General features: G+C 70.2%; 108 protein-coding genes, 1 tRNA gene, 2 pseudogenes and 2 riboswitches (1 of these 113 cut by a window edge). Of the genes and pseudogenes, 47 read left to right on the forward strand and 64 right to left on the reverse strand.

Translation table 11 applies throughout. From position 1 onward, the window contains the following. Positions 1-353: 353 nt before the first annotated feature. Both groL and IU476_RS28245 read right to left on the reverse strand, forming a co-directional pair. A complete protein-coding gene (gene groL / locus IU476_RS28240) occupies positions 354-1,979 on the reverse strand; it encodes a chaperonin GroEL (RefSeq protein ID WP_195105194.1) in 1,626 nt (541 codons plus the stop codon). A gap of 190 nt (positions 1,980-2,169) precedes the next feature. After that, on the reverse strand, positions 2,170-2,463 hold the full coding sequence (locus tag IU476_RS28245; RefSeq protein WP_040751275.1) for a hypothetical protein: 294 nt from the start codon (positions 2,461-2,463) through the stop codon (positions 2,170-2,172). Between the two features lie 95 nt (positions 2,464-2,558). On the opposite strand from IU476_RS28245, the gene IU476_RS28250 reads away from it, so the two are divergent. Beyond that, entirely contained in the window at positions 2,559-3,323 is a 765-nt protein-coding gene (locus IU476_RS28250; RefSeq protein WP_195105196.1) for a trans-aconitate 2-methyltransferase, read from the forward strand. Positions 3,324-3,630: 307 nt separating this feature from the next. On the opposite strand, the pseudogene IU476_RS28255 reads toward IU476_RS28250, so the two are convergent. The 9 genes and pseudogenes from IU476_RS28255 to IU476_RS28295 all read right to left on the reverse strand — a co-directional run. Then, positions 3,631-4,353 (reverse strand): annotated as a pseudogene (locus IU476_RS28255) (Clp protease N-terminal domain-containing protein); the annotation flags it as partial. A gap of 70 nt (positions 4,354-4,423) precedes the next feature. After that, positions 4,424-5,506, reverse strand: a complete 1,083-nt coding sequence (locus IU476_RS28260; protein WP_195105198.1) for an NAD(P)/FAD-dependent oxidoreductase — start codon at positions 5,504-5,506, stop codon at positions 4,424-4,426. A 104-nt stretch (positions 5,507-5,610) separates the two neighbouring features. Further along, positions 5,611-6,498, reverse strand: a complete 888-nt coding sequence (locus IU476_RS28265; protein WP_324194379.1) for an RNA polymerase sigma-70 factor — start codon at positions 6,496-6,498, stop codon at positions 5,611-5,613. Positions 6,499-6,655: 157 nt separating this feature from the next. Next, positions 6,656-6,880, reverse strand: a complete 225-nt coding sequence (locus tag IU476_RS28270) for a hypothetical protein (RefSeq protein WP_195105202.1) — start codon at positions 6,878-6,880, stop codon at positions 6,656-6,658. A 111-nt stretch (positions 6,881-6,991) separates the two neighbouring features. Next, positions 6,992-7,426 (reverse strand): hypothetical protein, encoded by a 435-nt coding sequence (locus tag IU476_RS28275; RefSeq protein ID WP_228824478.1) that lies wholly within the window; start codon positions 7,424-7,426, stop codon positions 6,992-6,994. 103 nt (positions 7,427-7,529) lie between these two features. Beyond that, entirely contained in the window at positions 7,530-7,883 is a 354-nt protein-coding gene (locus tag IU476_RS28280) for a UBP-type zinc finger domain-containing protein (protein WP_195105204.1), read from the reverse strand. Beyond that, positions 7,883-9,361 (reverse strand): ATP-binding protein, encoded by a 1,479-nt coding sequence (locus tag IU476_RS28285; RefSeq protein ID WP_195105206.1) that lies wholly within the window; start codon positions 9,359-9,361, stop codon positions 7,883-7,885. The genes IU476_RS28280 and IU476_RS28285 overlap by 1 nt, the downstream gene beginning before the upstream one ends. Positions 9,362-9,372: 11 nt before the next feature. Continuing rightward, positions 9,373-11,046, reverse strand: coding sequence for an NAD(P)/FAD-dependent oxidoreductase (locus IU476_RS28290; RefSeq protein WP_195105209.1), 1,674 nt, complete (start codon positions 11,044-11,046; stop codon positions 9,373-9,375). 67 nt (positions 11,047-11,113) lie between these two features. Further along, positions 11,114-11,311 carry a hypothetical protein gene (locus IU476_RS28295; RefSeq protein WP_195105211.1) on the reverse strand — a complete coding sequence of 66 codons (198 nt, stop codon included), beginning with the start codon at positions 11,309-11,311 and terminating at the stop codon, positions 11,114-11,116. A gap of 243 nt (positions 11,312-11,554) precedes the next feature. On the opposite strand from IU476_RS28295, the gene IU476_RS28300 reads away from it, so the two are divergent. Next, positions 11,555-12,004: an SRPBCC family protein gene (locus IU476_RS28300; protein ID WP_195105213.1), complete on the forward strand. Its 450-nt coding sequence runs from the start codon at positions 11,555-11,557 to the stop codon at positions 12,002-12,004. Positions 12,005-12,075: 71 nt separating this feature from the next. Beyond that, on the forward strand, positions 12,076-12,768 hold the full coding sequence (locus tag IU476_RS28305) for an SIMPL domain-containing protein (RefSeq protein WP_195105215.1): 693 nt from the start codon (positions 12,076-12,078) through the stop codon (positions 12,766-12,768). Between the two features lie 7 nt (positions 12,769-12,775). On the opposite strand, the gene IU476_RS28310 is transcribed toward IU476_RS28305, so the two are convergent. Beyond that, the gene (locus IU476_RS28310) at positions 12,776-13,804 is read right to left on the reverse strand and encodes a beta-ketoacyl-ACP synthase III (RefSeq protein ID WP_195105217.1); all 1,029 of its coding nucleotides are present in this window, start codon (positions 13,802-13,804) and stop codon (positions 12,776-12,778) included. 253 nt (positions 13,805-14,057) lie between these two features. Between IU476_RS28310 and IU476_RS28315 the strand changes: the two genes are divergently transcribed. From IU476_RS28315 to mnhG, 11 genes are all read left to right on the forward strand, one after another. After that, the gene (locus IU476_RS28315; protein WP_187685601.1) at positions 14,058-14,330 is read left to right on the forward strand and encodes a GlsB/YeaQ/YmgE family stress response membrane protein; all 273 of its coding nucleotides are present in this window, start codon (positions 14,058-14,060) and stop codon (positions 14,328-14,330) included. Between the two features lie 145 nt (positions 14,331-14,475). Further along, a complete protein-coding gene (locus IU476_RS28320; protein ID WP_195105219.1) occupies positions 14,476-15,192 on the forward strand; it encodes a phosphatidylserine decarboxylase in 717 nt (238 codons plus the stop codon). Then, the gene (locus IU476_RS28325) at positions 15,189-16,067 is read left to right on the forward strand and encodes a CDP-alcohol phosphatidyltransferase family protein (RefSeq protein WP_195105222.1); all 879 of its coding nucleotides are present in this window, start codon (positions 15,189-15,191) and stop codon (positions 16,065-16,067) included. Before IU476_RS28320 ends, IU476_RS28325 begins: the two co-directional genes overlap by 4 nt. 37 nt (positions 16,068-16,104) lie before the next feature. Next, on the forward strand, positions 16,105-18,321 hold the full coding sequence (locus IU476_RS28330; protein ID WP_324194380.1) for an AAA family ATPase: 2,217 nt from the start codon (positions 16,105-16,107) through the stop codon (positions 18,319-18,321). Positions 18,322-18,785: 464 nt separating this feature from the next. Continuing rightward, positions 18,786-20,123 (forward strand): hypothetical protein, encoded by a 1,338-nt coding sequence (locus IU476_RS28335; protein WP_195105226.1) that lies wholly within the window; start codon positions 18,786-18,788, stop codon positions 20,121-20,123. 137 nt (positions 20,124-20,260) lie between these two features. Next, positions 20,261-23,119 (forward strand): Na+/H+ antiporter subunit A, encoded by a 2,859-nt coding sequence (locus tag IU476_RS28340; RefSeq protein ID WP_195105228.1) that lies wholly within the window; start codon positions 20,261-20,263, stop codon positions 23,117-23,119. Next, positions 23,116-23,499, forward strand: coding sequence for a Na(+)/H(+) antiporter subunit C (locus IU476_RS28345; RefSeq protein WP_195105230.1), 384 nt, complete (start codon positions 23,116-23,118; stop codon positions 23,497-23,499). The genes IU476_RS28340 and IU476_RS28345 overlap by 4 nt, the downstream gene beginning before the upstream one ends. After that, on the forward strand, positions 23,496-25,112 hold the full coding sequence (locus IU476_RS28350) for a Na+/H+ antiporter subunit D (protein ID WP_195105233.1): 1,617 nt from the start codon (positions 23,496-23,498) through the stop codon (positions 25,110-25,112). Before IU476_RS28345 ends, IU476_RS28350 begins: the two co-directional genes overlap by 4 nt. Next, positions 25,109-25,660 carry a Na+/H+ antiporter subunit E gene (locus tag IU476_RS28355; RefSeq protein ID WP_195105235.1) on the forward strand — a complete coding sequence of 184 codons (552 nt, stop codon included), beginning with the start codon at positions 25,109-25,111 and terminating at the stop codon, positions 25,658-25,660. The genes IU476_RS28350 and IU476_RS28355 overlap by 4 nt, the downstream gene beginning before the upstream one ends. After that, positions 25,657-25,917, forward strand: coding sequence for a monovalent cation/H+ antiporter complex subunit F (locus tag IU476_RS28360; RefSeq protein WP_195105244.1), 261 nt, complete (start codon positions 25,657-25,659; stop codon positions 25,915-25,917). The genes IU476_RS28355 and IU476_RS28360 overlap by 4 nt, the downstream gene beginning before the upstream one ends. An 8-nt stretch (positions 25,918-25,925) precedes the next feature. Further along, a complete protein-coding gene (mnhG, locus tag IU476_RS28365; RefSeq protein WP_438944082.1) occupies positions 25,926-26,261 on the forward strand; it encodes a monovalent cation/H(+) antiporter subunit G in 336 nt (111 codons plus the stop codon). A 49-nt stretch (positions 26,262-26,310) separates the two neighbouring features. On the opposite strand, the gene IU476_RS28370 is transcribed toward mnhG, so the two are convergent. The 5 genes from IU476_RS28370 to napA form a co-directional block, all read right to left on the reverse strand. Beyond that, complete coding sequence (locus IU476_RS28370; RefSeq protein ID WP_195105479.1) at positions 26,311-27,612, reverse strand: phosphatase PAP2 family protein; 1,302 nt, start codon at positions 27,610-27,612, stop codon at positions 26,311-26,313. A 202-nt stretch (positions 27,613-27,814) separates the two neighbouring features. Continuing rightward, complete coding sequence (locus tag IU476_RS28375; RefSeq protein WP_195105248.1) at positions 27,815-28,954, reverse strand: glutamate--cysteine ligase; 1,140 nt, start codon at positions 28,952-28,954, stop codon at positions 27,815-27,817. Positions 28,955-28,964: 10 nt separating this feature from the next. Further along, complete coding sequence (gene sodC, locus IU476_RS28380) at positions 28,965-29,669, reverse strand: superoxide dismutase[Cu-Zn] (RefSeq protein ID WP_195105250.1); 705 nt, start codon at positions 29,667-29,669, stop codon at positions 28,965-28,967. Between the two features lie 125 nt (positions 29,670-29,794). Further along, complete coding sequence (locus tag IU476_RS28385) at positions 29,795-30,361, reverse strand: LytR C-terminal domain-containing protein (RefSeq protein ID WP_195105252.1); 567 nt, start codon at positions 30,359-30,361, stop codon at positions 29,795-29,797. Positions 30,362-30,400: 39 nt separating this feature from the next. Further along, positions 30,401-30,760, reverse strand: coding sequence for a nucleoid-associated protein NapA (gene napA, locus IU476_RS28390; RefSeq protein WP_195105255.1), 360 nt, complete (start codon positions 30,758-30,760; stop codon positions 30,401-30,403). 144 nt (positions 30,761-30,904) lie between these two features. Between napA and IU476_RS28395 the strand changes: the two genes are divergently transcribed. From IU476_RS28395 to IU476_RS28405, 3 genes are all read left to right on the forward strand, one after another. Next, positions 30,905-31,495, forward strand: a complete 591-nt coding sequence (locus IU476_RS28395; protein WP_195105256.1) for a peptide deformylase — start codon at positions 30,905-30,907, stop codon at positions 31,493-31,495. Continuing rightward, positions 31,485-32,447, forward strand: coding sequence for an N-acetylglutamate synthase, CG3035 family (locus tag IU476_RS28400; protein ID WP_195105258.1), 963 nt, complete (start codon positions 31,485-31,487; stop codon positions 32,445-32,447). Before IU476_RS28395 ends, IU476_RS28400 begins: the two co-directional genes overlap by 11 nt. A 61-nt stretch (positions 32,448-32,508) precedes the next feature. After that, entirely contained in the window at positions 32,509-33,324 is an 816-nt protein-coding gene (locus IU476_RS28405) for an exodeoxyribonuclease III (RefSeq protein ID WP_195105261.1), read from the forward strand. Positions 33,325-33,330: 6 nt separating this feature from the next. Here IU476_RS28405 and IU476_RS28410 read toward each other — a convergent pair whose 3' ends face one another. Both IU476_RS28410 and IU476_RS28415 read right to left on the reverse strand, forming a co-directional pair. After that, positions 33,331-33,969 carry a hypothetical protein gene (locus IU476_RS28410; RefSeq protein ID WP_195105264.1) on the reverse strand — a complete coding sequence of 213 codons (639 nt, stop codon included), beginning with the start codon at positions 33,967-33,969 and terminating at the stop codon, positions 33,331-33,333. A gap of 68 nt (positions 33,970-34,037) precedes the next feature. After that, positions 34,038-35,864 carry an acyl-CoA dehydrogenase gene (locus tag IU476_RS28415; RefSeq protein WP_195105266.1) on the reverse strand — a complete coding sequence of 609 codons (1,827 nt, stop codon included), beginning with the start codon at positions 35,862-35,864 and terminating at the stop codon, positions 34,038-34,040. A 287-nt stretch (positions 35,865-36,151) separates the two neighbouring features. Between IU476_RS28415 and IU476_RS28420 the strand changes: the two genes are divergently transcribed. Next, positions 36,152-36,778: a TetR/AcrR family transcriptional regulator gene (locus tag IU476_RS28420; RefSeq protein WP_195105269.1), complete on the forward strand. Its 627-nt coding sequence runs from the start codon at positions 36,152-36,154 to the stop codon at positions 36,776-36,778. Positions 36,779-36,912: 134 nt separating this feature from the next. Continuing rightward, positions 36,913-37,041, forward strand: a riboswitch (TPP riboswitch). Beyond that, positions 37,033-38,685 (forward strand): phosphomethylpyrimidine synthase ThiC, encoded by a 1,653-nt coding sequence (gene thiC, locus IU476_RS28425; RefSeq protein WP_195105272.1) that lies wholly within the window; start codon positions 37,033-37,035, stop codon positions 38,683-38,685. (Overlaps the previous riboswitch by 9 nt.) Before the next feature lie 94 nt (positions 38,686-38,779). Here thiC and IU476_RS28430 read toward each other — a convergent pair whose 3' ends face one another. Both IU476_RS28430 and IU476_RS28435 read right to left on the reverse strand, forming a co-directional pair. Next, positions 38,780-39,178: a VOC family protein gene (locus tag IU476_RS28430; protein ID WP_195105278.1), complete on the reverse strand. Its 399-nt coding sequence runs from the start codon at positions 39,176-39,178 to the stop codon at positions 38,780-38,782. 74 nt (positions 39,179-39,252) lie between these two features. Then, a complete protein-coding gene (locus IU476_RS28435; RefSeq protein ID WP_195105279.1) occupies positions 39,253-39,900 on the reverse strand; it encodes a TetR/AcrR family transcriptional regulator in 648 nt (215 codons plus the stop codon). Positions 39,901-39,974: 74 nt separating this feature from the next. Between IU476_RS28435 and thiD the strand changes: the two genes are divergently transcribed. Beyond that, the gene (thiD, locus tag IU476_RS28440) at positions 39,975-40,820 is read left to right on the forward strand and encodes a bifunctional hydroxymethylpyrimidine kinase/phosphomethylpyrimidine kinase (RefSeq protein ID WP_195105280.1); all 846 of its coding nucleotides are present in this window, start codon (positions 39,975-39,977) and stop codon (positions 40,818-40,820) included. Between the two features lie 90 nt (positions 40,821-40,910). Continuing rightward, positions 40,911-42,194 (forward strand): bifunctional glycosyltransferase family 2/GtrA family protein, encoded by a 1,284-nt coding sequence (locus IU476_RS28445; protein WP_195105285.1) that lies wholly within the window; start codon positions 40,911-40,913, stop codon positions 42,192-42,194. 56 nt (positions 42,195-42,250) lie between these two features. On the opposite strand, the gene IU476_RS28450 is transcribed toward IU476_RS28445, so the two are convergent. From IU476_RS28450 to IU476_RS28485, 8 genes are all read right to left on the reverse strand, one after another. Then, a tRNA-Glu gene (locus IU476_RS28450) sits at positions 42,251-42,323 on the reverse strand. A gap of 83 nt (positions 42,324-42,406) precedes the next feature. Beyond that, positions 42,407-43,015 carry a TetR/AcrR family transcriptional regulator gene (locus IU476_RS28455; protein ID WP_195105287.1) on the reverse strand — a complete coding sequence of 203 codons (609 nt, stop codon included), beginning with the start codon at positions 43,013-43,015 and terminating at the stop codon, positions 42,407-42,409. 6 nt (positions 43,016-43,021) lie between these two features. Further along, positions 43,022-43,813 carry an enoyl-CoA hydratase family protein gene (locus IU476_RS28460; protein ID WP_195105289.1) on the reverse strand — a complete coding sequence of 264 codons (792 nt, stop codon included), beginning with the start codon at positions 43,811-43,813 and terminating at the stop codon, positions 43,022-43,024. Between the two features lie 8 nt (positions 43,814-43,821). Continuing rightward, positions 43,822-44,982, reverse strand: coding sequence for an acyl-CoA dehydrogenase family protein (locus IU476_RS28465; protein ID WP_195105291.1), 1,161 nt, complete (start codon positions 44,980-44,982; stop codon positions 43,822-43,824). A gap of 3 nt (positions 44,983-44,985) precedes the next feature. Further along, on the reverse strand, positions 44,986-47,004 hold the full coding sequence (locus IU476_RS28470; protein ID WP_195105294.1) for an acetyl/propionyl/methylcrotonyl-CoA carboxylase subunit alpha: 2,019 nt from the start codon (positions 47,002-47,004) through the stop codon (positions 44,986-44,988). A gap of 11 nt (positions 47,005-47,015) precedes the next feature. Further along, positions 47,016-48,614 carry an acyl-CoA carboxylase subunit beta gene (locus IU476_RS28475; protein ID WP_195105296.1) on the reverse strand — a complete coding sequence of 533 codons (1,599 nt, stop codon included), beginning with the start codon at positions 48,612-48,614 and terminating at the stop codon, positions 47,016-47,018. Continuing rightward, entirely contained in the window at positions 48,611-49,759 is a 1,149-nt protein-coding gene (locus IU476_RS28480) for an acyl-CoA dehydrogenase family protein (RefSeq protein WP_195105298.1), read from the reverse strand. Before IU476_RS28480 ends, IU476_RS28475 begins: the two co-directional genes overlap by 4 nt. Further along, a complete protein-coding gene (locus tag IU476_RS28485; RefSeq protein WP_195105300.1) occupies positions 49,756-51,471 on the reverse strand; it encodes an acyclic terpene utilization AtuA family protein in 1,716 nt (571 codons plus the stop codon). Before IU476_RS28485 ends, IU476_RS28480 begins: the two co-directional genes overlap by 4 nt. Before the next feature lie 206 nt (positions 51,472-51,677). Here IU476_RS28485 and IU476_RS28490 point away from each other — a divergent pair, with 206 nt between their 5' ends. After that, positions 51,678-51,836: a CG2302 family histidine operon protein gene (locus IU476_RS28490; protein WP_195105302.1), complete on the forward strand. Its 159-nt coding sequence runs from the start codon at positions 51,678-51,680 to the stop codon at positions 51,834-51,836. Positions 51,837-51,845: 9 nt separating this feature from the next. Here IU476_RS28490 and IU476_RS28495 read toward each other — a convergent pair whose 3' ends face one another. The 6 genes from IU476_RS28495 to thiO all read right to left on the reverse strand — a co-directional run bounded on the left by IU476_RS28495 (position 51,846) and on the right by thiO (position 56,985). Then, on the reverse strand, positions 51,846-52,610 hold the full coding sequence (locus tag IU476_RS28495; RefSeq protein WP_195105480.1) for an adenylate/guanylate cyclase domain-containing protein: 765 nt from the start codon (positions 52,608-52,610) through the stop codon (positions 51,846-51,848). A gap of 420 nt (positions 52,611-53,030) precedes the next feature. Beyond that, positions 53,031-53,789: an ABC transporter permease gene (locus IU476_RS28500; protein ID WP_195105304.1), complete on the reverse strand. Its 759-nt coding sequence runs from the start codon at positions 53,787-53,789 to the stop codon at positions 53,031-53,033. After that, complete coding sequence (locus IU476_RS28505; protein WP_195105306.1) at positions 53,789-54,724, reverse strand: ABC transporter ATP-binding protein; 936 nt, start codon at positions 54,722-54,724, stop codon at positions 53,789-53,791. Before IU476_RS28505 ends, IU476_RS28500 begins: the two co-directional genes overlap by 1 nt. 110 nt (positions 54,725-54,834) lie before the next feature. Next, entirely contained in the window at positions 54,835-55,608 is a 774-nt protein-coding gene (locus tag IU476_RS28510; RefSeq protein WP_438944080.1) for a thiazole synthase, read from the reverse strand. Beyond that, entirely contained in the window at positions 55,601-55,816 is a 216-nt protein-coding gene (thiS, locus tag IU476_RS28515; protein WP_195105308.1) for a sulfur carrier protein ThiS, read from the reverse strand. The genes IU476_RS28510 and thiS overlap by 8 nt, the downstream gene beginning before the upstream one ends. Before the next feature lie 83 nt (positions 55,817-55,899). Beyond that, positions 55,900-56,985: a glycine oxidase ThiO gene (thiO, locus tag IU476_RS28520; protein WP_195105310.1), complete on the reverse strand. Its 1,086-nt coding sequence runs from the start codon at positions 56,983-56,985 to the stop codon at positions 55,900-55,902. 141 nt (positions 56,986-57,126) lie between these two features. Between thiO and thiE the strand changes: the two genes are divergently transcribed. Next, complete coding sequence (gene thiE / locus IU476_RS28525; protein WP_195105312.1) at positions 57,127-57,831, forward strand: thiamine phosphate synthase; 705 nt, start codon at positions 57,127-57,129, stop codon at positions 57,829-57,831. Between the two features lie 73 nt (positions 57,832-57,904). Here the strand turns inward: thiE and IU476_RS28530 are convergent, their stop codons facing one another. Further along, a complete protein-coding gene (locus tag IU476_RS28530) occupies positions 57,905-58,558 on the reverse strand; it encodes an NUDIX domain-containing protein (protein ID WP_195105314.1) in 654 nt (217 codons plus the stop codon). 134 nt (positions 58,559-58,692) lie between these two features. Between IU476_RS28530 and IU476_RS28535 the strand changes: the two genes are divergently transcribed. Together IU476_RS28535 and IU476_RS28540 are read left to right on the forward strand one after the other, a co-directional pair. Continuing rightward, positions 58,693-60,039 (forward strand): GlnX family signal transduction membrane protein, encoded by a 1,347-nt coding sequence (locus IU476_RS28535; RefSeq protein WP_195105316.1) that lies wholly within the window; start codon positions 58,693-58,695, stop codon positions 60,037-60,039. A 20-nt stretch (positions 60,040-60,059) separates the two neighbouring features. Further along, positions 60,060-61,025, forward strand: coding sequence for a glutamate ABC transporter substrate-binding protein (locus tag IU476_RS28540; RefSeq protein WP_195105482.1), 966 nt, complete (start codon positions 60,060-60,062; stop codon positions 61,023-61,025). Positions 61,026-61,155: 130 nt separating this feature from the next. On the opposite strand, the gene IU476_RS37135 is transcribed toward IU476_RS28540, so the two are convergent. Continuing rightward, positions 61,156-61,386 carry a hypothetical protein gene (locus IU476_RS37135; protein ID WP_324194381.1) on the reverse strand — a complete coding sequence of 77 codons (231 nt, stop codon included), beginning with the start codon at positions 61,384-61,386 and terminating at the stop codon, positions 61,156-61,158. 33 nt (positions 61,387-61,419) lie between these two features. Between IU476_RS37135 and IU476_RS28545 the strand changes: the two genes are divergently transcribed. Then, a complete protein-coding gene (locus tag IU476_RS28545; RefSeq protein WP_324194382.1) occupies positions 61,420-63,699 on the forward strand; it encodes a serine/threonine-protein kinase PknG in 2,280 nt (759 codons plus the stop codon). 205 nt (positions 63,700-63,904) lie between these two features. Here the strand turns inward: IU476_RS28545 and IU476_RS28550 are convergent, their stop codons facing one another. Together IU476_RS28550 and pta are read right to left on the reverse strand one after the other, a co-directional pair. After that, positions 63,905-65,101 (reverse strand): acetate kinase, encoded by a 1,197-nt coding sequence (locus IU476_RS28550; protein WP_195105318.1) that lies wholly within the window; start codon positions 65,099-65,101, stop codon positions 63,905-63,907. A 147-nt stretch (positions 65,102-65,248) separates the two neighbouring features. After that, positions 65,249-67,330 carry a phosphate acetyltransferase gene (gene pta, locus IU476_RS28555; RefSeq protein WP_195105319.1) on the reverse strand — a complete coding sequence of 694 codons (2,082 nt, stop codon included), beginning with the start codon at positions 67,328-67,330 and terminating at the stop codon, positions 65,249-65,251. Between the two features lie 138 nt (positions 67,331-67,468). Here pta and IU476_RS28560 point away from each other — a divergent pair, with 138 nt between their 5' ends. The 3 genes and pseudogenes from IU476_RS28560 (at position 67,469) to IU476_RS28570 (ending at position 69,995) form a co-directional block, all read left to right on the forward strand. Then, positions 67,469-68,272, forward strand: coding sequence for an LLM class flavin-dependent oxidoreductase (locus tag IU476_RS28560; RefSeq protein WP_195105320.1), 804 nt, complete (start codon positions 67,469-67,471; stop codon positions 68,270-68,272). Between the two features lie 145 nt (positions 68,273-68,417). Then, positions 68,418-68,926, forward strand: a pseudogene (locus IU476_RS28565) (nitroreductase family deazaflavin-dependent oxidoreductase). Positions 68,927-69,050: 124 nt separating this feature from the next. Then, positions 69,051-69,995: a MerR family transcriptional regulator gene (locus IU476_RS28570; protein ID WP_195105321.1), complete on the forward strand. Its 945-nt coding sequence runs from the start codon at positions 69,051-69,053 to the stop codon at positions 69,993-69,995. Between the two features lie 48 nt (positions 69,996-70,043). Here the strand turns inward: IU476_RS28570 and fgd are convergent, their stop codons facing one another. Beyond that, positions 70,044-71,051 (reverse strand): glucose-6-phosphate dehydrogenase (coenzyme-F420), encoded by a 1,008-nt coding sequence (fgd, locus tag IU476_RS28575; protein WP_195105322.1) that lies wholly within the window; start codon positions 71,049-71,051, stop codon positions 70,044-70,046. A 256-nt stretch (positions 71,052-71,307) separates the two neighbouring features. Here fgd and IU476_RS28580 point away from each other — a divergent pair, with 256 nt between their 5' ends. Then, positions 71,308-72,075, forward strand: coding sequence for an HAD-IIA family hydrolase (locus tag IU476_RS28580; RefSeq protein WP_228824494.1), 768 nt, complete (start codon positions 71,308-71,310; stop codon positions 72,073-72,075). A 14-nt stretch (positions 72,076-72,089) separates the two neighbouring features. Here the strand turns inward: IU476_RS28580 and IU476_RS28585 are convergent, their stop codons facing one another. From IU476_RS28585 to IU476_RS28605, 5 genes are all read right to left on the reverse strand, one after another. Beyond that, positions 72,090-72,536, reverse strand: coding sequence for a MarR family winged helix-turn-helix transcriptional regulator (locus IU476_RS28585; protein WP_195105325.1), 447 nt, complete (start codon positions 72,534-72,536; stop codon positions 72,090-72,092). Positions 72,537-72,614: 78 nt separating this feature from the next. Beyond that, complete coding sequence (locus IU476_RS28590) at positions 72,615-73,259, reverse strand: DJ-1/PfpI family protein (RefSeq protein WP_195105327.1); 645 nt, start codon at positions 73,257-73,259, stop codon at positions 72,615-72,617. 79 nt (positions 73,260-73,338) lie between these two features. Then, positions 73,339-74,559 carry an O-succinylhomoserine sulfhydrylase gene (locus IU476_RS28595; RefSeq protein WP_195105484.1) on the reverse strand — a complete coding sequence of 407 codons (1,221 nt, stop codon included), beginning with the start codon at positions 74,557-74,559 and terminating at the stop codon, positions 73,339-73,341. Then, on the reverse strand, positions 74,556-74,972 hold the full coding sequence (locus IU476_RS28600) for a rhodanese-like domain-containing protein (RefSeq protein ID WP_195105329.1): 417 nt from the start codon (positions 74,970-74,972) through the stop codon (positions 74,556-74,558). Before IU476_RS28600 ends, IU476_RS28595 begins: the two co-directional genes overlap by 4 nt. A 17-nt stretch (positions 74,973-74,989) precedes the next feature. Next, positions 74,990-75,109, reverse strand: a riboswitch (SAM riboswitch). A gap of 46 nt (positions 75,110-75,155) precedes the next feature. Further along, positions 75,156-75,593 (reverse strand): Rv0361 family membrane protein, encoded by a 438-nt coding sequence (locus IU476_RS28605; RefSeq protein WP_195105332.1) that lies wholly within the window; start codon positions 75,591-75,593, stop codon positions 75,156-75,158. 285 nt (positions 75,594-75,878) lie between these two features. On the opposite strand from IU476_RS28605, the gene IU476_RS28610 reads away from it, so the two are divergent. The 6 genes from IU476_RS28610 to IU476_RS28635 all read left to right on the forward strand — a co-directional run bounded on the left by IU476_RS28610 (position 75,879) and on the right by IU476_RS28635 (position 83,512). Further along, positions 75,879-77,267: an FAD-dependent oxidoreductase gene (locus tag IU476_RS28610; protein WP_195105333.1), complete on the forward strand. Its 1,389-nt coding sequence runs from the start codon at positions 75,879-75,881 to the stop codon at positions 77,265-77,267. 63 nt (positions 77,268-77,330) lie between these two features. Continuing rightward, the gene (locus tag IU476_RS28615; protein WP_195105335.1) at positions 77,331-78,203 is read left to right on the forward strand and encodes an amidohydrolase family protein; all 873 of its coding nucleotides are present in this window, start codon (positions 77,331-77,333) and stop codon (positions 78,201-78,203) included. Positions 78,204-78,323: 120 nt separating this feature from the next. After that, the gene (locus IU476_RS28620) at positions 78,324-79,421 is read left to right on the forward strand and encodes a CaiB/BaiF CoA transferase family protein (protein ID WP_195105338.1); all 1,098 of its coding nucleotides are present in this window, start codon (positions 78,324-78,326) and stop codon (positions 79,419-79,421) included. A gap of 417 nt (positions 79,422-79,838) precedes the next feature. Continuing rightward, positions 79,839-82,454 (forward strand): helix-turn-helix transcriptional regulator, encoded by a 2,616-nt coding sequence (locus IU476_RS28625; RefSeq protein WP_195105340.1) that lies wholly within the window; start codon positions 79,839-79,841, stop codon positions 82,452-82,454. A 216-nt stretch (positions 82,455-82,670) separates the two neighbouring features. Beyond that, positions 82,671-82,991, forward strand: coding sequence for a hypothetical protein (locus IU476_RS28630; protein WP_195105342.1), 321 nt, complete (start codon positions 82,671-82,673; stop codon positions 82,989-82,991). Positions 82,992-83,104: 113 nt separating this feature from the next. Then, entirely contained in the window at positions 83,105-83,512 is a 408-nt protein-coding gene (locus IU476_RS28635; RefSeq protein WP_195105344.1) for a hypothetical protein, read from the forward strand. A gap of 344 nt (positions 83,513-83,856) precedes the next feature. Here the strand turns inward: IU476_RS28635 and IU476_RS28640 are convergent, their stop codons facing one another. The 3 genes from IU476_RS28640 to IU476_RS28650 form a co-directional block, all read right to left on the reverse strand. Next, positions 83,857-84,408, reverse strand: coding sequence for a methylated-DNA--[protein]-cysteine S-methyltransferase (locus tag IU476_RS28640; protein WP_195105346.1), 552 nt, complete (start codon positions 84,406-84,408; stop codon positions 83,857-83,859). A gap of 134 nt (positions 84,409-84,542) precedes the next feature. Next, positions 84,543-84,830, reverse strand: a complete 288-nt coding sequence (locus IU476_RS28645) for a hypothetical protein (protein WP_195105348.1) — start codon at positions 84,828-84,830, stop codon at positions 84,543-84,545. Positions 84,831-84,860: 30 nt separating this feature from the next. Further along, positions 84,861-85,136: a hypothetical protein gene (locus IU476_RS28650; protein WP_195105351.1), complete on the reverse strand. Its 276-nt coding sequence runs from the start codon at positions 85,134-85,136 to the stop codon at positions 84,861-84,863. A gap of 61 nt (positions 85,137-85,197) precedes the next feature. Between IU476_RS28650 and yczR the strand changes: the two genes are divergently transcribed. Beyond that, a complete protein-coding gene (gene yczR, locus IU476_RS28655; protein WP_195105353.1) occupies positions 85,198-86,727 on the forward strand; it encodes a MocR-like transcription factor YczR in 1,530 nt (509 codons plus the stop codon). Here the strand turns inward: yczR and IU476_RS28660 are convergent. Then, the gene (locus tag IU476_RS28660) at positions 86,724-87,056 is read right to left on the reverse strand and encodes a rhodanese-like domain-containing protein (RefSeq protein ID WP_195105355.1); all 333 of its coding nucleotides are present in this window, start codon (positions 87,054-87,056) and stop codon (positions 86,724-86,726) included. The genes yczR and IU476_RS28660 overlap by 4 nt on opposite strands. Before the next feature lie 122 nt (positions 87,057-87,178). After that, the gene (locus tag IU476_RS28665; protein WP_195105359.1) at positions 87,179-88,468 is read right to left on the reverse strand and encodes an adenylosuccinate synthase; all 1,290 of its coding nucleotides are present in this window, start codon (positions 88,466-88,468) and stop codon (positions 87,179-87,181) included. A 671-nt stretch (positions 88,469-89,139) separates the two neighbouring features. Between IU476_RS28665 and IU476_RS28670 the strand changes: the two genes are divergently transcribed. Both IU476_RS28670 and IU476_RS28675 read left to right on the forward strand, forming a co-directional pair. Beyond that, positions 89,140-89,763, forward strand: a complete 624-nt coding sequence (locus tag IU476_RS28670) for a hypothetical protein (RefSeq protein WP_195105485.1) — start codon at positions 89,140-89,142, stop codon at positions 89,761-89,763. After that, positions 89,760-90,545: a site-2 protease family protein gene (locus IU476_RS28675; RefSeq protein WP_195105362.1), complete on the forward strand. Its 786-nt coding sequence runs from the start codon at positions 89,760-89,762 to the stop codon at positions 90,543-90,545. Before IU476_RS28670 ends, IU476_RS28675 begins: the two co-directional genes overlap by 4 nt. Before the next feature lie 371 nt (positions 90,546-90,916). On the opposite strand, the gene IU476_RS28680 is transcribed toward IU476_RS28675, so the two are convergent. Next, entirely contained in the window at positions 90,917-92,071 is a 1,155-nt protein-coding gene (locus IU476_RS28680; RefSeq protein WP_438944081.1) for an FUSC family protein, read from the reverse strand. A 19-nt stretch (positions 92,072-92,090) separates the two neighbouring features. Beyond that, entirely contained in the window at positions 92,091-92,552 is a 462-nt protein-coding gene (locus tag IU476_RS28685) for a DUF3151 domain-containing protein (protein ID WP_195105364.1), read from the reverse strand. A 2,239-nt stretch (positions 92,553-94,791) separates the two neighbouring features. Between IU476_RS28685 and IU476_RS28690 the strand changes: the two genes are divergently transcribed. Together IU476_RS28690 and IU476_RS28695 are read left to right on the forward strand one after the other, a co-directional pair. Beyond that, a complete protein-coding gene (locus tag IU476_RS28690; protein WP_195105366.1) occupies positions 94,792-96,090 on the forward strand; it encodes an Rv0361 family membrane protein in 1,299 nt (432 codons plus the stop codon). Positions 96,091-96,283: 193 nt separating this feature from the next. Then, on the forward strand, positions 96,284-97,318 hold the full coding sequence (locus IU476_RS28695; RefSeq protein WP_195105368.1) for a fused (3R)-hydroxyacyl-ACP dehydratase subunits HadA/HadB: 1,035 nt from the start codon (positions 96,284-96,286) through the stop codon (positions 97,316-97,318). Positions 97,319-97,348: 30 nt separating this feature from the next. On the opposite strand, the gene IU476_RS28700 is transcribed toward IU476_RS28695, so the two are convergent. Beyond that, on the reverse strand, positions 97,349-98,836 hold the full coding sequence (locus tag IU476_RS28700; RefSeq protein WP_195105372.1) for a glycoside hydrolase family 183 protein: 1,488 nt from the start codon (positions 98,834-98,836) through the stop codon (positions 97,349-97,351). Positions 98,837-99,181: 345 nt separating this feature from the next. Here IU476_RS28700 and IU476_RS36385 point away from each other — a divergent pair, with 345 nt between their 5' ends. Continuing rightward, positions 99,182-99,520, forward strand: coding sequence for an excalibur calcium-binding domain-containing protein (locus IU476_RS36385; RefSeq protein ID WP_228824481.1), 339 nt, complete (start codon positions 99,182-99,184; stop codon positions 99,518-99,520). A 151-nt stretch (positions 99,521-99,671) separates the two neighbouring features. Here IU476_RS36385 and IU476_RS28710 read toward each other — a convergent pair whose 3' ends face one another. Both IU476_RS28710 and fbaA read right to left on the reverse strand, forming a co-directional pair. Further along, positions 99,672-100,790, reverse strand: a complete 1,119-nt coding sequence (locus tag IU476_RS28710) for a BTAD domain-containing putative transcriptional regulator (protein ID WP_195105377.1) — start codon at positions 100,788-100,790, stop codon at positions 99,672-99,674. A 208-nt stretch (positions 100,791-100,998) separates the two neighbouring features. Continuing rightward, a complete protein-coding gene (gene fbaA, locus IU476_RS28715; RefSeq protein WP_195105379.1) occupies positions 100,999-102,036 on the reverse strand; it encodes a class II fructose-bisphosphate aldolase in 1,038 nt (345 codons plus the stop codon). Positions 102,037-102,250: 214 nt separating this feature from the next. On the opposite strand from fbaA, the gene IU476_RS28720 reads away from it, so the two are divergent. After that, positions 102,251-102,961 carry a DedA family protein gene (locus IU476_RS28720; protein WP_438944083.1) on the forward strand — a complete coding sequence of 237 codons (711 nt, stop codon included), beginning with the start codon at positions 102,251-102,253 and terminating at the stop codon, positions 102,959-102,961. Between the two features lie 3 nt (positions 102,962-102,964). Next, positions 102,965-103,738, forward strand: coding sequence for a DedA family protein (locus IU476_RS28725; RefSeq protein WP_195105382.1), 774 nt, complete (start codon positions 102,965-102,967; stop codon positions 103,736-103,738). On the opposite strand, the gene IU476_RS28730 is transcribed toward IU476_RS28725, so the two are convergent. Further along, positions 103,735-104,784, reverse strand: a complete 1,050-nt coding sequence (locus IU476_RS28730) for a glycoside hydrolase family 76 protein (RefSeq protein WP_228824501.1) — start codon at positions 104,782-104,784, stop codon at positions 103,735-103,737. The genes IU476_RS28725 and IU476_RS28730 overlap by 4 nt on opposite strands. Before the next feature lie 245 nt (positions 104,785-105,029). After that, positions 105,030-106,007 (reverse strand): helix-turn-helix transcriptional regulator, encoded by a 978-nt coding sequence (locus tag IU476_RS36885; RefSeq protein ID WP_267466626.1) that lies wholly within the window; start codon positions 106,005-106,007, stop codon positions 105,030-105,032. A 95-nt stretch (positions 106,008-106,102) separates the two neighbouring features. Between IU476_RS36885 and IU476_RS28740 the strand changes: the two genes are divergently transcribed. Beyond that, positions 106,103-108,334 carry an ATP-binding cassette domain-containing protein gene (locus IU476_RS28740; protein WP_195105386.1) on the forward strand — a complete coding sequence of 744 codons (2,232 nt, stop codon included), beginning with the start codon at positions 106,103-106,105 and terminating at the stop codon, positions 108,332-108,334. A 44-nt stretch (positions 108,335-108,378) separates the two neighbouring features. On the opposite strand, the gene IU476_RS28745 is transcribed toward IU476_RS28740, so the two are convergent. The 7 genes from IU476_RS28745 to IU476_RS28775 form a co-directional block, all read right to left on the reverse strand. Further along, positions 108,379-108,702, reverse strand: a complete 324-nt coding sequence (locus IU476_RS28745) for a hypothetical protein (protein ID WP_195105388.1) — start codon at positions 108,700-108,702, stop codon at positions 108,379-108,381. Next, the gene (locus tag IU476_RS28750; RefSeq protein ID WP_324194384.1) at positions 108,693-109,307 is read right to left on the reverse strand and encodes an MspA family porin; all 615 of its coding nucleotides are present in this window, start codon (positions 109,305-109,307) and stop codon (positions 108,693-108,695) included. Before IU476_RS28750 ends, IU476_RS28745 begins: the two co-directional genes overlap by 10 nt. A 212-nt stretch (positions 109,308-109,519) precedes the next feature. Continuing rightward, positions 109,520-110,353, reverse strand: a complete 834-nt coding sequence (locus IU476_RS28755) for a helix-turn-helix domain-containing protein (RefSeq protein WP_195105390.1) — start codon at positions 110,351-110,353, stop codon at positions 109,520-109,522. Next, positions 110,350-110,874 carry a DUF6879 family protein gene (locus tag IU476_RS28760; protein ID WP_195105392.1) on the reverse strand — a complete coding sequence of 175 codons (525 nt, stop codon included), beginning with the start codon at positions 110,872-110,874 and terminating at the stop codon, positions 110,350-110,352. Before IU476_RS28760 ends, IU476_RS28755 begins: the two co-directional genes overlap by 4 nt. Continuing rightward, complete coding sequence (locus IU476_RS28765) at positions 110,855-111,181, reverse strand: hypothetical protein (protein ID WP_195105394.1); 327 nt, start codon at positions 111,179-111,181, stop codon at positions 110,855-110,857. Before IU476_RS28765 ends, IU476_RS28760 begins: the two co-directional genes overlap by 20 nt. A gap of 537 nt (positions 111,182-111,718) precedes the next feature. Next, positions 111,719-112,402, reverse strand: a complete 684-nt coding sequence (locus tag IU476_RS28770) for a TrmH family RNA methyltransferase (RefSeq protein ID WP_195105490.1) — start codon at positions 112,400-112,402, stop codon at positions 111,719-111,721. Positions 112,403-112,434: 32 nt separating this feature from the next. Continuing rightward, positions 112,435-112,761 carry a DUF4190 domain-containing protein gene (locus IU476_RS28775; RefSeq protein ID WP_195105396.1) on the reverse strand — a complete coding sequence of 109 codons (327 nt, stop codon included), beginning with the start codon at positions 112,759-112,761 and terminating at the stop codon, positions 112,435-112,437. A 127-nt stretch (positions 112,762-112,888) separates the two neighbouring features. On the opposite strand from IU476_RS28775, the gene IU476_RS28780 reads away from it, so the two are divergent. Then, positions 112,889-114,265 (forward strand): sensor histidine kinase, encoded by a 1,377-nt coding sequence (locus IU476_RS28780; RefSeq protein ID WP_195105398.1) that lies wholly within the window; start codon positions 112,889-112,891, stop codon positions 114,263-114,265. Next, on the forward strand, positions 114,262-114,385 hold the 5' portion of the coding sequence (locus tag IU476_RS28785; protein WP_195105401.1) for a LuxR C-terminal-related transcriptional regulator. The gene runs 536 nt beyond the window's last position; only the first 124 of its 660 coding nucleotides appear in the window; its start codon is at positions 114,262-114,264; the stop codon falls past the right edge of the window. The genes IU476_RS28780 and IU476_RS28785 overlap by 4 nt, the downstream gene beginning before the upstream one ends.

A 114,385-nucleotide genomic window follows, 5' to 3' on the forward strand; every position in this document is an offset into this window, starting at 1 on the left:
TTAGCTCAGCCAGCCACCCCGAACCAAATCGGGGTCTCGGTCGAGCCAGTGTGATCTGTCCGGCGCTCATCGTCCAACCTCGTGTCCCTGACCTTTCGGCCCGGGTCGGTGTCCGTGTCGCTCTGACCTGGAATAAATTACGTGCCAACCGCTTTCGATGTCAAATCGCCTGGTCATGCGGCAGATTCGACACCGACGGGAACGCCGGCACCGAGCGATTCAACGCCCTTGCGCCGGAGTCTATTCCCGGAACCGACCCATTGGTTCCGAAATGCCGGAAGCCGGCCCACCGAAAAGGTGGACCGGCTTCCGCGAGACTCCGGCCGAGAATGCGCCGGAAGGTAAGGCCGGACTCAGAAGTCCATGCCGCCCATGCCACCGGTCGGGTCGCCCGCCGGAGCGGCCGCCTTCTCCGGCTTGTCGGCGACGACCGCCTCGGTGGTGAGGAACAGCGCCGCGATCGAGCCCGCGTTCTGCAGGGCCGAACGGGTCACCTTCACCGGGTCGGCGACGCCGGCCGCCAGCAGGTCCTCGTACTCGCCCGAGTCGGCGTTCAGGCCCTGGCCGGCGGGCAGGCCCGCGACCTTCTCGGCCACCACGCCGGGCTCCAGGCCCGCGTTGAAGGCGATCTGCTTCAGCGGCGCGGCCAGCGCGACCTTCACGATGTTCGCGCCGGTGGCCTCGTCGCCGGTCAGCTTCAGCTCTTCCAGAGCCGGGCCGGCCTGCAGCAGAGCCACGCCACCACCGGGCACGATGCCCTCCTCGACGGCGGCCTTGGCGTTGCGCACCGCGTCCTCGATGCGGTGCTTGCGCTCCTTGAGCTCCACCTCGGTGGCGGCGCCGGCCTTGATCACCGCAACACCGCCGGCCAGCTTGGCCAGGCGCTCCTGCAGCTTCTCGCGGTCGTAGTCGGAGTCGCTGTTCTCGATCTCGGTGCGGATCTGCGCGACCCGGCCCTTGATGGCCTCCGCGTCGCCCGCGCCGTCGACGATGGTGGTCTCGTCCTTGGTGACGACCACCTTGCGGGCCTGGCCCAGCAGGTCGACGGTGGCGTTCTCCAGGTTGAGGCCGACCTCTTCGCTGATGACCTCGCCGCCGGTCAGGATGGCGATGTCGGCCAGCTGCGCCTTGCGGCGGTCGCCGAAGCCCGGGGCCTTGACGGCGACGGACTTGAAGGTGCCGCGGATCTTGTTGACCACCAGGGTCGACAGGGCCTCGCCCTCGACGTCCTCGGCGATGATCAGCAGCGGCTTGCCGGCCTGGATGACCTTCTCCAGCAGCGGCAGCAGGTCCTTCACGGTCGACACCTTCGAGCCGACCAGCAGGATGTACGGGTCCTCGAGGACCGCTTCCTGGCGCTCGGGGTCGGTCACGAAGTAACCGGAGATGTAGCCCTTGTCGAAGCGCATGCCCTCGGTCAGCTCCAGCTGGAGACCGAAGGTGTTGCTCTCCTCGACGGTGATGACGCCTTCCTTGCCGACCTTGTCCATGGCCTCGGCGATCAGCTCACCGATGGACTGGTCGCCCGCCGAGATGGCGGCGGTGGCGGCGATCTGCTCCTTGGTCTCGACCTCCTTGGCCGACTCGAGCAGACGGTTGGTGACGGCCTCGACGGCCTTCTCGATGCCGCGCTTCAGACCCAGCGGGTTGGCGCCGGCCGCGACGTTGCGCAGACCCTCGCGCACCAGCGCCTGGGCCAGCACGGTCGCGGTGGTGGTGCCGTCGCCCGCGACGTCGTCGGTCTTCTTGGCGACTTCCTTGACCAGCTCGGCGCCGATCTTCTCGTAGGGGTCCTCCAGCTCGATCTCCTTGGCGATGGACACACCATCGTTGGTGATCGTGGGGGCGCCCCACTTCTTCTCCAGGACGACGTTGCGGCCCTTGGGGCCCAGCGTCACCTTGACAGCGTCGGCGAGGCTGTTCAGACCCCGCTCGAGGCCGCGGCGGGCCTCTTCGTCGTACGCAATCGTCTTGGCCATTGCGAAGTGATCCTCCAGGATTGGGGGTGACACGATGCTGGCCAGGCTCGGTGCCCGCGACGGACGAACGGGGGTGTCGTGGCTCCCGATCTCACCGTCCCGACCTGGCACTCACGGATCGAGAGTGCCAGATCCCTTTCTAGCACTCTGCGGTAGTGAGTGCAAGGTCATCGGCGGTGGTAGACGAGAACTACATGGTGTCGGTGACGCGCAGCGCCAGGGCGAGGAAGGCGTCGGTGCGCCGCTCCTCCGGCGAGCGCGGCTCGCCACGCTCGACCGTGACCTGCTCGGCGTCGTGCAGCAGCAACTCCGCCTCGATACGCATGATGGCACGGATGAACGGCGGGGCCACCTCGGGTGGGAGATCCCCGTTGACGATGTAGCTACCGTCCGGACCGTCCTCGGTTTGTACATAGGAAAGCGCGCGCAGCAGGTCAGCGCGCAGTTCCCCCGCGATTAGGTCGGAATCCACGTCATCCGCCATAGCGACATCGTATCTTGACAACCCTTGTGCAACCCGCATTCGGGTCATACAGTACGTACGTACGGTTTGGGTAGGCGCGAGGTTGGGAGCGGCCGATGTGGGATCCCCAGCAGTATCTGGCCTTCGACAACCACCGCTCACGGCCCTTTTTCGAACTGCTCGGGCGGATCGGCGCGGAGCGGCCGCGGCGGGTGGTGGATCTGGGGTGCGGACCCGGACACCTGACCACCACGCTCGCCGAGCGCTGGCCCGAGGCCGTCGTCGAGGCTTCCGACTCCTCGCCGCAGATGGTCGCCGCCGCGCGCGCCCGCGGCGTCCACGCCACCCTGCTCGACGTGCGCGAATGGGAGCCCGAACCGGACACCGACGTGGTCGTCTGCAACGCGGTGCTGCAGTGGGTGCCCGGCCACCCCGCCCTGCTCACCGACTGGGCGGCGAAACTGCCGTCGGACGCCTGGCTGGCCATCCAGGTCCCGGGCAACTTCGACGCCCCGTCGCATCGATCCATCCGCGAACTGGCCGCCCGGGACGACTGGCGCGAACGGCTCGAGCCCACCGGCGTCCTGCAGGCCCGCAACGTCCTCGACCCCACCGGCTACGCCACCGTCCTGACCGAGGCCGGCTGCGCCGTAGACGCCTGGGAGACCACCTACCTCCAGCGCCTGACCGGCGACGACCCGGTCCTGAAATGGGTCTCCGGCACGGCCCTGCGTCCCATCCGCGACGCCCTGGACGACGCGAGCTGGGACCGCTTCGTCACCGAACTGACCCCGCTACTGCGCGCCGCCTACCCCCGCCAACCGGACGGCACCACCTGGCTCCCGTTCCGCCGCGTCTTCGCCGTAGCCCGCAAGCCGTGACCCGGCGCGGGGGCGACACCGGCCGGATCGAAGGAGCCGCCGGTCGCGGGCCGTCCCCGGCGACTTGATGCGAACCGCCGTCGCTGACGTGGCGGGCGAGGAAGCTGGGTAGCGCTGTGGCGCAAGTCTTTCCGCTGGATCAGACGGTCGGGGGCTGCGGCGGGGTGGGCGGCACGGACGAACCCGGGGGTGTCGGCGGCTGCGGAGGCACGGGCGGGTTCGGGGGCTGGGGCGGGGTCGGAGGCTGGGCCGGGTTCGGGGAGCCGGGAGGGGGCGGGACGGCCGACCCTGGGGGCGTCGGGGTGGGAGATGATGTGCCCGTGACGAATTGGGCGAGTTGGGCGGCTATGTCGCGCTCCAGGTCGTCCTTGCGCAAGCCGAGGCCGGAGAGGACGCCGTTGCCGTCTTCCTGTTCCAGGAGGGCGAGCAGGATGTGTTCGGTGCCGATGTAGTTGTGGCCCAGGCGAAGTGCTTCGCGGAAGGTCAGTTCCAGGGCCTTGCGGGAGGCGGCGTTGTAGGGGATGAGTTCGGGGACCTCTTCTACCGCCGGGGGGAGTGCGGCGGTGGCGACCCGGCGCACGGCGTCCAGGGTGACGCCCTTGGCGACGATGGCGTGGGCCGCGAGACTCTCGGGCTCGCTGAGCAATCCGAGCACCAGGTGTTCGGGCCGGATCTCCGCGTTGCCCGCCGCGCGGGCCTCCTCCTGCGACGCCACGACCACCGAGCGCGCCCGCTCGGTGAAGCGCGCGAACCCGGCGTTCGGGTCCATCGCGGGGTCGGTGGTCGGCTTGGGGACGAACCGCTTCTGCGCGGCCTGCTTGGTGACGCCCATGCTGCCGCCGATGTCGGTCCAGGAGGCGCCGGCGCGGCGGGCCTGATCGACGAAGTGGCCGATCAGATGGTCGGCCACCTCGCCCAGGCGGCCGCCGACGACCACCGCGTCGGACAGCTGCTCCAGCACGTTGTCGGGGCGCGCCTTCTTGATGCCCTCGATCAGATCGTCGAGGCGGATATTTATTTGGTCTGCCATGCGTCAACAATAAGTTGACCCGAGGCATGTCGTCAACGAATAGTTGACGCCGGTTCGCTCAGGGCGAATGTCACCGCCGAACCGGCCGGGCCGCGCCGCGCACGATGCGTTCCTTGACCCACGCCGCCGTGCGGCCGGTGAGGATTCGGCGGGTCGGGGTGTCGTCGCGGCGGACGAACTGGACCACGGCATCGTGGCGGCCCAGGCTGAGGCACTGGAGGTAGTAGCGGAACCGCAGCGGGGCGGGCTCGTCGCCGCGCAGGCGGGCGCGGACCGACGCGGCGGCGTGCGAGCCGGTGGGCAGGGCCGTCGCGCAGGCCATGCGCAGCTCGCGGCCGCCGGGTCCGGCGATGGCGGCGCAGTCGCCGGCGGCGTAGATGTCCGGGTCGGAGGTGCGCAACGTCTCGTCGACCAGCAGGCGACCCCGGCCGTCCACGCTCAGTCCCGCCTCGGCGGCGAGCCGAGGAACCTCGAAACCCGTTGTCCACAGCATGTTTTCGGCGTCGATACGGGAGCCGTCGGCGAGCCGGAGTCCGTCCGGCAACACCTCGACCACCTTCGCCCCGGACTGCACTTCCACACCGAGCCGGTCCAGCGCGGCGCGGATGTGCCGCCGGGCGCCGTCGGACAGCCACGCACCCGGCTCCTCCGAACTCACCAGCGCGACAGCGAGTTCCGGGCGCGATTCGGCGAGTTCGGCGGCGGTCTCGATGCCCGTCGAGCCACCGCCGACGACGGCGACCCGACCGGTCACCGCGGCCCAGCGTTCGACATCCGTCAGGGTCGCCACGGTGTGAGCGTATTCCCGCACGCCCGCAACGCTTTCCACATCGGCGGCACTGCCGACGGCGTACACGAGAAAGTCGTAGCCGAGGTCCGTACCGTCGGCCAGCGCGATCCGTTTCGCCGCCGGATCGATCGACACCGCGCGCCCCTGGACGAAGTCGACGCCCTTGCGCCCCAGTGCTTCCGCGAGTTCCCAGCTCGGCACCCGCTGCCCGGCGGCGAGCTGGTGCAACCGCACCCGCTCGACGAACCGCGAGCGCGCGTCCACCACGGTGACCCGCGCCTCGCCCGCGCGGGCCAGCGCGCCCGCCGCCGACAGGCCCGCGTACCCGGCGCCCAACACGACGATCCGATGCTGTCCGGTCATGAGTGACTCCTTTTCGAGAAGGCCGACACTCCGAAGACCCGGCAGCCCGGACGAACCTGACAGCGGGCCGCGGTGGGCTGCGTCACACCATCGTCCCGCCGTCGTCAGCGCTGCCGATCCACGCGGGCGAAGTGCGCGAGTTTCTCCGGGTTCACGATGATGTGGACGGCGGCGATCACGTCTCCCTCGACCCGGGCCGACCCGACCATGAATACGGCCCCCTCGACCCGGGCGACGACCGCGGGCGCGCCGTTGACCTCCTCGAAAGTCAGTGCCAATCCCGGGATGTCGCGGGCGAGCAGCCCGGCCAGGTAGCGGGCCACCGACGTGGCTCCGGTCACCGGGCGACGTGCCGCGGTGACCTCGCCGCCGCCGTCGGCCGTCGCGACGACATCAGCGGCGAGCATCCGCTCCAACGCTGCCAGGTCGCCGGACCGCGCGGCCGCCAGGAAACGCTCGAACAACTGGCGGGCCTGCCTAGGTTCCGCGGCGAAGCGGGCGTTCCCGGTGCGCACGCGCCGGCGCGCACGGCTGTACAGCTGCTGGGAATTGGCCTCCGACAGCGCCAGCATCTCGGCGATCTCGCCGTGCGTGTACCCGAAGCCCTCGCGCAGCACGAAGACCGCGCGCTCCACCGGCGACAGCCGCTCCAGCAGCGTGAGCATCGCCAGCGACACCAGCTCGCGCTGCTCGGCCGATTCCAGCGGGCCGAGTTCGCCGCCCTCGGTGCGCACCGGTTCGGGCAGCCACGGCCCGACGTAGGACTCCCGGCGCGCCCGCGCCGAATCCAGCCAGCTGCGGCACACATTCACCACGATCGTGGTCAACCAGGCCTCGGCGGAACGGATTTCGCCGCGCTCGGTGCGCTCCCAGCGCAGGTAGGTCTCCTGCACGGCGTCCTCGGCCTCGCTCGCCGCGCCCAGCATGCGGTAGGCCAGGGCGAACAGGCGCGGGCGATGCGACTCGAACTCGGCCAGTCCCGTCTCGTCCACCCGCTCACCCGCCTTCGTCGGTAATCGTCGGGGGACGATACCCGGCGCGCGGATCGGGCCGCGCGCGCACCGGCCGAGGGCGAGCGGCCGGGGCGTGAGCGGCGCGGCGGGGCGGGTCCGGCCGGGGCGGGTGCAGTGCGAGCGCATCGGTGTCACGTCACTTCGGCGTGGTGGTCGGTGTCGCGGATTCCGTGGCGGGCGCGGGGATCGGCAGCCGGAGGTCCGGCAGCCGCAGCCGCGGACGTTCGGTGGTGGTCGGCGCGACGCTGGTGGTGTTCGGGGTGTTGCGGCGCAATTCGCTGCTGCCCGAGCCGGTGTCCGGATCGCACGCGGTGAGCGTCACGACGCCGGCGGCGAGCACCGCGATCACCAACTTCTGCACGGGATCTCTCCTGATCGGGCGTCACACCTGTCGTGACGCATGGGAGAGACGGTGCGCCACAGTGCTTATCGGCGACCAAAAGATCGGTTAAGGCGGCGTTCCCCGGAAGGGTTACTTCTGCGCGATCCCGATGGCGACGGCGACCGGGGTCTCGGCCTGGCTGCCGGAGAGGCAGACCAGTTTCGCGGTGCCCAGCGCCACATTGGGGCTGCCCTCGAACTTCGAGCCGGGGTTCTCCGCGAGCATCTGCTCCATCAGCGACTTCTCGCCGTCGGTGTCCAGATTCTTGAACTCGCCGCAGGTCGTCCGCGAGGCCGGGCCCAGCGACGCGTTCGCGGAGCCGGCCTCGGTGGTCGGGGCCGGCGCGGGGGACTCGGGCGCGCCGGGGGTGGCCGATGGCGCGGCGGGCGCGGGGGCCGGCGCGCTGGACTGCGCGTTCCTGCGCAGTCCGTTGGCGTCGGAGCCGGCGTCGTCGCTTCCGCCGCAGGCGGTCAGCCCCAGTGCCAGTGCGCCCAGCACGAGGGCGGTCGCCGAAAGTCGTTTCATAGCCACGTGAATCCCGGTTGTCGCGTGCACCGGGGGTCGGTCCGGCGCGCGTCGCAGCGTACCGGGCGCGGCCGAGATTGAAAACCCGGTGCACGCGGGCGGGTCAGTGGATCAGCTGCCGCCAATCGCGCGGCACCCGGTCGCGCGGGCCCGGCGCGGTCTGGTCCTCCGGGTGGTGGCGCGGCGGCGCGAGCGCGGGCCCCTCGCCGAACATCTCCTCGGTGCGGAAGTTCCAGAACCACTCCTCACCCGGCTCGTAGCTCTGCACGAACGGGTGGCCGGTCGCGGCGTAGTGCTTGCTGGCGTGCTGCGCCGGCGAGGAGTCGCAGCAGCCGACGTGCCCGCACTGCGCACAGCGGCGCAGGTGCACCCACCAGCCTTGGGCCGCTTCGCATTCCACGCAGCCCGGCCCACTCGGCGCCACGGCCGGATCGATGCCCTCGATCGGTTGTGCCATCACTCACCTCCAGGATTGGTTGCCGCGGAGTCGGTCTCGGCGGCCTCGCGACCGGCCGGACGCAGCGGCAGCCGGACGATGAACCGGGTGTCCCCGGGCGTGGACTCCACCCGGATGTCGCCGCCGTGCTTCTTCACCACGATCCGGAACGAGATGTCCAGTCCCAGACCGGTTCCCTCGCCGACCGGCTTGGTGGTGAAGAACGGCTCGAAGATCCGGCCGCGGATCTCCTCCGGCACGCCCGGCCCGGTGTCGCCGATCTCCACTGCCGCGCAGTCGTTCTCGTGATAGGTGCGCACGGTGAGCGTGCCCTGCCCGGCCATCGCGCCGACCGCGTTGTCGATCAGGTTGGTCCACACCTGGTTCAATTCCGCCGCGTAGCAAGGGACTTCGGGCAGGGTGCGGTCGTAGTCCTTGACCACCTCGATGCCGTCGCCGATCTTGCGGGCCAGCATCACCAGCGTGCTGTCGAGCAGTTCGTGGATGTCGACCACCTGGAACGGCGCCCGGTCCATCTGCGAGTACTGCTTGGCCGCGTTCACCAGCGAGGAGATCCGCACGGTGGAGTCGGTGATCTCGTTCATCAGCAGCTCGGTCTCGACCGTGTAGTTCAGCCAGCGGATCGCGCCCTCGAACACGCCGCTGTCGGCGCCCTCCAGCGTGCCCGCGACCTTCTCCAGCCAGTCGGTGTCGAAACCGGCCTGCACGAACGTGGGCGCGATGTCCCAGCCGTTGGCGATGCCGTGCTCGGTGAGCCAGTCGCCGAGTTCGTCCTCGCGGTCGGCGGCCTCGAGCGTGGTGAGCGTCGGCGCCTTGGCGACCTGGGTGGCCGCCTCCTCCTGCAACTGCACCAGCGCTTCCAGCGCCGCGGAGTCGAACTTGCCGTGCGCCATCATCTTCAGCTTGTGCCGCATTCCGGCGACCCGGTCGCGCAGCGAGGACGTGGCCCGCACCGCCGCGGCCGCCGGATTGTTCAGCTCGTGGGTCAGGCCCGCCGACAGCGAGCCCAGCGCCAGCAGCCGCTCGCGCTGCCCGATGATCTCGTTGGCGTTGCGGTTGCCGAAGAACACGCCCTCGAGCAGGTGCAGTGCCATCGGGAACCACTCCTGCATCATGCGGGCGAAGGTTCCGGCGTCGAGCACGAAGAACTTCGACGGCCTGGTGACCGTGAGGGTGCCGGTGTAGTTCTGATCGGCCTTGTCGCCCATGTAGGCGGTCCAGGCGCCCGCGTAGGAGCCCCGGTGGTCGGTGCGAACCAGCTCGATCTCCTCACCGGCGGACAGCTTGGTCAGCACCACCTCGCCGTCCATCAGCACGTAGAAGCAGGTCGCCGGGTCGCCCTCGCGGAACACCAGCCCGGGCTCGAACAGCTCCACCCGCCCGTCGCGGCACAGCCAGGCCAGCTGGTCGCCGTCGAGCTTCTCGAACAGGAAAAGCGTCCGGAGTTCCTCCGGATCGCAGATCACCTGGGTGCCCATCCGCACGCCTCCTACTGTCTCGCGATGTATCGGTGGACGAGCATGACCGCCATCGCGCCCTCGCCCACGGCGGACGCGACCCGTTTCGCCGACTCCGAGTGCACGTCGCCGGCCACGAAGACACCGGGGACGCTGGTCTCCAGGTGGTGCGGCGGGCGCGGCAGCTCCCAGCCCGCCGGACGATTGCCGTCGACCAGCAGATCCGGTCCGGCCAGCACGTACCCGTCGGGGTCGCGCGCTACCAGGCCGTCGAGCCAGTCGGTCTCGGGTGCGGCGCCGATGAACAGGAACAACCGTTCGGCGTCCACTTTTTCTTCCGCGCCCGTGGCGTTGTTGCGCAGCACGATGCGTTCCAGGTGGTCCTCCCCGTCGGCGGAGACCACCTCGGTGCAGGTGTGCACCTTGATGTTGGGGATCTGCTCGATCTGCCGGATCAGGTAGTGCGACATCGACTTCTCGAGCGAATCCGAGCGCACCAGGATGTGCACGGTCTGCGCGTTGCGGGACAGGAACACCGCCGCCTGGCCCGCCGAGTTCGCGCCGCCCACGATGTAGACGTCGCGGCCGGCGCAGTCGGCGGCCTCGGTCATCGCCGAACCGTAGTACACGCCGCGGCCGGTGAAGTCGTCCACGCCGGGCGCGGGATGGTGGCGGTAGTTGACGCCGGTGGCGATCAGCACCGAGTGCGCGGCGACCGAACTGCCGTCGTCGAAGCGCACCACCCGCGCCGAACCGCACACCTCCAGCCCGACCACGCGACGGGCGGTGATCAGCTCGGCGCCGAATTTCACGGCCTGCCGCCGCGCCCGGTCGGCCAGCTGCGCGCCCGACAATCCGTCGGGGAAGCCCAGGTAGTTCTCGATCCGCGAACTCTGGCCCGCCTGCCCGCCCGTGGCGGTGCGTTCCACCAGCACCGTGCGCAAGCCCTCGGACGCGCCGTACACCGCGGCGCCCAGCCCGGCCGGGCCGCCGCCCACCACGATCAGGTCGTAGAAGTCCCCGGTCGGGTCGGTGTTCAGGCCGACGCTGCCGGCCAGTTCGCTGTCGGTGGGCGTGATCAGGGCCTGGCCCGCGGCATCGATCACCACCGGGCACTGGTCCTCGTCGGCCCCGGCGGCCTGCAGCAGCCGCGCGCCCTCCGGCTCGTCGGCCAGGTACCAGCGGTAGGGCAGCTGGTTGCGGGCGAGGAATTCGCGCACTTCCGAACAGCGGGCCGACCACCGGTGGCCGATCACCTTGGTCTCGTGCACCGGGCGGTGTTCGTCGCCGCGCCAGGCCTCCAGCAGCGCGTCGACGACCGGATAGAGCTTCTCCTCCGGCGGATCCCAGGGCTTGAGCAGATAGTGATCGAGATCGACGACATTGATCGCCTCGATGGCGGCATTGGTGTCGGCGTAGGCGGTCAGCAATACCCGGCGCGCGTACGGGTGCAGATCCATAGCCTGCTCGAGGAATTCGATGCCGTCCATCCCCGGCATCCGGTAATCGGCGATCAACACGGCGACGGGTTGGCCCCGCAGTTTCATCTCGCGCAGCGCGTCGAGCGCGGCCGCGCCCGATTCGGCGCGCAGAATCCGGTAATCCGCGCCGTAGCGGCGTCGCAAGTCGCGGACCACGGCCCGGGAGACGCCCGGATCGTCGTCGACGCTCAGGATTGCCGGTTTGGCGACAGCTGGTGAAGTCACACCGAAAGTATGGGCGTCGGATCGAGTCCGCGCGCCCCGCACCCGGTCAGCGGTACCGGATGTTCGCTCACAGCCGATGTTGCTGGACCAGGTCCAGCTCCGTCGGAGTCAGCAACCGCTCCAGTCGTTCCTCGCGCTCGGCGGCCTTGCGCCGGGTGTTCCCGCCACCCGGTCCGGTGGCGGTGGTGAGCTCTTCGGAATCGGAAACAGGTAGTAGCGGAACGGAATCCGCCTGCCTGCGATGGAGGAGAAAGTGCAGTTTCACGGCCACTCACCTCACGGGGGACGAAAACTCGGGCTCGGTCGGTTGCTTCGTTGCCTTCCGCTTCCTCTATCTGCCATTGTGCGTCGCTTATTACAGGACGGGGTACCCCTCACATCAGAATGTGATCTAGTTGATTTTCGATCGAATGTGGCCCGCATCACCGATCCCACGCCGTAGTGGGTACACGAACACGCTGTCCCAGTAGGATTCCCGGTACCGATCGTCACACTCCCGGAGGCAGCGTTGCCGAACACACTCGAAGCCACCGTCGACATCTCCGCGCCGCCGGAGCGGGTCTGGGCGGTGGTCTCGGATCTGAAGCGGATGCCGGAATTCAGCCCGAACACGGTCCGGATGGTCCCGCTGGGCACACCGCGCAGCGGCACCTGGACGGTCAACCTCAACCGCGACGGACGCAAGTACTACCCGACCACCTCGCGCATCGTGCGCTACGAACCGCACCGCGCCTTCGCCTTCCGGATGAACGAGAACGGCACGGTGTGGAGCTACACCCTGGAGCCGACCGAGTCCGGCACCCGGCTGACCGAACGCCGCGACGTGCCCAACGGGGTCCGCAAGCCGGTGCGCGTGCTCATCGACGCGTTCCTCGGCGGTGAGCAGCAGTTCGAGGCGAATCTGGTGCGCGGCATGAACGAGACCCTCGGCAAGATCAAGGCCGCGGCCGAGAGGTAGATCCGCACAGGCGGATTCGCGGCCGGGCGTGTTCGCCGGACATCGGCGCCCGACGCGCGTAGGTTCCGCTCATGCGACCAATCCTCGGCGCGGTGGCCGCGCTCGCCGGCACGACCGCCCTGCTGTCCGGGTGCGGCGGCTCCGATCACGCGGAGCCGAGTCGCGACGTCACCGTCGTCGGCACCGGACAGGTGCGCGGCGCTCCCGACACGTTGAACGCCGATCTCGGGGTCGAGGTGACCGCGCCGGACGTGTCCACCGCCATCCAGACCGCCAACGGCCGCGCGGCGGCGGTGAACGACGCCGTCGCCGCGGCCGGCGTGGCCCGCGAGGACATCCGGACCACCGACGTCTCGCTGCAACCGCAGTACGGGCCCGACCGGACCGTGACCGGCTACCGCGCGACGAACACCGTGCACCTCACCGTGCGGGATCTGTCGAAGGCGTCGGGAGTGCTCGATGCCGCGGTGCGGGCCGGCGGCAACGAGGCCCGCATCGACGGGGTGTCCTTCGCGCTCGACGACAACTCCAAGCTGCTCGCCGACGCCCGCGCCCGCGCCTTCGCCGACGCCAAGTCGCGGGCCGAGCAGTACGCGGTGCTGTCGGGGCTGAAGCTGCGAGAGGTGAAGTCCATCAACGAGACTCGCAGCGGCGGCGGCGAACCGCCGACGCCGCGTGCGCAGTTCGCCCGGCCCGACGTGCCGCTCGAGCCGGGGTTGCAGACGGTGACCTTCGACGTCACCGTCACCTGGAATATGGCGTGAGGCAGGGTCACTGCCAGTTCGGCAGCTTCACGACCTGCGCCGCGTAGGACAGGCCCGCACCGAACGCGACCAGCAGCGCGTCGGCGCCGGGCTTGGTCTCGCCGCTGCGTAGTAAGGCCTCCATGGCCAGCGGGATCGAGGCCGCCGAGGTGTTGCCCGTCTCCTCGATGTCGTTGGCCAGGGCGCAGCTGGCCGGGAGCTTCAGCTCGCGGGCCATGATCTCGATGATCCGGCCGTTGGCCTGGTGCGGGACCATCGCGTCCAGGTCGTCGGGGGTCAGGCCGGCGCGCTCGATGGCGTCCAGGCAGACCTTCTTCAGCGAGTGCGCGGCCCAGCGGAACACCGCGGTGCCCTCCATCGCCAGGTACGGGCGCACGGCGTCGAGGCCCTGGTCCTCGATCTCGCCGAAGAACTCCATCCAGTCCTTGTCCTGGCGGATGGCGTGGTGCTGGGTGCCGTCGGAACCCCAGACGGTGGGGCCGATGCCGGGCTCGTCGGACGGGCCGATGACGACCGCGCCCGCGCCGTCGGCGAACAGGAACGCGGTGCCGCGGTCGGCCGGGTTGATCGCGTCGGTGAGCCGCTCGACGCCGATGACCAGTGCGTGGCCCGCGCTGCCGCCCTTCACCAGGTCCGACGCCAGGCCCACCGCGTGGCAGAACCCGGCGCAGCCGGCCGAGATGTCGAACGCGGCGGGGTTGTTCATGCCCAGTTCGGTGGCGATCTGCGGGGCGGCGGCCGGGGTGAGCAGCAGCCAGGTGGAGGTGGCCACGATGACGCAGCCGATCTGGTCGGGGGTGACGCCGGCCGCGGCCAGGGCGTCGCGCGCCGCCGCGGCGCTCATGGCGATGATCGTCTCGGAATCGGACGCGAACCGGCGGGTCTTGATGCCCGAGCGGGTGCGAATCCATTCGTCGCTGGAATCGATCGGTCCGGCCACCTCGTCGTTGGTGACGACCCGAGCCGGGCGGTACACGCCGAGCCCGAGCATCGCGGTGTGCTCCGCCCCCGTGACCTGGGCGAGTCGAGCAGCCATCGTGCTTCTCCTTGGTACCTGCCGGCAGGCGTGTCCCGGGCCCGCCGGCCCCACCCGCGCATCGAACATTCCTTCATCGGGCACCCCGTCCACGGTCGAGCTACGTGACCGTAGACATGAGGCCCCCTCATATTAGCCGGAAGATTATCGGGCGGCGTGGGTATTGTCACAATCGATCGGGTATTGCCAGTTCGCACGCCGGTTATCCGAACCGGTAGTGAAGCCCTGTTCCTACGAGTGATTCGAGGACATCATGCTCGGTCTCGGAATTATCGGTTGGATCATCATCGGCGGCCTGGCCGGTTGGATCGCCAGCAAGTTCATGGGGACGGACGCCCAGCAGGGCATCTTCCTCAACATCGTGGTCGGCGTCGTCGGCGGCCTCATCGGCGGTTTCCTGCTGAAGCTGTTGGGCGTCGACGTCGAGGGCGGCGGGATCATCTTCAGCTTCCTGACCTGCCTCGGCGGCGCGGCGATCCTGCTGTTCCTGGTGGGCCTGGTCACCGGGCGCCGCAAGGTCGGCTAGCCACGACCCTTCGCACTGCCGCGACGGCCGCTCGGCCGCCGCGGCAGTGTGCTGCCGGGGCGCGGAAGTGCTGTCGCAGCACACCCTCCCACGCGGCACTTCCCGTATGGTGTGTGCGACTTGTCCATGCACGAAAGAGGAGCCCGTGGCCCGCCGCCCCACCCCGCCCGGCACGCCCGACCGGACCGGTCTCGGTCATGTCGCCGACCTGGTCCGCGATGCGATTCCGCCGCTGCACCCCGCCGGACTGCCGTTCGTGGCGACGCCGCTGGCCGTCGCGCTGCTGGGCCGACGCCGGAAGTGGCTGCGCCGCAGCGGTTTCGCGGCCGCAGCGGCGACGGCGGCGTTCTTCCGGCACCCGCACCGGGTGCCGCCGAACCGGGCGAACGTCGTGGTCGCGCCCGCCGACGGCCAGATCGCGCTGGTCGACACCGCGGTACCGCCCGCCGAACTGAACCTCGGCGACGCCGAACTGCCGCGGGTGAGCATCTTCCTGTCGGTGCTGGACGTGCACGTGCAGCGCACCCCGGTGTCGGGCACCGTGCGCGAGATCGCCTATCAGCGCGGGCAATTCCGCTCCGCCGACCTGCCCGAGGCCAGCGCGGTCAACGAGCGCAACAGCATGGTGCTCGAGACCGACGCCGGCCAACTGGTGACGGTGGTCCAGATCGCGGGCCTGCTGGCCCGCCGGATCGTGTGCGACGCCGCGCTCGGCGACAAGCTGGTCATCGGCGAGACCTACGGGCTGATCCGGTTCGGTTCGCGCGTCGACACCTACTTCCCGGCCGGGACCGAGCTGCTGGTCACGCCCGGGCAGCGCACCATCGGCGGGGAGACGGTGCTCGCCGAACTGCTGTCATGATCGAAGAGACCGTGACCGAGCACGGCCGGCGGCGACGGACGGTCCGGCTGCTCCCGAGCATCGTCACGATCATGGCGCTGTGCGCCGGGCTGTCGGCGGTGAAGTTCGCGCTGGAGGGTTCGCTGGCCACCGCCGTCGCGATGATCGGCGCGGCGGCCGTGCTCGACACCCTCGACGGGCGGCTGGCCCGGATGCTGTCCGCCACCACCAAGATCGGCGCCGAGCTGGACTCGCTCGCCGACGCCATCTCCTTCGGCGTCGCGCCCGCGCTGGTGCTGTACGTGACGTTCCTGCGGCAGGACAGCGCGGGCTGGATCATCGCGCTGATCTACGCGGTGAGCATCGTGCTGCGGCTGGCCCGGTTCAACACGCTGATGGACGACGACACCCGCCCCGACTGGCAGCGCGAGTATTTCGTCGGGGTGCCCGCGCCGGCCGCCGCGCTGATCGCGTTGCTGCCGCTGGCCGTGCACGAGCAGTTCGGCAGCGGCTGGTGGAACAACTTTCCGGTGGCGGCGGCCTGGACGGTGTTCGCGGCGCTACTGGCCGTCAGCACCATTCCGACGCTGGCGATGAAGTCGGTGTCGGTGGCGCCGCAGGCGGCGGCGCTGCTGCTGGTGCTGACCGCGCTCACCGCGGCCGCGCTGGTCACCTACCCGCTGATCCTGCTCATGGTGCTGATCGGCCTCTACCTGGCCCACATCCCGTTCGCCTGGCGCTCGCAGCGCTGGGTCGCGGCCCGACCGGAGACCTGGCACCACAAACCGGCCGAACGCCGCGCCCAGCGCCGCGCCGACCGCCGCCGCCCGGCGCTGCGCGTACCGGTGTCGACCTCCCGCTTGCGGCTGCGCCGCCCGGGCGCCCGCCAGCGCTGAACGGTCGCGCCCGGCGGACACCCCCATAATGGGTCGGGTGCCGGAACTGTCGCTCACCGCCCGCCTGAACCGCTCGGCCGCCGACACCCGCCGGGGGGTGGTGCGGCTACATCCGGAAGCGCTCGCGGCGCTGGGTTTGCGGGAGTGGGACGGGATCGCGCTGATCGGGTCGCGGCGCACGGCGGCGGTGGCCGGGGTGGCGCCCGCGGGTACGCCGGCCGGGGTGATCCTGCTCGACGACGTGACGCTGTCCAACGCGGGCGTGCGCGAGGACGCGACGGTGGTGGTGGCGCCGGTGACGGTGTTCGGGGCGCGGCAGCTCTCGGTGACCGGCTCGACACAGGCCACCCACACCATTCCGGAGACCACGCTGCGACAGGCGCTGCTCGGCAAGGTCGTCACCGTCGGTGACGCGGTATCCCTACTGCCGCGCGATCTGGGTCCGGGCACCAGCACCGCGGCTGCGACACAGGCACTTTCGCGCACCTTCGGCATCGCGTGGACCTCCGAGCTGCTCACCGTCACCGCGACCGACCCGGTGCGCGGACCGGTCAGCGTGCAGCCGAACAGCGCGGTGGTGTGGGGCACCGGGGTGCCGGCGGCCGACGCGTCGCACGATCCCGGCGCGGGCCCCGACAGCCAATCCGTCGCACCGGGCACGCGGATGCGGGTGCGGGAGCGGCCGTCCGCGGTGGACGTCGCCGATCTGGCCGGGGTGCGCCCGCAGGCCGCGAAGCTGTCGGAGTGGCTGAGCCTCGCCCTCGACGAACCGGAACTGCTCAAAACACTCGGCGCCCCACCGCATCTCGGCGTGCTGGTCACCGGCCCGGCCGGCGCGGGCAAGGCGACGCTGGCGCGGGCGGTGGCGACGCCGCGGCGCATCGTCGAACTCGACGGCCCGACGGTGGGCGCCACCGAGAGCGGCACCCGGCTGCGCGAGGTGGGTCTCGCGGTGTCCGAAATCTGTTCCGGCGCGGGCGGAGTGCTGCTGATCACCGACATCGACGCGCTGCTGCCGGCCGATCCGGAGCCGGTCGCCACCCTGATCCTCGATCAGTTGCGCGCGGCGGTGGCCACGCCCGGAGTCGCCTTCCTGGCCACCACCTCTCACCCCGCCGGCATCGACACCCGTTTGCGCGCACCGGATCTGTGCGATCGCGAGGTCGCGCTGACGCTGCCGACCGCGGCGGTGCGCAAGGACCTGCTCGAGCAGCTGCTGCGCAAGGTGCCCACCGGCGAGTTGAGGCTGGAGGAGATCGCCGCTCGCACACCGGGTTTCGTGGTCTCGGACCTGGCCGCGCTGTGCCGGGAGGCGGCGCTGCGCGCGGCGTCGCGGGCCAGCCGCGACCACAGCGACCCGGTGCTCACCCAGCCGGACCTGCTCGGCGCGCTGGAGGTGATTCGCCCGCTGTCGCGGTCGGGCACCGAGGAATTGGCGATCGGCAGTCTCAGTCTCGACGACGTCGGCGACATGGTCGAGACCAAGCAGGCGCTGACCGAGGCGGTGCTCTGGCCGCTGCGCCACCCGGATTCGTTCGCCCGGCTCGGCATCGACCCGCCGCGCGGGGTGCTGCTGTACGGGCCGCCGGGGTGCGGCAAGACGTTCCTGGTGCGGGCGCTGGCAGGTAGCGGGCAGCTCAGCGTGCACGCGGTCAAAGGCGCCGAGCTGATGGACAAGTGGGTCGGCTCGTCGGAGCGCGCGGTGCGCGAATTGTTCCAGCGCGCCCGCGATTCCGCGCCGTCGCTGATCTTCCTGGACGAGGTGGACGCGCTGGCCCCGCGCCGCGGCCAGAGCAGCGACTCCGGTGTCGGCGACCGCGTGGTGGCGGCGCTGCTCACCGAGTTGGACGGTGTGGAACCGCTGCGCGACGTCGTGGTGGTGGGCGCGACCAACCGCCCCGAGCTGATCGACCCGGCCCTGACCCGCCCCGCCCGCCTCGAGCGCCTGGTGTTCGTGCCGCCCCCGGACGCCGCCGCCCGTACCGAAATCCTGCGCACCGCAAGCCGTTCGGTCCCCCTGGCCGCCGACGTCGACCTCCCCGCCCTGGCCGCCGACCTGGACGGCTACTCCGCCGCCGACTGCGCGGCCCTGCTGCGCGAGGCCGCCCTGGCCGCCATGCGCCGCGACGTAGAGGCGGCCGATATCACCGCGGGCGACGTCGCCGCCGCCCGCGCCGCGGTCCGTCCGTCCCTGGATCCGGCCCAGGTGGAATCGCTCCGCAAATTCGCCGACCAACGCAACGGATCGCTTTAGCCCGCCCCGCCCGGAAGGCAGGAAAGACCCAGCATCCCGCCCGACCGAACAATTCCCGTGTCGCCGAACGCTATCCACAACCGCTCCCTGTCACGTGGCCCGACAGGAAAACACAGAGCGCGCACAAACCGAGGTAGTCGAGCGGACCCGCGCACACCCGCCCCGGCACCGAACTACTCCCCCAACTGCAACGACACGCCCACCGACCAAATCTGAAAATCTGCAAGAACACTTGCAAGAACAGCCACCACCACAATCACCCCAACCACCAAGTTTCATGACCCCAACCACCAAGTTTTCGGCGCGTCTCGGTTTTCGGGTGCCGCCGCGCCGCGACGAAGGAGCAAGCGGCGGCACCCGAAAACCGAGACCTCAGGCGCCGAAAACCCGCCGAAGCGAAGCGAAGGCCAAAAAATACACCGCCGCAGCGAAGCGAAGGCAAAAAATCCAGTACTTTCTAACTGGTGCGCACCAGTGTCGCGGTGTTCGAGACGGTCACGGCAGGCCTCGCAACCCTGGTTGCGGGAATGTCGCTCCTGCTTCCGGTCGATTTCGCGTGGACCACGGGGTCGTCGGCATTGCAGTTGGATCTGCTCACGCACAGCATGCCGCGGGCGATCGCCGCCGGTGCCGTCGTCGCGCTGATCGTCGCCGTATTCGCCACCACCGTGAATCACGGGCTGGCCGCGTGGGGTTCGGCGTCCTGCGGCGCGGCGCTGCTGCTGGTGACGCATCTGGTCGGCCGCAACAGCGGTCCGGACACCTCGCTGGCGACACTGAATTTCCTGGACGCGTTCGCGGGCGGTGTACTGCTGGGCGGGATCGCGGCGGCTGTGCTGCGCGGCCGGTTGCAGGTGTTCGGCTGGACGCTGGGTGCGCTGAGCAGCGTCGTGGTGGGCGCGTCGCTGCCGGTGCCGCACAGCAGCGACCTCGGCGACGCGAACCGGTACGGCCGCTGGCCCGCGGTGGATTTCCCGCCGCCGTGGCTGATCGCGGTGACGCTGGTGCTGGTGGCGATCGGCACGGTCGTGAACCGGCACGAGACGCGGGTGGAGCGGCGGTCGATCGAGTTGCCGATGGCGCCGATCCTGGCGGGTCTCGTCTATGTGGTGGTGACGATGTTCGGCACCGAGTGGCTGACCCGGCGCGCCGACGACGTCATCGATATCGCCCTGAGCGCCGGCGCGACCGTGCTCGCGGGGCTGATCGCCGCGATGCTGCTGCCGCGCCGGGACGGCACCCTGGTGTTGCTGGCGGTGGCGCTGGCGGCGGTGGGTAGCGCGATCATGCCGTCGTGGCTGCCGGGGTGGTCGGCCGCACCGCTGGTGGCGCTGCTGGCGCTCGGGATCGTGCTGGGTTTCCGGCGGCCGGGCCCGGTGGCGGGACTGCTCGTGCTGACCGCGCTGGTGTTCTACTGCGCGCTGACCCACGACCACGATCCGCACGCCCGGGTCCGCAATGTCGGCATCGCGGTGGTGCTGGCCCTCGTCGCCGGTTACTGCTTCGGCAGCGCCGCGCCGCGCTACAACCCGACCCGCGTGCTGGGCGTCTCGATCGTCTTCGTGCCCTCGGTGGTGCTGGCGCTGCGCGACCACGTGAACCGGGGCGATTTCACCAGCGCCACGGTCGATTCCGGACGCTGGTACGTCTGCCAGGTGCCGGTCACGAATTCGCCTGTGCCGTATTGGACCGCGCTCGCGATCGCACTCGGCTGTCTGGGCGGCCTGCTCGCGCTGCGCCGGTTGCGGGCGCCGACGGTCTTCCCGGTGACCGATCCCGACCCGAGCCCGGCCGAGCGGTGACCGCGGCCGCGTGATTGCGGATATATAGCCGGGCACCTGGAACATGTTCGACGCCATAACCCCGGCGCACCGGAATCCCGCACCGGCCGACGTAGTATCGACTGCGCACACCCCGCCGCCGACCGACGGAGTGAAGTTTGCTCGCTGTCCTGCTCGCCCACGCCGCCGCGGCCCTGCTCGCGCCGCCCTGCGTGCGAGTCCTGGGCCGACGGGGCTTCTACCTGCTGGCGCTCGTGCCGCTGGCGAGTCTGGGCTGGGTCGCGGCGAATTGGAACAGCGGCCGGACGCTGCGGGTGAGCTGGGCGCCGGGCATCCACATGAACCTGGATCTGCGCTTCGACTCGCTCGCCTCGATCATGTCGGCGCTGGTGCTCGGCATCGGCGCGCTGATCCTGGTCTATTGCGCGAGCTATTTCGACGACGACGACCGGCAGCGGCTCGGTATCTTCGCCGGCTACCTGGTTGCCTTCGCGGGCACCATGTTCGGCCTGGTGACCAGCGACAACATGTTGCTGCTGTTCACCTTCTGGGAAGCGACGACGGTGTTGTCGTTCCTGCTGGTCGGCCATCACGCGGAACAGATCGCCGGGCGGCGCGCGGCGCTGCAGGCGCTGCTGGTGACGGCGGCGGGCGGGCTGACGATGCTGGTCGGCATCATCCTCGTCGGACAGCGCTGCGGCAGCTACCTGCTGTCGGAGGTGCTCGCCCGCGCCGACCCGCACGACTGGTCGACCTGCGTCGCGGTGGTGTTGATCCTGGTCGGCGCGCTGAGCAAATCGGCGATCGTGCCGCTGCACTTCTGGCTGCCGGGCGCGATGACCGCGCCCACGCCGGTGAGCGCCTACCTGCACGCGGCGGCGATGGTGAAGGCCGGTGTGTACCTGGTAGCGCGGCTGGCGCCGACGTTCGCGGTGAGCCCGCCGTGGCATCCGATCATCCTCACGCTGGGGCTGGTGTCGATGCTGCTGGCGGGTCTGCGGTCGCTGCAGGTGACCGATCTGAAGCTGGTGCTGGCGTTCGGCACGGTGAGTCAGCTCGGTTTCCTGATCACGCTGGTGGGCATCGGCACGCCGGACGCGGCGCTGGCGGGGGCGGCGATGATCGTCGCGCACGCGCTGTTCAAGGCGTGCCTGTTCATGGTCGTCGGCATCATCGACCACGGTGCCGGGACGCGCGATCTGCGGCGGCTGTCGGGATTGGGCCGCCGCGAGCCGGTGCTGTGCGGTGCCGCGATCCTGGCCGGCGCGAGCATGGCCGGGATTCCGCCGCTGCTCGGTTTCGTGGGCAAGGAGAGCGCGCTGGGCGCGATCCTGGACGCGGAGAACATGACCGCGCCGGTGAAGATCGCGGTGGGCACCGGCATCGTGGTCGGTTCCATGCTGACGGTGGGCTACAGCCTCCGATTCCTGTGGGGCGCTTTCGGTTCCAAGTCGGTGGGTATGGGAGCGCCGGAGCGGCAACCGGAATGGCACCGGCCCGGCGCGCTGTTCGTGGCCCCGGCCGCGCTGCTGGCGGTGGCGGGGCTGGCGGCGGGCCTGGCCGCCCCGTGGATGGATCGGCTGCTGCGCCCCTACGCGACGACGCTGCCCGGCGGCGAGCCCACGCACCTGGCGCTGTGGCACGGCTTCGGGCATCCGCTCACCCTGACCATGATCGTGATCGCCTGCGGCCTGGTGCTTTTCGAGATCCGCGACCGCATCGGCGAATCGGCGAGCCCGCGGCTGGGCAACGCGGACCGCGTCTACGACAAGACGCTGCGCGCGATGGACCAGCTGTCGCTGCGCATGACCGGTGCGATCCAGCGCGGTTCGCTGCCGCTGAACCAGGCGCTGATCCTGATCACGCTGATCGTGCTGCCCACCGCCATGCTGGCGTTCGGCGCCCGGACGCGAGTGGGGTTGCGGCTGTGGGATTCCCCGCTGCAGCCGATCATCGGGATCATCATGATCGCGATGGCGGTGGGCGCCACCGTGATGCGCAACCGCCTGGCCAGTGTGCTGCTGGTCGGCGTCACCGGCTACGGCTGCGGCGTCGTCTTCGCGCTGCACGGCGCGCCCGACCTGGCGCTCACCCAGTTCCTGGTGGAGACCCTGACCCTGGTGATCTTCGTGCTGGTCCTGCGCCGGTTCCCCGCCGAGATCGAACCGGACCGGGTGGCCGCGTTCAAGGTGCGCCGCGCGCTGCTGGCGGCGCTGGTGGGCACGGCGGTCGCGGTGCTCGCGGCCTTCGCCACCGCGGCCCGCGACACCGAGCCGATCTGGCATCGGATCCCTACGGCCGCATACGAATTCGGCGGCGGCAAGAACGCGGTCAACGTGCTGCTGGTGGACATCCGCGCCTGGGACACCCTGGGCGAGGTGTCGGTGCTGGTGGTCGCCGCGACCGGCGTCGCCTCGCTGATGTTCCGCAGCCGCCGCTTCGGCACGCTGCCCCGGGTCGCCGACGCGCCGGGCTACACCCCCGATCCGGACCGCTCCTACTGGCTGCCGGCGGCGCCGCTGATCGCGCCGCAGCACCGATCGATGGTGCTGGCGATGACCACGCGACTGGTCTTCCCGACCCTGATGATGCTGTCGGCGTACTTCTTCTTCGCCGGGCACAACGCACCCGGCGGCGGTTTCGCCGGCGGCCTCACCGCCGGCTTGGCGCTGGTCCTGCGCTATCTCGCGGGCGGGCGCTACGAACTGGCCGAGGCGCTGCCGGTCGACGCCGGGCACGTGCTGGGCGCCGGGCTGGCGCTGTCCGCCGGCACCGCGGCCGGGTCGCTGCTGCTGGGCGCGCCGCCGCTGTCCTCGGCGATCATCGAGGTGACGCTGCCGCTGGTCGGTCACGTCAAATTCGTCACCGCCATGCTGTTCGACCTGGGCGTGTACCTGATCGTGGTGGGTCTGGTCCTGGATGTGCTGCGCAGTCTCGGCGCGCGGCTGGACACCGAGGGCCCCGCGATCACGACCATCGACACGCGCACCGGCGAATCGACGAAGGAGGACCGATGACCGCGAACATCACGCTCCTGGTCCTGGTCGGGGTGCTCACCGCCTGCGGCGTCTACCTGGTGCTGGAACGCGCCGTGTCGAAGATGCTGCTGGGGATGATCCTGTTCAGCAACGCGGTGAACCTGCTCATCCTCACCGTCGGCGGCCCGGACGGCCGGCCGCCGATCCTCGGCGAAACCGATCGCGTGCACGAGGATTCGGCCGACCCGCTGGCCCAGGCGATGGTGCTGACCTCCATCGTGATCACCATGGGCCTGGCCGCGTTCGTGCTCGCCCTGGCCTACCGCGCCTACGCCCTGACCACCACCGAGCGGGTCGAGAACGACCCCGAGGACGTCAAGGTCGCCGCGCGGCGCGAGGGCGAGGATCCCGAGCAATGACCCTGCCGCCCGGGCTGATCACCCCCCTCACCGCGCTGCCGGTGCTGATCCCGCTGCTCACCGCGGCGGCCACGCTGATCGTCGGCCGCAAACCGCGGGTGCAGCAGATCGTGTCGATCGCGGCGCAGGCCGCGGTGGTGGTGGTCACCGGGCTGCTGCTGTACCTGGCCGACCGGGACGGGATGGCGGCGCTGCAGATCGGCAACTGGCACAGCCCGATCGGCATCACGCTGGTGGTGGACCGGCTGTCGGCGGCGATGCTGCTGGTCTCGTCGATCGTGCTGCTGGCGGTGCTCGTGTACGCCGTCGGGCAGGGCATCAGCGACGGCACCGAGCGGCAGCCCACCTCGATCTTCCAGCCGACGTATCTCATTCTGAGCGCCGGGGTTTCGATCGCCTTCCTGGCCGGGGACCTGTTCAACCTGTTCGTCGGCTTCGAGGTGCTGCTGGGCGCGTCGTTCGTACTGCTGACCCTGGGCGCCAGCGCCGAGCGGGTGCGGGCCGGGGTGTCGTACACGATGGTGTCGATGGTGTCGTCGCTGATCTTCCTCACCGGCATCGCGCTGGCGTATGCGGCCACCGGCACCCTGAACCTGGCGCAGATGTCGGTGCGCATCGGCGAGGTGCCCGCGGGCGTCCGCAGCGCCGTGTACGCCGTGCTGCTGGTGGCGTTCGGCATCAAGGCCGCGGTGTTCCCGCTGTCGAACTGGCTGCCCGACTCCTACCCCACCGCGCCCGCACCCGTCACCGCGGTCTTCGCCGGTTTGCTGACCAAGGTCGGCGTGTACGCCATCATCCGGATGCACACGCTGCTGTTCCCGGCGAGCACCTTCGACAACGTGCTGCTGGTGTGCGGGCTGCTCACCATGCTGATCGGCATCCTCGGCGCGATCGCGCAGAGCGACATCAAGCGACTGCTGTCGTTCACCCTGGTCAGCCACATCGGGTATCTGATGTTCGGGGTCGGGCTGAACACCGCGGCCGGGCTCACCGGCACCGTTTTCTATGTGGCGCACCACATTCTGGTGCAGACCACGCTGTTCCTGGTGGTCGGCCTGATCGAGCGGCAGGCCGGGTCGGCGTCGCTGAGCCGGCTCGGCGGCCTGCTCGCCGCCAGTCCCGCGCTGGCGCTGCTGTTCGGGATTCCGGCGCTGAATCTCGGTGGCATCCCGCCGCTGTCGGGGTTCATCGGCAAGGCGGCGCTGCTGCAGGCGGGTGCGTCCGACGGCAGCGTGCTGGCCTGGGTGCTGGTGGGCGGCTCGATCATGACCAGCCTGCTGACCCTGTACGCGATGGCGCGGGTGTGGAGCAAGGCGTTCTGGCGGCCCCGGGTGCAGGCCCCGGAGGGCAACTTGGCCGACGCCGCGCCCTCGGGCCTGATCGACGAGTCGACCGACGTGCTGTTCGACGAGCGCGACGACCCCGGTCGCATGCCGCGCCTGATGCTGATGCCGACCGTCGCGCTGCTCGCGGTCGGGTTGGCGCTCACCGCCTTCGCCGGTCCCATTCTCGGCATCGCCGGGCGCGCCGCCGACGAACTCACCGACCGGTCCACCTACCTCGAAATGGTGCTGGGCACACCCGGTTCCTCGCACGGGGGAGGTGACCGGTGAGCCGCGAGAACGTCGTCCGGATCGGTGTCCTGCTGTGGCTGGCCGTCGTGTACACGGCGCTGTGGGGCGATCTCAGCGTCGGCAATGTGCTCGCCGGGCTCGCGATCGGCGCGCTGATCATGGTGGCGATGCCGCTGCCGCGGGTGCCGGTGTCGGGGCGGCTGCATCCGCTGTCGCTGCTCGAATTGATCGTCGTCGGTTCGTATTACGCGCTCGAGTCCAGCCTGCAGATCGCCTGGTTCGCGGTGCGGCCCGCCGGTGCGCCGGTGTCTGGGGTGCTGCGGGTGCGGATGTCGATTCGCTCGGACCTGGTGTTCGTGCTGTGCACCGACGTGCTCAACATGATTCCCGGCACCATGGTGCTGGAGCTGGACCGCACCACGCACACCGTCTGGGTGCACGTGCTGGACGTGGGCAGCGACGCGGCGGTCGAGAAGTTCTACCGCGTCACCCGGCGGATCGAGCGGTTGCTGATCCAGTCCTTCGAGCGGCCGGCCGAGTGGCGCGAATCCGACGCGCCCGCAAGCGTTTCCGAGGAGGAGCGATGACGGTCGTCGCCTTGATCGCGGCCGTGCTGCTGGTCGTCGCGGCCCTGCTGACCAGCTACCGGGTGCTGGCCGGGCCCGGCACGCTGGACCGGGTGGTGGCCATCGACTCGATCGTCGGCATCGCCGCGGCGGGCCTGGCGGTGTGGGCCGCCTACAGCGACAACACCGCCGTGCTGCCCGCCATCGTCGCCTTGGCGCTGGTCGGATTCCTCGGCTCGGCCGCGGTCTCCCGGTTCCGGGTGCGGGACGACCGATGACGGGCGTGCTGGATACCGTGCTGCGCTGGCTGTCCTACGTGCTGATCGTGCTCGGTTCGGGTTTCGCGGCCACCGCCGCGATCGCGCTCGTGCGCTTCCCCGACACCCTCTCCCGCATGCACGCCGCCACCAAACCGCAGGTGGTCGGCCTCGTGCTGGTCCTGATCGGCGCGACGATCCAGCTGCGCGGCCACGGCAACGTCTGGATGCTGCTGCTCGTCGGCCTGTTCACCCTGCTCACCATCCCCGCCGTAGCGCACCTGCTCGGCCGCACCGCCTACCGCGAACAGCGCGACCGCGACGGCCTCCTGCTGATCAACGAACTCGACGACGACACCGAGTGATCGCCTGCCGCGCCGACGAATTCGCGGCGGCGGCCGCCGCTACCGCCGTCTACCGCGCGGACAGTTTCGTGGCAACGGCGGGCTGTGGGAGCGGGGTGCGGGGGAACCAGGTGGCGCGGAAGGCCCACGCGTAGGCGGCGACGGCGCTCAGCACGAGCAGGCCTGCGGGCAGCGGGTATTCGGCCATCCACACCGCGAGGAAGCGGTAGCACAGCAGCAGTGCGGCGAGGAGGGCGAGGCCGCCCGCGACCAGGCGGATGCGAGGCGCGTCCCAGCCGCGTTCGGGCGCGCGCAGGGCGGATTCGACGGTCAGGCACAGCACCGCGCCCGCGAGCAGGTCGGCGCCGTAGTGGTAGCCGAAGCCGAGGGTGGCGGTGAGGGTCGCCAGCAGCCAGAAGGCGCCGCCCCAGCGCAGCCAGCGCGGCGCGGGCGCACCGTCGGCGGCGCGGCGGGAATGCAGGAAAACCGTGGTGGCCCAGGCGGTGTGCATGGAGGGCATGCAGTTGCGCGGGGTCGCGGAGTCGAACGGCAGGGCGCCCGGGTGCTGCTCGAGCGGCGGCACCAGGCGCGGCCAGTAGTCGCCGACCTGCAACCCGTGGCCGTCGGTCCCGAAGGCGAACATCGGGCCGACCACCGGGAACAGCACGTACACCACGGGCCCGACCAGCCCGAGCACCAGGAACGTACGGACCAGGTAGTGCGTCGGCCACACCCCGGTCGAGGCGACCCGCCGCAGCTGCCAGGCCGCCACCACCATCGCCGCCACCGGCAGCTCGATGTAGACCCAGTGCAGCACCGCGAACACGACCGGACCGGCCGCCTCGACCGCCCGGCCCAGCACCCACGAGGGCTGCCCGAATGCGTGGTCGGCCAGCAGCACGTACCGGTCCAGCACGTTCGGCCCGGCCAGCACCGTGATGTGCAGCCAGACGTCGCCCACCTTGGTGGCGAGGATCAGCAGCGCGCCCAGCGCGGCGGCGTGCAGCGCGTTGCGCCGGTCCCGGCCCTCCCAGCCGAACCAGGCGAACAGCGCGAGGCCGGTCAGCGTGATCACCGCGCCGTTGCCGACGGTCAGCGAGCCGCCCGACAGCACCCGCACGACCGCGAACACCACATCGATGGCCACCGCGAGCCCCGCGGTGACGAACCGCCGCCGCCACGACAACCCGACCAGGGCCAGCGCCAGCCCCGCCCACGGCACCGACACCGACTTCGGCGTCCCCGCGTAGTCGTCCCACAGACTCGCCAGCGGACCTTCGAAACCGTTGCGCGAGGCCACTATCTGCAACACGACCAACAGCACCGGCACGGCCCCCACCGCGAGGCCGATCCGCGCCCGCGTCGACGGCATCCGGATCCGGCCGCGGCGAGCGTCACCACCGAGGTCAGAACGCGGGTCGTCGAGTAACACGACGACCATAGTAAACGGGCGATGAACACCGCCCCACCGCCCAGCTGAACGCTCCCCCACCGCCCGGTGCCCACCCCACCCCGGGCATGCGGCCCCGCCCCGTCATCTCGGCATGCTTTTGGCCGGGATCTCGCTTTCCGCCCTACGCGTCGAGCTCGTTGACCAGGGCGTCGACCACCGCGACCAGGTCGCCCTGGGCGGATGCTGCGACCCGGCGCTGGCGCTGGTAGGAGGCGCCGCGCTGGGGGATCTCGGCGACCAGCGCCAGTTCCTTCTCACAGCCGAGTTGTTTGGCGACCGGCTCGAGGCGGTTGAGGAGTTCGGAGAGGTCGTCGGTGACCAGGCGCTCGTTGCTGTCGGCGTCGGTGATGATGATCGCGTCCAGGCCGTAACGTGCTGCGCGCCACTTGTTCTCCTGCACGTGCCAGGGCGGGATGGTGGGCAGCGTCTCCCCCGCTTCGACCCGGCGGTCCAGATCCACCACCAGGCAGTGGATGAGCGCGACCAAGGCGGAAAGCTCCAGGCGCGTGGGGATTCCGTCACACACCCGGACCTCGATGGTGCCCCATTTCGGCGCCGGGCGGATGTCCCAGTGCATGCCGCCGAGCTGCTCGATCACGCCGGTCTTCATCTGGTCGTGCACGAAACCCTCGAACTGCGACCAATTCTCGAACTGGAAGGGCAGCCCGGCGGTGGGCAGCTGCTGGAACATCAGCGCGCGGTTGCTGGCGTAGCCGGTGTCGATCCCGGCCCACATCGGCGAGGACGCGGACAGCGCCAGCAGATGCGGATACGACAGCAGCAGCGAGTTCAGGATCGGAAAGACCTTCTCCGGGTGCGAGACTCCGACGTGCACGTGCACGCCCCAGATCAGCATCTGCCGCCCCCACCACTGGGTGCGTTCGATGAGTTCGTCGTAATGCGCTGTGCGCGTGAGCTGCTGGGTCGACCACTGCGCGAACGGGTGGGTCCCGGCGCAGAACAGATCCACCCCGACCGCGTCGGCGGCGCTGCGCACGGCGTCCATCGTGCCGCTCAGGTCGTCGACCACCTCGCCGACGGTGTCGTGCACGCCGCTCACCAATTCGACGGTGTTGCGCAACAGTTCCTTGGTGATCTGCGGGGTGCCGTCGTGCGCCTTCAGGTCACCGACGGCGTCGAAGACCGCGGCGGCGGTGTTGGACAGGTCGCGCGTGTTCTTGTCGACCAGCGCTATCTCCCACTCGACCCCGAGCGTGGGGCGAGGCGAACTGTTCCAGTGAACTCTCCCGGCCCCGCCCATACCTACCCGCTTACCCGATGACGCCGCAGGCAATCCGGCCGCCCGCGTCGCCGGTCGCCAGGGTCTCGGCGTCGGGGCCGGCCGTGCCGTTGGCCTGGGTGTATCGACTGGGAACGTTGCCGAAGTTGTCCGCTCCGGCGTGGATCATCAGGGCCTTGCCCTTCAGCTCGTCCAGCGTCACGGCGTCGGTGGTGGTGACCAGCTTGGCGGTGCCGTCCTGACGCACCTCGAGCGAGGTGAGGTCGCCGCTGGCGGGATGCGCGTTCTGGTCGCCGACCTGCAGATGCCCACCCGCGGAGAGGAAGTCGCCGGCCGGGCCGCCCGCCGGCGCGGTGGAGTTGGGCTCGCACTTGCCGTTCTGGTGCACGTGCAGGCCGTGGAAGCCGGGCTTGAGGCCGTGCGCCTCGACGGTGATCTCGAGGTGGCTGCCGCTCTTGGCCACCGTCGCGGTGCCGACCTGCACACCGGCGGGGTCCTTCAGCTGCACCGAGACCGAGTCGCCCGGCGCCGCGCTGTGCTCGCCGGTGCCGTGCTCGCCGCTCGCGTGCTCACCCGTGCCGCCCGGGGCCGCCGAGCCCGTCCACACCGGCGGCGTGGTCCCCTTGGCGTCACTCGACTCCTGGCTGTTGGTGCAGGCTGCGAGGCCGAGGACCGCGATCGCCAGCACCGGGGTCACAGTCCGCCAGGACGGGCGACGAGTTGTGGACGGGGCCATCGGGGAACTCCTTTACGAGTACCGAGTTTACGAGTAAAGCTGCGTGGACGAATTCGTTACCGGTCAAGATGATGCCAGAGCCGTTACGCGGCACCGGCGTCGGGCCGGTCGGTCGGTCGAGCCGTTCAGTTGCCGGTCACGATGACGATCACTCCGGGCGGCGAACTCGCCAGACCCGCGAATCGCGGCTCCGCCGTGACGCCCAGTTCCTCGGCGATCTGCTGGGCGGCGGCCTGCTCGCCCGGCGAATTCCCGTAGTACACAGTTGTTTTCGGAATCACGCCGCCGGGATAGTTGCCCGTCTCGGCGACCGTCCAGCCCTCGGCGGTGAGCTGACCCGCGGTGCGCGCGGCCAGACCCGCGACGGTGCTGTTGTTGAGCACGCGCACGGGGACCGCCTTGTCCGCGGCCGCCGTGGTGGTCACGGCGCTGGTGGTGGTCGACGACGCGGCGGTCGTGGTGGTGGTCGTGGATTCGGCGGCCGAGGTGGTGGTGGCGGCCGGCTTCGAGGTCGTGGTGCTGGTGGGCTGGCCCTGCGTCGCCTGGCCCTGCGTCGAGGTCTCCGACGCGGTGGACTCGGAGCTCGACAGCGACATCGCACCGAGACCGGCGAACACGATGGCCAGTGCGATCAATACCATCGCGAGCGCTCGCAGCGGCGGTCCACCGGAGGGCGGATTGGGGTTGCTCACCTGCTCGACCCTAGTCCTAGCGGGGCACGCACGCCCGCATCACACCTGGAAGCCCAGGCGCCGGGCCGCGCGCGCCTTCTGGCGGCTGGCGCGCAACCGGCGCAGCCGCTTCACCAGCATGGGGTCGGCGGCCAGCGCCTCGGGCTTGTCGACGACGGCGTTGAGCACCTGGTAGTAGCGGGTGGCCGACATGCCGAACAGCTCGCGGATCGCTTCCTCCTTGGCGCCCGCGTACTTCCACCACTTGCGCTCGAAATCGAGAATGTCGAGTTCACGGCGGCTCAGGCCGCCCGGGTTGTCCGCGTCGATGTCGCCGACCGGCACTGCCACCGCGGCATCCGCACCCGTGGAAGAGCTGTCCTCGCTTGCGGAAAGGTTCCGGGCCGCTGCGCTGTCCATATCGCTCCCTCGCCGAGTTACAACTGACGACTCGACGCTCATTCAACCATGAACGACGGTGTTGTCCGCGGCGTCGCACGGCGTGTCGGCCCTCGGCGACGTGTCCGCCGGACCGCCGCGGCCGTCCGCGTAAAGTGACCGACCATGGCGATTCTCCCGATCCGCATCGTCGGCGATCCGGTTCTGCACAATCCGACCGAGAAGGTCACCCGGTCGCCCGAGGAACTCGCCGGGCTGATCGCCGACATGTTCGAGACGCTCGACGCCGCACACGGTGTGGGCCTGGCGGCCAATCAGGTCGGCGAGTCGCTGCGCCTGTTCGTCTACGACTGCCCCGACGTCGACGCCGACGGCAGCGTGAACCGGCGGCGCGGCGTGGTGGTCAATCCGGTGCTGGAGACCTCCGCGATCCCCGAGACGATGCCGGATCCCGACGACGACGAGGAGGGCTGCCTGTCCGTGCCGGGCGAGCAGTACCCCACCGGCCGCGCCGACTGGGCGCGCGTCACCGGCACCGACGAGCACGGCGAGCCGGTCGAGATCGAGGGCAAGGGCTTCTTCGCCCGGATGCTGCAGCACGAGGTCGGCCATCTCGACGGCTTCCTCTACGTGGACGTGCTGGTCGGCCGCAACGCGCGCGCGGCCAAGAAGGCGATCAAGCGGAACGGCTGGGGCGTACCGGGTTTGAGCTGGGTCCCGGGCACCGTGCCGGATCCGTTCGGGCATGACGACTGAGCCCCCGGAGCTCCCGCCCGGCCGACGGGTGGTGGTGCGGTATCGGCTGCCCGCCGGCTATCCCCAGCAGTTCACCGACGTCATCGGCGAACTGGTAGCCCTCGATCCCCCGACCGTGCGCACCGCCGACGGCCAGACGGTGGCCATCGCGGCCGATCGCGTGGTGGCGATGAAACCGTTGGGGCCCAGGCCGATTCGCACCCGCGAGATCCGCGCGCTGGAGGCGGCGGCGTGCGACGGCTGGCCCGGTACCGACCGCGCCACGGTGGACGGCTGGGTACTGGCCGCCGGCCACGGCTATACCAATCGCGCCAATTCCGCTGTGCCGGTGGGTAGTTCGGAGCAACCGGCGAATCCGCATCCGGAGACGCTGCACCGCATCGGCGAGTGGTACACCGAGCGCGGGCTACCGCTGAGACTGCGGCTGCCCGACCGCCTGTCCCCCGTGCCGCCCGGCTGGCGGACCTGGGGCGAGACCCGCGTGCTGGCGATCGACATCGACAATTTCGTACTGCCGCAAGGTCCTTCGATGGTGCGGGTGGACACCGCGCCGCACGATGGCTGGCTGGAGCTGTACCGGTTCCAGGGCGAGGACACCGTGCCGGTGCCGCCGCCGCAGCCCGACGAGGCGGTGCTGACCGCGGTGCGCGACGGCGAGATCGGTTTCGCCGCACTGGGTCTGCCGACCGCGCTGGCGGTCGGGCGGGGCGCGGTCACCACCGCGCCGGACGGCCGCCGCTGGGTCGGGCTGACCTGCGTCGCGGTCGCGGCTCCGCACCGCCGCCACGGCCTGGGCACGCTGATCTGCGCCGAACTCGTGCGCTGGGGCCACCGCCGCGGCGCCACCCACGCCTACGTCCAGGTGGCGGCGGACAATGGTGGGGCGCTGGCGATGTACCGGGAGATGGGCTTCGTCGAGCACCACGGCTATCGCTACGCGGCCCCGGCCTGAGCAGACGGACACCTGGCCCGGCAGGACCGCGGTCGGACAAGCACACGAGGAGAACTTGGCAGTGCGGTTGGCTACCTGGAACGTGAATTCGATTCGCTCCCGGCTGGATCGGGTGCTGGCGTGGCTGGACGCCGCCGACATCGACGTGCTGGCCCTCCAGGAGACCAAGTGCCGCGACGACCAGTTCCCGTCGGAGCGGTTCGAGGAGGCGGGCTACGAGGTCGCGCACGTCGGGTTCAGCCAGTGGAACGGGGTGGCCATCGCCTCCCGCGTCGGCCTGGACGACGTCGAGATCGCCTTCCCCGGCCAGCCCGGTTTCGACAAGGACGCGGACGCCTCGCTGCTCGCCGCGCCCGTGGTGGAGGCCCGCGCCCTGGGCGCCACCTGCGGCGGCGTGCGAGTGTGGAGCCTGTACGTGCCCAACGGCCGCGCGCTGGGCGACCCGCACTACGCCTACAAGCTGGAATGGCTTGCGGCCCTGCGCGAGACCGGCTCGCGCTGGCTGGCCGAGGACCCCGCGGCGCAGATCGCGCTGGTCGGCGACTGGAACATCGCCCCGACCGACGACGACGTGTGGTCGCCCGCCCTGTTCGTGGGCAGAACCCATGTCTCCCAACCGGAACGGGACGCGTTCGAGGCCATCACCGCGGCGGGCTTCACCGACGTGATGCGGCCGTTCGCACCGGGCCCCGGGGTGTACACCTACTGGGATTACACGCAGTTGCGCTTCCCGCGCAAGGAGGGCATGCGCATCGACTTCATCCTCGCCTCGCCCGCCCTGGCCGCCCGGGTCACCGACGCGTCGGTCGACCGCGAGCAGCGAAAAGGCAAGGCGCCCAGCGATCATGCGCCGGTGGTCGCCGAATTCTCGGACTGAGCGCGGTCAGGCGGGCCGGGTCTTGATGGCGTCCTGGGAGATGAAGACGTCGTAGCTGCCGGTGGAGGCGACCACGGCATTGCCGTACGCCGAGCGCACGAAAGGCTTTGTATACCAGGTGTGCTGCTGCATGTCCTCGAAGAAGTCGCGGTCGCTGCCGTTGAGGAAGATGTGGTTCTGCTTGGTGGCGTCACCGTCCGAGCGCTCGCCGAACAGCCGGGTCACCGTGTACCCGGAGTGGAAGCCGAGGGTGTTCACCCAGTGCTCGAGTTCGACGATGTTGGCCTGCAACACCCACATGTCCCCTTCGACGCGGAACTTCTCGTGCCGGTCGTCGTGGTTGCCGTCGCCGTAGAGGGTCAGCTCGACGTCCATCGTGTGCGGCTGGCCGTCCACCGGTGTCGCCACCACGTGCGCGGCCTTCACCTCACCGGTCAGGCCCAGGTAGGTCTGCAGCAGCGTGGTCACCCAGAGGACGACCACGGCCAGCAGCGCCAGCACCAGCGCCCCGGCTCCCCTGCCGGGCAACGCCTTCCACCCGACCTTCCGCGCTTTGAGCACCGCGCTGACCAGCAGTCCCACGGCAAGCACGACGAGCACGAGCAGAAAGGCCTGAATCCAGCCGAAATTCACCGGGTACACCATGCGGTAGTTGTACCCGCCCCGGAACTGCTCTGCGCGTCACGAAAAGGGCACGCTTGTATTCCGTTGGCTCAGAATGCGGCCTCGTCCAGACGCATGATGTCGTTGTCGAGGTTCTCCACCACCGCGCGCACGCCGCTGAGCAGCGGCAGCCGGTTCTTCGCGAACCACGAAGCGACGCCGATCTTTCCGGCGTAGAAGTGGCGGTCGCGGTCCGACGGCTGCCCGTCCAGCGCGGCCTGGGCCACCGCGGCCTGCGCCAGCAGCCGCCAGCCGATCACCAGATCGCCGGTGGCGTGCAGGAAGCGCACCGAGCCGAGGCCGACCTTGTAGATCTCCTCCGGATTCTGCTGCGACGCCATCAGATACTCGGTGAGCGCGGCGGCCATCGCCTGCACGTCGGCCAGCGCCGCGCCGAGCAGTTTCCGCTCGTGTTCGAGCCGGGCCTCGCCCGCGTCGGCGAACTGCTGGATCAGCCCCGCGACGTGGGCCAGCGCCACGCCCTTGTCGCGAATGATCTTGCGGAAGAAGAAGTCCTGCGCCTGGATCGCGGTGGTGCCCTCGTACAGGCTGTCGATCTTGACGTCGCGGATGTACTGCTCGATCGGATAGTCCTGCAGATAACCCGAGCCGCCGAAGGTCTGCAGCGATTCGGTCAGCGTCTCGTAGGCCCGCTCGGAGCCACAGCCCTTGACGATCGGCAGCAGCAGATCGTTGACGCGCGCCGCGAGTTCCGGATCCGCGCCGAAATTCGCCTGTGCCACATCGTCGTTCTGATACGCCGAGGTGTACAGGTACAGCGCGCGCAGCCCCTCCGAGTACGCCTTCTGCAGCGCCAGGCTGCGCCGCACGTCGGGGTGGTGGGTGATGGTGACGCGCGGCGCGGTCTTGTCCGTCATCTGCGTCAGGTCCGCGCCCTGCACGCGAGTCTTGGCGTACTCCAAGGCATTCAGGTACCCGCTGGACAGCGTGCCGGCCGACAGGACGCCCACCATCATGCGCGCGTTCTCGATCACCTTGAACATCTGCGCGATGCCGTTGTGCACCTCGCCGACCAGATAGCCGACGGCCGGCTTGTCGCCGCCGTAGGTGAGTTCACAGGTGGGCGAGGACTTGATACCCATCTTGTGCTCGAGGTTGGTGACGAGCACGCCATTGCGCTCGCCCAGTTCCATCGTCTCCCGGTCGAACAGGAACTTAGGCACCGCGAACAGCGACAGGCCCTTGGTCCCCGGACCGGCGCCCTCGGGGCGCGCCAGGGTGAGATGGATGATGTTCTCGGCGGTGTCGCCCAGGTCGCCGCCGGAGATGAAGCGCTTCACGCCCTCGATGTGCCAGGTGCCGTCGGGCTGCCGCACCGCCTTGGTGCGGCCCATGCCCACGTCGGAGCCGGCGTCGGGCTCGGTGAGCACCATGGTGCCGCCCCAGCGCTGCTCCCACGCGTGCTGGGCCCAGCGCCGCTGCTCCTCGGTGCCCTCGTTGAACAGCACGGTGTGCATCAGCGGGCCCATATTGAAGAAGCTCGCCGAATTGTTCGCCGCCACAAGCATTTCCTGCGTCGCCCACACCAGCGGCGACGGCGCGGTGACACCGCCCATCTCGACGGGCATGCCCAGCCCCGACCAGCCGGCCTCGTTCACCGCGGCGACGGTCTTGCGCAGCGGGTCCGGGACGATCACGGTGTGATTCGCCGCGTCGAAGCGCAGCGGGTCGCGGTCGGCGGCGACGAAAGACTCGGCGACCGGCCCCTCCGCCAGTCGCAGCACCTCGGCCAGGATGCCGCGCGCGGTCTCGGAGTCCAGATCGCCGTACGCGCCGCCGTCCAGCAGCGCCCCGATTCCCAGCACCTCGAACAAGTTGAACTCGATGTCTCGCAGGTTCGCCTTGTAGTGCGACACGGACCGGCCTCCTCGAACTGGGTCGAATAGCAGCGTGTGCCGACTGACCACACACGCCCGGGTGATGTTGTCCCTGGAGGTTGCCGTACGGCCGTCCGGTTACGCAACCGTAGGCTCCGATCCGGCCCGCATATTCTTCGTACCTTGTACAAAGCCGATACATCAGGGCAAACACATCACACGCGAACGCCGTGGGCCGACGTACCCCCATCTAAGCACCGATTTGCCAGAGATATGCCGAATTACGACCGGCCGAAAAGGGCATAACCGCTGATATCTTTGTCCGCATGGGTGCGGATTCGGCAGTGCGGCCGCGACAACGGGCGCAACATCTCGGACCCGAGCGGCGCCGCCCGCAAGTGCTCGACGTCGCCTTACGCATCGCCGTGGAGGACGGCATCGCGGCCATCACCATCGCCGCCGTCGCCGAACGCATGAATGTGACCCGGCCGGTCGTCTACGCCTGCTACGCCGATCGGGTGGAGCTCATCGACGCGCTGTTGCAGCGCGAGGAGTCGTATCTGATCAGCGGCATCATCGACGCGCTGCCGCGGCGTCGCGTGGAGGCCGACGAAGAGGTGTTCGTCGAGGGTTTCCGCGCCCTGCTGGAGACCGTGGCCGCCCGCCCCGAGACGTGGAAGTTGTTGTACGGCAACCCCGATCCGGCCGTCGCGGGCTCGTTCGGCCGCGGCCGCAAACTCGCCGTCGAGCGCTGCACCCGGCGGCTGCGGCCCACCCTGCACGCGTGGGGCACCGCCGACGCCGAACGCAAACTCCCGGCCCTGGTGGAACTGTGGGTCTCCGCGGGCGAGGGCGCGGTGCGCACGCTGCTGGCCGGCGACGGCGCTTGGACGCCGCAGGATCTGGGCGCGTTCGTCGGCGCGGCGGTGTACCGCGCACTGCGCGACGCCTGAGCAGGTAATTCACCGCGCAGCCGGGTGTCCGGCCGAGAGCTCGCGCACGCCCAACGCGCCGTGGCGAATTCGGGCCATCCGCACGGTCCGCCGACACGGACCGGCGGGGGCATGTACCCTCGCCGGAGACAACTGCACATGCCTACGGGGGCTCGCACCAGCGGGCTGAGAGGACGGCTAGCCCTTCATCGGGCGGTTCAGGGCCGTCGACCGTTCGAACCTGACCGGGTAATGCCGGCGTAGGGAGGATTCCGATGCCATCGAAGCATGCCGTGACGACCGTCGACACCGTCACCACGGGCCCCATCCAGGGCAGCGTGAAGCACTATCAGCAGGTCGACGCCGAGGGTGCCACCCTGCGCATCCCGGTCCGCCGGATCAACCTGACCAACGGCGAGCACTTCGACGTCTACGACACCTCGGGCCCGTACACCGACGACGACGCCGTCATCGATGTCGAGGCCGGGCTGCCGAAGCTGCGCGACGAGTGGCGCAAGCCCGAGGTGGCGGGCCCGCGTACCCAGCTGGCCTGGGCGCGGCAGGGCATCGTCACCACCGAGATGCGGTATATCGCTGCGCGCGAAGGGGTTTCGCCCGAACTCGTGCGCGCGGAGGTGGCCGCCGGGCGCGCGGTGATCCCCGCCAACCACAACCATCCCGAGTGCGAGCCGATGATCATCGGCAAGAAGTTCGCGGTGAAGATCAACGCGAACATCGGCAACTCGGCGGTCTCCTCCTCCATCGCCGAGGAGGTGGAGAAGATGGTGTGGGCCACCCGCTGGGGCGCCGACACCATCATGGACCTGTCCACCGGCAAGAACATCCACGAGACGCGCGAGTGGATCCTGCGCAACTCCCCGGTCCCGGTCGGCACCGTGCCGATCTACCAGGCGCTGGAGAAGGTGAACGGCGATCCGACGCTGCTGACCTGGGAGATCTACCGCGACACCGTGATCGAGCAGGCCGAGCAGGGCGTGGACTACATGACCGTGCACGCCGGCGTGCTGCTGCGGTACGTGCCGCTGACGGCCAAGCGCGTCACCGGCATCGTCTCGCGCGGCGGTTCCATCATGGCCGCGTGGTGCCTGGCGCATCATCGGGAGTCGTTCCTGTACACCAACTTCGACGAGCTGTGCGAGATCCTGGCGCGCTACGACATCACCTTCTCTCTCGGCGACGGCCTGCGGCCGGGCTCCATCGCCGACGCCAACGACGAGGCGCAGTTCGCCGAGCTGCGCACCCTGGGCGAGCTGACGAAGATCGCGAAATCCCATGGCGTGCAGGTGATGATCGAGGGCCCCGGCCACGTGCCGATGCACAAGATCGCGGAGAACGTGCGGCTGGAGGAGGAGCTGTGCGAGGAGGCCCCGTTCTACACCCTGGGCCCGCTCGCCACCGACATCGCCCCGGCCTACGACCACATCACCTCGGCGATCGGCGCGGCGATCATCGCGCAGGCCGGCACCGCCATGCTGTGCTACGTGACGCCGAAGGAGCACCTCGGCCTGCCCAACCGCGACGACGTGAAGACCGGCGTGATCACCTACAAGATCGCCGCGCACTCCGCCGACCTCGCCAAGGGCCACCCGCGGGCGCAGGAGCGCGACGACGCACTGTCCAAGGCGCGCTTCGAATTTCGCTGGCACGACCAGTTCAACCTGTCCCTGGACCCCGACACCGCGCGTGCGTACCACGACGAGACGCTGCCCGCCGAGCCGGCCAAGACGGCGCACTTCTGCTCGATGTGCGGACCGAAGTTCTGCTCCATGCGCATCTCGGCCGACGTGCGCGAATACGCCGAGCAGCACGGGCTGACCGACGTCGAGGCGATCGAGGCGGGCATGTCGGAGAAGTCCGAGGAGTTCGCGCAGGCGGGCAAGTCGGTCTATCTGCCCATCGTGTCGTAGTTCGCGCACCGCACATCCCGTCGGCCCCGTGGAGGTCGGGGTCCCGCCTGACCCCGATCTCCGCCGGGCCGACGGCGTATGGCGGCGCGAGAACTCAAGCGCGCGTGGAGATCTGCTGGATGCCCCAGGCGTTGCCGTCGGGATCGGCGAAGAACAGGAAGCCGATGTTGTCGAGGGAACCGTCGGGGCTCGGCGCGACCTCCTGGATCTCGCCGGGGTCGAAGCCGCGCTCGAGGAGTTCGGCGCGCGCCCTGGGCAAGTCGGGCACGACCAGTTGCAGGCCGTGCAGCGAGCCGGGCTCCATCTTCGCGAAGGCGCGCTGCCCGATGACGATCGAGCAGCCCGAGCCGGGCGGCGTGAGCTGCACGACGCGTGACCCGTCGCCGACCGTGATGTCGTGGTCGACGACGAAGCCGAGCTTGTCGCCGTAGAACTCCTTGGCCCGGTCGATGTCCGTCACCGGGACGACTACCACCTCGAGTGTCCAGTTCACCTGCGTTCCCTTCGTCTGCGCAACACCGGCACGACTGTGGACGGAGCGGCGGGGCGGAATTCATCGCTGTCTCTTCATGCCCGCGGCCGCCACCGCTCGGCGAATTCGCCGGGTTCCGGTGGCGGGCCGGGCAATTCGCCGTCGGCGGCCAGCCCGTCGAGCAGCAGGGCGAGCACGCGGCGGCGAAGTTGCCCGGTGCGCTCCGCGTCCGGCAGCGAGATCGCCGCGCAGGCCTCGAGGATCAACCCGAAATCCGAGGTCGTCACCCCGGGGCGCAGCCGGCCGGACGTCCGGGCGCGGCGCAGGATCTCGTCGTTGAGGACCCCGGCGCGCTGTACCTCGGGCACGATCGACTCGTCCGGGGTGAACGTGCCCGCCAGCCGCACGGTCAGCGAATGCACGTCCGCGTCCACCACCCGGCGCAGGAAATCGACCAGCACCTCCCAGTCGTCGCTCAGTTCCAGGGCCGCGGCCGCCTCCTCGTTGTAGCGGCGCAGACCGTCGTAGCAGAGTGTGCGCAGCAGCACCTCCTTGCTCGGGTAGCGCCGGTACAGCGCGCTGATCCCGACCCCGGCCCGCTCGGCCACGGCCGCGATCGGCGCACCGGCGTCGGCTAGGAACACCGCGCGGGCCGCGTCGAGAATGATGCCGTCGTTGCGGGCGGCCTGGGCCTTGCGGCCGGGCAGCGGTTTACGGGCTGGGGTGTCGGCGGTCTTCGGCATGACACCAGCGTAGCACCGAAACGGAATGATCCGTTCTGTTATGGCGCGGACGGCGGAGTCGTAAGGTCTATCTCGTGAAACTGCTGCCACTGACACCCGACGGCCGGACGCCCGTCCGCGCGCTCACCATCGCCGGGACCGACTCCGGCGGCGGCGCCGGCATCCAGGCCGATTCGCGCACCATGGCCCTGCTGGGGGTGCACGCGTGCGTCGCCGTGGCGGCGGTGACGGTGCAGAACTCGGTGGGCGTCAGCGATTTTCACGAGATCCCGCCCGAGACCGTGGCCGCGCAGGTACGCGCGGTGGTCGGCGATATCGGCGTCGGCGCGGCGAAGACCGGGATGCTGGCGTCCACCGCGATCATCGAGGCGGTGGCCGCGGTCTGCCGCGAACTGGGCATCGGCCGCGACGGCACGATCCCCTTGGTGGTGGATCCGGTGGCGGCGTCCATGCACGGCGACCCGCTGCTGCACGCCTCGGCGCTGGATGCGTTGCGGCACACCCTGATTCCGCTGGCCACCGTGGTCACCCCCAATCTGGACGAGGTGCGGCTGCTCACCGGCATCGAGGTGACCGACGACCGCAGCGCCCGCCGGGCCGCCGAGGCGCTGCACGCGCTGGGCCCGCGCTGGGCGGTGGTGAAGGGCGGGCACCTGCGCTCCTCCGACTTCAGCACCGACCTGCTGTTCGACGGCGAGCGCTTTCACGAGCTGTCGGCCCCACGCATCGACACCGGCGACGACCACGGCGGCGGCGACACCCTCGCCGCGGCGACCGCGTGCGCCCTCGCCCACGGCTACGACGTCCCCGACGCCGTCGCGTTCGCCAAGGAGTGGACCACCCGCTGCCTGAAGGCCGCCTATCCCCTGGGGGCGGGCCACGGGCCGGTCTCGCCGCTGTGGCGGCTGCGCGAACACTGACGCGTTCCACCGAACCCGCCTCGACCGCTCCCAGGAAGCTCCCAGGCGGGGCGCAGCCGTGCCGCAGGCTGGTGGCCGATCTTCGATGTCATGACCGACACAGCGACGGCCGCTCCGGCGGCGGAATCGGCCGGTGCTCTGGTGACACCGGTACTCGACGTGGTGATTCCCGTCTACAACGAGGAGCGCGATCTCGGGACGTGCGTGCGCAGGCTGCACGCCTTCCTGGGCGCCGGGTTCCCGTTCTCGGCACGGATCACCATCGCCGACAACGCATCCACCGACAGCACCCTGCAGGTCGCCCAACTGCTGGCGGACGAACTCGACGACGTGCGGGTGGTCCATCTCGAGCGCAAGGGCCGCGGCCGCGCGCTGCGCACGGTGTGGGAGGCCTCCGACGCACAGGTCGTCGCCTACATGGACGTGGACCTGTCGACCGACCTCAACGCCCTGCTGCCGCTGGTCGCGCCGCTGGTCTCCGGCCACTCCGACCTGGCCATCGGCACCCGGCTGGCGAAGTCGTCGCGGGTGGTGCGCGGTCCGAAGCGGGAATTCATCTCGCGCTGCTACAACCTGATCCTGCGAGCCTCGCTGCAGGCGCGATTCTCCGACGCCCAGTGCGGTTTCAAGGCGATGCGCACCGATGTCGCGCGCCGGGTGCTGCCGCTGGTGCAGGACGGCGAATGGTTCTTCGACACCGAGCTGCTGGTGATCGCCGAGCGCGCCGGGCTGCGCATCCACGAGGTGCCGGTCGACTGGATCGACGACCCGGACAGCCGCGTCGACATCGTCGACACCGCCCGCAAGGACCTGCTGGGCGTGTGGCGGGTGGGCCGGGGGCTGGCCACCGGCGCGCTGCCGATCAACGAGCTGCGCGCGGCGATCGGCCGCGAGCCGCTGGTGGACGGGGTTCCGCTGGGCATGGTGGGCCAGCTGGTGCGCTTCGGCATCATCGGCGTGGCGTCGACGCTCGCCTACATGCTGCTGTACGTGGTGCTGCAACCGTTCGCGGGCCCGCAGGCGGCGAACTTCCTGGCACTGCTGCTCACCGCGATCGCCAACACCGCCGCCAACCGCGCCTTCACGTTCGGGGTGCGGAGCTCGACTTCGGTTGTGTCCCACCACTTCCAGGGGCTGCTCATCTTCGGCTTCGCCTGGTTGCTGACCAGTGGTTCGCTGTACTCGCTGCACCGGTGGGCGCCGGACGCGCCGGTGCACCTGGAGCTGTTCGTGCTCGTGGTGGCCAACGCGGTGGCGACGCTGACCCGATTCGTGGCGCTGCGCTGGGTGTTTCGCGACGCGGTGACCGGCTCGCGCGCCGAGGAGGCGGCGGAGCGGCTGGTGTCGCCGGCGGAGACGACCGCCTTGCGCTGACATCGCGCCGTCGAAGCATATGAAGAAAGGCCGTGCGTGCGCACGGCCTTTCGCTGTAGCCCCGACGGGATTTGAACCCGCGCTACCGCCTTGAGAGGGCGGCGTCCTAGGCCGCTAGACGACGGGGCCAGGACTCGATCACCGCGACCGATCCGCACGCCTCCCCTCGAGGAGGCTCGGCCAGCTTAACGGCCGCGCGCCCGCGAACCAAATCAGGAACCGAGCGCCGCGTGCAGGGTGGCCGACCACTGCTGGACGATCTCCTTGCGCCGGGCCGAGTCGTCGGTGAGCACATCGGCCAGACCCAGGCCCCGCGCCAGGTCCAAGGTGGCCTGTACCAAGTGGTGGGCGACGGGATCGGAGTCGTCCACGCCCAGCGCCTCGACCGCCATGCGGTGCGAGACCCGGCCGAAGCGGGCCTCCAGCGGCACGATCCGCTCCCGCAGCGCGGGGTCGGCGGCGGCGTGCGTCCACACCTGGAGCGCGGCCTTGAACAGTGGGCTGGTGTAGGACTCCACCAGCCCGCTGACCACCGCCTGGGTCCGTCCGACCCCCGCGCCGACGTCCGCGACGGCCAGCGCCTCGGCCTTGGCCTGCGCCATCCGGGTGTCGAACATGTACTCCAGCGCGGCGGTGATCAAATCCTCCCGCGTCGGGAAGTGATGCTGGGCCGCGCCGCGCGACACACCCGCCCGCTCGGCGACCACGGCCACGGTCGCCGCCGCCCAGCCCCGCTCGGCCAGGCAGTCGATGGTCGCCTCGAGCAGCCGCTGCCGGGTGGCCCGGCTGCGGTCCTGCTTGGGTTCGTGGGGTGTCGCCATGATCACCTATTCTGCCCAGCTGGGCGCGCGGCGCTGGAAGAAGGCCGTCATCCCCTCGACCACCTCGGGGGTGCCGAAGTAGCTCGCCGACCGTTTCGCCAGCTCCTCGGCGCCGCGGTCGAATTCGGCCAGCAGCGCGGCATTGACCAGCCGCTTGCTCTCGGCCAGCCCCTGCGGCGAACCCTGGCACAGGGCCGCACGCAGGCGCGCCGTCTCCGCCGCCGGGTCGTCGGCGGCGAGGGTGATCAGCCCGGTCCGCTCCGCCTCGGCCGCGTCGAACTTCTCGCCGGTCTGGAAGTACCGCGCCGCCGAGCGGTTGGTCATGCGCGGCAGCAGTGTGAGCGAGATCATGAACGGCGCCAGGCCGATTCGCGCCTCGGTGAGCGCGAAACTGCTGTCGCGCCCGGCCACCACGATGTCGCAGGCGGCGAGGATGCCCATGCCGCCGGCCCGGACGTTGCCGTCGACCCGGCACAGCACGGGTTTGGGCAGTTCCAGGATCGTGCGCAGGACATCGATCATCCAGCCCGTCCGGATGTCCGCGGCCGCGGCGGGATCGGCGTCCAGCGCCTCCTTGAGATCCGCTCCGGCACAGAAGGTATTGCCGGAGTGGGTGAGTTCGACCCCGCGCACTCGGTCGTCGTCCCGAGCCTGCCGCAACGCGGCCAGCAGTTCCCGCACCAGCCGCGAGGACAGCGCGTTGCGGTTGTGCGGGGAATCGAGGGTGACGACGGCGAACCTGTCCTCGTCCACCTCGTAGCGCACGAAAGGGGCGTCGGTGTCCGGTGTGTCGCTCATGGCGCTCCTCAGTACGACTTCGGCAGGCCCAGCGAGTGCTGGGCGACGAAGTTGAGCACCATCTCCCGGCTCACCGGCGCCACCCGCCCGATGCGGGCGGCGGCCAGCATGCCCGCCAGGCCCACGTCCCGGGTCAGGCCCGAGCCGCCGTGCGTCTGGATCGCCTGGTCCAGGGCCTTGATACTGGCCTCTGCCCCAGCGTATTTCGCCATGTTCGCGGCCTCGGCGGCGCCGAAGTCGTCGCCCGAGTCGTAGAGCACGGCGGCCTTCTGCATCATCAGCTTCGCCAGCTCGAGCTCGATCTTCACCTGTGCCAGCGGATGCGAGATCCCTTGGTGCGCACCGATGGGCGTCTTCCACACCTGGCGCTCGCGCGCGTACTCGACCGCCCGGTCGATGGCGTAGCGGCCCATGCCGACCGCCATCGCCGCACCCATGATCCGCTCGGGGTTCAGTCCCGCGAACAGCTGCGCCAGCGCCGCGTCCTCCTGGCCGACCAGCGCCTCGGCGGGCAGCCGCACGTCGTCGAGGAACAGCGTGAACTGGCTGTCGGGCTCGATGATGTCCATCTCCTGCCGGGTCTTCTCGAAACCCGGCGCGTCGGTGGGCACGATGAACAGGGCCGGCTTGAGCTTGCCGGTCTTGGCGTCCTCGGTGCGCGACACGATCAGCACCGCCTCGGCCTGGTCCACACCGGAGATGAAGATCTTGCGCCCGTTGAGGATCCAGTCGCCGCCGTCGCGGCGCGCGGTAGTGGTGATGTGGTGGGAGTTGGAGCCCGCGTCGGGTTCGGTGATGCCGAAGACCATCTTCGCCGAGCCGTCGGCCAGCCGCGGCAGCCAGTGCCGCTTCTGCTCATCGGTGCCGTATTTGGTGATGATGGTGCCGCAGATGGCCGGGGAGACCACCATCAGCAGCAGCCCGGCGCCCTGCGCGGACAGCTCCTCCATCACCAGCGCCAGCTCGTAGATGCCCGCGCCGCCCCCGCCGTACTCCTCGGGCAGGTTCACCCCGAGGAAACCCAATCCGCCTGCCTCGTCCCACAATTCGCGCAACGGTTCGTTGGCGCGCGCCTTGGCCGAGACGTAGTCGCGGAAATTGTATTTGGCGGCGAGCTGCGCGACGGCGGCCCGCAGCTGCTTCTGCTCGTCGGTTTCGATGAAGCTCATGGCCTACTCCTGGGTCTCGGTGGTCTCTTCGGGGTGCACGACGGCCAGCACCGCGCCGACGTCGACCTGTTGTCCCGCGGTCACGTTCAGTTCGGCCAGCACGCCGGTCGCGGGGGCGGCGATGGTGTGTTCCATCTTCATCGCCTCCAGCCACAGGATCGGCTGGCCCTGTTCGACCCGGCTGCCGACCTCCGCACCCAACCGGATGACCGCGCCCGGCATCGGCGCCAGCAGCGAGCCCTCGGCGATGTGTTCGGCCGGATCCTCGAAGCGCGGCAGCCGCCGCACGGTCACCGGGCCCAGCGGGGAGTCGACGCAGACCAGCGCTCCGTACCGGGACACCTCGAAATGCCTGCGCACGGGCCGCGATTCGGCACCGCCCGCCGGACCCGGCACCAGCAGATCCACCGAATGCGGTGTGGCGTCGAGCAATCGGAGCCCGTCGAAGCCGTCGACCTCGAGTCCGGCGCGGGAGAGCCGGTACCGCACCTGGTGCGTACCGCTGGTGCGGCTCTCGTACGACTTGGACTGTGGTTGCGACGGCAGATTGCGCCAGCCGGGGGGCAGCCCGCCGCCGACCCGCGCGGCGGCCCGGTTGGCCGCCGCGTCGGCGAGCGCCGCCGCCACGATCGACACCTGCTCGTCGCGTTCGGAAGTCAATGGCGCGGAGAGGTTTTCGAGACCGTGCGTGGCGAAGAACGCCGTATCGGTGTCCCCGGCGAGGAACGCCGGGTGCCGCAGCACCCGCACCAGCAGATCGCGGTTGGTGACCAGGCCGTGGATCCGCGCCCGCTGCAAGGCCGCCGCCAGCAGGTGGGCGGCCTCCTCGCGGGTGTCGGCGTAGGAGATCACCTTGGCCAGCATCGGGTCGTAGTGCACGCCGACCACCGACCCGTCGACGACGCCGGAATCCAGCCGCACACCGGGCTCACGCAGCACGGCGAATTCACTCACCGACGCCGGACCGCCGAGGTCGAGCCGGTGCACGGTCCCGCTCTGCGGCTGCCAGTCCTGCGCGGGATCCTCGGCGTACAAACGCACTTCGATGGAGTGCCCCCGCATCGGCGGCGGCGCGGCGGGCAGCCGGCGGCCCTGCGCGACCTGCACCTGCAACCGGACCAGATCCAGCCCCGTGGTGTTCTCGGTGACCGGGTGCTCCACCTGGAGGCGGGTGTTCATCTCCAGGAAGAAGAACTCGCCCGCCTCGTCGGCGAGGAATTCCACGGTGCCCGCGCCCGCGTAGCCGATGGCCTCGGTGGCCAGCCGCGCCGCGTGGAAGAGCCGGTCGCGCATGCCGTCCACGCGCTCCACGAGCGGCGACGGAGCTTCCTCGACCACCTTCTGATGGCGGCGCTGAATCGAGCACTCCCGCTCGCCGACGGCCCACACCGTGCCGTGGGTGTCGGCCATCACCTGCACCTCGATATGCCGGCCGGTCTCGAGGTACCGCTCGCAGAACACCGTCGGGTCGCCGAAGGCCGACTCCGCCTCGCGCCGTGCGGCTTCCAGCTGCGCCGGCAGTTCGTCCAGCGCGCGCACCACCCGCATGCCGCGGCCGCCGCCCCCGGCGGAGGCCTTGATCAGCACCGGCAGCACGTCCTGGGTGACCTCGGCCGGATCCAGTTCCGCCAGCACCGGCACCCCGGCGGCGTCCATCATCTTCTTGGACTCCACCTTCGAGCCCATCTGCTCGATGGCGGCGACCGGCGGCCCGATCCAGACCAACCCGGCCGCGAGCACGGCGCGCGCGAAATCGGCGTTCTCGGAAAGGAATCCGTAGCCGGGGTGGACGGCGTCCGCACCGGCGGTGCGGGCGGCCTCGATGATCAGGTCACCGCGCAGGTACGTCTCGCCGGGGGCGTTGCCGGGCAGGCGGATCGCCGCGTCGGCGTCCAGCACGTGCGGAGACCGCGCGTCGGCGTCGGAGTACACCGCGACGGTGCCGATGCCCATGCGGCGGCAGGTGGCGAACACCCGCCGCGCGATCTCGCCGCGGTTGGCCACCAGGACTGTCGTGATCACTGACTCGGCCCTCACATTCGGAAGACGCCGAAGCCCTCGGCGCCCTTGATCGGGGCATTGTGGATGGCCGACAACGCCATTCCCAACACCGTGCGGGTATCGCGGGGGTCGATGACGCCGTCGTCGTAGAGCCGGCCCGACATGAACATCGGCAGCGACTCGGCCTCGATCTGCGCCTCGATCATCGCGCGCATCCCGGCGTCGGCCTGCTCGTCGAACGGCTGCCCTTTGGCCTCGGCGGACGCCCGGCCGACGATGGAGATCACCCCGGCCAGCTGCGCCCCGCCCATCACCGCGGATTTCGCACTGGGCCAGGCGAAGACGAAGCGGGGATCGTAGGCGCGCCCGCACATGCCGTAGTGCCCCGCGCCGTAGGAGGCGCCCATCAGCACCGAGATGTGCGGCACCTTCGAATTCGAGACGGCGTTGATCATCATCGCGCCGTGCTTGATGATGCCCTTCTGCTCGTATTCCTTGCCGACCATGTAGCCGGTCGTGTTGTGCAGGAACAGCAGTGGCGTATTCGACTGGTTGGCGAGCTGGATGAACTGCGCGGCCTTCTGCGCCTCCTCGGAGAACAGCACGCCGCGCGCGTTGGCGAGGATGCCGACCGGATAGCCGTGCAGCTCGGCCCATCCCGTGACCAGACTGGAACCGTAGAGCGGCTTGAACTCGTCGAAATCGGAGCCGTCGACGACGCGGGCGATCACCTCGCGCGGATCGAACGGGATCTTCAGGTCCGCCGGGACGATGCCGAGCAGTTCCTCCGGGTCGTACAGCGGCTCGATGACCTCGGCGCGCGGCGCGGGGCCCTGCTTCCGCCAGTTCAGCCGCCGCACGATGGACCGGCCGAGCCGGATGGCGTCCTGCTCGTCCACGGCCAGGTAGTCCGCCAGACCCGAGACGCGCGCGTGCATTTCCGCGCCGCCGAGCGACTCGTCGTCGGACTCCTCACCGGTGGCCATCTTGACCAGCGGCGGTCCGCCGAGGAAGACCTTGGACCGCTCCTTGATCATCACCGTGTAGTCGGACATGCCGGGGATGTAGGCGCCACCGGCGGTCGAGTTGCCGAAAACCAGTGCGATGGTGGGGATTCCGGCCGCCGACGCCCGGGTGAGGTCGCGGAACATCCGCCCGCCCGGGACGAAGACCTCCTTCTGGGTGGGCAGGTCCGCGCCGCCGGATTCGACCAGCCCGATCACCGGCAGCCGGTTCTGCATGACGATGTCGTTCATGCGCAGGTTCTTGCGCAGCGTCCACGGATTCGAGGTGCCGCCGCGCACCGTGGGATCCGGTGCCACGATCATGCATTCGACGCCCTCGACGATGCCGATCCCGGCGATCACGCTCGCGCCGACGTGAAAGTCGCTGCCCCAGGCCGCGAGTGGGCACAGCTCGAGGAACGGCGAGTCCTCGTCGACGAGCAGTTCGATGCGTTCGCGCGCGGTCAGCTTGCCGCGCTTGCGATGCCGGGCCAGCTTGTCCGGCCCGCCGCCGGCGATCGCCTTCGCGAACTCGCCCTCGATCTCGGTGAGTTTGGCCCGCATGGCCTCGGCCGCGGCGCGGTACTCCGCCGACCCGGCGTCGACGGCCGTGCGCAGAACAGTCATGACTGGAACCCCAATCGTTTGGCCGCCAGGGCGGTCAGGATCTCGGTCGTGCCACCGCCGATGCCGAGGATGCGGATGTCGCGGTACTGGCGCTCCACCTCGGATTCGCGCATGTAGCCGAGGCCGCCGAAGAGCTGAACCGACTGGCTCGCAACCCATTCGGCGGCCTCGACGGCGGTGTTCTTGGCGAAGCACACCTCGGCGATCAGATCGGTGTCACCCTCCGCGGCGCGCTCGGCCACCCGGCGGGTGTACACCCGCGCCACGTCGATGCGCCGCGCCATCTCGGTGACGGTGTTCTGCACGGACTGGCGGCCGATCAGCGGCCGGCCGAAGGTCTCGCGGTCCCGGCACCACCGCAGGGTCAGGTCCAGGCAGCGCTGCGCCTGCGCGTACGCCTGCACCGCCAGGCCCACCCGCTCGCTCACGAAAGCCGCTGCGATCTGGGCGAATCCGCTGTTCTCCGGCCCCACCAGGTTCGCCACCGGCACCCGCGCGTCGACGTAGGACAGCTCCGCGGTGTCCGAGGCGAGCCAGCCCATCTTCTCCAGCTTGCGGCTCACCGTGAAGCCGGGCGTGCCCTTCTCCACCACCAGCAGCGAGACGCCCGACGCGCCCGGTCCGCCGGTGCGCACCGCGGTCACCACGAAGTCGGCCCGGGTGCCGGAGGTGATGTAGGTCTTGGCGCCGTTGACGATGAAGTGGTCGCCGTCGCGCACCGCGCTGGTCGTCAGGTGCCCGACGTCGGAGCCGCCGCCCGGCTCGGTGATGGCCAGCGAGCCGATCTTCTCGCCCGCCAGCGTCGGTTTCACCCAGCGCTCGAGCTGCTCGGGATCCCCGGCCGCGATCAGGTGCGGCACCGAGATACCGCAGGTGAACAGGGAGGCGAACAGTCCGCCGGACGCGCCCGCCTGGTGCATCTCCTCGCACACGACGGCCGCGTCGATGGCGTCGCCGCCCGCGCCGCCGACGGCCTCGGGGAACTGGATGCCCAGCAGTCCCAGCGCGCCCGCCTTCTTGTGCAGTTCGCGCGGGATCTCGCCCGCCCGCTCCCACTCGTCGAGCTGCGGCAGGATCTCGCGCTCGACGAAACCTCGGACGGTGGAACGCAATTCGCGGCGTTCCGGGGTCTCCCAGACATTCATGACAGCAGCTCCACGGGAATATCGATGTGCCGGGAGCGCAGCCATTCGCCGAGCCCCTTGGCCTGTGGGTCGAAGCGGGCCTGGTAGGCCACGCCCTGGCCGAGGATGCCCTCGACGACGAAGTTCAGTGCCCGCAGCGTGGGCAGCACGTGCCGGGAGACCGTCAGCTTCGCGGTCTCCGGCAGCAGCGTGCGCAGGGTGTCCACGGTGAGCGTGTGCGCCAGCCAGCGCCACTGCGCGTCGGTGCGCACCCACACGCCGATATTGGCGTTGCCGCCCTTGTCGCCGCTGCGGGCCAGCGCGATCGTGCCCAGCGGCACGCGTTTGGTCTCGCCGACGGGGAGCGGTTCCGGCAGTGCGGGTTCCGGGACGTCGGCGAGTTCGAGAGTGGTTGCGGCCGAGTCGATCTCGACCCGCTGCCCGTCCGGTAGCACGGCGGTGTGGCGCACCTCGGCGGCGTCGACGTAGCCGGGCGTGAAAACGCCGTAGGGCGAACCGTTTCCGGGCGGCGAGGTCATGGTGCAGCCCGGGTAGCTGGCCAGCGCCAACTCGACCGCGACACTGGAGAACTTGCGGCCCACCGTGTCCGGGTTCGGGTCGCGGACCACGCAGCGCAGCAGGGCGCTGGCCTGTTCCTCGGTGTCGGCGTCGGGGCGGTCGGTGCGGCTCAGCGTCCAGTCCAGCTCGGCCGGGCGCACCGGCAGCCACTTCTCCAGCTGACGTTGCGCCAGTTCGGCTTTCGCCTCGATGTCGAGACCGGTGAGCACGAAGGTCATCTCGTTGCGGAAACCGCCGAGGATGTTCAGCGACACCTTCAGCCGCGGCGGCGGCGCCTCGCCGGTGACGCCGCCGATGCGCACCCGGTCCGGGCCCTCCTGGGTCAGCGTGATGCCGTCCAGCCGCGTCGTCACATCCGGGCCCGCGTAGCGCGCGCCCTGGATCTCGTACATGAGCTGCGCCTCGACGGTGTCGACGGTGACCGCGCCGCCGGTGTCGGCGTGCTTGGTGATGACGCTGCCGCCGTCGCGGTGCACCTCCGCGATCGGAAAGCCCGGCCGATCCAGATCGGCGATCTCGGTGAAGAAGGCGAAATTGCCGCCCGTGGCCTGAGTGCCGCACTCGATCACGTGCCCGGCCACCACCGCACCGGCCAGCGCGTCGAAATCCGCATGCGCCCAGCCGAAGTGCGCCGCCGCCGGGCCGACCACCAGGGCCGCGTCGGTGACCCGGCCGGTCACCACCACATCGGCCCCGGCGTTGAGGCATTCCGCGATGCCCCACGCGCCCAGATAGGCATTGGCCGCCAACGGATTTCCCAAACCCAGCTCGGCCGCCCGCGGCAGCAGATCGTCGCCCTCCACGTGCGCGACCCGCGCCGTCACGCCGATCTTGTCGGCGACCTCGCGCAACCGCCGCGCCAGACCCGCCGGATTCAGGCCGCCCGCATTGGCGACCAGCCGCACCCCGCCCTCGAGCGCCAGCCCGAGACAGTCCTCCACCTGCCGCACAAAGGTTTTCGCATACCCCAGCTCCGCGTCCTTCATCCGGTCCCGCCCCAGAATCAGCATCGTGAGCTCGGCAAGGTAGTCCCCGGTGAGCACGTCCAGCTGCCCACCCTCGAGCATCTCCCGCATCGCGCTCAACCGATCGCCGTAGAACCCGGAACAGTTCCCGATCCGAATAACCTCCGGATCAGCGCCCAACAAGGCCATCGCACCTCCGTAATTTGTGGCGAGCCGGGCCACGAACCGTTGTGGTTGAGCGGGTGGTTGCGCTCTTACGACGAGGGTCACATCGGATGGTGAAAAAATCAAGCCTGCGTGCTTGTTAATTTGGGACGCTCACGAGTTTGCGCAGGTAGGGAAGGTTGCGGGAGGGCGGCAATGCCGATGCGGGCCGCGCACGGCAAGATGGCGGCGTGTCCAATTCGGTGATCGTGGTCCTGCTGCTCGCCCTCGCGGGCTTCCTGCTCGGCGGCGCCTACAGCAGCTGGAAGAACACCCGCTGGCTGGCCGTCGCGCTCGGCGCGTGCGCCGTGCTGGCGGCCGCCGGAGCCGTGACCTGGATGATGAACTGAGCCGGCCGCCTAGTCCTCGTCCAGGCGGTAGATGCGCAGGTCCTCCGGCACGCCGCTGAGCGGGGCCGCGAAGAAGCTGCGGCGGTAGGGCTTGGGCGCGTAGCCGAGCGCCGGGAGCGTCTCGGGTTGCAGTGCCTGCAAGGTGGCCGCCGACAGCATCATCTTGCCGTTGCCGCCCGCCTCCATCACGCGCGCCGCGATGGTCACGTCGACACCCAGCCAGTCGCCGCCGATCTCGCGCGGATTGCCGGTGTGCAGGCCGATGCGCATCTGCGGCCGATACCCCGACACCTCGACGCGGGCCAGATTCTCCTTCGCGGCCACCGCCGCCTGCACGGCCCGGTCCGGGGAACCGAACACCGCCATCACCCCGTCGCCCATCCGCTTGACCACGCGGCCGCCACGGTCCACGATCGGCGGCTCGATGGCCTTGGCGACCCGCCGCAGCAGTTCCAGGGTGGCCTCGTCGCCGGCCGACAGCGACCACCGGGAGAAGGCCACCAGATCGGTGAACATCACCGTCATCTGCTCGCTGCCCCGGCCGCGGCCCACCCGTTCCAGCATCGCCTGCCACACCTGCAGCGCGCCCAGGCCGATCTCCTTGGCGGCGCTGGGCGAATCGCCGACCAGCTTGTCCGCCGCCCGCGCCACGGCCCGCGGGCCGCCGGGACCCGACACCGAGAGCGGGTCGCCGAATGCCGGATCGCCGGGCAGGTTCTCGCGGGCGCGCCGAATCACACCGATGATATCCGGGCGCTGATTGGCGGCGGCCATCAGCGACGACCACTGGCCCGAGCGCAACCGGCTGCTCGACCGCCGGGGCCGCTGCTCGTCATCCGTTGGGGTGAGCGGGATCACGACTTCGGCTGCCGGCTCCGAGCGGCGTCTGTCGCCGCAGGCGCCGTCGTTCTCCGGAGCCCTCGCACCGTCCTTCTGCGGTCGGCGTCGCGAACCGTCGACGCCGGCCACGCGCGAGGCGTTTTCGCCGTCGCCGGAAGGTGTTTCGGTCACGTCCCGAGCGTAGCTCAGCACACCCGCGACGACACCGGCCCGATGCGAAGTGCTCGCATCGGGCCGGTGCCGCGTCACACGGGCCGGGCAGTGGCCCAGCATGACTCGGGCGTAGCGGTCCCCCGACAGGACCGCCCTCCCGTCCCCGGGTGGCGAGGGATTGCTCCCGGGGGTTCGGGCAGGCTAGGCGTCGCGCCGATCCACCACGTACAGCGCGGCGGCGAGGACGACGGCGACGAAGACGGTGAAGTAGACGAGGCCACCCCAGGGACCCCAGTGCCAGTTGCCCGTCCCCTCCGAACCGAGGAAACGCTGCATGTTGGCGAAGGGCAGGAACGGCTGCACGTTGCGCCCGAAGCTGCCGAACGCGCCCGCCAGCGGCTCCACCAGCATCGGCCACAGCACGATCAGCGCGATGGCGGCGGCCGACTGCCGCACCAGCACACCCACCGCGACCGCGAGGATCGCGCCCAGGAAGGCATAGACCGGCACGCCGATCAGCCCGCGCCAGTCCTCGGCGGAGGAGAGCGTGAGGTGCTTGCCCGCGTCCGAACCGCTGATCACCTTCGCGATGCCGAACGCGAGCAGCGCCAGCACCGCCGTGAGCACCGCGCCGAACACGGCGACCAGGCCCGCCTTGGTGGCGATCACGCGCATCCGATTCGGGGTGGCCTGGAAGGTGGTCCGGATGATGCCGAACCGGTATTCGCTGGTCACCGTGAGTGCCGCCATGATCATCAGGATCATCACGCCGAGCCCGGTGAGGCCCGAGACCGCTTGCGACACCGTGAGTTCGAGGCTGCCCTCCTTGTTGTAGGAGGCCTTGGCCACCAGCCCGAAGACCGCGGCGAGCCCGAGCCCGATCACGACGACCGCCGCCGAGCACCACCACGGCGAGCGGGTGGAGGTCAGCTTGATGCGTTCCGCTGCCAGCACGCCCATCAGAGCGCACCTCCCATCACCTGTTCGATGCCTTCGCCGTGGTACTGCACCGCGCCGCCGGTCAATCGCATGAACGCGTCCTCGAGCGAGGCGCGCTGCGGGGCCAGTTCGTACAGCGTGATGTTGTGCTCGCCGGCCAGCTTGCCGACCGCGTCGCTGGTCTCCCCGACCACCAGCAGCGCGGCGGACTCGTCGTCCTCGCGCACGGTCAGCCCGCGCGAGGTGAGCAGGCTGCGCAGCTGGTCGAGCTGCGGGCTGCGCACTCGCACCGTGGCCTCCGAGGCGTGCTCGATGAAGTCCTTGGTGCTGGTGTCGGCGATCAGCTTGCCGCGGCCGATGACCACGAGATGGTCGGCGGTCTGCGCCATCTCCGAGAGCAGGTGGCTGGAGACCAGCACGGTGCGGCCCTCGGCGGCCAGCCGCTGCATGAACCGGCGGATCCACAGGATGCCCTCCGGGTCCAGGCCGTTGACCGGCTCGTCGAACAGCAGCACCGGCGGGTCGCCGAGCAGCGCGCCCGCCAGCCCCAGCCGCTGCGACATGCCCAGGGAGAAGCCGCCGGCTTTCTTGTTGGCCACCTCGGCGAGGCCGACCAGGCGCAGCACCTCCTCCACGCGGGCTTCGGGAACCCCGCTCGAGGCCGCCATCCAGCGCAGATGCGAGCGCGCCGAGCGGTTGGGATGCACCCACTTGGCGTCCAGCAGCGCGCCGACGGTCCGTAGCGGGTCGTCCAGTTCGCGATAGGGCTTGCCCTGGATCAGGGCGGTGCCCGCGGTCGGCCGGTCCAGGCCGAGAATCATGCGCATCGTCGTCGACTTGCCGGCGCCGTTGGGTCCGAGGAACCCGGTCACCTGGCCGGGTTTGACCGAGAACGTCAGATCGTCGACAGCGACGGTCGAGCCGAACCGCTTGGTAAGGCCGGTCACTTCGATCATGACCACAGTCTTGCCGAGAATCGGCGCGGTAACCATCGCTCACAGGTCGCGAGTCGCCTAGTCCTTCCGGATGACCCGTCCCCTACTTTCGCCCGAGCGACCCCTGAGCTTCACATATCCGGCGAAGAGGCCTGTGCCCAGAAGCGTTTGGGGATGCGTCCCGCCGCGCGGGCGAGGTAACCCGCCTCGACGGCGGCGGCCATGGCGGCGGCCATCAGCGACGGCCGCCGGGCCCGGGTGACCGCGGTGGCCAGCAGCACCGCCGAGCAGCCCAGCTCCATGGCCAGCGCCGCGTCGCTGGCGGTGCCGATCCCGGCGTCGAGCACGACCGGCACGTTGGCCTCGGCGACGATCATCTCGATGTTGTGCGGGTTGCCGATGCCCAGGCCGGTCCCGATCGGGGCACCCAGTGGCATGACCACGGCGCAGCCGGCGTCCTGCAGGCGGCGGGCCAGGATCGGGTCGTCGTTGGTGTAGGGCAGCACGACGAAGCCGTCGTCGACCAATTGCTCTGCGGCGTCGACCAATTCGAGCGCGTCGGGCAGCAGGGTGCGGTCGTCGGCGACGACCTCCAGCTTCACCCAGTTGGTGTCGAGCGCCTCGCGGGCCAGGCGGGCGGTGAGCACCGCCTCGGCGGCCGTGCGGCAGCCCGCTGTGTTCGGCAGCGGGGCGATGTCCAGCCGTTTGAGCAGGTCCAGCACGCCGGTGCCGCCCGCGGCGTCGACGCGGCGCATCGCCACCGTGGTCAGTTCGGTGCCCGACGCCAGCAGCGCCTCCTCCAGCACCGCCAGGTTCTCGGCGCCGCCGGTGCCCATGATCAGGCGCGAACCGAAGACCCGGTCGGCGATGCGCAGCGGCGGCAGGTCGGTCGCCTCGCTAGCCACCCTGCACCGCCGTGAGCACCTCGATCTCCCAGCCGCGGCCGACCGGCTCGTCCCAGCGCGACTTGGGGAACACCGCGCCGTCGACCGCGAGCGCGACGCCCCGGCACGGCAGTCCCAGCCGCTCCAGCAGCTCGCGGACGGTGAGTTCGTCGGCGAACTCGTGGTCCTCGCCGTTCACGGTCACCCCGATGGGGATGGTTGTGGTCATTCGACTACCTCCTCGAAACTCGGTGCCACCGGTGGCGACGGTCGCGTCGCCGCCCGGTGGTGGTCCCCGGGTCGGTGCGGGCGTCAGGCCGACGCATCGTCACGTCCTCCGGATTCGCGTGAAAACCGTTGCGGGTCGGCCGCTTTGGCTTCGGGCAGCACATCGCCGCCGAGCAGGGCCAGCACCGCGTCGGCGGTCAGGGGCACGCCCAGGATGCCGTTGCGGCCGTGGCCGGCGGCGACGATCACGCGGTCGGAGAGCCGGCCGATCAGCGGCAGATTGTCCGGGGTGCCGGGCCGCGCGCCCGCGGCGGTCTCCTGGAGTTCGTATTCGCCGAGGGCCGGGAGCACCGCCTCGGCGTCGGCGATCAGATCGCGCACGCCCGCCACCGTCACCGCGGTGTCGAAGCCCGCCTCGTATTGCGTTGCGCCCACGACGATTCCGTGCGCGCGCGGCACCAGGTACAGCGGGCGGCCGTGCACCCGGGCGCGGATCACCCGGCGCGGCGGCGGGGGTGCGCCCGGCCGGTGCCGCAGCCGCAGGATCTCGCCCTTCACCGGGTGCACCGGGAGCCCCGGCCACAGCCGCGCGGTGGCGGCCCCGGCGGCCAGCACGATCTGATCTTGTGCACAATCATCCACAGCCGCAACGGATTCCGCGCGGATATCCACACCGGCCTGTGCACAACAGCGGCGCAGCGCGGCGACCAGCAGCCGGTTGTCCACCGCCGGTTCGGTGGGCGAGAGCAGGCCCGCGCGGACGGTCCGGGCCAGATCCGGCTCGGCCGCCCGCACGCCCCGCCGGTCGAGCAGCCGCATCTCGTGGCCGCGCGCGGCCACGAAGTCGGCGATGGTGCGCAGGTCCGCGGCGTCCGCGCCGTCCAGCGCGACGGTCAGGGTCTCGTCGGCGACGAAGACCGACACGTCCGTCTCGGCGTGCAGCCGGGCGGCGAAGTCGGGCCAGCGGGCCAGCGTGGCGGCGCCGAATTCCAGCGGCTCGTCCTCGCCGGGCCAGCCCTCCGAGAGCGGGGCGAGCATGCCGCCGGCAACCCAGGACGCGCCCGTGCCGGCGGCCGGATCGAACAGGGTGACCGACCAGCCCGCCGCGGCGGCGCGCCACGCCACCGACAGCCCGATCACACCCCCGCCGACGACGGCCAGAGTTCGCATACCCTCCACCTCACTAGGTCCCGGAGCTCCGGGATCCGCCCGCGCGAGTGCGCGCCGGACGGCCTCCCCGCGCGGCCGCCTTCGCTGCGGGGATGTCCAGATGTTTCGACTACCCAAGGTACCGCGACTACGGTCGGTGACGTGCAACCGTCCCACCCCCACCGACCCTCGAAGGCCCGCGAACGCCTGGCGTCGGCACGGCTCTACCTGTGCACCGACGCCCGCCGCGACACCGGCGACCTGGCCGCGTTCGCCGAGGCCGCGCTCGCCGGCGGCGTCGACATCATCCAGCTGCGGGACAAGGGCTCGGCCGGTGAGGCCGCGTTCGGTCCGCTGGAGGCGCGCGCCGAGCTGGGCGCGCTGGCGGAGTTGAAGGCCGCCGCTCGCCGGCACGACGCGCTGTTCGCGGTGAACGACCGCGCCGATATCGCGCACGCCTCGGGAGCCGACGTGCTGCATCTGGGCCAGGACGACCTGCCGCCCTGGTACGCCCGCAAGATCGTCGGCCCCGACGTGGTGATCGGCCGGTCCACCCACGACCGCGAACAGGCCGGTCTCGCCGCGATCGACGAGCACATCGACTACTTCTGCACCGGCCCGGTGTGGACGACCCCCACCAAGCCGGGCCGCCCGGCCGCGGGCCTGGACCTGGTTCGCTCCACCGCCGAGGCCCAGCTCAGCCGTCCTTGGTTCGCCATCGGCGGCATCGATGAACAGCGGTTGCCGGAAGTATTGGCGGCCGGTGCCGACCGAATCGTCGTGGTCCGCGCCATCACCGCCGCCACCGACCCCGAGGCCGCGGCCCGATCCCTCAAGCAGCGGCTCCTGGAGAACGCGCAGCGCTGAAAAGCTGTGCGCCCACGCCGCACCGGGTTGCAACATTTTGCCAGCACGACGACGGCGCGCGTGCTGTCATAGGTCAGGACAGCACCTGCTCCAACGTGAGGAACACGACATTTCCGGCCACTTCCGCCGAGTCGCCGATCCGGGCCGCCCGTCCGCCGCGGCCGTTCGAGTGCAGCCAGAGAAATCCGTGCTCGGCCAGATCGACCGTGCGCGGCAACGCCGCCGCCACCGCCTCGGGGTCGGCGACGTCGTCCAGGCTGACGCGGGCCGGCTGGGCCCGCAGCGACGGCCACGCCGCCGCGAAGCCGGGGTGCAGCGGGCGCGCGTCCACCTCGTCCTCGGGCACCCAGGCCAATTCGACGCTCTCCCGATTGGGCGTGGTGGCCAGCGGCTCGGCCACGTCGGCGACGACCGTGGTGTAGGTCCAGCCGCTCGGCGCGGTCGCCGTCACCCGCTCGCCGCGGACCCGGACCGCCGACGGGACGATCCCGGCCTCCTCCTCCGCTTCGCGCACGGCGGCACGAACATTGGACTCGTGACTGTCGCGGGCGCCGCCGGGCAGCGCCCAGGTGCCGCCCTGGTGACTCCACACCGCCCGCAATTGCAGCAGCACCATGGCGCCGCCGCCTACCTGCGGCGCGCGCAGCAGCAACCCCGCGGCTCCGTACCGTCCCCACTGTCGCGTCCCGTCGGGGGAATGCACAAAGCCGTCACCGTCACCACGCATACTCGCCTCGTCCCACTCTCGCCGGCACTCCCGCACGGCCGCCCCTGCGGGGCTACACACCCGCGACGGCGCCGGTACGACCACAATAAGCTCAGTCCGACACAGCATGGGCCGGACCGTGATCGGAGGTGGGTATGACGCGCAGCACGCAGCCGCGGCTGGACGAACTGTCGCCCCGCGCCGCGGCCGCCGCCGTCCGACGCCGGCTCGACAGCAGCGATCTGCGCGCCTTCGTGCACTCCTCGCCCGCCAAACTGATCGCGATCGGACTGCTGCTGCTCGTCATGTGCCTGCTCGCGGGGGTGGTGACGGCGTCCGCGGTCAGCAGCCGCCAGCACGCCCTGGACCACCTGCTCGACGAATCCGAGCCCGACGCCAATTCCGCACAGCGCCTGTACGCCTCGCTGTCGGTGGCCGACGCGGCCGCGGGCACGGCGTTCATCTCCGGCGGGCTGGAACCCGAACCGGTGCGCGACCGCTACAGCCAGGCGGTGGGCCAGGCCGCCGCGGAGCTGGTGGCCCAGACCAACGCCGGCAGTGGCGCTTCCGGCGCCGACGACCCCGACGGGCACCTGCGCACCCGGATCGCCACCGAACTGCCCGTCTACACGGGCTTGGTCGAGACCGCGCGCGCCAACAACCGCGAGGGCCACCCGGTCGGCGCCGCCTATCTCAGCGAGGCGTCGAACCTGATGCAGACGACCATGCTGCCCGCGGCCCGCGAGCTGCAGGAGCACCGGTCCGACGCGATCACCGCCACCCAGCGCCATCACGTGCAACCGCCCTGGGCGGCGATCGTGCTGCCGATCCTGACCCTGGCCGCGCTCATCGCCGCGCAGTGGTATCTGGCCCGGCGCTGGCAGCGGCTGCTCAATCCGGGCCTGCTGCTGGCCTCGGGCACGCTGGTGATCCTGCTGTCGTGGACGGTGCTCGCCGGGTCGCTGTCGGCGGTGGCCACCACGCACGGGCGCGACGACGGCGCGATTCCGACCTCGGAACTCACCGAGAGCCGCATCCTCACCCAGCAGGCCCGCGCCGCGGAGACCCTGAAGCTGGTGCGCCGCGACGCCAGCGGCGACTACGACCACACCTACGACAGCGCCGTCGCCACCCTCACCACGCTGCTCACCGGATATCCGCAGGACGCACCGGGTTCCGGCGCCGTGCGCACCGCGCGCGGGGCGCTGGACCGCTGGCGCGAGGCCCATCAGCGGATGAACGACGCGCTGGCCCGCGGCGACTTCCCGGGGGCGAGCGTCGTCGCGATCGGGCCCGGGGCCGACGGCGCCACCGCCGACGTGGACGCCCTGGACAATGCGCTGGGCGAGGGCATCTCCGATACTCGGAACATGTTGCGCGGCGAGGTTTCCGACGCCGCCCGGTCGCTGGATCTGCTGGCGCCGGGCGCGCTGCTGCTGTCCGTACTGGCGGCCGTGCTGGTGGTGGCGGGCCTGTGGCCCCGGCTGCGGGAGTACCGGTGAGGGCGCGCGCGCCGGCCGTGCTGAGGGCGCGCGCGCTGGTCGTGCTGCTGGCCGCGGTCGCGCTGGTCGCCGCGGGCTGCGGCGACGAGTCCGCCGCGCCCCCGGCCGACCACACCGTCAGCTACACCGAGCCGCCGCTGCCCGCGAAAGCCGCTCCGGCACAGACGCAGACGCCCCTGCCGCCGAAAGGCGACGAGAACTGCGACCCCACCGCGAGCCTGCGGCCCAGTGCGGCGGGCGGCCCGGCCGTGGACGCCATCCGCGCCCGCGGGCGGTTGCTGGTCGGGCTCGATCCCGGCAGCAATCTGTTCAGCTTCCGGGACCCGATCAGCGGCACGCTGGCCGGGTTCGACGTCGACATCGCCAAGGAGATCGCCCGCGACCTGTTCGGCGACCCGGAGCGGGTGGAGTACCGCATCCTCGGGTCCGCCGATCGCGAGCGCGCGCTGCAGGAACACACGGTCGACATCGTGGTCAAGACCATGACGATCACCTGCGCGCGCCGCCAGCAGGTGACCTTCTCCAGCACGTATCTGATGTCGCACCAGCGGGTGCTGGCGGTGAAGAACTCCGGCATCACCGGGCTGGCCGACCTGGCGGGCAAGCGGGTGTGCGTGGTAACCGGCACGACGTCGCTGGACCTCATCCGCCGCAAGCAGCCCGCCGCGTCGATCATGACCGTGCCCGCGTGGGCCGACTGCCTGGTGGTGCTGCAACAGCGCCAGGTCGACGCGATCAGCACCGACGACGCGCTGCTGGCCGGCCTGGTGGCGCAGGACCCCTCCTACACCGAGGTGGTCGGCGACAACCTCAGCGACGAGCCCTACGGCGTCGGCATCCCCAAGGGCAACGACGACATGGTCCGCTTCGTCAACCACACCCTCGACCGCCTCCGCACCGACGGCACCTGGACCCGCTTCTACGACAAGTGGCTGACAGTACTGGGCCCCACCCCCGGCCCACCCCCGCCGAAGTACCAGGACTGACCGCATGCCCGCCCCCGACCCCGACCCACCGGAAACCCAACGCGCCCAACGGCATAGCCAACCCGAGGACCAACCGGGCACGCAACGCGCGGAGCAGGCGGGCATCGAGCAGCCGCGCGCCGAGAACGAGTCACCTACTCAGGTTCATCAGCCGTCCGGCTCCCAGCGCATGAAGCCGCCGATAACCGAGCGCGACGAACCAGCGGATTCCCAGCGCGTCGCGCAGCCGGGCACTCAACGCGCCCGACCACACACTCAACCTGACGAGCAGCCGGGTACCGGGCGCGCGGAGCAGCCGGGTACACAGCGCGCGGAGCAGCCGGGTACCGAGAGCGCGGAGTCGCCGGGCACGCAGCGTCATGAGGTCGGTACGCAGCAGGCGGGGACTCGGGCGGTGGCGGCCGAAACCGCGCGTGGTGCGGCAGGTTTCGCGGGGACGTCGGCGATGGAACCTCCTGGGACGGCGGCGGTTCGGTCGGGTGGGGATGCGGGGTCCGAGGCGACGCGGGCGGAAAGTGTTGCGCCGCATCACTCTTCGAGTCGTAGTGGGCGGACGGCGCGGACGCGGCCCACGGTGCGGCGGCTCGGGGCGGGACTGGTGCCGATTTCGGCTGTGCCGCCGGTGGATCCGCGGGCGGTGGTGCTGACCGATCCGGTGGTGTCGGAGGGTCGGCGGTTCTGCTGGCGGTGCGGCAAACCGGTGGGCCGCGCCACCGCGACGTATCCCTCGACGACCGTCGGCACGTGTGAGACCTGCGGCGCACCATATGATTTCCGGCCGTTCCTGCGGCCCGGCGATATGGTCGCGGGCCAGTACGAGATCCAGGGCTGCATCGCGCACGGCGGGCTCGGCTGGATCTTCCTGGCCGTCGACCGGAACGTGAGCGACCGCTGGGTGGTGCTCAAGGGCCTGCTGCACGGCGGGGACGCGGAGGCGCAGGCGGTGGCCGTCGCCGAGCGCCAATACCTCGCCGAGCTGGCCCATCCCAGCATCGTCAAGATCTACAACTTCGTGGAGCACCCCAATCCCGAGGGCGTCCCGATCGGCTACATCGTCATGGAATACGTCGGCGGCCGCTCACTGCGCGACATGCTCGACACCCACGAGCGCCCCGAACGCATGCCCCTCACCGAGGCCGTCGCCTACGTGCTGGAGATCCTGCCGGCCCTCGAGTACCTGCACTCGCTGGAACTGGCCTACAACGACCTCAAGCCGGACAACATCATGGTCACCGAGGACCAGGTCAAACTGATCGACCTCGGCGCGGTCTCCGGCTTCGAGGCCTACGGAAACCTGTACGGCACCAGGGGTTTCCAAGCACCCGAGATCGCGAAGACCGGCCCCACCGCCGCCTCGGACATCTACACGGTGGGCCGCACCCTGGCGGCGCTGACCCTGAATCTCCCCACCGAGCACGGCCGCTACCTCGACGGCATCCCGGACCCCGCGGACGAGCCCCTGCTGGCTCGCCACGAGTTCTTCCACCGGCTGCTGCTGCGCGCCACCGATCCCGCACCGGCGCGGCGCTTTCCGTCGGCACGCGTGATGACCACCCAGCTGGCGGGCGTGCTGCGCGAGATCCTCGCGGCCGAGACCGGCACCGAGCACCCGCAACTGTCGACGATGTTCAGCCCGCCGCGCACCAGCTTCGGCACCGCCGAGCTGGTCGCCCAGACCGACTCCTACACCGACGGCGTCGAACGCAGCACCAAGCTGTCCGCCCGCGAAGTGGCTGCGGCGCTTCCGGTTCCGCTGATAGACCCCGCGGATCCCGCGGCGGCCCTGCTGGCCGGGACGGTGCACCCGGAACCTCGGCACGCGCTGGACGCGGTGCGCACCGCCCGTGAACGCGCGGCCGCCGAACCGGGCGGCGCCCCTGCCAATTTCGACTCGGAGGCCACCTTCACCGAGGCACGCATCCAGCTGGATCTGGAGCGGCCCGCGGCGGCGCGCAGGCTCCTGCAACGGATGGACGCCAACGATTGGCGCGCCGACTGGTACCTGGGCCTGGCCGGACTGCTGGAGCAGGACTACCAGCGCGCGTTCGACCGTTTCGACGCGGTCCTGCGCGCCCTGCCCGGCGAGATCGCCCCCAAGCTGGCGCTCGCCGCGACCGCGGAACTGATTCTGCAACACTGGGATTCGTCCGACCCGCGCCAGTGGCGCGACTACGCCGAGAAGTTCTACGCCACCGTCTGGCGCACCGACCGCGGGGTGGTGAGCGCCGCCTTCGGCCTGGCCCGGCAACTGGCCGCGGACGGCCGCATCACCGAGGCGGTGCGGGCGCTCGACGAGGTCCCGGCCGCCTCCCGCCACTACACGGAAGCCCGCATGACGGCGGTATTCCTGCTGCTCACAGCGGTCCCGGTAAGCGAGCTCGAGGAAGAGACCGTGCACACCGCCGCCGCCCGTGTCCAGGCGCTCCCGCCCGGCGAACACCGCGCCAACCAGATGCGGCTTTTGGTCCTCGGCTCCGCGCTGGCTTGGCTGCACGCCGGAAACACCCCGAAACAGCCCACAGCCACCGTCTTCGGCGAACCCTTCACCGAACGCGGCCTACGCCACGGCGCGGAAACCGGCCTCCGCGGCCTGGCCCGCTCCGCCCCCGGCCGCACCCACCGCTACGCCCTCGTCGACCTGGCCAACGCCATCCGCGCCAAAACCTGGTTCTGACCAGCGCACCCCGCCACCCCCGGGCACCGCACCCACCTACGGGGCACCCACACTCACCTCGTTATCCCGGCAGGCACATCCACAGTCATCCCGGCATGCTTTTGGCCGGGATCTCCCTCCCCCCCGGCCGTGGATTCCGGCCAAAAGCATGCCGGAATGACGGGGCTGGGCCGGGGCGGGGGCTGGGCCGGTGCTCAGGGGCGCGTCAGCTCACCAATTCGGCTGCCGCGCGGGCGATCGCCAGTTCCTCGTTGGTGGGCACCACCAGCACCGCCACCTCGGCACCCTCGGGGGAGATATACCGTGCCACACGGCCTTCGGCCGTATTCCGGGCGGGATCCACTGCGATACCGAGGTTTTCGAGCCCGGCCAGCGCATCCGCGCGCACCCGGCCATTGTTCTCCCCCACCCCGGCGGTGAACGTGATCGCGTCCACCCGGCCCAGATCGACCAGGTACGCGCCGAGATAGTGGCGCAGCCGGTGCACGTAGACGTCGTAGGCCAGCCGGGCCGCGGCATTCCCGGTGTCGATGAGCCGGAACAGTTCTCGGAAATCGTTCACCCCGGACAGGCCCTTGATTCCGGAGTCGCGGTTGAGCAGATCGTCGATGGCGTCGATGTCGAATCCGGCGGTGCGGGCCAGCTGCGGGATGATCCCTGGATCGAGATCGCCGGAGCGGGTGCCCATCACCAGACCTTCCAACGGTGTCAGCCCCATGCTGGTGTCCACCGCGCGACCCCCACGGATCGCCGAGGCGGAAGCGCCGTTGCCCAGGTGGAAGACGATCTGGTTCAGCTCGCCGTACTCGCGCCCCAGCAGCTCGGCGGCCTGCCCGGACACGTACTCGTGCGAGGTGCCGTGGAACCCGTACCGGCGAATACCGTGCTCCGCAGCGACTTTCGCGTCGATGGCGTAGGTCTTGGCGGCATCGGGCAGACCGTGGAAGAACGCGGTGTCGAACACCGCCACCTGCGGCACCCCGGGCAACAGCGCACGCGCCGAACGGATTCCGGTCACATTCGCCGGATTGTGCAGCGGCGCCAGCGCGGACAGCTCGTCGATCGAATCCACCACCGCGTCATCGATCAAGGTCGGCCGATAGAACACCTCGCCGCCGTGCACCACCCGGTGCCCGACCGCGGCCGGCTCCGCAGTGGTCAGATCGTGTCCGCCTCGGGCGAACAGGTCGAACACCATGCGCAGCCCGGCGGCGTGATCCGGCACCGGCCCGGTGTGCTCGAGCGTGCGCCCGTCGCTGTGGTGCTCGACGGTCCGCGCGTCCGCGGCCACCGGCTCACCGATCCGCGAGACCAGCCCGGACGCCGCGACTTCGCCCGAATCCGCTTCCACCAGTTGGTATTTGATCGACGACGAACCCGAGTTGAGCACCAGGACCTGCATCGCACGCCTCCTGTCCGCCACGGAGCCGCACTCCGGGCACTGTCGGGATTCTGCCGCCCGCCACGCGGAACGTCGAGCACCTGCCGTTCACTCCGGGTGACGTCCGGAATCCGCCACTCATGGCGGGAAACGCCGGATACCCGCCGGTCATTCCGCCCGCGCCTGCGCCTGAATGGCGGTGATGGCCACGGTGTTCACGATGTCGGCGACCAGCGCGCCCCGGGACAGATCGTTGACCGGTTTGCGCAACCCTTGCAGCACCGGCCCGATCGCCACCGCGCCCGCACTGCGCTGCACCGCCTTGTAGGTGTTGTTGCCCGTATTGAGGTCGGGGAAGATGAAAACCGTTGCCCGCCCGGCGACTTCGGAATTCGGCAACTTGGCGTTCGCCACGGTGGGCTCGATCGCGGCGTCGTACTGGATCGGCCCTTCCACCAGCAGTTGCGGTGCGCGCTCGTGCACGAGTTTGGTGGCGGTGCGCACCTTGTCCACATCGGCCCCGCTGCCGGATTCGCCGGTCGAGTAGGACAGCATGGCGATGCGCGGCTCGATGCCGAACTGCGCGGCGGTGCGCGCGGAGGAGATGGCAATGTCGGCCAGCTGTTCGGCGGTCGGGTCCGGCACCACGGCACAGTCGCCGTAGGCGAGCACCCGATCGGCCAGGCACATGAGGAACACGCTGGACACGGTGTCGACGCCCGGCTCGGTCTTGATGATCTCGAACGCGGGCCGGATGGTGTGCGCGGTGGTGTGGGCGGCGCCGGACACCATGCCGTCGGCGATGCCGCGGTGCACCATCATGGTGCCGAAATACGAGATGTCCGTGACCAATTCGCGCGCCCGCTCGACCGTCATCCCCTTGTGCGCGCGCAGGTGCGCGTATTCCTCGGCGAACTCCGCGCACAGATCGCTGGTGCGCGGGTCGAGCACCTGGGCGGCGTCGATGTCGACGTTGAGTTCGGCGGCGCGCCCGCGCACGGCGGCCTCGTCGCCGAGGATCGTCAGGTCGGCGATCTTGCGTTGCAGCACCCGGCCGGCGGCGCGCAGGATGCGGTCGTCGTCGCCCTCGGGCAGCACGATCCGGCGCCGGTCCGCGCGGGCCTGTTCCACCAGCTGGTATTCGAACATCTGCGGCGTCACCACGACCGACGCCCGCGGCACCGCGATCAGCTCCAGCAGCTTGCGGCCGTCGACCCGCTGCTCCATCAGCGCGAGCGCGGTGTCGACCTTGCGGATGCTCGACAGCGAGACCCGGCCGCGGGTGCGGGCGGCGGCGTTGGTGGTGTCGAAGGTGCCCAGCCGGGTGGTGAGGATCGGCAGCTTCGGCTTCAGCCCCTGGATCAGCCGCGCGACCGCCGGGTCCGGCAGCATGTCGCCGTTCATGATGATGCCCGACAGCGACGGAAACCCTTCCGCCTCATGGGCGTTCACCAATGCGAGCAGGGCGTCGGAGCGGTCGCCGGGCACGATGACGGCGACGCCGTCGGTCAGCCGCTCCAGGATGTGCTCGGCGGTCATGCCGCCGACCATCACGGTCAGCGCCTCGCGCTGCATCAGTTCCGGGTCGCCGGAGTACATGGTGCCGTCGATGGCGGCGCACAGCTCGGTCATGGTGGGCGCGGTGAGCAGCGGCACCTCCGGCAGGGTCCACACCGGCGGCCCGACCTTGCCCACGGCTTCGGCGATCTCGTCGAGCCGCTCGGGGTCGCACCGGTTGACCACGACGGCCGACAGCTGCGCGTGCTCCTGCGCCAATTCGCCCTGGCACAGCTCGGCGACCTGCACGATCTGCTCGGGAGTGCGCCCCGAGCCGCGCAGCACCAGCAGCACCGGCGCGCCCAGATTGACCGCGATGCGCGCGTTGTACCGCAGCTCGCTGGGGCTGGCCACGTCGGTGTAGTCGCTGCCGACCACGACCACGGCGTCACAGGCCTTCGCGACCTCGTGATACCGCATCACGATCTCGCTGATCGCCCCGTCCGGATCGGCGTGCACCTGCTCGTAGGTGACGCCGCACGCCTGCTCGTAGTCGATGTCGGCGGTGGAGTGCTCGAGCAGCAACTCCAGGATGTAGTCCGGTTCGGTCGCCGAGCGCATGATCGGCCGGAACACCCCGACGCGCGGCGTGGTCGCGGACAGCAGTTGCAGTGCGCCCAGCGCCACCGTCGACTTGCCGGTGTCGCCCTCGAGGGAGGCGATGTACACGGTGGACGGTGCGGTATCGGCCATGCCCGCGAGCATAGTTACCAGGCGGCCGCGGATATGACCGGGAAGTAGCAAATTTCCGGAAATCACAGTCCGGCGGCCACCGCGTCGTTGCCTGCGATATGCCGGAATCGAATGTGGTGCCGCACGGTTGCACACCGCATGACCCTCGAGATCGGCACCATTCTCCCCACCTCGACCCCGGATCCCGACCATCCGATCCTCGGTGACGTCCGGGCCGCCGCCCGGCTCGCCGAGGAGCTGGGCCTGGAATCGGTGTGGTCCACCGATCACCTGATCGCCAGCGCGCCGATACTCGAGAGCACCGCGGTGCTGGCCACCGCGGCCGCGGTCACCGAACGGATCCGGGTCGGGTTCGGGGTGCTGCTGCTGGCGCTGCGTCCGGCGGCCTGGACGGCCAAGCAGGTGGCCACGCTGCAATACCTGTCTTCCGACCGGATCCTGCTCGGCGTCGGCACCGGCAACCCGGCGCACGGCGACATCGGCTGGCGCGCCGCGGGCCAGTCCTTCGCCGGGCGCGGACGGCGCACCGACGAGGCGCTCGCGATCCTCCCCGACCTGATCGCCGGACGCCCGGCCACCCTCCCCGACGGCACCGAGGTCGCCTTGTCACCGGGCGCCACCGTCCCGCCGATCCTGGTGGCGGGCAACGGCACCGCGGCCCTCCGCCGCGCCGCCACCTACGCCGACGGCTGGATCGGCCTCAACCCCGACATCGACGAATTGACTTCCCTCACCTCGGAATTGGCCGACCTCTCCGCCGAGCAGGGCCGCCCGACCCCGGCCGTGACCGTCGTCGCCATGCCGCCCGAAGATCTGGGCGAAGCGGTGGACAAGGTCTCGGCGTACGCCGCGGCAGGCGTGCAGCGGGTGATCCTGCCGCCCCTCGCCTCGGATTGGGCCGCGGGTTACGAGTTCGCGGCGAAGGTCAAGTCCGCGCTGTAACCGATGCGCCGGGTGCGAAAGGGACAGCCGCTGAACAGGTTTCGGCGACCGGACCGTGCCCGGCCGCTGGCTCCGGCGATAGGGTTCGCAATCGGCTGCTACCGATTCCTGCGGACGTCGGGGCCCGAACCGTAGTATCCCCGGCATGGTGGCACAGTTCCCGGACCGGCAATGGGGTTCGCGCACGAGTCCGCTGGGCCGAATGGCGGGCCCGTTCGCGGCGAGCAAGCTCGGCTCTCTGATAGTCCGCAAACTCACGCCCCTGGACCGAAAAGTCCTGGAGCGCACCGCAGCCCGGTACACGGTGCTGGGCCCGATCGGCGCCCCGATCATCCTCCTGACCACCACCGGCCACAAATCCGGCCAACCACGCACCTCCCCCTCCTCTACGTACACGGCGGCAACACCCTCTACATCCTCGGCAGCAACTTCGGCCAACCCCACCACCCCGCCTGGACCACCAACCTCCTAGCCAACCCGAACGCCACCGTCACCATCGCAGGCGAACGAATCCCCGTACGCGCCACCCTCATCGAAGACGAGGCGAAGAAAGAACAGATCTTCGCCGACTTCGTAGCAACCACCCGCGCCTACGCCACCTACCGCACCCGCACCACCCGCCCCCTCCGCCTCTTCGCCCTAACCCGCACCTGACCCGCGTGACCCGTCCCTTTCAAGCCAGGACTGAACGGCTCGATCCTTAAAACTCTTCTTCCAAGCGTGCCAATCGCAGCGCTGGGTTGAGTCTCCCTCAGAGGGAGACTGCAGGCTTGTGTGCATGGACGACGAGAACCTCCTCACGATCGGGGCTCTAGCCGCACGGACCGGCCTGTCGGTGAAGACGATCCGGTTCTACTCCGACAAGGGGATCGTCCCGCCGACCTGTCACAGCCCAGCCGGCTACCGCCTGTACGACGTGGATGCCTTGGCTCACTTGGAGTTGGTGCGGACGCTACGTGAGCTGGACGTCGATCTGGCCACGGTTCGGCGCGTGCTGGCCCGTGAGACCTCGCTGGCCGAGATCGCCGCCGCGCATGCCGCGGTCCTCGACGTGCAGATCCGAGCGCTGCGCCTGCGGCGTTCGGTGCTCGCGGCGGTAGCGAAGCGGAAATCGAACCCTCAGGAAATGGATCTGATGCACAAACTGGTGACCCTGTCCAATGCCGAACGGCTCCGCTTCATCCACGATTTCATCGACGCCACCTTCGGTCGTGTCGACGCCAATCCCGCGATGGTGGAACTGCTGCGTTCGAGCATGCCGGAACTATCCGACGACGCCGCCCCCGAACAGGTCGAGGCGTGGATGGAACTGGTGGAGTTGGTGCGGGACTACGACTTTCGGACGGCAGTACGGAGAATGGCGGAATATCAGGCGGCGCAACGCGCCGCCGGGGACACCACCGGCCTGCATCACGACCTGACCGAGACCGTGCGTGAGGAGGTCGGTCGAGCACTGGCGGCGAGGCTCGCGCCGGACTCGGAGCAGGCCGGTGGCATCGTCGCCGCGCTCACCGCACGCTATGCCAGGACCTTCGACAAGGCCGATGACGATCAGTTGAAGCGATGGATCCTCGAACGGCTCGAGGTCGCCAACGATCCTCGTGTCACGCGGTATTGGCAGCTGGTGGCCACGATCAACGGCTGGCCTCCGCTCCCGGATCTGGAGCCGGTGTTCGCTTGGTTCGGCCAGGCCTTGCGCACCGATCTCGACAGTCGGCACTGAAGCCGAAACCCGGTCGCCGACAATCCTTCTCGGCGACCGGTGCCCGTACTACAGCGCCCGCAACCGGGGAGCCAGGTCGCGCTGGAACAGGTCCAGGAAGCGGCGCTGGTCGTGGCCCGGGGCGTGGAAGACGAGGTGGTTGAGGCCGGCGTCGATGTAGGGCTTGATGAGGTCGACGGCCTGGTCGGGGTCGCTGGCGACGATCCAGCGCTTGGCGATCTGCTCGATGGGGAGGGCGTCGGCGGCGGCTTCCATCTCGATCGGGTCGGTGATGGAGTGCTTCTGCTCGGCGGTGAGCGAGAGCGGGGCCCAGAAGCGCGTATTCTCCAGCGCCAGTTCGGGATCGGTGTCGTAGGAGATCTTGATTTCGATCATCCGGTCGATGTCGTCCACCGTGCGCCCGGCCTTGCCCGCGCCCTCGGCGACGGCCGGCATCAGCTTCTCGGTGTAGAGGTCCATGCCCTTGCCGGAGGTGCAGATGAAGCCGTCACCGGCGCGGCCGGCGTAGCGCGCGACGAGCGGGCCGCCCGCGGCGACGTAGATCGGGATGCCGCCCTTGGGCACGTCGTAGATGGAGGCGCCGACGGTGTTGTAGTACTGGCCCTCGAAGCTCACGCGGTCGCCGGTCCACAGGGCGCGCATCAGGTCGACGGACTCCCGCAGCCGGCCGAACCGCTCCTTGAATTCCGGCCACTCGCCCTTGTAGCCGGTGGCGATCTCGTTCAGCGCCTCACCGGTGCCGACGCCCAGCATGATGCGGTCCGGGTACAAACAGCCCATTGTCGCGAATGCCTGCGCGATGACGGCCGGGTTGTAACGGAAAGTGGGGGTCAGCACCGAGGTGCCGAGCTGAATGCGCTTGGTGCGCTCGCCGACCGCGGTCATCCACGCCAGCGAGAACGGCGCGTGGCCGCCCTCGTGCCGCCACGGCTGGAAATGGTCGCTGACCGTGGCGCTGTCGAGTCCGTGTTCCTCGACGAGAACCCCGAGCTCCACCAGCTCCCGAGGGCCGAATTGTTCCGCCGACGCCTTGTACCCGAGCTTCAGTCCACTCACTGCGCCACTCCTCTTCGCTGTCGCTTATGTGCTGCGGGGCCGGCGCCCCATCGACCGAGTGCAGCGCGACGCCGCCATCGGTCATTCCCAGCGCATGTCCTCCTTCGACACTAGTCACCTGACACCGGTTATCGACACGGCACAGCACCGGCGGTCGAGCGACGTTCTGGTTGCTCGGAGGTCGCGGGAACCGAGGTGGTGTCAGAATTGAACGGTGACTGCTGACGATGAGCCCATCCTGTCCTACCTGACCGATATGGACGGCGTGCTGGTGCACGAGGATCATCTGATTCCGGGCGCCGACAAGTTCCTCACGGAATTGCGCGCGGCCGAGGTGCCGTTCCTGGTGCTGACCAACAATTCCATCCGCACCCCGCGCGATTTGCAGGCCCGGTTGCGGCACACCGGCCTGGACATCCCCGCCGAGGCGATCTGGACTTCCGCCCTGGCCACCGCGACATTCCTGGACGAGCAGCGCCCCGGCGGCACCGCCTACGTGGTCGGCGAGTCCGGCCTCACCACCGCGCTGCACGAGATCGGCTACGTCCTCACCGACAGCGACCCCGACTACGTGGTCCTCGGCGAAACCCGCACCTACTCCTTCGAGGCGATCACCACGGCCATCCGCCTGGTCGAACGCGGCGCCCGCTTCATCGCCACCAACCCCGACGCCACCGGCCCCTCCCGCGAGGGCGTCCTCCCCGCCACCGGTTCGGTCGCCGCCCTCATCACCCGCGCCACCGGCCGCGACCCCTACTACATCGGCAAACCCAACCCCCTGATGATGCGCTCGGCCCTCCGCCGCATCGGCGCCCATTCCCAATCGTCGGTCATGATCGGCGACCGCATGGACACCGACGTCATCGCGGGCCTCGAAGCCGGCATGCGCACCATCCTCGTAACCTCCGGCATCTCCACCCGAGCCTCGGTCGAGCACTACCCTTACCGCCCGACCGCTGTGGTGGACTCCGTCGCAGATCTCGTGGGCCGCACCTCCGACCCGTTCTCCGTCGCGAGCGCCTAGCCCTGCTCAGCCGGTTACTCCTTTTCGAGGCGGTCGAGGGCGGCGGACAAGTCTGTTAGGGCCTCGGCTATTTCGGCCAGGCGGGCCGGGCCGAGTTCGGCGGCGAGGCGTTGGGCCATTTCGGCGTGTTGGGGGTTGATGTGGCGGATGGCGGTGTGGCCGGCTTCGGTTACGGCTACCAGTTTGGCTCGGCGGTGGGCGGGGTTGGGGCGGTATTCGGCTAGGCCCTTGGTTACCAGGAGGTCTGCGATGCGTTGGACGCTTTGGCGGGTGATGCCCATTTCTCGGGCTATGCCGGCGACCGGAAGGGGCTCGCGGAGGATGGCGCCGAGGACCTGCCACCAGGCCGCGGTGATGCCCGCCGGGCGGGCCAATTCCTCTGCGACGGTGAGGAATTGGCCGTTGAGTTTGAAGGTGGTCACGGCGGCGGTGGCGAACAGGTCCTGTTCGGTGCGGGTCATCTGACCTCCGGTCGATGGTCGATGGTCGTGCGGATCGGCGGCAACCAACGCGCTCAGTGCGCGGGGCAACCAACGCGCTCAGTGCGCGGCGGCGGGTTCCGCGCGCTGCTGCTCGTATTCGGCGAGAGTGTAGAAGCCCTGCGGATCGTTGTTGCCGTAGAGCGCGTACCAGGCCTCGAGCACGTGCGGCTCGTAGATGCCCAAGCGCTCCAGCACCGCGCGTGCGAACTCGACCGGCCGGGCGCCGGTGGCCGTGATGAGATCACCGGCCGTCACCGCCGGTTCGGCGACGTAGTGCGCGCCGCCCGAATATTCGCTCATGGCAAGGAAATTGGGGTCGTTGCTGGTGTGCGGGCAGTTGTCGAGCAGACCCTCCAGCGCCAAGCCGAAGGTGGCCCCGCAGATCGCCGCGACCGGCACACCCGCCGCCAGGAACTCGCGCGCCTTGCGCCCGAAGGCCGCCAGCTCGCCCGGCACCCAGATGTCGGCGCCCGGCAGGATCAGCATCGCGCTCTCGGCAGGAGACAACTCGTCCAGCGTGATATCCGGCACCACGCGCATCCCGCCCGCCGACACCACCGGGTCCAGCGTCGCGCCGACCGTGCGAACCTGCCAGGTCCCCGGCTCGCGCTGCCACAGCGCCCGGTTGATGTGCGCGGTCGCGTGCCCGACCTCCCAATCGGCGAACGTGTCGTAAACGGCCATGTGCACTGTTTTCATCATGACAGCATGCTGTCACATTCGACAGCATGCTGTCAATCATCATCGCGTGCGGCATCAGGGAGATTTCCGCACGAGATCGTCAGCTCAGCGCTTGATCCAGGTCGCCGAGGAGATCCTCCACATCCTCGAGCCCGATCGAGATCCGCACCACGCCGTCGGTGATCCCCACGGCCGCACGGCCTTCCGGCCCCATCGCCCGGTGGGTGGTGGTGGCCGGGTGGGTGATCAGCGTCTTGGCGTCGCCGAGGTTGTTGGAGATGTCGACGATGCGCAGCCGGTTCAGCACCTCGAACGCGCGCTTCTTCGCCGCGCCCTCGCCGCCGCCGGAGGCCAGCTCGAAGGTGACGACCGTGCCGCCCGCCGACATCTGCTCCCGCGCCAGCGCGTACTGCGGATGTGATTGCAGGAAGGGGTATTTCGTCCACGAGACGGCCGGGTGCTGTTCGAGGAACTCCGCCACCCGCAGCGCCGACTCCGCCGACTGGCGCACCCGCAGCGGCATGGTCTCCAGCCCCTTCAGCAGCGTCCAGGCATTGAACGCGCTCAGCGCCGGGCCGGTGTGCCGCATCAGATGCTTCACGGGGCCGTCGATGTAGTCGTGCGGACCCAGGATCGCGCCGCCGAGCACCCGGCCCTGGCCGTCGATGTGCTTGGTGCCCGAATACACCACGATGTCGGCGCCCAGATCCAGGCTGCGTTGCAGCAGCGGCGTGGCGAAGACGTTGTCCAGCACCACTTTCGCGCCCGCGGCGTGCGCCAGCTCGGACACCCGGCGGACGTCCACCAGCGTCTGCATCGGGTTCGAGGGCGTCTCGAAGAACACCGCCTGGGTGGGCTGCGACAGCGCCGCCTCCCACTGCCCGAGGTCCTCGCCGTCGACGAAGACGGTCTCCACGCCCCAGCGCGGCAGGATCTCGTTGCAGACCACGAAGCAGGAGCCGAACAGGCTGCGCGCGGCCACGAGTCGATCGCCCTCGCCCAGAAGCGCTGCGAGCGCGGTGAATACGGCCGACATGCCACTGGCCGTCGCGAAACAGGCCTCCGCACCCTCGATCAGCCGCATCCGCTCCTCGAACATGGCGACCGTCGGATTGCCGTAGCGCGAGTACACGAAGTGCTCGACGTCGCCGGTGAACGCGGCCTCGGCCGCCTCGGCGCTCTCGTACACGAAACCGGAGGACAGATACAGCGCCTCGGCGGTCTCCTCGAAGCCCGAACGCCGCAACCCGCCGCGCACGCCCAGCGTCGCCGGGCCCACACCCTCGGGCAGCGGCTTGTCGAACGCGCCGCCGGTGATCACGACTGCCGCCACGGCAGTCCGTGGGCGCGCCAGCCGGCGCCGCCGCGATGACCCTGCGGATCCAGCGGACCCTCGAAGCCCTCGAGCACGTTGTAGGAGGGCTCGAAGCCGGCCGCCGTCGCCGCCGTCGCCGCGCCGATCGAGCGCTGCCCGGACCGGCACAGGAAGATCACCGGGGCATCGCCCGAGCGGTCGGCCAGCAGTTCCTTCAGCTGGTCCACGAACCCCGCGTTCGGCGCGCCCGAGCTGTCGACCCACTCGATCAGCGCCGTAGGCCGATCGATCGAACTGGTATCCGGCACCCCGACGAACCGCCACTCGGCCTCGGTCCGCACATCCACCAGCACCGCATCGGGGTTGTCGCGCAACAGATCCCACGCCTGATTCGGGGTGATGTCGCCTGCGTAACTCACTTCTCGCACCTCCTGAGAATCCGCACTTGCCGCGTCGTGAGGACACCGACGCGTGGCCAGGTCGTCACCCGGAGCACCCCACCGCGGAGGAGGGTTGCCGACCAGCGAGCCGGGGCTTGGCACTGGCGCTCATGACCTGGAAATGAGAGTGCCTGGTCACAAGGTCGCATGTCAAACCATGATTCACGGCCGATCGCAGACCAGCCAGGCGCCGTCGCCGCGGGTCAGCGTCCACGTCGAGGTGGTCTCCCGGCCGTCGATCCGGCTGGTTACCGCGGCCCGCGCGCGGTCGCCCTCGACGACGGTGTCGGTGATCTTCACGATCTCGACCGTCCTGCCGACCGCGTCCGGACCCAGCGGCGACCGGGCGGCGTCGAATCCGGCGCACGCGGTGGTGGCCCGGCGCGCGGCGTCGGAATCCGCTTGGGCGGTGGCGAAGTCGCGCACCGCGATGGCCACGCGATCGGAATCTGTGACATTCTTCTCAACCGGCCGGCTCAGCGCGAGCGCCACGACGCCCGCCAGCACCAGCACGGCGACCACCGCGGCCGCCAGGAACGGGACCGGGGAGCGGGTGCCCTCCCGCTGGTCGATCGGGGTCGGGTCGTCGGCGTCGGTCATGGGTCGATCATCCCCGGCCGGGTCGAGTGCCGCAGATCACACCGGCATTTCCCGGCGCATCCCGGGAATACCGAGGGCGGCGGCCCCCGATAGACTCAACAGAATGCCCGGCCCCGGCCGGGCGCGAACCACATCCCGACAGCAACGAAGCAGCGTCAACCGGATGTCGGATCGGCGGGGTGCAGCCCGGCCCATACGTCAACTTAGCCTAAGCTAAGAAAGACGGCTGAATAACACGGCTGAGTACATGACGACAGAGTTCTCGACCAGAGGGTGCGCGTAAGAATGACGGAATACAGTGCGACCAACCCACTGCGCATTGCGATCGTGGGCGCCGGACCGGCCGGAATCTACGCCGCCGACGCCCTGATGAAGTCCGATGCCGAGGTGAGCATCGACCTGTACGAGCGGATGCCCGCACCGTTCGGGCTGATCCGCTACGGCGTCGCTCCCGACCACCCGCGCATCAAGGGCATCGTCACCGCACTGCACAAGGTGCTGGACAAGCCGCAGGTGCGGCTGCTCGGCAACATCGACTACGGCACCGACATCACGCTGTCGGACATGCGGCAGTTCTACGACGCGGTGATCTTCTCCACCGGCGCCAACGCCGACCGCGCGCTGCCCGTGCCGGGCATCGACCTGGACGGCTCCTACGGCGCCGCCGACTTCGTGTCCTGGTACGACGGCCACCCCGACGTGCCGCGGTCCTGGCCTCTCGACGCCGAGAAGGTCGCGGTGCTGGGCGTCGGCAACGTCGCGCTCGACGTGGCGCGCGTGCTCGCCAAGACCGGCGACGAACTGCTGCCGACCGAGATCCCGCCGAACGTGTACGAGGGCCTGCGCAACAACAAGGCGCTCGAGGTGCACGTGTTCGGCCGCCGCGGTCCCGCGCAGGCCAAGTTCACTCCGCTGGAGCTGCGCGAGCTGGACCACTCGCCGACCATCGAGGTCATCGTCGACCCCGAGGACATCGACTACGACGAGGGCTCCGAGGCCGCGCGCCGCCACTCCAAGCAGGTCGACATGGTCTGCAACACCCTCGAGCAGTGGGCGATCCGCGACGTCGGCAACCGCCCGCACAAGCTGTTCCTGCACTTCTTCGAGTCGCCGCACGAGATCCTCGGCGCGGACGGCAAGGTCGTCGGGCTGCGCACCGAGCGCACCCAGCTCGACGGCACCGGGAACGTCAAGGGCACCGGCGAGTACAACGAGTGGGACGTCCAGGCCGTGTACCGCGCGGTGGGCTACCTGTCGCAGAACATCCCGCAGCTGCCCTTCGACGACCAGGCCGGCACCGTCCCCAACGAGGCCGGGCGCGTGCTCGCCGACGACAGCGCCGACGACCCGGCACAGCGGTTCGTGCCGGCCACCTACGTCACCGGCTGGATCAAGCGCGGTCCGGTCGGCCTGATCGGCCACACCAAGGGCGACGCCAACGAGACCATCGCCTGCCTGCTCGACGACGCGGCCGGTTTCACCCCGGCCGCCGAGCGCGACCCGGAGGCGGTGACAAAATGGCTGGAGGACAAGGGCATTCCGTTCACCACCTGGGCGGGCTGGTACCGCCTCGACGCGCACGAGCGCTCCCTGGGCGAGCCACAGGGTCGCGAGCGCGTCAAGGTGGTCGAGCGGCACGAGATGCTCGCCGCCAGCGAACCGCACAAAGCCTGAGCCGACCCATCGGCCGTTACCACGGCTTACGCATTCGTCACCGTTGTGAGGCATGCTGATCACGTGTTCGATGCCCATGTCCACCTCATCGATCCGCGGTTCCCGCTGAGCGAGAACGAGGGCTACCTGCCGCGGCCCTACACCATCGACGACTATCGAAAGCGGATGTCCCGCTTCGACATCGACGGTGGCGCGGTGGTCAGCGCCTCGTTCCAGGGCACCGACACCGGATTCATGCGGGCCTCGCTGGCCGAGCTGGGGCCGAGCTGGGTCGGGGTGCTCAATCCCGACCCGGACGCCTCCGACGCGGAGATCGCCGAGCTGGACCGCGCGGGCGTGCGCGCGCTGCGGTTCAATCTCAAGCGCGCCGCCGGCGACATCGTGACGCTGACCATGGCCGCCCTGCGCGCGCACGACATCGCGGGCTGGCACGTCGAGCTGTACATCGACGGGTCCATGCTGGCCTCGCTGGAGCCGGTGATCTCCAAGCTGCCGGCGCTGTCCATCGATCACATGGGCATGTCCGACGACTGCCTGCCGTACCTGCTGAACCTGGTCGATCGGGGCGCGCGGGTGAAGGCGTCGGGATTCGGGCGGGTGTCGATGAACGTCGTGTCGGCGATGCGGCGCGTCCACGCGGTCAATCCCGACGCGCTGATGTTCGGGTCCGATCTGCCCGGCACCCGCGCGGGCCGGCCGTTCCGGGACTCGGACATCGGGCTGATCGCGGACGCCGTGGGCACCGACATGTACAAGGTGCTCGAGGACAACGCACGTGCCTTCTATCGACTGCCGGTGAAGGTGCGGGCGGCCCACGAAGAGCCCGCGCCGACCCTGCCGATCCGCACGGGCGAGCCGCCGACGCTGCGGCTGGACCGCCGTGACCTGCCGAAACCCGCGCCCGCCGACACCATGCCGCTGCCGGTGATCGAGTAGCGGTTCGCCGCGGAATCGGTCGGGGATGCCCTGCCGCCGCGCGCCTCGCCGTTATTGTCATACTGACAATACCGGGCTGTGTTCCGGCAGAACGGGATCGACGAGGAACCGAGGTAGGGCGTGAGCACTCCATCCGCAGCCACCAAGCAGGGCCCGCTCGCGGGCATCCGAGTTGTCGAACTGGCCGGCATCGGCCCGGGCCCGCACGCGGCGCTGCTGCTCGCGGACCTGGGCGCGGACGTGGTGCGCGTGCAGCGACCGGGCATGCTGCCGGGATTCATGGAGCGTCCGCAGTGGCGCAGCCGCACCATCGTCGAGGCCAATCTGAAGGACCCCGCCGACATCGAGCAGGTGCTCGGCCTGATCGACAAGGCCGACGTGCTCATCGAGGGCTTCCGGCCCGGCGTCACCGAGCGCATGGGCCTCGGCCCCGACGCGGCCCTCGAACGCAACCCGCGCCTGGTCTACGGCCGCATGACCGGCTGGGGTCAGCACGGCCCGCTCGCCGACCGCGCCGGCCACGACATCAACTACATCTCGCTGACCGGCGTGCTGAACGCCATCGGCCGCAAGGGCGAGCGGCCGGTGCCGCCGCTGAACATGGTCGGCGACTTCGGCGGCGGCTCGATGTTCCTGGTGTTCGGCATCCTGGCGGCGCTGGTGGAGCGGCAGAGCTCCGGCAAGGGCCAGGTCATCGACGCCGCGATGGTCGACGGCGCGCTGGCGCTGTCGCACATGATCTGGGGCATGCGCGGGGTCGGGCTGTGGTCCGACGAGCGCGGCACCAACCTGCTCGACACCGGCATGGCGTTCTACGACACCTACGAGACCTCCGACGGCAAGTACATGGCGGTCGGCTGCATCGAGCCGCAGTTCTACGCCGAATTCCTGAAGGGCCTCGAAATCGACCCCGAGGGCCTGCCCGCGCAGATCGACCCCAACGGCCAGGACCAGCTCCGCAAGTTGTTCACCGAGAAGTTCAAGACCAAGACGCGCGACGAGTGGACGGCGGTGTTCCACGGCACCGACGCGTGCGTCACCCCGGTCCTCACCCTCACCGAGGCGACCGCGAACGAGCACATCACCGCCCGCGAATCGCTCGTGGAGATCGACGGGGTCGTCCAGCACACCCCCGCGCCCCGATTCTCCCGCACGCCGAGCGGCATCCCCACCCCGCCGCCGTCGGAGGCGACGCCCATCGAACAGGTGTGGGTGTAGCACTTTCTTCGGTCAGGCTCCCGAGTTCGCCTGTGCCACATCGGCTTCGAACGGCCAGCGGTGCGTCGGGAGACCGGATCCTCTAGGCTGCCGAAAGTCGATGGCCTGGAGGGCGACCACGGATGTCCGACCCGCATCAGGGCGGGGTGCCGTAGCACCCGAGCATCCCGCCCTCGCGAGGTAGCCGGAAATGCCTTGGGCGCAAGGTGGTCCGGGGCTCCGGTTGCCGACCGGCGACGGGGCGGACTCGGCAGCACGCCGAGCTACCGAACCGCAGCAGACCTGGTCGTTTGTTCAGTTTCCTGCGCGCTACCTGCCTGGACGTTGATAGCCGCTGCGCATCCGGCCTGGATCGGCGGCATCTGTTCAGGGTTCGTTCGCTCCGCTCACGATCGCTGAGGCACTAAAGTAATTCGCATGGCTCGGAACTGGCCGATGATCGAACGCGGAAACGAACTCGAGTCGATCCGCGCGGCTCTCACCGGTACCGAATTCGTCGGCGCGGTGCTGACCGGTGACGCGGGTGTCGGGAAGACGACACTGGCGCGGCAGGCGACGGCCGCCGTCGGGGGGAACATCAGGTGGGTGGCGGGGACCGAATCGGCCCGCAGCATCCCGCTCGGCGTCTTCGCCCACATGGTCGGCGTCTACACCGCGCACGACCCGGTGACGTTCATGGCCGCGGCGCGCGAGGCGCTGCTGGCCGACGGGCACACCATCATCGGCGTCGACGACGCCCACCTGCTCGATCAGCTGTCGGCGACGCTGCTGCTGCAGCTGGCCATCGACAAGGCGGCGCACATCGTGTGCACCGTCCGCAGCGGCGTGCAGGTGCCGGACGCGGTGACCTCGCTGTGGAAGGACGGTCACCTGCTGCGAATCGACCTGTCCCCCTTCACCGAACGCCAGAGCGTCGAGCTGGTCGAGAACATGCTCGGTGGACAGCTGGAGGGCTTCACCGCCAACCTGATGTGGGAGTCGTCGGGCGGAAACGCGCTGTTCCTAAGGCATTTGGTGGAGGGCGCGCTGGAGGCCGGCACGCTGCGTCAGGTCAACGGCGTGTGGCAGCTGCGCGGGCGGGCCGCGGTCACCTCGGAATTGGCCGCGCTGCTGGAGGATCGGGTCGAGCAGCTGCCCGAGGACGTGCTGCGGGTGCTGGAGCTGCTCACCTTCTGCGAGCCGATCGATCTGGACGTGCTGGCCGAGCTGTCGGGCGAGGAAGCGGTCGAGGCGGCCGAATCCCGCGGCGTCATAAGGATTGTCGAGAACAGTCACCAGCTGCTCGTGCGCTACAACCACCCGCTGTTCGGCGAGGTGATCCGGCGGCGGCTGGGCATCGCGTCGGCGCGGCGGCTGCGCGGCCGGCTGTACTCGTCGCTGCGGGAGCGGCCGATCAAGTCCGCCTCCGATCGGATCCGGCTCGCCGAATTGGCTTTGGACAGCGACAAATCCGCCGATCTCGAGCTGTTCGAGGCGGCCGCCGCGGATGCGATCGGACTGGCCAACATCCCGCTCGGCGAGCGGTTCGCGCGGGCGGCCGTGGAGCGGCGCGGCGGTGTCGAGTCGGCCGATCTGCTGGCGCGCGCCCTGCTGTATCAGGGGCATCGCATCGAGGCCGAACGGACGCTGGCCAGTTTCGATCCCGATCAGCTCAACGAGTTGCAGCTGGTGCGCTGGGGCAGCACGCGGGTATCCAACCTGCTGTGGTCGATGGGCGACGCCGACCGCGCCGACGAGGTGCTGGCCCTGGTGCGCGGCAAGGTCGCGCATCCGAAGCTGGCGCTGACGCTGCGCGGGCTGTCCTCGGCGTGCGCGGTCAACGAAAACCGTTTGGAGGACGCGTTCGTCGACGCCGACACCGTCATGTCGGATCCCGAATCGCCGCCGTGGGCGGTGTGGTGGGCGTCGTTCGGCGGCGGCCTGGCGCTGGCGCTGATGGGGCGCGGCGAGGCGGCACGGAAGTACGCGGCCCGCGGGCACGAGGTCGAATCGCACATCGACGGGCTGAACCGTTTCATGTCCACCCACGCCGAGGTGCTGGCGCTCACGTTCACCGGCGACCTGGAGGCCGCACGCCGTTGTGCCTCAGCGCATTTCGGCTATTCGGCGCCCGGGCAGTATCTGGCGTGGGGGCTGTCGAAGATCCTGCAGGGCACGGTCGACGTCGCTCAGGGCCGGTTTCCGGATGGGGTCGAGAATCTGGAGCAGGCGCTGGCCGCGCTCACGGCCGAGGGCGCGGCGGCGTGGATGTTCCCGGCGAGAGTCCGCCTGGCCGAAGCCTATTCGGCGCTGGGCCGGGCCGCCGAGGCCAAGGAGGTCATCACCGAAGCCGATCGGCGCGGCGGCCGGCACTCCGCGGTGTACGAACCGCAGCTCGACATCGCGCGGGCCTGGCAGGCCGCCGCCGAGGGCACCGTCACCCCGGCCGTGCGGCTGGCCCTCGCGGCCGCCGACGCCGCCGCCCGCTCCAACCAGCACGCCATCGAGGCCATGGCGCTGCACACGGCGGCCCGGTTCGGCGACCACACGGTGGCCGGCCGCCTGGCCGACATCGCGGCCCGCATCGACGGCCGCCTGGTGCAGGCGCAGGCCCGGCACGCGGTCGCGGTCGCCTCCAACGACGGTCCCGGATTGGACGCCGCCGCAGCGGAATTCGAGCAGATCGGGGCGTTGCTGTCCGCCGCGGACGCGGCCGCGCAGGCCGCCTCGGCGCACGAGCGCTCCGGCGACCGCCGCCGCCTCCTGGAATCCGCGGCCACCGCGAACCGCCTGGCCGCGGCGTGCGGCGGCGCGGGCACCCCCGCCCTGCGCCAGTCCGCCCAGCCCCTCCCCCTCACCGCCCGCGAACGCGAGATCGCCAACCTTGTCGCGGCGGGCCTGACCAACCGCCAGATCGCCGACCGCCTCACCGTCTCCGTCCGCACCGTCGAAGGCCACCTCTACCGAGCCTGCATCAAACTCGACGTCACCGACCGCGAGGCCCTCGCCGACCTCATGCGCGGCGAACCCCCAACCGGCAAGCAACGCAACTGATCCCGCGCGCATGAGCAGGTCGTGCTGCTTGGCGCGCCAGCCGACGAGCTGCCGGTCAGCCTGGAGGGTCGTGGTGCGCGATGCGTCGGCCGAGGAGCTGCCGGTCGGCCTCGAGGGTCGTGGTGCGCGACGCGCCGCTCGACGAGCTACTGGTCGGCCTGGAGATCGTGGTGCGCGACGCGCCGGTCGACGAGCTGCCGGTCAGCCTCGAGGGTCGTGGTGCTCGGCGCGCCGGCCAGCGAGCTGCCGGTCGGCCTGCAGATCGTGGTGCGCGACGCGCCGCTCGACGAGCTGCCGGTCGGCCTGCAGATCGTGGTGCGCGACGCGCCGCTCGACGAGCTGCCGGTCGGCCTGCAGATCGTGGTGCGCGACGCGCCGCTCGACGAGCTGCCGGTCGGCCTAGAGGTCGTGGTGCGCGACGCGCCGCTCGGCGAGCTGCCGGTCGGCCTGGGGGTCGTGGTGTGCGGCGGGCTGTCCTCGGCGAGATACGCCGTGGGGGACATGGATCCGGGATTTGGGATTGTGAGTGGTCCGTAATCGGAGGTTTGGCGCGGCGGGACGGTGGGAATAGTGGCGTGCGGCCGCTACGATCTGGGCTGGCGGCAGTGGCCGCCGGTAGGCGAGCGGATCGGTAAGGATGGTGCTTCGACGTGGTGCGTCGTAACCGGAACGTGCAGGCGGTAATTCGAGTCGCGCTGGGCGCGGTGCCCGTCGCGATCGCGTTGATGTGCGGGGGCGTGGCCGTAGCGGTGGCCGGTCCCGTGCAGCCGGGCGTGACCGCCCCGAAGGACCCCGCCGAACAGGACCAGCCCGCCGACTTCCGTTCCGCCGCACCCCAGAACACCGCCCCGGCCCCGCAGTCCGCTCCCCGCCCGGAGAAGAAGCCGGACAAGCCCGAACCCCCGGAGGCCCCGGCCCCTCGCACCGTCCGCATCGGCGAATTCAGCGCCCCGGTCCCCGAGGCCGTCCCCAACGAACTCGTGGACGGCGTGAACCGCACCACCGAGGGCCTCCAGAACGCCCTCACCCCCGGCGCTCCCCAACAACCCGCCAAGTAGCTCCCCGGCGTCTCCTAGGGCACAACCGATTCGGCCAGCGAGGCAACGCGGTCGACCTCAGTGACGACCTGCGCTCCCCGCCTTCACCTGACCGGCAGAATCCGTGCCGGGCTCGGTGCGCTGAGGCGACACCGCGCGAGGCGTCGTAGCCGCCCGGCCCGGTGCCCGCTGCTGGGCGGGGCCGCTTGGGCCGGGGCCGCTTGGGCGGGGGCGCTTGAGCAGGGGCGCTTGGGCGGGGGTGCTTGAGCAGGGGCGCTTGGGCCGGGGCCGCTTGGGCGGGGGTGCTTGGGCGAGGGTGCTTGGGCGGGGCGCTTGGGCGGGAGATTGTCGGCAACGTGGGGGCGTCAGAAGAGGGTGGGTTCGCCGAAGCCGGGGGTGCGTTCGATTTCGAGTAGGCGCTGTTTGGTGGTGAGGCCGCCGGGGGCGGAGAAGCCGTGTAAGGCGTTGTCGGCGGCCAGGACTCGGTGGCAGGGGACGATCAGGGGGATGGGGTTGCGGCCGAGGGCCTGGCCTACGGCTTGGGCGGCGCCGGGGGCGCCGATGCGTTCGGCGACCTGGCCGTAGGTGAGGGTGTGGCCGGGGTCGATGGCGCGGGTGACGGCGTAGACGGCGCGGTGGAATTCGGGGCTTTCGTTCTGGTCCAAGGGAATCCAGCGCAGGGCGTCGAGTTCGCCGCGCAGGTGGGCGCGGACGCCGGTGACCGCCTCGGCGATCGGCCCGGCGGGTTCGGCTTCGCGCACCCGGGAGCCGCGGCCGAACAGCTTGGACCGGGTGGCCGCGTCGGTGGCCTCGGGGAGCAGGAACCGCACGACGCCGGTGTCGTTCCACACGAGCGCGCAGGCACCGATCACGGTATCGAAGAGCGCCCCCGACATGGGCCGGTCCGATTCGAGCATGCCCTCAGTCTGCACCGCCCCACCGACAGTTCCGCCGCTACCCGAGTTCCGCTGCTACCCGTGAGCGGCGGCGCGAAGGCGGGATCCTGCTCGCAGCGCCGCGCACAGATTACGCATCCAGAAGGTCCAGAACTTCAGAACTGGACTGCTCTCGGACGCACCCCGCGAACCGAGCGGCATATCGGCTCGGACGCTTCCGACCGGCCGTTTTCCCTCTCGCACTCGCGATGCGCCCGGATGACGGCCAGCTCGTCATGCTGACGGCGGTCGTCGGTGTAGGCCAGGGACCAGTCGGACATCGGCGAGTGCGGCCGATAGCGCTCGAAGAGTTCGGCGGCACGCAGGTCGCGGTGCGGAGCGTAGCGGTACACGAGCGTCGCGAAGAGCACGACGACTGCCAGCGAGGCGAGGAAGGAGACCATGAACTCAGCGTGCGACCAACTGGACCCGGATTAAATATCCACTGGCCCGATACTGGCTTGAAATCCGCGCACCCGCAGCCCACGCCGAGGGTCCACCGCGGCACGGCGCGCCGAGGGCAGGCCACTGTCACGCACTGGACCTTCCCTCTGCGGCCCGCCGTACGACTCGTCCCAATCGGTGAGCGTATGCCGGACCCGCAACGCCGCGCGCCGGAAAGTGCCCCACTCACCAGGCAGCGGCGCGTAATCGCGCACCGCCGCGGTGAACACCACGACGAACGTACCGAGCAGGAGCAGACCCATCATGCCTCCACCCTCCCTCGCGCTGGACTTGAAATACATAGCCACCGACGTGATACTGGCCTGCATGGCAGTACGTGTGATCAGCGCGGCCACCCTGACCCGGGACCTGGGCCGGTGGCGGCAGGACGACTCCGGCGCGCGCCCGGCGGACCCGGAGACGGACGCCGGGACCTCCGCCGCCCGGCGCACCTCGCGTCCCGCGTATCTCGCACTGGCGGAAAGCATTCGGCTGCTGATCCACGACGGCCGCGCGCCCCTCGGCGTCGCGCTGCCCAGCGAGCGCGACCTGGCGACCACCCTCGGCGTCAGCCGCACCACCGTCACCTCCGCGTACGCGCTGCTGCGCGAGAACGGCTACCTGATCAGCCGGCAGGGTTCGCGCAGCACCGTCGCCCTGCCCGCCGGCATCAAGCACGACGGCACCAAACCGGCGCGCAGCATCCTCGCGATGATGTCGCCGGGCGAACTGCCGACCATCGACCTGACCTACGCCGCGATGTCCGCTCCCCCGGAGATGAGCGAGGCGTATTCGACCGCGCTGCAAGGCCTTCCGATCTACCTCGGCACCCACGGCATGGACCCGGTGGGCGTGCTGCCGCTGCGCGAGGCGATCGCCCGGCGCTACACCGAGCGCGGCCTGCCCACCGAGCCCGAGCAGATCCTGGTCACCCTCGGCGCCCAGCACGGCCTGCGCCTGCTGCTGAACGTCCTCACCGCACCCGCCGAGCGCGTGCTCATCGACCACCCCACCTACCCCAACGCGATCGAGGCGATCCGCGACGTCGGCGCCCGCCCGGTGCCCGTGCCGCTGCGCCCGGAACGGCCCGGCGCGGCCTGGGATCTCGACGGAATCCGCAGTGCCGCAAGGCAGACCGCGGCCAGCACCGCCTACCTCGTGCCCGACTTCAACAACCCCACCGGCCTGCTGATGAATGCCGACAGCCGGGCCGAGCTGGCCGCCATCGCCCGCGAGACCCGGATGACGGTGATCGTCGACGAGTCGATGGTGGACCAGCAGCTGGAGGGCGAGAACCCGCCGCCGGTAGCGGCTTTCGCGCGCGGGCCGGAGATCGTCACGATCGGCTCGGCGTCGAAGTCGTTCTGGGGCGGCCTGCGCGTGGGCTGGGTGCGCGCCAACCAGTCGCTGATCACCAAGCTGCTCGGCACCCGCTCGACCGTCGACCTGGGCACCCCGGTGATGGACCAGCTGGCCACCGTGTACCTGCTCGAACATGCCGAGACCATCCTCGCCCGCCGCCGCGACCAGCTGCGCAGCCGCCGCGCGACGCTGCTGGACGCCCTGGCCGAGGAGCTGCCGGACTGGCGCGCGGTGCCCGGTGTCGGCGGCATGTCGCTGTGGGTGCAGCTGCCCGCACCGGTCTCGACCGCGCTCGCCGCCACCGCGCCCAATCACGGCGTATTGCTCGCCGCCGGACCACGTTTCGGCGTGCAGGGCGCGTTCGAGCGGTTCCTCCGCCTGCCCTTCACGCAGGAGGAGTCGGAGCTGCGGCTGGGCGTCAAGGCCGTCGCCGCCGCCTACGCGGCCCTCACGCCGCACGCGGCCGATCCGCTCGCGCCGCTCACCTGCTACTAGCGGCTCTCCAGCGCCCCGCCGGCGGCCCGCCACTCGATCAGTCCGCCGGACATGTTCTTGGCCTCGAAGCCGTAGTCGATGAGCAGGTTGGCGGCACCGTAGGACCGCAGGCCGCCGGTGCAGAAGGTGATCAGGAGCCGATCGTCCGGCAGCTCCGCGCAACCCTCGGCCAGCTGCTCCAGCGGCAGGTGGACCGCGCCGGGGATGTGGGTGCGATGCCACTCGAACTGCCGCCGCACGTCAACGATGAGCGCGCCGGCGCGGACGGCGTCGATCGCCTCCGCGGCCGACACGGACGGTGCGCGATGCAGATAGTGCCGAATGCCCACGGGATCGGTCCTCACTTCGTCGGTCGATAACCTTCAGCTTAGCTGAAGGTCATGCCGACGGCACCGCTCGCTCCTCCAAAAGAGCGGCGGCACCGGCGAAGTCGGCCCGGCCGCGGCGGGGGTCAGCCCAGCACGTCGTGCCGGACGATGGTCTCGTCACGGCCCGGGCCGACGCCGATGCAGGAGATGCGGCTGCCGGACAGTTCCTCCAGCCGCAGCACGTAGGCCTGCGCGTTGGCGGGCAGGTCCTCGAAGGTGCGGGCGCCGGAGATGTCCTCCCACCAGCCGGGCATCTCCTCGTAGATGGGCCGGGCGTGGTGGAATTCGGTCTGCGTGGTCGGCATCTGCTCGACCCGCTCACCGTCGATTTCGTAGGCGACGCAGATCGGCACCCGGTCGAGGCTGGAGAGCACGTCCAGCTTGGTGAGGAAGTAGTCGGTGATGCCGTTGACCCGGGTGGCGTAGCGCGCGATGACGGCGTCGAACCAGCCGGTGCGCCGCGCGCGGCCGGTGGTCACGCCGACTTCGCCGCCGGTCTTGGCGAGGTATTCGCCGGACTGGTCGAACAGTTCGGTCGGGAACGGCCCGGAGCCGACGCGGGTGGTGTAGGCCTTCAGGATGCCGAGCACCGCGCCGATCCGGTTGGGTCCGATGCCCGAGCCGACGGCCGCGCCGCCCGAGGTCGGGTTGGACGAGGTGACGTAGGGGTAGGTGCCGTGGTCGACGTCGAGCAGGGTGCCCTGCGAGCCTTCCAGCAGGACCGTCTCGCCGCCCTCGAGCGCCTGGTTGAGCAGCAGGCGGGTGTCGCTGATGCGATGTTTGAAGCCCTCGGCCTGGGTCAGCACCTCGTCGACCACCTGCTGCGCGTCCAGCGCGCGGCGGTTGTAGATCTTCACCAGCACCTGGTTCTTGAATTCCAGGGCGGCCTCGACCTTCTGGGTGAGGATCTTCTCGTCCAGCAGATCGGCGACGCGCACGCCCACGCGCGCGACCTTGTCCTGGTAGCACGGGCCGATGCCGCGCCCGGTGGTGCCGATCTTCTTGTTGCCGAGGAAGCGTTCGGTGACCTTATCGATGGCCACGTGATACGGCATGATCAGGTGCGCGTCGGCGGAGAGCAGCAGCCGCGAGGTGTCCACGCCGCGCTCCTCCAGCCCGGCCAGTTCCTCCAGCAGCACGCCCGGGTCGACGACCACGCCGTTGCCGATCACATTGGTCACGCCCGGAGTGAGGATCCCCGACGGGATCAGATGCAGCGCGAAGTTGTCGCCGTTGGGCAACACCACGGTGTGACCCGCGTTGTTGCCACCCTGGTAGCGCACGACCCATTGGACTCGACCGCCGAGCAAGTCGGTAGCTTTGCCCTTACCCTCGTCGCCCCATTGGGCGCCGATCAGGACGATTGCCGGCATGTGGAGTCTCCTACGGTTCGACGCGCAACGTCCACGACGCTGCAGCTACCTGCCGTTTCCGAGGCGGCGGCCGGGAGCACAGTCTAATGGATGCCCACCAGCCACTTCCCGAGCCGACGCGCCCGCTGTGACCTGGCCCACACACCCCCCTAAGATGTGAACCGCCACAACATCTTTCACGACGCCCCCGCCACCCACCAGGCGCCCGAATGGCACAGATCACACCGAAGACCTGCACCGACACCTTTCCCCCAACCCGACGAAACCCGCAAACGACCGATCGAACACCCCGAACTCCGGGTAGTCACAAACGGCAACAACCACAACAATCGCCAACGAACACCCCAAACCCAACAACACCAGCCGGAAAAGGGGCAGATGAGAAGCCGTACCCCACCACTCCCGCAACCCCACCCGGTTTGCGGCGCGGGCTCGGTTTTCGGTGGCCTCCGCGCAAGCGACGAAGGAGCAAGCGGAGGCCACCGAAAACCGAGCCTCAAAGCGCCGCAAACCCGCGACGCCGAAGGCGGCGCCAAAGTTCCAGCTATGGTGGCTCGGGAGGTGGGCCCGCAGCGAGCCCGCCCGAATGCAGCGAGGACGATGCAGTTGTCCGGTCCGAGGAGGGTGTGCCGCAGTTGAGTACCCATGTTCTCCGCTGCAACGGCGCCCCGATGCCGATCGCGCTCGCGTCGCTGCCGACGACGCAGACCGCGGCGATCCCGGACGGCTCCGAACTCGACGAGTTGCTGCCGGTGCTGGCGGCGGACAGCCTGCCCCGGCTGATCGTGCTCGGCGAGGACGCGGGTCTGGCGGCGGTGCTCACGCATCTGATGCGCACCGAGCGGCTGGGGGTGGAGATCGGCTATGTGCCGGTGGACCGCACCTACGGTTCGCGCGCCTATCAGACCGGCACCGGTTCCGCGGCGGCCAAGCGTGCGCTGGAGGGCAAGCCGGCCGAGACGCCGCTGATCCGGGACGACACCGGCAAGGTGTTGATCGGCCGAGCCACGATCTGCGGGCCGCACAGTGGCAAACTGGAGGGTGAGGCCTACGTCGACGACGTCCGGCTGTTCACCGGAAAGGTTCGGGCACTGCATATTTCGCCGACTCTCGAGGCTCCGGGCGTGCGCGCCACGGCGGTGCGCGGCCTGCGCAAGCGGCGCTGGGTGGCCGGGCGCGCGGTCCAGCTGGGTTCGCCGGGCGCGGAGGTGACCCGCGACGGGATCAGCAGCGACCGGACGGTGCCGCGGTCGACGTTCTATCGCCACCACGTGCCCTGGCTGCTGGTCCGATGAGTCGTCCGTTCGGCGCGCGCCGCATGTCCGGCGCGGTGCGGCCCAGCCCGGTGTTCCTGCTGATCGTCGTGGTCGCGGTGGCGGGTGGGGCGCTGGCCTGGGACGCCGACGTGTCGTCGTGGCGGGCGAAGGCGGGCGTGTTCGTCATGGTGGTGTTCGGCTGGATCGTCAGCCTGTGCCTGCACGAGTTCGGGCACGCCTATACCGCGTGGCGGGCGGGTGACCGCGAGGTGGAGTTGCGCGGATATCTGACGTTGAATCCGCTGAAGTACAGCCATCCGGTGTTGTCGATCGTGTTGCCGATCATCTTCATCGCGCTGGGCGGGATCGCGCTGCCGGGCGGCGCGGTCTATTTGCAGCCGGGCAATTATTCGACGCGCACGCAGCGGATGATCAGCGGCGCGGGCCCGGCGGTGAACGCCGCCTGCGCGGTGGTGCTGCTGGTGGTGGTGCGGCTGTTCGGTTCGTCGGCGTCGCATCCGGCGTTCTGGTTCGGGCTGAGTTTTCTCGCCTATCTGCAGATCATCGCGACCGTGTTGAATCTGATCCCGGTGCCGGGCACCGACGGGTACGGCATTCTGGAGCCGTCGCTGAGTTATCAGACCCGGCGGTCGCTGGACCAGGTGAAGCCGTGGGGTTTCCTGCTGCTGTTCGCGCTGCTGTGGGGTGTGCCGCCGCTGCGGGACGCCTTCTATCAGCTCGTCGACACGCTTTTCGACCTGTCCGGAGTTCCGTGGCGATGGTGGCGGTACGGCAGCAGCCTGACCTGGTTCTGGATGTAACCGCACCGGGTCTGCCGCCGGACCGCGCACCATCGCCCGGACCTCCCCCTACTTTCCCCTCCCGTTCCGGGCCGCCCGATCCGATCTCGGCGATCGAGCGGCCCGCTTCGCTCCGGGCGGACCGGCCACCACACCATATGGCCGTTGCTGTCCGCCGCTGTCGCGAAGCTCCTACCGCGCCACCCCTCGTCGGCGCGGTCGAGAACGACGTTACGAGCGGCCGGCGCCGGGTACACGAGTAGTCCACTACCCGAAGATCAAAGACCCTGTCGCGCAGGCGAACCGACCGCCTCGCAGTTCGGCGCGAATGCACGTGCACGCCTGCGTAGTGCGAATCGCCTGGGAGAGCGGGCGATTCGACAGCAAACCGATCAGTCCTCCGGGGTGACGTAGGGCGTTTCCACGGTGGGCGGCAGCAGCGCGATCGCCGACAGCCGCTTCACACCGCACACCTGCATCAGGTCCACGACGATCGACCGCAGTTGCGCGAACACCACATGCGCCGACAGCCCGGCGCCGTCGACCAGATCCTTGGTGGCGCCCTTGGCGACTCGGCGCAGGACGCGGGTGGCCTCCGCGGCGTCGGGCTGCTCGCCCGGGTCGGCGAGCAGATAGCGGCGCACCACGTCGACGGCCTTGCCGAGGTCCTCCACCTCGTCGACCAGGCGCGGGTCGAGGATCTCGTCGTCGCGGACCAGGGTCAGCGCGCGGCGCAGCAGTACGCGGGTGTTGCGGACGGCGTTGTCGAGCGGGTCGGCGGCGGCGCGAATGGTTTCCAGGCGCCGGCGCGAATTCCAGTACAGCGGGGAGATGCGGCTGACCTCGCGGCCGCCCTCGAGGGCGCTGCGCAGCCCGTCGATCTGCGGTTGCGTGCCGCGCGCGGAGTCGAGGGCGAGCCGGACCTTGTCGGCGTCCTGTTCGTGCAGGCCGTCGGCGCATTCGGTGAGCGACTTGCCGATCACCGCGAGGATGTCGGCGGCCTGCTGGCGGGCCCGCCGCACCGGGTGCAGCGGAATGACGGCGACCACCAGGACCCCGACCAGGCCGCCGACCAGCGCGTCGATCATGCGGTTGGCGCCGCCGCCGGTGTGCGGCGGCATCAGCGTGGCCACCAGCACCGCGGAACTGGCGGCCTGCATCGGGATGATGGCGCCGCCGTCGAGAAACACCGCGATCGCCATCGCGCACGCCACCACCAGGGCGATCTGCCACGGGCCGGTGCCGACGCGGGCGATGAAGAAGTCACCGATGCCGATGCCGACCGCGACGCCGGCCACCAGTTCCACCGAGCGCCGCAGCCGCGCGCCGAAGGACACGCCGATCGAGATGACGGCGGCCATGGGCGCGAAGAACGGCTGCGGATGCCCGATCACGTGATGGGCGAGGAACCAGGCGAGAGCGGCGCCGACCGCGCACTGCACGATCGGCAGGGCGGACTTGCGCAGGCGCTGAGCACCGTTGCGCAGGCGCTGTTTACCGCCGTCGCGCACGGCGTCGATCCGTAGCGAGGTAGGCGCGGTGGTCAATGCGATGTGCTGGCTTCGCTCAGTCCAGGCCGAGTTCGCCGGCCGCCCGCGGGTCGCAGTCCTCGAGCAGGTCCAGGCAGCGGGCGTATTCGTCGGTCTCGCCGATGGCGCGGGCGGCCCGCGCGAGCGCGCCGACGCTGCGCAGGAAGCCGCGGTTGGGCTCGTGGCTCCACGGCACCGGGCCGAAACCCTTCCAGCCGTTGCGGCGCAACAGGTCCAGGCCGCGGTGGTAGCCGGTGCGCGCGAACGCGTAGGCCGAGATGACGTCGTGGTCGACCGCGCTGGCGCCGTCGAGTTCGGCACCGGCGGCCGCGGCGCGGGACAGGGCGTCCTCGGCGAGTCTGGCCCAGGCGATCGACGCGGTCGGGTGCGCGGCCGCGACCTGCACCGGGTCCTGGTTCTCGACTATCGCTTCCTCCGCATCGGAGAGTTCGGGGAGCAATACCGGCTGCGGTCCGAGCAGATCGCCGAAGGAGGTCATGAGGACATTATGTACACCCGGCCCGAGCCGGGTTCGTCTGTCGTGCCGCAATGTGCACCGTTGCCCGGAATGCTCGTTAGGCTGACCGTCGAGTTCACTGTTGACGTTGAGCGAGGGGTAGCGCGTGTCCGACCCGAACGACCAGAAGCCCGAACGGCAGGCACACCCGGGGTCTCCCGGTGCCGAACGCTCGTCGCCCGCCGCGGCGCGCGGCCCCGCCGGGCCGGACGCCGGGCAGACCCAGCGCATCTCCCGCGACCAGGTAGCCGGTCGCGGAGAAGCCGACACGCCCGACCCCAACGCCCGAACCGAGGCCATCCGAAAAACCCCCGATTCCGAAAAGCCCGCCGCGACTCCCCCCAACTCCCCCGCACCCCGCCCCGGCGTAGCCCCCTCCCCCGAGCCCCCGCGCCCGGGCCTCAACCGCCCCGCACAGTCCGGCCCCGCCGCGCGGCCGGGCGGCCCCGCCGCCGGGCAGGCAGGTGGGCAAGCCGGCAGTCAGGCAGGTGGACAGCCGGGCGGGCAAGCGGGTCCGGGCGGGCAAGCCGGTCCGGGCGGGCAAGCCGACCGTCCGAGCCAAGACGGCCCCGGCCAACAGCCGGACACGCCCTCCAGCACACCCGGCCGACCTCCACAGCCCGACCGCCGCCCCGGCAAACAGACCGGCGTCTTCGGTCGCCCCGCACAGGGCGGCCCGGCCCCGCGCCCTACCGGGAACCCAAGTGGCCCAGGGCAGTTCAACCGCCCCGCCCAGGGCACTCCCGCCCCCGACCAGCGCCCGGCAGGCGAATCCGGGCAAGCGAACCGCCCCGCCCAGAACGAGCCCACGCGTGGCCTGGCAGGTGGATCCGGACAGGGCAACCGTCCCGGCCGAGACGAGCCCACCCGCGGCCTCGCGGGCGCAGCGGCGGGACAACGACCGGAAGGCGAACGCGGCGACCAACGCCTCGGCGGAGCGACCAACCAAGCGAACCGACCCGCTCGAGACGAGCCGGGCCGCGGCCACGCGGGCGCAGAAGCAGCCGGCCAACGGCCGCAGAACGAACGCGGCGACCAACATCCGGGCGGAACGACCGGCCAACCGAACCTGCCCGGCCGAGGCGACGAGCGCGCGGGCGCCCCTTCAACCGCACCCGGACAAACGAACCAGCCGGGCAGAACCGACGAGCGCACAGGCGGAGCGGCGAACGCCCCCGGACAGGGCGATCGGCCCACACCGAGCGAGCAACAACGCGATGCACCGGGCGAAGGTTCCGCACCCACTCGCCCGGTGCCGCAGACCGGCCCCGCAGGCCGTGACACACAAGCCGGGCATTCCCCCGCAACACAAGGCCCATCACAGACCGCAGCTTCAGGCGAGCCCGGGGCGGCCGCACAGACACGACCAGTTCCTTGGCAACAGCGACCTGGCACCCCCAGTTCCCCTGCGACACAAGGCGATTCAGCGAAATCGAATAAGGGCACAGCGGCGCAAGGTGTTCCGGGCGCCGATGGGCCAGCCGCCGCAAGCCGAGAGAGCGCGGGCCGCTCCGGCTCAGCAAGTGGTAACCAGGCCGACGCTGGAAAGACGGGTGCAGGGGGCGCAGGCGAAATCGGCGCAGGGCAGGCAGGCGCGGATCGAGCGGGCACAGGCCGGGCCGGCGCGGGCCAGGCAGGCCCGGATCGAGCGGGCACGGGGCAGGCCGGCGCGGGCCAGGCAAGCGCGGAACAGACGGGCATCGCAGGCGCGAGTCAGACAGGCGCGGAGCAGGGCCGGACGACTGGCGCGGGGCGGGCAAGTGCAGGCCAGGCGGGCGCGGAGCGGACGGGCATTGCAGGCGCGGGACAGGCAGGTGCGGAGCAGGGACGGACGAGCGGCGCGGGGCGGGCAGGTTCGGCAGGGGGCGGGCGGGCATCGTCGGGTGAGGGATCGGTAGCTGGTGGGGCACAAGGTGGTTCGGCGCGGGAGGGAGCCGCTGCCGTGCCGCCAGGTGATCGGGGGGCGGCGCAGGGCGAGGATCGTGCGGGTCGCCGGCGGGAGCAGGGCGGTTCGGGCGCGGCCGAGGTCCGGTTTGCGGGTGGGGCGGCGAGGGGTGGGACCTCTTCTCCGACAGCGGATTCGATCAAGCGGTCGGCTGCCGCGGCGGGGGTGAGCGGGTCCGAGAGTGAGACCGAGGCTATTCCGAAGTCGGGGGCCGGGAAGCCTTCCGGGAGTTCGGGGGCCAAGGGCTCGGGAGGGGAAGAGGAGGCCGGGTCGGAGTTGCCGACGACGGCTATTCCGGCGGTGTCGAATCCCTCCGACGCGCAGACCATGGTGCTGCCCGTACAGCAGCCCGGCAATCAAGCCACGGAGAAGCCGCGCACCGGCGGAGCTTCCCAGCCCGCCGGAAAGCAGCGCACCGACCCGCAGCCCACTGAGAAACCACGTGCCGGTGACACCGCACAACCCACCGAGATGCTGCCCACCGGCAGGGCTACGCCTTCCGACACACCGCGCCGCGGCGACACCGCGCAGCCGACGGAGATGTTGCCTACCGGCGGGACCGCACCACGTCCCGGCGGGGCCACGCCTACCGACGCACCGCGCCCCGGCGACACCGGGCAGCCCACCGAGATGTTGCCCACCGGCGGAGCCGCACCACGTCCCGGCGGGGCCACGCCCACCGACAAACCGCGCCCCGGCGACGCCGGGCAGCCGACCGAGATGTTGCCTACCGGCGGGGTCGGGGCCAGTGGGAAGCCGCGTACCGGCGGGCCTGCGGAGCCCACGGAGAAGTTGCGTACCGGTGGGGCCGCGCAGGCGGGGGATCGGGTGGTGGCGTCGGGGGCGGGGCCCGCGCCGGTTACTCGGCCGCCTGCTACGCCGCGGCCGGGGGCGGGGCCCAAGAACGCTGTGCCGCAAGGGTCTTCGGGGCCGGGGCAGGCGGGGGCGCCCGGGGAGCCGGGGCGGTCGGGGATGGCGCGGCCGCCGCGGCAGGGCAGTGCGCCCTCGCCGGCGGATGTCCAGCCGACCACGCCCGCGCAGCCGCTGCCGCCGCGAGCGCAGCAGGGCCAGCCGCGGCCGGTCGCCCCGCCGCAGCATGTGCCGCCCGCGGGCGACGCGCCCGGGAAATCGGGTCCCGACAAGCGCTGGCTGATAGCCGCGGGCGCGGCGGTGGTCGTCGTGATCGCGGTGATCGTCGCCGTGGTCGGACTCAGCGGCAGCAAGACCGACAATTCGCCGGAGGGCCGGGTGAAGGCCGCCGTCTCGAGTTACGCCGACGCGCTCGACAGCGGCGACCTGACCGAATTGCGCGCGACCACCTCCGGCCCGCTGCACGACTTCTACCAGAACATCGCCCCCGACCAGTTCGCGGGCGTGTACAAGCTCTCGGTGGATCAGAAGAAGGTGCCGCGGATCGACAGCGTGGACTCCGTGCAGATCACCGGCGACAAGGCGGTGGCGCAGGCCAGCGTCTACACCGAGGCCGACAAGGACAACCGGATCGCCCGCACCTTCGACCTGCAGCAGACCCCCGACGGCTGGAAGGTCTGCGACCCGCCGAATGCCGCCGGCTGAGCCCCGGGCCTGTGACGTTCATCGCCGCCCTGTGACGAACCCGCGGCGGCGCGCGATGAACGTCACAGAGACCTGGTCGTCGGTCCGGCACCTCGGTAGCATGACGCGGTTGCCTGGCCGCCCCAACAGCCCACCCGGGGTTTCGGCCGGGCCGGAATTTACGCAGTAAGACTTCTAGCAGGGAGCAAGGGACATGCCGGAGCTGGCACCCGACGCGCCGGCACCCCCCGATTTGGCGGGTCGGCACTACCGAATTCGGGACCACTACGACGTCGGTCGGGAGAAGATCCGCGAATTCGCGCGGGCGGTGCAGAACAGCCACCCGGCCCACTGGTACGACGCCGGCAAGCTCGGCTGGGACGGCATCATCGCGCCGCCGACCTTCGGTTCGGTGATCGGCATGACCATCACCCAGGCGCTGCTCGACACGGTCCTCTCCGATTACGACCTGTCCCAGGTGCTGCAGACCGACCAGGTCTTCGAGGCGCACCGCCCGATCATGGCCGGGGACCGGCTGCACAGCGAGGCGGTGATCGAGTCGGTGCGGCGGGTGCGCGGCAACGACTTCATCGTCGTGAAGGCCGTTCTCACCGACGACTCCGGCGCCGTCGTGCTGGTGGCCACCACCAGCATCGTGGCGCGGCTGGGCGAGGGCGACCCGGATATCGTGCGGCTGGTGGAGGGTCTGGTCATGCGCCGCCGCGCCGACGGTCCGGTCGACCCGGAGGTGCTCTCGCAGATCGACACCGATCAGTTCACCCGGGTTCCGGAACTGGCCGAATCCTGGCGTGGCACACCGGTTCACACCGAACCGAACTTCGACGACCTGGACGTCGGCTTCCAATTGCCCACGGCCACCATGCAATTGACCCGCGGCGATCTGGTCAACTACGCCGGCGTCTCCGGCGACCCCAACCCGATCCACTTCAGTGACCGGGCCGCCGAGCTGGCGGGCCTGCCAACGGTCGTCGCACACGGCCTGCTGACCATGGGCCTGGGCGGCCAGTACCTGACCTCTTGGCTGGGCGATCCGACCGCGATCGAGAGCTACAGCGTCCGGCTGTCCGGTTATGTGCCGGTGGAGCCGCTGTCCCCCGCTCGGATCGACTTCAGCGGCAAGATCAAGGCACTGGATCCGGAGCGTCGCACGGCTACGATCCTGCTCAGCGGCACCTCGGCGGGCAAGAAGCTGTTCGGCCGCGCTATCGCCCAGGTGCGCCTGAGTTAGATACCACCACAACGCCTTTCGACGACGCGATCAGTCGTCGAGTTCGGCGTGCATCAGGTAGACGTTGTAGTCGCTCCAGGTGCTGATGGTGAAGTAGAGGTCCGAGCCGGTGGACCACGGGTGGATGAAGCCGCCGTAGAGCTCGGGGTACTGGCTCACCGGGACCGTCGGCGTGCTCTCCGACCAGACCCCTTGGGGCGAATTCGCCTCGCGCACAACGATGGCCGCCTTCGCGGTGTCCAGGTAGCTCAGCTGCCAGACCGCGCGGGCCGGGTCGTAGCGCACCGACAGCTCGCCGGCGGGCCCGTCGACGATCGGGGTGGCCGACTGCGCGCCGCCGACCGGCGTCCAGGAGCCGTCGCGCCAGTATTGGTAGGCGGTGGTGTCGAGCACCTGGTCCTTGGGCACTCGGGCGAGGCCCACCGAGCCGAGCCGGGTGTTGGGCGTGCCGAACATGTACACGTAGTCGCCCTGCGGAACCATCGCCGCGACTTGGAAATTCGCGAGTCCGAAGATGTTGTCCCAGCGCGCGTGCGGGTCCTTGGTCCAGGTCTGGCCGTGGTCGTCGGAGTAGGCGATGCCGCCGTAGTTGGTGTAGAAGGTGCCGGGCACACCGTTCCAGGTGCGAATCGACATGTAGCTCAGGTACTGCCGGTAACCGGTCGGTGAATCCGGTTGCGGCAGTGCGAATCCCGAGGTCGGAATGGTGGTGATCTCGATATTGTCCTTCTTGCGGCTCGACAGCACCTCCGCGGCGTGGCAGCGGTCGTCGGTGACCATGCGGTCCAGCACCATACCCTGGCTCAGGTCCCGGTTGCTGCTGAAGCCGAGCAGGTTGCTGCGCCAGTCGCCGCCCATCCCGCCCGGCGGATGGAAGCCGACGCCGACGGTGTCGCCGAACGCCACCGCGACCTCGTCGGGCGCGCTCTCCCACATGATTCCGAGATCGGTGCCGTAGACCTGCCACCGCTTGTCGGTGCGATTGACCGACTGCGCGCCGGTCAGCTTGGCGACCTCGCGCACCGCGCGCACGCCGGGTGCGGGCGGGGCGGGCGTGCGGGGCGCGGCCTCCACCGGCGGTTCGGCGTGCGGCGGGGGCGGCGGCACCGGGTCCGGCGAGGGTCCCGGGGGCAGCGCGAAATAGAACGGCTGCGGTTTGAGCAGCAGTTCGGGCAGGCCGAGGCGACCCAGCGGGCCGGGCGGCGGCTCGGGCGTGTCGGTGAGGTCCGGACAGGGATTCGCGCACGGGTCCGGCAGCAGCTCCAGTTGCGTGCGCGTGGGCGGACCGGCGGGCGCGGGACCCGGATCGGCCGTGACCACCGGGTAGGGCACCGGCACCTCGAGCGTCTTCGGGACCAGCCCGGCATGGGTCGGCGCCGGGTCGGCCGGGCACGGTCCCACCCCGGGAGTGGCTGCGGGAGAACCGGGTTCGGCGTGGGCCGCAGCGTGCTGCGTACCCATCAACGCCCCGGCACCCACGACGATCGCTCCAACGGCAGCCAGCAGCCGCACGGCCATGGTCCAACCCCTCGACACCGTGTCTTGCGCGAATACGGACGCCGCGAACGCCGCGCGGCCTCTCACCCGCGCCAGACACTACCGGGACGAACGCGGCGATTCGCGGCATTCCGCGCCGATGTCCCGCGGATGCGACGCGGGCTAGGGCGACGGCGGCCGCGCACCTGGTGTCCACCCCCAACGGCACCGCCAGCGCAGGGCGCGTGCACATCGCCCTACCGGCGGAGGCCGCGACCACATCGGAGTGCGGTCGAAGCCGACCGCAGGCTGGACAAGGTCGCGAAGGACTCTCAGGGAACGCGTTTACAGTGGACCCCGAACCACGAATTCCCCTCGGAGCGCCGTATGTACGTGGACCACACAGTCGCCTCGCGCACCCTCGCCACCGCGGCCGTCCTACTCACCCTCGGCATCGCCGCGGCCCCGGCCGCATTCGCCGCGCCCCGGGACGGCGGTGCGCTGCCGCCGGGTTCGAGCGGTGCCGCGCCCAGCGCGGGCGGTTCCGGCTGGTCGAACGATCCTCGCGAAACAGTGCTGCTGCCACCGGCACCCGAGGAAGACGGCGGCTACCCCTTCTACGTCAACTGCGCCCAGGTCCGCGCCGAACACAAGGGCCCGCTCTACGCCGGACAGCCCGGCTACCGCCCCCAGCTGGACCCCGACAACGACGGCGTCGCCTGCTGACCGCGGGCACGGGATCGCTGTTCACACAACAGCGCCCGGCGTCCCTACACAGGGACGGGCGGAAGCCCCACGGTTTGAGTGGGCAGCGGACCCCACGGTTCGAGTGGGCAGCGGACCCCACAGTTCGAGTGGGCAGTATTCCGCGTCGCCCTCACTCCTCCGCGCGGAACACCAGCACCGTCGCCCCGATGCGCACCATGTCGCCGTCGCTGAGCATCGCGCCGCTGTCGATCGCCTGCTCGTTGATGAAGATGCCGTTGGCGGAGTGCAGGTCCTTGATCAGGAGACCGGCGCGGCTGGGCTGGATGTGCGCGTGGTAGCGGCTGACCTTGGGGTCGTCGAGCACCAGGTCGTTGTCGGTCATGCGGCCGATCTTCAAGCCGGACTTGGTGATCGGGACCGTCCGGCCGTCGGGCAGCCGCAGCAGCCCGCCGCGGGCGCTGCGCGGCACCTCGGTGACGGTCTCGGTCATGGCCTTGGCGATCCGCTCGGCCTGGGCGATGGCGAGGGTGTTCAGCGGTTCCTGCCGCAGCACCCGCTGCTCCAACTCCACCAGCGCGGGGCCGGGATCGATGCCGAGTTCGTCGGCCAGCACCGACCGCACCCGGCGGCAGGCGTCGAGCGCGTCGGCCTGGCGTCCGGACAGGTACAGCGCGGTGATCAGCTGCGCCCACAGCGGCTCGCGCAGCGGGTGCGCGTTCGTCATCGACACCAGCTCACCGACCACCGAAGACGCCCGCCCGCAAGCGATCTCGGCGTCGATGCGCGCGGAGGCGACGAGCAGCCGCTCCTCGTCCATGGCGGTCGCGAAGCTCTCGGCGAACGACAGGCCGGACAGATCGTCGAGCGCCTTGCCGCTCCACTCGGCCAGCGCCGTGGCGAACCGGCGCGCCGCGCCCTCGTGATTGCCGGCGTCGGCCGCCTCGGTCCCCGCGCGCCGCGCCAGCTCGAAACGCCCCAGATCACAACCGCTGTCGGGGACCTCGAGCCGGTAACCCGACGATTCCGTGCGCAGCACCGTCGCCGGGTCCACCCCCGAATTGCGCAGCGCCTTGCGGATATTGGAGACGAACACCTGCAGACTGGCCTGGTAGGAATCCGGCGGCTGCTCGTTCCACACCATGTCCGCCAGCGCCTGCGAGGACACCGCGCGCCGCCGGTTCACGGTCAGCGCGGCCAGCAGCGCCCGCGGCTTCGGCCCGCCCACGGGCACCGGCACGCCGTCGACCAGCAACTGCACCGGCCCCAGGACCCGCACATCCAAGCTCATGGACCCCTACCTAACACGCAGCGTGCCCACCCGTCGACCCTGGGTATAGCACCGAATCACGGTCCCGGCGTCACGAAGCCCTTCGCCGCCGGAACCCTTGCCGCCCCGGCGCACCGGAACCTTCCATCCTCTCAGCGCACCGAAACGACACACCCCAGGACCCCCGAAAACGAGGTCCTGGGGCCGCGTGGCGAGGGACTCGGCGGTCCTACTTCGCGCTGACGGACCTGCCCGCCGACTTCAGGTCGTTGCAGGCCTCGATCACGCGCTCGGCCATCGAGGTCTCGGCCTTCTTCAGGTAGCTGCGCGGGTCGTAGACCTTCTTGTTGCCGACCTCGCCGTCGATCTTCAGCACGCCGTCGTAGTTGGCGAACATGTGCGCGGCGATCGGGCGGGTGAACGCGTACTGGGTGTCGGTGTCGACGTTCATCTTCACCACGCCGTACTTCAGCGAGTCCTCGATCTCGGACTTCAGCGAGCCCGACCCGCCGTGGAAGACGAAGTCGAACGGCTTCGAGCCCTCGGGCTGACCCAGCTTGGCGGCGGCCACGCGCTGGCCCTCGGCCAGCACCTCGGGACGCAGCTTCACATTGCCCGGCTTGTACACGCCGTGCACGTTGCCGAAGGTCGCGGCCAGCAGGTACTTGCCGTTCTCGCCCGCGCCCAGCGCCGCGATGGTCTTCTCGAAGTCCTCGGGCGAGGTGTAGAGCTTGTCGTTGATGGCGTTCTCGACGCCGTCCTCCTCACCGCCGACGACGCCGATCTCGACCTCGAGGATGATGTTCGCGGCCGCGCACTGCTTCAGCAGTTCGGTCGCGATCTCGAGGTTCTCGTCGATCGGGATGGCCGAGCCGTCCCACATGTGGGACTGGAACAGCGGGTGCTGCCCGGCCTTCACGCGCTCCTGGGAGATCGCGATCAGCGGCCGGACGAAACCGTCCAGCTTGTCCTTGGGGCAGTGGTCGGTGTGCAGCGCGATGGTGACGTCGTACTTCGCGGCCACCACGTGGGCGAATTCCGCCAGGGCGACCGCGCCGGTCACCATGTCCTTCACACCCTGGCCGGAGCCGAATTCGGCGCCGCCCGTGGAGAACTGGATGATGCCGTCACTGCCGGCCTCGGCGAAACCGCGGATCGCCGCATTGATCGTCTCCGACGACGTGCAGTTGATCGCGGGAAAAGCGAAGGAGTTCTCTTTGGCCCGACCGAGCATCTCGGCGTAGACCTCCGGAGTCGCGATGGGCACTGCAGTGACCTCCGTGTTGTGGTGCGAACGACAACTCTGTTCCCAATACCCTAAGTTCCGCCGTCGCCCGAGTGGAAGGCGGGCTGCGGTCCGGCCCCCTGGACCGAAATCCGCCGCCCCCGCGGCGACGACCAGCAACCTTCTGTGAGGTTCCCGTGAGGTTCGGTGCGATAGCGATACTGCCGGTACTGTGGGGGCCGTGACCTTGCTGGCCATATCTGACGCTGTCGCGAGCAACTTTTCGATCAAGGAGTTGCTCGACCCGATGTACCTGCTCACGGATTCGCCGCTGCGTCATGCTGTGCTACCGGCCATCCTGGTCATCGTCTTCATCGAGACCGGTCTGCTGTTCCCGATCCTGCCGGGCGATTCGCTGCTGTTCACCGGCGGCCTGCTGGCCGCTCAGCCGCATCCCCCGGTGAGCATCTGGGTGCTCGTTCCGGCGACGGCGCTGGTCGCCATCGCGGGTGACCAGAGCGCCTACTGGATCGGCCGGGCCATCGGCCCCGCCCTGTTCCAGAAGCAGGACGGGCGTTTCTTCAAGCAGCGCTATGTCACCGAGACGCACGAGTTCTTCGAGAAGCACGGTCCGAAGACCATCATCCTGGGCCGGTTCGTGCCGATCGTGCGCACGTTCATGCCGGTGCTGGCGGGCGTGTCGAAGATGACCTACAGCAAGTTCCTGACGTTCGACATCATCGGCGGCATCGCCTGGGGCGGCGGCGTCACCGTGCTGGGCTACTTCCTGGGCAATGTCGCGTTCATCCGCGACCACGTCGAGGCCATCTTCCTGCTGATCGTGCTGCTCTCCGTGCTACCTGCCATCATCTCGGTCGGCCGCAAGCTGCTGCACCGCGAACCCGCCCTGGCCGACGCGGCCGACACCACCGAGATCCCTGTACCGACGAACGAACCCACGCGCTGACCCTTGCCGACCACGCCGCTACCCCTCGCACTGGGCGGATTCGATCCGCTGCAGTCCGCCGGACCGGCACTCGTCTGGACCGTTGTCCTCGTCTTCGTGTTCCTCGAGTGCGCCCTCATCATCGGTCTGTTCCTGCCGGGCGACTCGATGCTGCTCACCGCGGGCATCGTGCTGGCCTCCCACGCCAGTGGCCATGCGCAGGTGTGGGGGCTGGCCGTCGCGACCATGATCGCCGCGATCGCGGGTAATCAGGTCGGCTATGTCGTCGGCAATCGCACCGGTCATCATCTGGTCGCGCGGAAGAACGGGCGATACATCAACACCCGCAACCTGTCCCGGGTCAGCGATCTGCTGCACAAGCACGGTTTCGCCGCGGTGCTGGTGGCCCGCTGGATTCCGTGGGTGCGCACGCTGTGCCCGCTGGTCGCGGGCGCGGCGGGGATGGACCATCGCCGCTACACCGTGGCGAGCTCGATCGGCGCGGTGATCTGGGCGCCGGTGCTGCTGCTGGTCGGCTACTACGCCGGCGGCTTCCTGGATCAGGTGTCGTGGCTGATGCCGACCGTGATCGGCACGCTGGTCGCGGGTCTGGTCATCGGGACCGCGCTCGGCGTGCGGCAGTATCGGATCGAAATGGCGCGTCCCGCCGAGGATTTCGACGTCGAGGATTTCGACGCCTCGGAGCAGCACACCGAACCCATCGCGATCCACCGCGCGCTCGACCGGGAATCGTCGCTGCTGCGCTCGGGGCGCAACGCCGAGGACGACCGGGCCTAGAGCCCCGCGGCCGTCACCGGGTAGGCCGATTCCATCAGCAACCAGCCCGACAGCTGCACCGACAGGTCCCGTTCCGGCGTCGCGGACGCGGCGACCGAACCGCCCTTGGTGAAGTACGAGGCGCCCGAGGTGCCGGTGGGCAGCGTCGCCGGTTCGGTCCAATCGTGACCGAACAGCGGGTCCCCCTCGACATCGAGCCGATGCTCCCACGCGGCGCGGGCCGAGGCGGTGACGATCGCGGCGGCCTTGCGGCGGGCGGCCCGCGGCTCCGCGCCGTCGCCGGGCAGCATCAACGCCACCTGCGCGAGGTAGCGAACGAGGATGCCGTTGAACAGGCCGCCGTCCCCGCCGCCGCCCCCGGTGACGACGCCGTCGCTGGTCAGGTGCTCCTCCACCGCATCGAGCAGCCGCTGCACGCGCGCGACGTGCAGGGACTCGTCGGAATGGACGGCCAGTTCGGTCTCCAGACCCAGCACCACGCCCTGGCAGTAGGTGAAGATCGGGCGCTCGAGGTCGCCGCCGGGTAGGTGGATGCCGTCGAAGATGAGTCCGGTCTCCGGATCGCGCAGCCGCGCATCCACGAATTCGGCGATCCGCGTGGCCGTTTCGAAGTCGCCGAGGCGGGCGAGTACGACGCCGGTGGGGCCGTTGGCGGGCGCGTTGTAGAAATCCGAGTTCTTGCGCCACGGGACGGCGCCGTACTCGGGGTGGACACCGGCCGTCAGTTCCTGTTGCAGCGCCGTGAGTCCGTGGCGTACCTCGGTGATGCCCTGGGTGCGCTCGGCGCGTTCCAAAGCGATTGCCAGCCAGGCCATGTCGTCGTAGTAGTTGTTGGTCCAGCCGGTGATGTTGCGGATCCGGTGGGCGCGGGCGATGGCGGCGATGCGGTCCCGGCGCTCCGGCGTCTGCGCCCGGTTCGCGGCGTCGACGGCGACGTCGATCAGGTGCGCCTGCCACCAGTAGTTCCACGTGAGGAAGGCGCGCTCGGCGGCCGTCGACGGCCAGCCCACCACACCCAGCTCCGTGCCCGGAACCAGCCACAGCATGCGCAGATGCCGCGCGAGAATGGCGGCCTCGGCCTTGTCGGCCCGCTCGGACCAGGCCGCGGCGTCGGGCTCGGCCGCGGGGTTGGTCGTGCGCCGGGTGGGACGCGGCCGGGACCGCGGCGCTAACGCATCGTCGCCGTGCGGAGTCATGGCTCAATGGTGCCAGCACCGCACGCTGTTTCGCGCCCGATTTGTTACGGAATCGACTCACGGCCGCGATGTGCCGGGCCATAGCTGTGCCGCCGTCACAACGAGTGCTGCCCGCCGGCCCGGTGTAGCCGGTCGGCGAGCGCTCGGCACCGGTCCCGGAATTCGGCGGGCTCCTCGAGGACGAAGTCGGCGTCCAGGAAGGCGAGGTTGAGCACCAGCCATTCGAACGAGTCGATCCAAGTGGTGACACGGCAGCGGTCGCCGGGCAGGGTTTCGATGTCGGAGTCCTGGAATTTCAGGATGTCGGCGACGCGGCCCGCGGGAGCGTCGACGACGACCACGGCCCGGTGCCGCGGCGTGGTGAGCGTGCCGCGCAGGTAGTCGGCGGCGGATTCGGCGGGGAGCGGGCGCGGGGTGAAACTGCCCGCGCCCGAGGTGATCTCGCTGATGCGGTCGAGGCGGAAGGTGCGCCAGTCGGCGCGGTCCCGGTCCCAGGCCAGCAGGTACCAGCGCAGGTGCCGGTGGACCTGGCGATACGGCTCGACGTGGCGGCGGGTGGTGGCGCCCGTGCGGGTGGTGTAAGTGAAGGCGACGTATTCGTGGCGGGCGGCGGCGGTGGCGAGTTCGGCCAGGACGTCGGCGTCGACGGGCGGGGCGAACTGGGCGGCGGCCTCGACCGTGGTGCGCAGTGCGGCGGCCCGCGCCCGCAGCCGCTTGGGCAGGAACTGGTCGATCTTGCCGAAGGCGCGGTCGGCGGCCGCGGCCATGCCGGTGGCGCCCGCGTCGCCGGCGGCGGTGGTCGCGGCGAGCAGTCCGAGGCCGACGACCGTCGCCACCGCCTCCTCGTCGTCGAAGACCATGGGCGGCAGGGTGTTTCCGGCCGACAGACGATAGAACCCGCCCGGCCCCGGTTGGGTGCCGACCGGGTAGCCGTAGGCGCGCAGCCGCTCCACATCGCGGCGCACCGTGCGCGGGCTGGTCCCGAGCCGCTCGGCGAGTTCCGCGCCGCTGAACCGGCGGCCGGTTTGCAGGTAGGCCAGCAGGTCGAGCAGGCGGCGGGTGCTGTCGGCCATGTGCCTGGTCCTTTCCGTGTCCCGCACGATCATCTCCGCACCATGGTCGCAATTGCGGCCGGAAACTGTCCACATCTGCTCGTACGGTCGGGCGCATGGCTGAGATTCGCATTCGGGGCGCGCGGACCAACAATCTCCGGCGCATCGACATCGATGTGCCGCGCGGGCGGCTGGTGGTCTTCGCGGGGGTGTCCGGCTCGGGGAAGTCGTCGCTGGTCTTCGACACCATCGCCGCCGAGGCCGGGTATCAGGTCAACGAGACCTACCCGCCGTTCGTCCGCAATCGGCTGCCGCGCTGGACCCGGCCGCAGGTGGATCTGATCGAGGGGCTGTCGCCGGTGGTGGTGATCGATCAGAAGCGGCTGGGCGGCAACGCCCGGTCGACCGTGGGCACCATCACCGACGCGTACACCTATCTGCGGCTGCTGTTCTCGCGGGTGAGCGAGCCGTATGTCGGTGAGTCGAACCACTTCTCGTTCAACGACCCGGCGGGCATGTGCCCGACCTGCGCGGGGCTGGGCGAGACCCTGGCCACCGCGGTGGACCGGCTGCTGGACCCGGACAAGTCGCTCGCGGAGGGCGCGATCCTGCTGCCGGGTTTCGGCAACGGGCAGTACTGGTATCGGCAGTACGCGGACATCGGGGTGTTCGATCCCGATGTGCCGCTGCGTGATTGGACGCCGCGGCAACGCAAGGCCCTGCTGTACGGCGGGGCGGACGCGGCGGCACTGGGCACCCGGCCGCCCCGGGACTACGAAGGCGTCGTCGAGCGGTTCGAGCGGATCTACCTGCACACCGCCGACACGCTGTCGGATCACAAAAAGGCTGTGGTGGAACGGTTCACGTACGCGGCAGCGTGCCCCGACTGCGGCGGCGAGCGGCTGAACTCGGCGGCGCGCTCGGCCCGGGTGCTCGGTCACACCATCGTGGAGATGAGCCGGATGGAGATCGGCGAACTCGCCGGACTCGTGACCGGGGTGAGCGAACCCGCCGTCGCGCCGGTGGTCGCGGCGTTGCACGAGAAGCTGGCCGCGCTGGACGCGATCGGGCTGGGCTATCTGTCGCTGGCCCGGCCCACGACCACACTGTCCGGCGGGGAATCGCAGCGCATCAAGACGGTGCGGCACCTCGGCAGCAGTCTCGTCGAGATGCTGTACGTCTTCGACGAACCGACCGTCGGGCTGCACCCGCACGACGTGCGGTCCATGGCGGGGTTGCTGAAACGGTTGCGGGACAAGGGGAATTCGGTGCTGGTCGTCGAGCACGACCCCGATGTGCTGCGGCTGGCCGACCACATCGTCGAGATCGGGCCCGGTGCGGGGGACGGCGGCGGGCAGGTCGTGTTCGAGGGTGGCTTCGAGGCGCTGCGGGTGGCCGACACCCCGACCGGTCGCGGGCTGCGGACCCGGCGTGCCGCACGGACGCCGCGGGTGCCCACGGGCAAGCTGCGGATCGAGAACGCCACCCGCAACAATCTGCGGAACGTGTCGGTCGACCTGCCGACCGGCGTGCTGACCGCGCTCACCGGGGTGGCCGGGTCGGGGAAGTCGAGCCTGGTCGCGGAGCTGGTGCGGCAGCATCCGGCCACCGTGGTCGATCAGCGGCCCGTCACCACCAACCGGCGCTCGACCCCGCTCACCTACGCCGGGCTCGCGCCCGCGATCCGCAAGGTGTTCGCGCGGCGCAACGGGGTGAGCGCGGCTCTGTTCAGCGCGAACTCGGCCGGCGCGTGCCCGGTGTGCAAAGGCGCGGGCGTGATCTACACCGACCTCGCCTTCATGGACGGCCAGGAGGTGGTGTGCGAGGCGTGCGGCGGCCGCCGGTTCACCGAGGAGGTGCTGGGCTACACCGTCGACGGGCTGAGCATCGCCGACGTCGACGACCTCACCGTCGCCGAGGCCGCCCGCCGCCTGCCCGCGCCGTCGATCGCCCGCGCCCTGCGCCACCTCGACGAGGTCGGCCTCGGCTACCTACGCCTCGGCCAGTCCCTCACCACGCTCTCGGGCGGCGAATGCCAGCGCTTGAAGATCGCCAAGGAACTCGCCCGCCCCGACGAGCACACCCTCTACATCCTCGACGAGCCCACCACCGGCCTGCACCTCTCCGACATCGACACGTTGCTCGCCGTCCTGAATCGGTTGGTGGACAAGGGAAATACGCTGGTGGTGATCGAGCACAACCTGGATGTGATTCGTGCCGCCGACTGGGTGATCGATCTCGGACCGGGCCCGGGGCGGCACGGGGGGCGGGTGTTGTGCGAGGGTACGCCCGAGCAGATCATGCACTGCACGGACTCGAAAACCGCTGCGGCGCTGCGTGATATGTGACTCTTGCCGCGACCGTCCCGTGTCTCGAAATCCGTGCGCTGCCGCTAAGGCACGGCGACGATGGGGTGGTCCCGGGCGGGGCCCGGCGCGGGCGGGACGAGTGCACCGGCGGGTGTGTTGGTGCTGGGCGCCGAGCGGGCGGGCGGGGGCGCGAGCATCTGCAGGGGCAGTTGCGGTGCGGGCGCGGGCGCGGATTTGCGTTCCGGGTTGCCGCCGCCGCACTCGGAAGCTGTTAGCGCACTATGCGTTTCGGCGCAGGCCGCGGGCGGCATCACCGGTTCGGCCGCGGCTCCGGCCGCCGCGGCTATCAGCCACGCGGCCGCACCCGGCACGGCCCACCGCCAGGGTGATTTCGGGTTCACAGCCATATCGGGTCCCCGTAGGCCGCGACCGAATTGTCGGCCGTATCCGTCGATATCGACACCATCGCGAACGAACGCAGGCTCACCGCGCCCGCGCAGGCATCGATCTTTATCTGCACCTGATCGACGGAAATCGAAGCATGCGGCCCCGCCAGCGCTTTCGTCCCGAGCGTGATGGTCGTGACGGACCCCGGCTTGACGGTCGTCGACATGTTCGGCAGCGCCAGCGCACTCGCCCCGACCGACACACCCGGCGCGGGAATCACGGTCACCATGGCATTGGGCCCGATAGCCGCGGACAACCCGACCGTCACACCGGACGACACGTCGGCCTGGCACCCGATCTGATACCCCAGCTGCATCGTCCCCGAATTCACCGCCGCCCGCCCCTCACCCCCGATCTCCGCCGTGGCCGACAAACTGACGAACCCTTCGCGAGTGAACGGCGTAGCGGCAAGATTGGGCACCCGATACACATCTTCCCCGGTCTTACTGATCCTCACCTCCCACCCGTCCTCGGTACCGACAGCACGAGACCTGTCCGCAACCGGGTCGGCACTCACAGGCCCCGCGGCCATACCGAGCACGAAGAGAGCAGCGATGCCGAGCACCGCCGAAATCGAGCGTTTCATAGAAATCCTTGCGAAACGGTGGCCCGAAAGCACACCAGACAAACCAGCGCGGTGACCTTACCCGAAACCCCCACCACACAGTCACCGTTCCTGGGAGCCTTCCGCACGCAGCCACTTCCCCGGGCCGAGTTCGTCAATCCCAGTGAGGCCGAAACTCCACGGCATACCCCTACCTTCATAGCCGACGTACATCATCGACGACTGTTCAATTCGGCCATGATCAGCTCGCGGGCTGCCGCGCCGTAGTGCGCACGCTCGGCGAGTTGGGCGAACATTTTGCTGTACAAGGCGATTTCGCGCGGTTGAGTGATCCTCAGCTCGGCCGTGACGACCTCAGCCAACACCATTCGATCATCGAACATGGCGAAGTTCGTGAGTTGCATGGGGAATTCGGTGCGGGCGGGGATGATGCCCAGCCGGAGGCGCGGCAAGCCCATCGCTGCCAGGAGTCTGTCCAGCTGAGCGACCATGATCGCGTCGTTGCCCACTGTGGTCGCCAGCGCCTGCTCCGCGATCACGACGTGGAATCGGTGATCACCGCGATACAAGAACTGTTGTCGTTCCAGACGTTTGGCGATGCCTTGTTCCACATCGTCGGGAATTCGGTAGAACTCGACTCCTTTACGCAGGACCGCCTCGGCGTACTCGGTGATCTGCAGGATGCCGGGGATGATCACCGGTTCGAAGATGCGCGTGATTTTCGTCTGTTCGGCCAGAGTGACCGATGTCTGCTGGCGGCGTCCGGTTCCGGTGTGCAGCGTCCGCCGCCATTCCAGGTAGGCCGCCTCGATATTGCGCAGTGTCGCAACCAGGTCCGGAAGCTGCGCCTCCGTACCGGTGTGGGCGCAGTAGGCGCGGAGATCGGCTTCGGTGGGACTGCGATCTCCGGTCTCGATCTTCGACACCTTGGATTCGTGCCAGCCCGCTAGAAAGGCGAGCCGGCGGCCGGTGAGCCCCGCATCCTTCCGCATCTCACGGAGCCGTTTGCCGAGTGCCTCGCGTGCCGCGTGAACCGAGTTGCTCACTGTCGGGCAGTAGCCGCCGCATACTCGGCGTGCGGGATCGCCGAATTCCACAGGCGCTGTTTCGCATCGACGCAGTGCGCGACCATCCACGCATCGGACGTGACGGCCACCCCGAGCCCGCGTCCCTCGTCGTCTCGGACATGGAATGCCACCCGTTCGTCGTCGAGCAGCCAGTAATCCTCGGCCTGCACCTCTCCAGCCCGATGCCGGGGCAGATAGCGAATGTCTTCTCCCGCTTCGACATTCCGCACCGTCAATTCGAGAAGCCAACGCTGGTAATCGGTATGCGGCTCCGTTACCACCCGCACCCGACGAACGCCCACCCCACGCCCGGTCGTCTCCTCGACGAGCGACCGCCACGGCTGAAACCATTCGTAATCCGCGGCCTCGCCCGCGAGGAAACGCCGAAACGGCTCCGACTCGGCGGCCACCCCGTACACATCCCTGACTTCGAGGTGGAACGCTTCGCGTCGACAGCTCCGAAGCAACTCCGGATACGGATCACCTTGCCGCAGCAACACCGTAGAAGCTCCTCACCAGTTTGGGCACCTCGACCACCGCTTCTCCTTCGGCAAGTTCGAGTTGCGCCAGCACTTCGGGTTCGACGACCGGTCGACCGGACAACGTGAAGGTACCTCGACCGGTATCGGTCATCCGAGCGCCGAGGAACGTATCCGCCTCGGCGAACCCGAGGAGAAGGTGCGGAATTTCGACCGTCCCCGGATCTTCGGTCACCCAGCCCTGCACGACGTAGTGAGACTCACCGACGAACAAGCTGGGGCACTCGCCGACCCCGGAACCACCTCTGCCGAGAAACTTCAGACTCATGGTTGCACTCCCCTGCACTGTGACGAACCTTGTCGCGGACTTATCCCATGATCCCGCACGATTGGCGATAACGGGCCTGGTAGAGCGAATGGTGACAAGTTCCGTCAAGTTCCTGGCTAGGCAAGGCATCTCGCTCGTAGCTTTCGAGGTGGCACTCAGGCTCGGGGGCTCGTCTCCGTCCAGGTCATCCGCAGCATGAGTTTTCGAGCCTGAGCTGCCTCATTGTCGGACTCTGCTCGGAGGTCGTTATGAATTGGCGTACAAGGCTTTTCGTGTTCGAAGGCGGGATGCTCGAGCTTCGCGAGTATGAGGACGAAGTGGATTCGGGCGGGTTCGGGTCGTGTGGGGGTGCGGAGGTCGGGGGCGACGGCATGTTCGAGGCGGAGGCGTCGTGAGCACGGCGGTGGGGTTGTGCGTCGCCGTCGCCATTCCGCTGGCGGTGCTGGGCGGTTGTGTGTTCTGGCCCGATCGGCCGCCGAAAGGCCGTGGGGTGCAAGCGATTCGGGAGAGGATCGAGCACGACGGTACTCGAGGGGTCTACCAGGAGCGGGTGAGGTCGGCGTGTTGGCGGATCCAGGAGTGCATGGCTATGCCGGCGGCTACGCCGGCGTTGATGCTGCGGGTGGAGCCGAATTGGGCTATGGAGACTGTCATTACGGCGGATTGTCTGGCCTGGTCGGTGACGCCGGGGCCCTCCTGGCCGAACAGGAGGAGGCAGTTGCGGGGGAGGCGGGCGGTTTCCAGGGGGACCGAGCCGGGGACGTTGTCGACGGCTACGACGGCCAGTTCCTCGCGGTCGGCGAAGTCCAGGAGGGTCGCGACGTCGGGGTGGTGCACGATGTGCTGGTAGCGGTCGGTGACCATGGCGCCGCGGCGATTCCAGCGGCGGCGGCCGACGATGTGGACCGCGGCGGCGGCGAAGGCGTTGGCGGTGCGGACCACCGTGCCGATATTGGCGTCGTGGCCGAAGTTCTCGATGGCGACGTGGAAGGGGTGGCGGCGGCGATCGATGTCGGCGACGATGGCCTCGCGCGTCCAATAGCGGTAGGCGTCAACCACATTGCGGCGGTCGCCCTGCGCGAGCAGCTCGGGGTCCAGGCGCGGGTCGTCCGGGGCCGGGCCGCCGAACTCCTCCGCCCACGGGCCGACGCCGCGGGGGTGCTCGCCCCACTCGGTCGGGCCCGGCGCGGCGTCCGGAGGCTCCTCGGACAGCTCGTTCACCGCGGAACCCGCGGGCTCCGCACGCCTCTCGATCACGTGGACGACGCTCCGATCGCGAACACGACGACCAGCACGATGTAGCCGACGATCAACAGCAGCGAGAACAGCACCAGCACCGTCGAGACGATGCCGAGCACGTACCCGACCTGCGCGTTGGTGCGACCGCCGTACATGCCGCCGGAGTTGTCGATCTCGGTGAGCGTGCGGCGGCCCATCACCCACGCGAACGGACCCACCAGGCCGCAGAGCAGACTCACGATCCCCAGGATCAGCACCGTCGTGGCCTGCGGATGCTCGGGCGGCTGGTACGGCGGGTAGCCGTAGCCACCGAACTGCGGCGGCGGGGGCGGGTAACTCACCGCGCCATCGTAATGGGGTCGGACCTGCGCCGCCCACGGACCGACCGCCTACGGTGGGGCTGACCACACCCCGGATTCGGTGGGTCGCCCCCTCGAATCCCGGCACGCCCGCGACCAGCATGGAGTCATGACCGAGACCTTCGCCGAACCGACCCTCGCGCTCGAGCGCCCGGACCGGCCGCCACTCACCGCGGGCCGGGTGTTCCGCGCGATCCTGCGCGCACCCTTCGAGGCGCGGACGTGGAAGGAACTGGCGTACCTCGTCGTGGCCCTCGTGCTCGGCGGCCTCGCCATCATGTGGCTGTTCGGCGGCTTCGGCGCGGGACTGTACAGCTCGATCATCCTGCTCGGCATCCCGCTGCTGGCACTGGTGCTGCTGGCCGGGCGGATCTGGGGCCGGGTCTATCGCGCCGTCGGGTCCGCGCTGCTCGACACCCCGATGCCCGCGCCGCCCGCGTTCACGCCGCGCCCAGGGCTGCTCGGCTGGCTGCGCAGCGCCTTCACCGACCGCACCTCGTGGCGGGCGCTGGTCTTCCTGATCGCGGAGGCCGTGCTCGGACTGTTCGGCGGCTACGTCGTGCTGACGATCGTGGCGATGACCGTGTTCACCGCCATCTCTCCCATCCCGTGGGTCGTCTTCCACCCGATCAACGTCGACGACCAAGGGCGCGAACATCATTCGCTCGCCCAGTTCGGCACGTTCTACGTCGACACCTGGCCGCGGGTGCTCGCCATGGCCGCGGTCGGGGTGCTCGGCTGCCTGGCGCTGCCGTGGCTGGTGCGCGGTGTGTGCTGGCTGCACCGGCAGCTGTCGCTCGCCCTGCTGACCCCGACCGCCCGCGACCGCCGCCTGGTGGAATTGCAGGAGAGCCGCCGGGTCGCGGTGCAGGATTCGGCCGCGACGCTGCGCCGGCTGGAACGCGATCTGCACGACGGCACCCAGGCCCGGCTCGTCACCATCGCCATGGCGCTGGGCCGCGCGGAGGAACGCCTCGCCGCCGGCGGCGACCCCGGCGACCTGATCGCCGACGCGCACGCGAGCTCCAAGGAGGCCTTGGCCGAACTGCGGGAACTGGTGCGCGGCATCCATCCGCCCGCGCTCGAGCTGGGCTTGGAACCGGCACTGGAGACGTTGACGGCCCGCTGCGCGGTGCCGGTCGAGTTGCGGGTGGAGCTGCCGCAGCGCCCCAATCCGGCGATCGAGGCGATCGCCTACTTCACCGTCGCCGAACTGCTGACCAACGTGGTGAAACACGCCGGCGCCACGCGCGCGTGGGTGTCGGTGCTGCCGTTCGGCGCGCACAACATCGCCGTCGGCGTCCGCGACGACGGGCACGGCGGCGTGCGGCAGCCGGTGGCGCCGGACGGGGACACCGCGGTGAGCGGCGGTCTCGCCGGGCTGGCCGCGCGGGCCCGGGCCGTCGACGGCACGCTGACGGTGGACAGCCCGGCGGGCGGGCCCACCGTCGTCACGGTCACCCTGCCCGTCGAGGGACCGCGATGACCGAGGCCGCCGCGCTGCGCGTCGTGATCGCCGAGGACAGCGCCATCCTGCGCGACGGCCTGGCCGGGCTGCTCGCCGAGCGCGGCCACCAGGTGGTCGCCATGGTCGGCGACGCGCTGC

Origin of the sequence: Nocardia blacklockiae, assembly GCF_015477355.1 — a bacterium.
In the GTDB taxonomy this organism is placed as follows: domain Bacteria; phylum Actinomycetota; class Actinomycetes; order Mycobacteriales; family Mycobacteriaceae; genus Nocardia; species Nocardia blacklockiae.

Bases quoted from the DNA above. Each gene is read 5' to 3' on its own strand.
- groL (WP_195105194.1), bottom strand. From the start codon at position 1,979: ATGGCCAAGACGATTGCGTACGACGAAGAGGCCCGCCGCGGCCTCGAG.
- IU476_RS28245 (WP_040751275.1), bottom strand. From the start codon at position 2,463: ATGGCGGATGACGTGGATTCCGACCTAATCGCGGGGGAACTGCGCGCT.
- IU476_RS28250 (WP_195105196.1), top strand. From the start codon at position 2,559: ATGTGGGATCCCCAGCAGTATCTGGCCTTCGACAACCACCGCTCACGG.
- IU476_RS28260 (WP_195105198.1), bottom strand. From the start codon at position 5,506: ATGACCGGACAGCATCGGATCGTCGTGTTGGGCGCCGGGTACGCGGGC.
- IU476_RS28275 (WP_228824478.1), bottom strand. From the start codon at position 7,426: ATGAAACGACTTTCGGCGACCGCCCTCGTGCTGGGCGCACTGGCACTG.
- IU476_RS28280 (WP_195105204.1), bottom strand. From the start codon at position 7,883: ATGGCACAACCGATCGAGGGCATCGATCCGGCCGTGGCGCCGAGTGGG.
- IU476_RS28285 (WP_195105206.1), bottom strand. From the start codon at position 9,361: ATGGGCACCCAGGTGATCTGCGATCCGGAGGAACTCCGGACGCTTTTC.
- IU476_RS28305 (WP_195105215.1), top strand. From the start codon at position 12,076: ATGCGACCAATCCTCGGCGCGGTGGCCGCGCTCGCCGGCACGACCGCC.
- IU476_RS28310 (WP_195105217.1), bottom strand. From the start codon at position 13,804: ATGGCTGCTCGACTCGCCCAGGTCACGGGGGCGGAGCACACCGCGATG.
- IU476_RS28315 (WP_187685601.1), top strand. From the start codon at position 14,058: ATGCTCGGTCTCGGAATTATCGGTTGGATCATCATCGGCGGCCTGGCC.
- IU476_RS28325 (WP_195105222.1), top strand. From the start codon at position 15,189: ATGATCGAAGAGACCGTGACCGAGCACGGCCGGCGGCGACGGACGGTC.
- IU476_RS28345 (WP_195105230.1), top strand. From the start codon at position 23,116: ATGACCGCGAACATCACGCTCCTGGTCCTGGTCGGGGTGCTCACCGCC.
- IU476_RS28350 (WP_195105233.1), top strand. From the start codon at position 23,496: ATGACCCTGCCGCCCGGGCTGATCACCCCCCTCACCGCGCTGCCGGTG.
- IU476_RS28360 (WP_195105244.1), top strand. From the start codon at position 25,657: ATGACGGTCGTCGCCTTGATCGCGGCCGTGCTGCTGGTCGTCGCGGCC.
- IU476_RS28370 (WP_195105479.1), bottom strand. From the start codon at position 27,612: ATGCCGTCGACGCGGGCGCGGATCGGCCTCGCGGTGGGGGCCGTGCCG.
- IU476_RS28375 (WP_195105248.1), bottom strand. From the start codon at position 28,954: ATGGGCGGGGCCGGGAGAGTTCACTGGAACAGTTCGCCTCGCCCCACG.
- sodC (WP_195105250.1), bottom strand. From the start codon at position 29,669: ATGGCCCCGTCCACAACTCGTCGCCCGTCCTGGCGGACTGTGACCCCG.
- napA (WP_195105255.1), bottom strand. From the start codon at position 30,760: ATGGACAGCGCAGCGGCCCGGAACCTTTCCGCAAGCGAGGACAGCTCT.
- IU476_RS28395 (WP_195105256.1), top strand. From the start codon at position 30,905: ATGGCGATTCTCCCGATCCGCATCGTCGGCGATCCGGTTCTGCACAAT.
- IU476_RS28400 (WP_195105258.1), top strand. From the start codon at position 31,485: ATGACGACTGAGCCCCCGGAGCTCCCGCCCGGCCGACGGGTGGTGGTG.
- IU476_RS28410 (WP_195105264.1), bottom strand. From the start codon at position 33,969: ATGGTGTACCCGGTGAATTTCGGCTGGATTCAGGCCTTTCTGCTCGTG.
- IU476_RS28420 (WP_195105269.1), top strand. From the start codon at position 36,152: ATGGGTGCGGATTCGGCAGTGCGGCCGCGACAACGGGCGCAACATCTC.
- thiC (WP_195105272.1), top strand. From the start codon at position 37,033: ATGCCATCGAAGCATGCCGTGACGACCGTCGACACCGTCACCACGGGC.
- IU476_RS28435 (WP_195105279.1), bottom strand. From the start codon at position 39,900: ATGCCGAAGACCGCCGACACCCCAGCCCGTAAACCGCTGCCCGGCCGC.
- IU476_RS28445 (WP_195105285.1), top strand. From the start codon at position 40,911: ATGACCGACACAGCGACGGCCGCTCCGGCGGCGGAATCGGCCGGTGCT.
- IU476_RS28455 (WP_195105287.1), bottom strand. From the start codon at position 43,015: ATGGCGACACCCCACGAACCCAAGCAGGACCGCAGCCGGGCCACCCGG.
- IU476_RS28460 (WP_195105289.1), bottom strand. From the start codon at position 43,813: ATGAGCGACACACCGGACACCGACGCCCCTTTCGTGCGCTACGAGGTG.
- IU476_RS28465 (WP_195105291.1), bottom strand. From the start codon at position 44,982: ATGAGCTTCATCGAAACCGACGAGCAGAAGCAGCTGCGGGCCGCCGTC.
- IU476_RS28475 (WP_195105296.1), bottom strand. From the start codon at position 48,614: ATGACTGTTCTGCGCACGGCCGTCGACGCCGGGTCGGCGGAGTACCGC.
- IU476_RS28480 (WP_195105298.1), bottom strand. From the start codon at position 49,759: ATGAATGTCTGGGAGACCCCGGAACGCCGCGAATTGCGTTCCACCGTC.
- IU476_RS28485 (WP_195105300.1), bottom strand. From the start codon at position 51,471: ATGGCCTTGTTGGGCGCTGATCCGGAGGTTATTCGGATCGGGAACTGT.
- IU476_RS28495 (WP_195105480.1), bottom strand. From the start codon at position 52,610: ATGGCCGCCGCCAATCAGCGCCCGGATATCATCGGTGTGATTCGGCGC.
- IU476_RS28500 (WP_195105304.1), bottom strand. From the start codon at position 53,789: ATGGGCGTGCTGGCAGCGGAACGCATCAAGCTGACCTCCACCCGCTCG.
- IU476_RS28505 (WP_195105306.1), bottom strand. From the start codon at position 54,724: ATGATCGAAGTGACCGGCCTTACCAAGCGGTTCGGCTCGACCGTCGCT.
- thiS (WP_195105308.1), bottom strand. From the start codon at position 55,816: ATGACCACAACCATCCCCATCGGGGTGACCGTGAACGGCGAGGACCAC.
- thiO (WP_195105310.1), bottom strand. From the start codon at position 56,985: ATGCGAACTCTGGCCGTCGTCGGCGGGGGTGTGATCGGGCTGTCGGTG.
- IU476_RS28530 (WP_195105314.1), bottom strand. From the start codon at position 58,558: ATGCGTGGTGACGGTGACGGCTTTGTGCATTCCCCCGACGGGACGCGA.
- IU476_RS28535 (WP_195105316.1), top strand. From the start codon at position 58,693: ATGACGCGCAGCACGCAGCCGCGGCTGGACGAACTGTCGCCCCGCGCC.
- IU476_RS37135 (WP_324194381.1), bottom strand. From the start codon at position 61,386: ATGACGCTGCGTGCCCGGCGACTCCGCGCTCTCGGTACCCGGCTGCTC.
- IU476_RS28550 (WP_195105318.1), bottom strand. From the start codon at position 65,101: ATGCAGGTCCTGGTGCTCAACTCGGGTTCGTCGTCGATCAAATACCAA.
- pta (WP_195105319.1), bottom strand. From the start codon at position 67,330: ATGGCCGATACCGCACCGTCCACCGTGTACATCGCCTCCCTCGAGGGC.
- IU476_RS28560 (WP_195105320.1), top strand. From the start codon at position 67,469: ATGACCCTCGAGATCGGCACCATTCTCCCCACCTCGACCCCGGATCCC.
- IU476_RS28570 (WP_195105321.1), top strand. From the start codon at position 69,051: ATGGACGACGAGAACCTCCTCACGATCGGGGCTCTAGCCGCACGGACC.
- IU476_RS28580 (WP_228824494.1), top strand. From the start codon at position 71,308: ATGGACGGCGTGCTGGTGCACGAGGATCATCTGATTCCGGGCGCCGAC.
- IU476_RS28585 (WP_195105325.1), bottom strand. From the start codon at position 72,536: ATGACCCGCACCGAACAGGACCTGTTCGCCACCGCCGCCGTGACCACC.
- IU476_RS28590 (WP_195105327.1), bottom strand. From the start codon at position 73,259: ATGATGAAAACAGTGCACATGGCCGTTTACGACACGTTCGCCGATTGG.
- IU476_RS28605 (WP_195105332.1), bottom strand. From the start codon at position 75,593: ATGACCGACGCCGACGACCCGACCCCGATCGACCAGCGGGAGGGCACC.
- IU476_RS28610 (WP_195105333.1), top strand. From the start codon at position 75,879: ATGACGGAATACAGTGCGACCAACCCACTGCGCATTGCGATCGTGGGC.
- IU476_RS28625 (WP_195105340.1), top strand. From the start codon at position 79,839: ATGGCTCGGAACTGGCCGATGATCGAACGCGGAAACGAACTCGAGTCG.
- IU476_RS28640 (WP_195105346.1), bottom strand. From the start codon at position 84,408: ATGCTCGAATCGGACCGGCCCATGTCGGGGGCGCTCTTCGATACCGTG.
- IU476_RS28645 (WP_195105348.1), bottom strand. From the start codon at position 84,830: ATGGTCTCCTTCCTCGCCTCGCTGGCAGTCGTCGTGCTCTTCGCGACG.
- IU476_RS28650 (WP_195105351.1), bottom strand. From the start codon at position 85,136: ATGATGGGTCTGCTCCTGCTCGGTACGTTCGTCGTGGTGTTCACCGCG.
- yczR (WP_195105353.1), top strand. From the start codon at position 85,198: ATGGCAGTACGTGTGATCAGCGCGGCCACCCTGACCCGGGACCTGGGC.
- IU476_RS28665 (WP_195105359.1), bottom strand. From the start codon at position 88,468: ATGCCGGCAATCGTCCTGATCGGCGCCCAATGGGGCGACGAGGGTAAG.
- IU476_RS28670 (WP_195105485.1), top strand. From the start codon at position 89,140: ATGCCGATCGCGCTCGCGTCGCTGCCGACGACGCAGACCGCGGCGATC.
- IU476_RS28675 (WP_195105362.1), top strand. From the start codon at position 89,760: ATGAGTCGTCCGTTCGGCGCGCGCCGCATGTCCGGCGCGGTGCGGCCC.
- IU476_RS28685 (WP_195105364.1), bottom strand. From the start codon at position 92,552: ATGACCTCCTTCGGCGATCTGCTCGGACCGCAGCCGGTATTGCTCCCC.
- IU476_RS28695 (WP_195105368.1), top strand. From the start codon at position 96,284: ATGCCGGAGCTGGCACCCGACGCGCCGGCACCCCCCGATTTGGCGGGT.
- IU476_RS28700 (WP_195105372.1), bottom strand. From the start codon at position 98,836: ATGGCCGTGCGGCTGCTGGCTGCCGTTGGAGCGATCGTCGTGGGTGCC.
- IU476_RS36385 (WP_228824481.1), top strand. From the start codon at position 99,182: ATGTACGTGGACCACACAGTCGCCTCGCGCACCCTCGCCACCGCGGCC.
- IU476_RS28710 (WP_195105377.1), bottom strand. From the start codon at position 100,790: ATGAGCTTGGATGTGCGGGTCCTGGGGCCGGTGCAGTTGCTGGTCGAC.
- IU476_RS28730 (WP_228824501.1), bottom strand. From the start codon at position 104,784: ATGCTGTGGCTGGTTCCGGGCACGGAGCTGGGTGTGGTGGGCTGGCCG.
- IU476_RS36885 (WP_267466626.1), bottom strand. From the start codon at position 106,007: ATGGCCGACAGCACCCGCCGCCTGCTCGACCTGCTGGCCTACCTGCAA.
- IU476_RS28740 (WP_195105386.1), top strand. From the start codon at position 106,103: ATGGCTGAGATTCGCATTCGGGGCGCGCGGACCAACAATCTCCGGCGC.
- IU476_RS28745 (WP_195105388.1), bottom strand. From the start codon at position 108,702: ATGGCTGTGAACCCGAAATCACCCTGGCGGTGGGCCGTGCCGGGTGCG.
- IU476_RS28765 (WP_195105394.1), bottom strand. From the start codon at position 111,181: ATGAGTCTGAAGTTTCTCGGCAGAGGTGGTTCCGGGGTCGGCGAGTGC.
- IU476_RS28780 (WP_195105398.1), top strand. From the start codon at position 112,889: ATGACCGAGACCTTCGCCGAACCGACCCTCGCGCTCGAGCGCCCGGAC.